This window comes from Williamsia sp. MIQD14, assembly GCF_051025635.1.
Lineage (GTDB): Bacteria > Actinomycetota > Actinomycetes > Mycobacteriales > Mycobacteriaceae > Williamsia_A.
The window spans coordinates 115,344-205,386 of the sequence record NZ_JBPFDG010000006.1; the positions used below are offsets into that span (position 1 = coordinate 115,344).

74 protein-coding genes and 4 tRNA genes (1 of these 78 running past the window's edge) are annotated in these 90,043 nt (G+C 69.2%); 29 read left to right on the forward strand and 49 right to left on the reverse strand.

Annotated elements, in window-relative coordinates; genetic code table 11:
* Positions 1-228, reverse strand: the start of a protein-coding gene (locus ACQ7HM_RS20485) for a mycothiol-dependent nitroreductase Rv2466c family protein (protein WP_434218076.1). Its footprint begins 420 nt before the window's first position; only the first 228 of its 648 coding nucleotides appear in the window; the start codon lies at positions 226-228; its stop codon lies off the left edge, out of view.
* A gap of 199 nt (positions 229-427) precedes the next feature.
* On the opposite strand from ACQ7HM_RS20485, the gene pepN reads away from it, so the two are divergent.
* Positions 428-3,037 carry an aminopeptidase N gene (gene pepN / locus ACQ7HM_RS20490; protein ID WP_434218077.1) on the forward strand — a complete coding sequence of 870 codons (2,610 nt, stop codon included), beginning with the start codon at positions 428-430 and terminating at the stop codon, positions 3,035-3,037.
* 94 nt (positions 3,038-3,131) lie between these two features.
* On the opposite strand, the gene ACQ7HM_RS20495 is transcribed toward pepN, so the two are convergent.
* From ACQ7HM_RS20495 to ACQ7HM_RS20505, 3 genes are all read right to left on the reverse strand, one after another.
* Complete coding sequence (locus ACQ7HM_RS20495) at positions 3,132-3,605, reverse strand: DUF5130 family protein (RefSeq protein WP_434218078.1); 474 nt, start codon at positions 3,603-3,605, stop codon at positions 3,132-3,134.
* A complete protein-coding gene (gene ctaJ / locus ACQ7HM_RS20500; protein ID WP_434218079.1) occupies positions 3,592-3,843 on the reverse strand; it encodes an aa3-type cytochrome oxidase subunit CtaJ in 252 nt (83 codons plus the stop codon). The genes ACQ7HM_RS20495 and ctaJ overlap by 14 nt, the downstream gene beginning before the upstream one ends.
* Positions 3,844-3,976: 133 nt before the next feature.
* Positions 3,977-4,642, reverse strand: a complete 666-nt coding sequence (locus ACQ7HM_RS20505) for an HNH endonuclease (RefSeq protein WP_434218080.1) — start codon at positions 4,640-4,642, stop codon at positions 3,977-3,979.
* A gap of 187 nt (positions 4,643-4,829) precedes the next feature.
* On the opposite strand from ACQ7HM_RS20505, the gene ACQ7HM_RS20510 reads away from it, so the two are divergent.
* Positions 4,830-5,243 (forward strand): globin, encoded by a 414-nt coding sequence (locus tag ACQ7HM_RS20510; protein ID WP_434218081.1) that lies wholly within the window; start codon positions 4,830-4,832, stop codon positions 5,241-5,243.
* Between the two features lie 99 nt (positions 5,244-5,342).
* Positions 5,343-7,091 (forward strand): glycoside hydrolase family 13 protein, encoded by a 1,749-nt coding sequence (locus ACQ7HM_RS20515; protein ID WP_434218082.1) that lies wholly within the window; start codon positions 5,343-5,345, stop codon positions 7,089-7,091.
* Positions 7,092-7,094: 3 nt separating this feature from the next.
* Here the strand turns inward: ACQ7HM_RS20515 and ACQ7HM_RS20520 are convergent, their stop codons facing one another.
* The 6 genes from ACQ7HM_RS20520 to ACQ7HM_RS20545 all read right to left on the reverse strand — a co-directional run bounded on the left by ACQ7HM_RS20520 (position 7,095) and on the right by ACQ7HM_RS20545 (position 18,485).
* On the reverse strand, positions 7,095-7,781 hold the full coding sequence (locus ACQ7HM_RS20520; RefSeq protein WP_434218154.1) for a hypothetical protein: 687 nt from the start codon (positions 7,779-7,781) through the stop codon (positions 7,095-7,097).
* A 46-nt stretch (positions 7,782-7,827) separates the two neighbouring features.
* Positions 7,828-8,349 (reverse strand): acyl-CoA thioesterase, encoded by a 522-nt coding sequence (locus tag ACQ7HM_RS20525; protein WP_434218083.1) that lies wholly within the window; start codon positions 8,347-8,349, stop codon positions 7,828-7,830.
* 158 nt (positions 8,350-8,507) lie between these two features.
* Positions 8,508-9,731 (reverse strand): hypothetical protein, encoded by a 1,224-nt coding sequence (locus tag ACQ7HM_RS20530; RefSeq protein WP_434218084.1) that lies wholly within the window; start codon positions 9,729-9,731, stop codon positions 8,508-8,510.
* 100 nt (positions 9,732-9,831) lie between these two features.
* A complete protein-coding gene (locus ACQ7HM_RS20535; protein ID WP_434218085.1) occupies positions 9,832-14,553 on the reverse strand; it encodes an NAD-glutamate dehydrogenase in 4,722 nt (1,573 codons plus the stop codon).
* A gap of 11 nt (positions 14,554-14,564) precedes the next feature.
* Positions 14,565-16,238: an energy-dependent translational throttle protein EttA gene (gene ettA / locus ACQ7HM_RS20540; RefSeq protein WP_434218086.1), complete on the reverse strand. Its 1,674-nt coding sequence runs from the start codon at positions 16,236-16,238 to the stop codon at positions 14,565-14,567.
* A gap of 159 nt (positions 16,239-16,397) precedes the next feature.
* On the reverse strand, positions 16,398-18,485 hold the full coding sequence (locus ACQ7HM_RS20545; RefSeq protein WP_434218087.1) for a cytochrome c oxidase assembly protein: 2,088 nt from the start codon (positions 18,483-18,485) through the stop codon (positions 16,398-16,400).
* 126 nt (positions 18,486-18,611) lie between these two features.
* Between ACQ7HM_RS20545 and ACQ7HM_RS20550 the strand changes: the two genes are divergently transcribed.
* Both ACQ7HM_RS20550 and ACQ7HM_RS20555 read left to right on the forward strand, forming a co-directional pair.
* Positions 18,612-18,685, forward strand: a tRNA-Arg gene (locus ACQ7HM_RS20550).
* A gap of 85 nt (positions 18,686-18,770) precedes the next feature.
* Entirely contained in the window at positions 18,771-19,172 is a 402-nt protein-coding gene (locus tag ACQ7HM_RS20555; RefSeq protein WP_434218088.1) for a winged helix-turn-helix transcriptional regulator, read from the forward strand.
* A gap of 32 nt (positions 19,173-19,204) precedes the next feature.
* Here the strand turns inward: ACQ7HM_RS20555 and ACQ7HM_RS20560 are convergent, their stop codons facing one another.
* The 5 genes from ACQ7HM_RS20560 to ACQ7HM_RS20580 all read right to left on the reverse strand — a co-directional run bounded on the left by ACQ7HM_RS20560 (position 19,205) and on the right by ACQ7HM_RS20580 (position 21,895).
* On the reverse strand, positions 19,205-19,882 hold the full coding sequence (locus tag ACQ7HM_RS20560) for an SDR family NAD(P)-dependent oxidoreductase (protein WP_434218089.1): 678 nt from the start codon (positions 19,880-19,882) through the stop codon (positions 19,205-19,207).
* A gap of 77 nt (positions 19,883-19,959) precedes the next feature.
* A complete protein-coding gene (locus ACQ7HM_RS20565; RefSeq protein WP_434218090.1) occupies positions 19,960-20,106 on the reverse strand; it encodes a hypothetical protein in 147 nt (48 codons plus the stop codon).
* Entirely contained in the window at positions 20,103-20,783 is a 681-nt protein-coding gene (locus ACQ7HM_RS20570) for a DsbA family oxidoreductase (RefSeq protein WP_434218091.1), read from the reverse strand. The genes ACQ7HM_RS20565 and ACQ7HM_RS20570 overlap by 4 nt, the downstream gene beginning before the upstream one ends.
* A 98-nt stretch (positions 20,784-20,881) precedes the next feature.
* Positions 20,882-21,478: a DUF1707 SHOCT-like domain-containing protein gene (locus tag ACQ7HM_RS20575; RefSeq protein WP_434218092.1), complete on the reverse strand. Its 597-nt coding sequence runs from the start codon at positions 21,476-21,478 to the stop codon at positions 20,882-20,884.
* A gap of 51 nt (positions 21,479-21,529) precedes the next feature.
* Complete coding sequence (locus ACQ7HM_RS20580) at positions 21,530-21,895, reverse strand: DUF664 domain-containing protein (protein WP_434218093.1); 366 nt, start codon at positions 21,893-21,895, stop codon at positions 21,530-21,532.
* 255 nt (positions 21,896-22,150) lie between these two features.
* On the opposite strand from ACQ7HM_RS20580, the gene ACQ7HM_RS20585 reads away from it, so the two are divergent.
* Genes ACQ7HM_RS20585 through cmrA form a run of 3 tightly spaced genes read left to right on the forward strand, consistent with a single transcriptional unit; the run spans position 22,151 to position 25,597 of the window.
* Positions 22,151-22,741 carry a PadR family transcriptional regulator gene (locus ACQ7HM_RS20585; RefSeq protein WP_434218094.1) on the forward strand — a complete coding sequence of 197 codons (591 nt, stop codon included), beginning with the start codon at positions 22,151-22,153 and terminating at the stop codon, positions 22,739-22,741.
* Positions 22,738-24,768, forward strand: a complete 2,031-nt coding sequence (locus tag ACQ7HM_RS20590) for an FAD-dependent oxidoreductase (RefSeq protein WP_434218095.1) — start codon at positions 22,738-22,740, stop codon at positions 24,766-24,768. Before ACQ7HM_RS20585 ends, ACQ7HM_RS20590 begins: the two co-directional genes overlap by 4 nt.
* A 25-nt stretch (positions 24,769-24,793) precedes the next feature.
* Complete coding sequence (cmrA, locus tag ACQ7HM_RS20595) at positions 24,794-25,597, forward strand: mycolate reductase (protein WP_434218096.1); 804 nt, start codon at positions 24,794-24,796, stop codon at positions 25,595-25,597.
* Between the two features lie 217 nt (positions 25,598-25,814).
* Here the strand turns inward: cmrA and ACQ7HM_RS20600 are convergent, their stop codons facing one another.
* Positions 25,815-27,452: a helicase HerA-like domain-containing protein gene (locus ACQ7HM_RS20600; protein WP_434218097.1), complete on the reverse strand. Its 1,638-nt coding sequence runs from the start codon at positions 27,450-27,452 to the stop codon at positions 25,815-25,817.
* Between the two features lie 22 nt (positions 27,453-27,474).
* Between ACQ7HM_RS20600 and orn the strand changes: the two genes are divergently transcribed.
* A complete protein-coding gene (gene orn / locus ACQ7HM_RS20605; RefSeq protein ID WP_434218098.1) occupies positions 27,475-28,074 on the forward strand; it encodes an oligoribonuclease in 600 nt (199 codons plus the stop codon).
* Between the two features lie 83 nt (positions 28,075-28,157).
* A tRNA-His gene (locus tag ACQ7HM_RS20610) sits at positions 28,158-28,233 on the forward strand.
* A gap of 65 nt (positions 28,234-28,298) precedes the next feature.
* On the opposite strand, the gene ACQ7HM_RS20615 is transcribed toward ACQ7HM_RS20610, so the two are convergent.
* The 5 genes from ACQ7HM_RS20615 to ACQ7HM_RS20635 form a co-directional block, all read right to left on the reverse strand.
* Positions 28,299-28,910, reverse strand: coding sequence for a hypothetical protein (locus ACQ7HM_RS20615; RefSeq protein WP_434218099.1), 612 nt, complete (start codon positions 28,908-28,910; stop codon positions 28,299-28,301).
* Positions 28,900-31,077: an MMPL family transporter gene (locus ACQ7HM_RS20620; RefSeq protein WP_434218100.1), complete on the reverse strand. Its 2,178-nt coding sequence runs from the start codon at positions 31,075-31,077 to the stop codon at positions 28,900-28,902. Before ACQ7HM_RS20620 ends, ACQ7HM_RS20615 begins: the two co-directional genes overlap by 11 nt.
* A 40-nt stretch (positions 31,078-31,117) precedes the next feature.
* On the reverse strand, positions 31,118-31,573 hold the full coding sequence (locus tag ACQ7HM_RS20625) for a MarR family winged helix-turn-helix transcriptional regulator (RefSeq protein ID WP_434218101.1): 456 nt from the start codon (positions 31,571-31,573) through the stop codon (positions 31,118-31,120).
* 103 nt (positions 31,574-31,676) lie between these two features.
* Positions 31,677-32,819, reverse strand: coding sequence for an acyl-CoA dehydrogenase family protein (locus tag ACQ7HM_RS20630; protein ID WP_434218102.1), 1,143 nt, complete (start codon positions 32,817-32,819; stop codon positions 31,677-31,679).
* Positions 32,820-32,900: 81 nt separating this feature from the next.
* On the reverse strand, positions 32,901-34,133 hold the full coding sequence (locus tag ACQ7HM_RS20635; RefSeq protein ID WP_434218103.1) for a L,D-transpeptidase: 1,233 nt from the start codon (positions 34,131-34,133) through the stop codon (positions 32,901-32,903).
* A gap of 353 nt (positions 34,134-34,486) precedes the next feature.
* Here ACQ7HM_RS20635 and ACQ7HM_RS20640 point away from each other — a divergent pair.
* Positions 34,487-34,562: transfer RNA gene (locus ACQ7HM_RS20640), tRNA-Lys, on the forward strand.
* Between the two features lie 72 nt (positions 34,563-34,634).
* Here the strand turns inward: ACQ7HM_RS20640 and ACQ7HM_RS20645 are convergent.
* Positions 34,635-34,856: a DUF3618 domain-containing protein gene (locus ACQ7HM_RS20645; RefSeq protein WP_045822338.1), complete on the reverse strand. Its 222-nt coding sequence runs from the start codon at positions 34,854-34,856 to the stop codon at positions 34,635-34,637.
* A 119-nt stretch (positions 34,857-34,975) separates the two neighbouring features.
* Between ACQ7HM_RS20645 and bcp the strand changes: the two genes are divergently transcribed.
* Together bcp and ACQ7HM_RS20655 are read left to right on the forward strand one after the other, a co-directional pair.
* Positions 34,976-35,449: a thioredoxin-dependent thiol peroxidase gene (gene bcp, locus ACQ7HM_RS20650; protein ID WP_434218104.1), complete on the forward strand. Its 474-nt coding sequence runs from the start codon at positions 34,976-34,978 to the stop codon at positions 35,447-35,449.
* 19 nt (positions 35,450-35,468) lie between these two features.
* Positions 35,469-36,125: a TetR family transcriptional regulator gene (locus tag ACQ7HM_RS20655; protein ID WP_434218105.1), complete on the forward strand. Its 657-nt coding sequence runs from the start codon at positions 35,469-35,471 to the stop codon at positions 36,123-36,125.
* Between the two features lie 4 nt (positions 36,126-36,129).
* On the opposite strand, the gene acpS is transcribed toward ACQ7HM_RS20655, so the two are convergent.
* Both acpS and ACQ7HM_RS20665 read right to left on the reverse strand, forming a co-directional pair.
* Positions 36,130-36,531 (reverse strand): holo-ACP synthase AcpS, encoded by a 402-nt coding sequence (gene acpS, locus ACQ7HM_RS20660; protein WP_434218106.1) that lies wholly within the window; start codon positions 36,529-36,531, stop codon positions 36,130-36,132.
* Positions 36,528-45,806: a fatty acid synthase subunit beta domain-containing protein gene (locus ACQ7HM_RS20665; protein ID WP_434218107.1), complete on the reverse strand. Its 9,279-nt coding sequence runs from the start codon at positions 45,804-45,806 to the stop codon at positions 36,528-36,530. Before ACQ7HM_RS20665 ends, acpS begins: the two co-directional genes overlap by 4 nt.
* Positions 45,807-46,325: 519 nt before the next feature.
* Here ACQ7HM_RS20665 and ACQ7HM_RS20670 point away from each other — a divergent pair.
* Positions 46,326-46,751: an HIT family protein gene (locus ACQ7HM_RS20670; protein WP_434218108.1), complete on the forward strand. Its 426-nt coding sequence runs from the start codon at positions 46,326-46,328 to the stop codon at positions 46,749-46,751.
* A gap of 20 nt (positions 46,752-46,771) precedes the next feature.
* On the opposite strand, the gene ACQ7HM_RS20675 is transcribed toward ACQ7HM_RS20670, so the two are convergent.
* The 3 genes from ACQ7HM_RS20675 to ACQ7HM_RS20685 all read right to left on the reverse strand — a co-directional run bounded on the left by ACQ7HM_RS20675 (position 46,772) and on the right by ACQ7HM_RS20685 (position 53,383).
* A complete protein-coding gene (locus ACQ7HM_RS20675) occupies positions 46,772-50,980 on the reverse strand; it encodes an AAA domain-containing protein (protein WP_434218109.1) in 4,209 nt (1,402 codons plus the stop codon).
* 193 nt (positions 50,981-51,173) lie between these two features.
* Positions 51,174-51,509, reverse strand: a complete 336-nt coding sequence (locus ACQ7HM_RS20680) for a rhodanese-like domain-containing protein (protein ID WP_434218155.1) — start codon at positions 51,507-51,509, stop codon at positions 51,174-51,176.
* Positions 51,510-51,679: 170 nt separating this feature from the next.
* Positions 51,680-53,383 (reverse strand): DEAD/DEAH box helicase, encoded by a 1,704-nt coding sequence (locus ACQ7HM_RS20685; protein ID WP_434218110.1) that lies wholly within the window; start codon positions 53,381-53,383, stop codon positions 51,680-51,682.
* A 297-nt stretch (positions 53,384-53,680) separates the two neighbouring features.
* Here ACQ7HM_RS20685 and ACQ7HM_RS20690 point away from each other — a divergent pair, with 297 nt between their 5' ends.
* Positions 53,681-55,474 (forward strand): AMP-dependent synthetase/ligase, encoded by a 1,794-nt coding sequence (locus ACQ7HM_RS20690; protein WP_434218111.1) that lies wholly within the window; start codon positions 53,681-53,683, stop codon positions 55,472-55,474.
* Between the two features lie 46 nt (positions 55,475-55,520).
* Here the strand turns inward: ACQ7HM_RS20690 and ACQ7HM_RS20695 are convergent, their stop codons facing one another.
* The 3 genes from ACQ7HM_RS20695 to ACQ7HM_RS20705 all read right to left on the reverse strand — a co-directional run bounded on the left by ACQ7HM_RS20695 (position 55,521) and on the right by ACQ7HM_RS20705 (position 59,611).
* Positions 55,521-56,417, reverse strand: coding sequence for an alpha/beta hydrolase (locus tag ACQ7HM_RS20695; RefSeq protein WP_434218112.1), 897 nt, complete (start codon positions 56,415-56,417; stop codon positions 55,521-55,523).
* Between the two features lie 70 nt (positions 56,418-56,487).
* Complete coding sequence (locus ACQ7HM_RS20700) at positions 56,488-57,993, reverse strand: flavin-containing monooxygenase (protein WP_434218113.1); 1,506 nt, start codon at positions 57,991-57,993, stop codon at positions 56,488-56,490.
* Positions 57,994-58,135: 142 nt separating this feature from the next.
* A complete protein-coding gene (locus ACQ7HM_RS20705; RefSeq protein ID WP_434218114.1) occupies positions 58,136-59,611 on the reverse strand; it encodes a GAF domain-containing protein in 1,476 nt (491 codons plus the stop codon).
* Between the two features lie 227 nt (positions 59,612-59,838).
* Between ACQ7HM_RS20705 and ACQ7HM_RS20710 the strand changes: the two genes are divergently transcribed.
* The 4 genes from ACQ7HM_RS20710 to ACQ7HM_RS20725 all read left to right on the forward strand — a co-directional run bounded on the left by ACQ7HM_RS20710 (position 59,839) and on the right by ACQ7HM_RS20725 (position 63,085).
* Positions 59,839-60,876 carry an amidohydrolase family protein gene (locus ACQ7HM_RS20710; protein ID WP_434218115.1) on the forward strand — a complete coding sequence of 346 codons (1,038 nt, stop codon included), beginning with the start codon at positions 59,839-59,841 and terminating at the stop codon, positions 60,874-60,876.
* Complete coding sequence (locus ACQ7HM_RS20715) at positions 60,873-61,631, forward strand: iron-sulfur cluster assembly protein (RefSeq protein WP_434218116.1); 759 nt, start codon at positions 60,873-60,875, stop codon at positions 61,629-61,631. Before ACQ7HM_RS20710 ends, ACQ7HM_RS20715 begins: the two co-directional genes overlap by 4 nt.
* A 34-nt stretch (positions 61,632-61,665) precedes the next feature.
* Positions 61,666-62,691: an NAD(P)-dependent alcohol dehydrogenase gene (locus ACQ7HM_RS20720; protein WP_434218156.1), complete on the forward strand. Its 1,026-nt coding sequence runs from the start codon at positions 61,666-61,668 to the stop codon at positions 62,689-62,691.
* Between the two features lie 73 nt (positions 62,692-62,764).
* A complete protein-coding gene (locus tag ACQ7HM_RS20725; protein ID WP_434218117.1) occupies positions 62,765-63,085 on the forward strand; it encodes a putative quinol monooxygenase in 321 nt (106 codons plus the stop codon).
* Positions 63,086-63,097: 12 nt separating this feature from the next.
* Here the strand turns inward: ACQ7HM_RS20725 and ACQ7HM_RS20730 are convergent, their stop codons facing one another.
* Positions 63,098-63,895, reverse strand: coding sequence for an SDR family oxidoreductase (locus ACQ7HM_RS20730; RefSeq protein WP_434218118.1), 798 nt, complete (start codon positions 63,893-63,895; stop codon positions 63,098-63,100).
* 102 nt (positions 63,896-63,997) lie between these two features.
* Between ACQ7HM_RS20730 and ACQ7HM_RS20735 the strand changes: the two genes are divergently transcribed.
* Complete coding sequence (locus ACQ7HM_RS20735; protein ID WP_434218119.1) at positions 63,998-64,843, forward strand: helix-turn-helix transcriptional regulator; 846 nt, start codon at positions 63,998-64,000, stop codon at positions 64,841-64,843.
* 10 nt (positions 64,844-64,853) lie between these two features.
* Here ACQ7HM_RS20735 and ACQ7HM_RS20740 read toward each other — a convergent pair whose 3' ends face one another.
* Together ACQ7HM_RS20740 and ACQ7HM_RS20745 are read right to left on the reverse strand one after the other, a co-directional pair.
* Entirely contained in the window at positions 64,854-66,230 is a 1,377-nt protein-coding gene (locus ACQ7HM_RS20740; RefSeq protein WP_434218120.1) for an NAD(P)/FAD-dependent oxidoreductase, read from the reverse strand.
* Between the two features lie 36 nt (positions 66,231-66,266).
* A tRNA-Leu gene (locus tag ACQ7HM_RS20745) sits at positions 66,267-66,348 on the reverse strand.
* 78 nt (positions 66,349-66,426) lie between these two features.
* Between ACQ7HM_RS20745 and ACQ7HM_RS20750 the strand changes: the two genes are divergently transcribed.
* Together ACQ7HM_RS20750 and ACQ7HM_RS20755 are read left to right on the forward strand one after the other, a co-directional pair.
* On the forward strand, positions 66,427-66,822 hold the full coding sequence (locus tag ACQ7HM_RS20750) for a transcriptional regulator (protein WP_434218121.1): 396 nt from the start codon (positions 66,427-66,429) through the stop codon (positions 66,820-66,822).
* The gene (locus ACQ7HM_RS20755) at positions 66,819-67,172 is read left to right on the forward strand and encodes a DUF3817 domain-containing protein (protein ID WP_434218122.1); all 354 of its coding nucleotides are present in this window, start codon (positions 66,819-66,821) and stop codon (positions 67,170-67,172) included. Before ACQ7HM_RS20750 ends, ACQ7HM_RS20755 begins: the two co-directional genes overlap by 4 nt.
* A gap of 6 nt (positions 67,173-67,178) precedes the next feature.
* Here the strand turns inward: ACQ7HM_RS20755 and ACQ7HM_RS20760 are convergent, their stop codons facing one another.
* From ACQ7HM_RS20760 to clpS, 8 genes are all read right to left on the reverse strand, one after another.
* Positions 67,179-67,814 carry a non-canonical purine NTP pyrophosphatase gene (locus ACQ7HM_RS20760; RefSeq protein WP_434218123.1) on the reverse strand — a complete coding sequence of 212 codons (636 nt, stop codon included), beginning with the start codon at positions 67,812-67,814 and terminating at the stop codon, positions 67,179-67,181.
* An 11-nt stretch (positions 67,815-67,825) separates the two neighbouring features.
* Positions 67,826-68,569 (reverse strand): ribonuclease PH, encoded by a 744-nt coding sequence (gene rph, locus ACQ7HM_RS20765; protein WP_434218124.1) that lies wholly within the window; start codon positions 68,567-68,569, stop codon positions 67,826-67,828.
* An 88-nt stretch (positions 68,570-68,657) separates the two neighbouring features.
* Complete coding sequence (locus ACQ7HM_RS20770) at positions 68,658-69,422, reverse strand: cyclic nucleotide-degrading phosphodiesterase (protein ID WP_434218125.1); 765 nt, start codon at positions 69,420-69,422, stop codon at positions 68,658-68,660.
* A 49-nt stretch (positions 69,423-69,471) separates the two neighbouring features.
* Complete coding sequence (murI, locus tag ACQ7HM_RS20775) at positions 69,472-70,293, reverse strand: glutamate racemase (RefSeq protein ID WP_434218126.1); 822 nt, start codon at positions 70,291-70,293, stop codon at positions 69,472-69,474.
* Entirely contained in the window at positions 70,290-70,961 is a 672-nt protein-coding gene (locus ACQ7HM_RS20780) for a rhomboid family intramembrane serine protease (protein WP_434218127.1), read from the reverse strand. The genes murI and ACQ7HM_RS20780 overlap by 4 nt, the downstream gene beginning before the upstream one ends.
* Positions 70,962-71,013: 52 nt before the next feature.
* Positions 71,014-72,123: a P1 family peptidase gene (locus ACQ7HM_RS20785; RefSeq protein WP_434218128.1), complete on the reverse strand. Its 1,110-nt coding sequence runs from the start codon at positions 72,121-72,123 to the stop codon at positions 71,014-71,016.
* An 11-nt stretch (positions 72,124-72,134) separates the two neighbouring features.
* Complete coding sequence (locus ACQ7HM_RS20790; protein ID WP_045822319.1) at positions 72,135-72,716, reverse strand: DUF2017 domain-containing protein; 582 nt, start codon at positions 72,714-72,716, stop codon at positions 72,135-72,137.
* Positions 72,717-72,720: 4 nt separating this feature from the next.
* Positions 72,721-73,038, reverse strand: coding sequence for an ATP-dependent Clp protease adapter ClpS (gene clpS, locus ACQ7HM_RS20795; RefSeq protein ID WP_434218129.1), 318 nt, complete (start codon positions 73,036-73,038; stop codon positions 72,721-72,723).
* A 104-nt stretch (positions 73,039-73,142) separates the two neighbouring features.
* Between clpS and ACQ7HM_RS20800 the strand changes: the two genes are divergently transcribed.
* The 4 genes from ACQ7HM_RS20800 (at position 73,143) to glgB (ending at position 80,939) form a co-directional block, all read left to right on the forward strand.
* The gene (locus tag ACQ7HM_RS20800; RefSeq protein ID WP_434218130.1) at positions 73,143-74,447 is read left to right on the forward strand and encodes a nicotinate phosphoribosyltransferase; all 1,305 of its coding nucleotides are present in this window, start codon (positions 73,143-73,145) and stop codon (positions 74,445-74,447) included.
* Complete coding sequence (locus ACQ7HM_RS20805; protein WP_434218131.1) at positions 74,444-76,504, forward strand: ATP-dependent DNA helicase; 2,061 nt, start codon at positions 74,444-74,446, stop codon at positions 76,502-76,504. The genes ACQ7HM_RS20800 and ACQ7HM_RS20805 overlap by 4 nt, the downstream gene beginning before the upstream one ends.
* Positions 76,505-76,671: 167 nt before the next feature.
* Positions 76,672-78,690, forward strand: a complete 2,019-nt coding sequence (locus ACQ7HM_RS20810) for a maltotransferase domain-containing protein (protein WP_434218157.1) — start codon at positions 76,672-76,674, stop codon at positions 78,688-78,690.
* Positions 78,691-78,752: 62 nt separating this feature from the next.
* Complete coding sequence (gene glgB / locus ACQ7HM_RS20815) at positions 78,753-80,939, forward strand: 1,4-alpha-glucan branching protein GlgB (protein ID WP_434218158.1); 2,187 nt, start codon at positions 78,753-78,755, stop codon at positions 80,937-80,939.
* On the opposite strand, the gene ACQ7HM_RS20820 is transcribed toward glgB, so the two are convergent.
* Genes ACQ7HM_RS20820 through ACQ7HM_RS20840 form a run of 5 tightly spaced genes read right to left on the reverse strand, consistent with a single transcriptional unit; the run spans position 80,933 to position 85,095 of the window.
* Complete coding sequence (locus tag ACQ7HM_RS20820) at positions 80,933-81,844, reverse strand: tetratricopeptide repeat protein (RefSeq protein ID WP_434218159.1); 912 nt, start codon at positions 81,842-81,844, stop codon at positions 80,933-80,935. The two genes, glgB and ACQ7HM_RS20820, sit on opposite strands and share 7 nt — an antisense overlap.
* 50 nt (positions 81,845-81,894) lie before the next feature.
* On the reverse strand, positions 81,895-83,151 hold the full coding sequence (locus tag ACQ7HM_RS20825) for an MFS transporter (RefSeq protein WP_434218132.1): 1,257 nt from the start codon (positions 83,149-83,151) through the stop codon (positions 81,895-81,897).
* Complete coding sequence (locus tag ACQ7HM_RS20830) at positions 83,148-83,453, reverse strand: thiamine-binding protein (protein WP_434218133.1); 306 nt, start codon at positions 83,451-83,453, stop codon at positions 83,148-83,150. The genes ACQ7HM_RS20825 and ACQ7HM_RS20830 overlap by 4 nt, the downstream gene beginning before the upstream one ends.
* Positions 83,454-83,501: 48 nt before the next feature.
* The gene (locus ACQ7HM_RS20835) at positions 83,502-83,861 is read right to left on the reverse strand and encodes a DUF3817 domain-containing protein (RefSeq protein ID WP_434218134.1); all 360 of its coding nucleotides are present in this window, start codon (positions 83,859-83,861) and stop codon (positions 83,502-83,504) included.
* A gap of 46 nt (positions 83,862-83,907) precedes the next feature.
* Positions 83,908-85,095, reverse strand: coding sequence for an acetyl-CoA C-acetyltransferase (locus ACQ7HM_RS20840; RefSeq protein ID WP_434218135.1), 1,188 nt, complete (start codon positions 85,093-85,095; stop codon positions 83,908-83,910).
* A 100-nt stretch (positions 85,096-85,195) separates the two neighbouring features.
* Between ACQ7HM_RS20840 and mce the strand changes: the two genes are divergently transcribed.
* Together mce and ACQ7HM_RS20850 are read left to right on the forward strand one after the other, a co-directional pair.
* Positions 85,196-85,675: a methylmalonyl-CoA epimerase gene (mce, locus tag ACQ7HM_RS20845; RefSeq protein WP_434218136.1), complete on the forward strand. Its 480-nt coding sequence runs from the start codon at positions 85,196-85,198 to the stop codon at positions 85,673-85,675.
* 140 nt (positions 85,676-85,815) lie between these two features.
* Positions 85,816-86,901 (forward strand): hypothetical protein, encoded by a 1,086-nt coding sequence (locus ACQ7HM_RS20850; protein ID WP_434218137.1) that lies wholly within the window; start codon positions 85,816-85,818, stop codon positions 86,899-86,901.
* 27 nt (positions 86,902-86,928) lie between these two features.
* On the opposite strand, the gene ACQ7HM_RS20855 is transcribed toward ACQ7HM_RS20850, so the two are convergent.
* Positions 86,929-87,150 carry an ATP/GTP-binding protein gene (locus ACQ7HM_RS20855; protein ID WP_434218138.1) on the reverse strand — a complete coding sequence of 74 codons (222 nt, stop codon included), beginning with the start codon at positions 87,148-87,150 and terminating at the stop codon, positions 86,929-86,931.
* Positions 87,151-87,218: 68 nt separating this feature from the next.
* Positions 87,219-87,902: an endonuclease NucS gene (gene nucS, locus ACQ7HM_RS20860; RefSeq protein WP_434218139.1), complete on the reverse strand. Its 684-nt coding sequence runs from the start codon at positions 87,900-87,902 to the stop codon at positions 87,219-87,221.
* A gap of 86 nt (positions 87,903-87,988) precedes the next feature.
* On the opposite strand from nucS, the gene ACQ7HM_RS20865 reads away from it, so the two are divergent.
* Positions 87,989-88,564 carry an NUDIX domain-containing protein gene (locus ACQ7HM_RS20865; RefSeq protein ID WP_434218140.1) on the forward strand — a complete coding sequence of 192 codons (576 nt, stop codon included), beginning with the start codon at positions 87,989-87,991 and terminating at the stop codon, positions 88,562-88,564.
* A gap of 9 nt (positions 88,565-88,573) precedes the next feature.
* Here ACQ7HM_RS20865 and glsA read toward each other — a convergent pair whose 3' ends face one another.
* On the reverse strand, positions 88,574-89,983 hold the full coding sequence (glsA, locus tag ACQ7HM_RS20870) for a glutaminase A (protein WP_434218141.1): 1,410 nt from the start codon (positions 89,981-89,983) through the stop codon (positions 88,574-88,576).
* Positions 89,984-90,043 lie beyond the last annotated feature (60 nt).

The window sequence follows — 90,043 nt, forward strand, 5'->3', positions numbered from 1 at the left end:
CGCATCCTTGAGCTTCTCGGCGTAATCAGCCGGGATGTCCTTGCCCTCGTTGAGGACGGCGAGGCTCATGATGTGGAACTCGACGTCGATGTCACGGACCTTCTCGACCTCGAGGATCCAGCGCGAGGTGATCCAGCACCAGGGACACAGCGGGTCCAGCCAGAAGTCGACGCGGTCCCGTCCGGTGGAGCCGGTGGTCCCGGTGGTCTGCTCTGCGGTGGTGCTCATCAAAACTCCTCGCGTCGATCGGTGCGCATTCGTGAATACGTCTCGTAGGAGTCAACGGCGAGCGCCGATCGGCATTCCCGACCCCACCATCGCCCCTGCACACCGGGGTGGCGGGGATGATGGGGTAAGTGTGTTGACGACACGACTCCCACGAACCACACGCCCCACGACCCATACGCCACCGACAGGACAATTCTCTGTGAGTGCACCGAATCTGACCCGCGACGACGCAGCCCGTCGCTCGTCGACGATCGCCGTCGAGAACTACACGATCGACCTCGACCTGACCGACGGCGCCGGAAAGCCCGGCACCGAGACCTTCCGCTCGACCTCGACCGTCACGTTCACCGCCGAAGCCGACTCCTCGACGTTCATCGACATCGTCGCGAAGTCGGTGGTGTCGGCGACGCTCAACGGCACCTACATCGACGTCTCGGGCTACGCCGAGGAGGACGGGATCACCCTGTCCGGCCTCGCCGAGCGCAACGAGCTCACCGTGGTCGCCGACTGCCTGTACTCGAACACCGGCGAGGGCCTGCACCGCTTCGTCGATCCCACCGACGACTCGGTCTACCTGTACTCGCAGTTCGAGACCGCCGACGCCAAGCGCATGTTCGCGTGTTTCGACCAGCCCGACCTCAAGGCGACCTACGACGTCGCCGTCACCGCCCCCACCGACTGGGTCGTGATCTCGAACGCCGCGCCGACCGATTCCGACGGAGCGGTGTCGGAGGGGAACGACGGCCGCCACACGTTCGCGACGACCGAGGTGCTCAGCACCTACCTCGTCGCCCTCATCGCCGGTCCCTACGCCAGCTGGACCGACGCCTACACCGACGACCACGGCACGATCGACCTCGGGATCTATTGCCGCGCATCACTCGCTGAGTTCATGGACCCCGAGCGGCTGTTCACCGAGACCAAGCAGGGCTTCGAGTTCTACCACCGCAATTTCGGCGTCCCGTACGCGTTCGGCAAATACGACCAGCTGTTCGTGCCGGAGTTCAACGCCGGCGCGATGGAGAACGCCGGTGCCGTCACCTATCTCGAGGACTACGTCTTCCGGTCGAAGGTGACCAAGGCGCTCTACGAGCGACGCGCCGAGACGGTGCTGCACGAGATGGCGCACATGTGGTTCGGCGACCTCGTCACCATGAAGTGGTGGGATGACCTGTGGCTCAACGAGTCCTTCGCCACGTTCGCATCCGTCCTGTGCCAGTCGGAGGCGACGGAGTACAAGAGTGCGTGGACGACGTTTGCGACGGTCGACAAGTCGTGGGCCTACCGCCAGGACCAGCTGCCGTCGACCCACCCTGTGGCCGCGGACATCCCCGACATCGCCGCGGTGGAGGTCAACTTCGACGGCATCACCTACGCCAAGGGCGCCTCGGTGCTCAAGCAGCTCGTCGCCTACGTCGGTCTCGAGGATTTCCTCGCGGGTCTGCGCGACTACTTCGACGCCCACAAGTTCGGCAACGCCACGTTCTCCGATCTCCTGGGTGCACTGGAGAAGTCGTCGGGTCGCGACCTGTCGGACTGGGGTGACCAGTGGCTCAAGACCACCGGCATCAACGTGCTGCGCGCCGACTTCGACGTCGACGACGCGGGCGCGTTCACCCGCTTCGAGATCGTCCAGGAGGGTGCAGCCCCCGGTGCGGGCGAGTTCCGCACCCACCGCATCGCGGTCGGCATCTATGCCGACGACGACAACGGCAAGCTCGTGCGTGTGCACCGTGCGGAGCTCGACGTCTCCGGCGAGCGCACGGAGGTGCCCGACCTCGTCGGGGTGGACCGCGGCGCACTGATCCTCGTCAACGACGACGACCTCACCTACTGCACCGTCGAGCTCGACGAGCACTCGCTCACCACGGCCACCGAGCGGATCGCCGACATCACCGAGTCGCTGCCGCGCACGATGGTCTGGTCGGCCGCGTGGGAGATGACCCGCGGAGCCACCATGCGGGCACGCGACTTCGTCGAGTTGGTGGAACGCGGCATCGGCGCCGAGACCGAGATCGGCGTGGTGCAGAGGGTGCTGATGCAGGCCCAGACCGCCGTGGACCGCTACAGCGACCCGGAGTGGGCGGCGACCACGGGCTGGCCCGGCTTCACCGCACGGCTGCTGGAACTGGCTCGCGCCGCCGAGGCGGGTTCGGACCATCAGCTCGCGTTCGTCGGTTCGCTGCTCGCGTCACCGGCGGGCGGCGACGTCGTCCCGGTGCTGCGATCGCTGCTCGACGGCGACGATCCGGCCGATCACGGTCTGGCCGGCCTCACGGTCGACACCGATCTGCGGTGGTCGATCGTGACCGCACTCGCCGCGGCCGGTGCGATCGACACCGACCCGGAGTCGACGCCGGTCATCGACGCCGAGGCGGAGTCGGACAACACCGCCGCCGGTGCCCGCAAGGCCGCCGCGGCGCGCTCGGCGCGACCGTTGGCCGAGGCGAAGGCGCACGCGTGGCAGCAGGCGGTCGAGGACGATTCACTGTCGAACACGCTGGCGCGCGCGGTCATCGGCGGGTTCGCCCGCCCGGGCCAGGAAGAACTGCTCGCGCCGTACGTCGAGAAGTACTTCGAGGCCGTGCCGAAGGTGTGGAAGCGCCGCTCGAGCGAGGTCGCGCAGAGCGTCGTCGTGGGGCTATACCCGCAGTGGTCGATCGACGAGCACTCGCTCGAACTCGCCGACGCCCTGCTGGCCGAGGAGCACCCGGCCGCGCTACGTCGTCTCATCCTCGAGGGACGTGACACCGTGGCCCGTTCGCTGCGGATCCGCCGGTTCGACCGCGGGGACGATCCGCAGGGCTGACCGGCCCCACACGTCGGTCGACCCACAGACGACACGAACGCCGCGTCCCGAGGAGGGACGCGGCGTTCGTCGTGGTGGTTCGTGCGGCGCGGTGTCAGGAACGCGCGACGGCGGTGGCCATCACCCGCAGGGCCGCGATGAGCCCGTCGACCATGTCGTTGTTGCGGAACGACGCGATGGCCGCGGTCACACCGAGCTGCGCGACGCGGTCGTTGACGCGGTCGGCCACCTCGCTGCCGCTGACGACGACGATGTCGTGGCTGTTGGGCGACACCGCGATCAGCGCGGCGTGCGCGGGCTCCGGGATCTGCGGGAGCACGGCGGTCGCGCCGGCGTAGGGGTCGGTGCCCAGGTCGCCGATGTAGATCGAGAAACGAACGCGTGCCAGCTCGGTGGCGTGCGACAGGGCCTCGTCGAGGGCGACGAGCTCGTCGCGCGCGAACGGCGGTGTCGCAGCGGCCGAACCGGGCATGCGCGCGGCCGAGATGCGACCGCTGGTGGTGACGACGGCACCGAGCGGCAACGCGTCGGGATCGGTCACGACGGGCTTGATCTCACCACTTGCCACTTGCGGACCCTCCGATCAGTTCGTCGGCGCCGAGATCGTGGTGGACGGCCGACAGCGGCGCCGCGTCGGTCGCACTGAGCAACATCGGGTCACGCGTCCACTCCTGGTCCAGGGTGTACGGCGTCGTCTTCTCGTACTTCGCGCCGAAGGCCCACGCCATCGACACGACGCAGCCGATCACGAACACGATGCAGATGATCGTGACGGGAACGCCGATCGCGACTATGAGGTCATCCATCCCAACACCCTTCAGCAGTGGAGCTGCGCCCAGAGAAGTCGTACTCGGAGAAAATCTAGCCGAACTGCACCGCCGCGGACCATTCGGGTACGACGAGCTGTAGTCGACGGCATGGTCACCGGGGCGAGCGGGATCAGGCGGCGCCGACGTCGATGTAGCGCGACCAGGCTGGATCGATCTCCTTGACCGTGGCCAGCAGCCGCCAGTGGCGTCCCTTGGGCGGGGTGAGGGACGCGCGCAGCGTCCAGCCGAGTTCCGAGAGCAGTCGGTCGGCCTTCTTGTGGTTGCAGTTCGCGCAGCAGGCCACGCAGTTCTCCCAGTTGTGCGCTCCCCCGCGACTGCGCGGCACGACGTGGTCGATGGTGTTCGCCTTGGCGCCGCAGTAGCCACACCGGAAACGATCACGGTGCATCAGCGCCGCGCGGGTCATGGGGATCTTGGCCCGGTACGGAACCCGTACGTAGGTGCGCAGTCGGATGACCGACGGGATCGGCATGGACAGATCGGCGGAGTGGATCGCCGGTCCCATCTCGTCGGTGTGGACCACGTCGGCCCGTTCACGCAGCACCAACACGACGGCGCGGCGGATGGAGATCGCGGTGAGGGGTTCGTAGGTGGCGTTGAGCAGCAGCACGCGGTGCTTGCCCCAGACCGCGGTGGTGGCCACGCCGTTCTCGTCGACCGGGGCAGCGGAATCCGTTGATGACGCCGCACCGGCGGTGGAGACCGGACCGCCCCGGGACGCAGTGGAGACAAGCGCGGTCACCCGCTCTGACTGCTGCTTCCTCATGCGCGTCATCCGACCTCCGACAGTGGGGACGATCCAGTTCACCACGGAATCGCACCGAACGCACTGCATTAGCCGGCCGACCCGGGCGGCGGGGTCGCCATATCGACATCTGCGCAGCTCACAGGGGTCGCCGACGAGTGAACATCAGGTGTCGGGCGGGGGTGGCCCACGCCGGCACGTTCGAGTGCCGACGTCGATGAGGGACACTGGATGCGTGACCGATGGCGCAACGACGTTCTACGAGGCGGTCGGGGGTGCGCAGACCTTCGACGACCTCACCCGACGTTTCTACGAGGAGGTGGCGCGCGACGAGATCCTGCGGCCTCTGTATCCCGAGGAGGACCTCGTCCCGGCCGAGCGGCGCCTGCGGATGTTCCTCGAGCAGTACTGGGGCGGCCCGCGTACCTATTCCGACGAGCGTGGCCACCCGCGTCTGCGGATGCGCCACCACCCGTTCCGGATAGGCCCCATCGAGCGCGACGCCTGGTTGCGGTGCATGCACACCGCCATCGACTCCATCGGCACCGACCGTCTCGACGACGACCACCGGCGCGCGCTGGTCGACTACATGGAGATGGCCGCCCAGTCGATGGTGAACTCGCCGCTGTAGGGCCTGATCGCGTGAGCGCGCGGGCAGCCGACGCGCCGATGTGAGCGCGACCACGCCCGGGCGCGGCGGGACCGGGGCCTCGACCACCGGTGAGGCAAGATGACCATCGTGAACGACGAATCATCCGACGCCCCGATCGACGACCCCGCACCCGAGGGTGCCGACGGCGTGGACGCGTCCACCGACGTCGCCGAGGACACCTCCGATGTGGCTGTGGGTCAGGACGTTTCCGTCGCGGCGGAACCGGTCGTGGTGTCCACCGACGACGCCGGCGCCCCGGCGTGGTGGACGTCTGCGGTGTTCTATCAGATCTATCCGCGGTCGTTCTCCGACAGCGACGGCGACGGTGTCGGAGACCTGCCGGGCGTGATCGACAAACTCGGCTACCTCGAGCTGCTCGGTGTCGACGCGCTGTGGATCAGCCCGGTGATGCGCTCCCCCATGGCCGATCACGGCTACGACGTGTCCGACCCCCGCGACATCGATCCGCTGTTCGGCGGTATCGGCGCGCTCGACGCACTGATCGCCGAGGCCCATGCGCGGGACATCAAGGTCACCATGGACCTGGTCCCGAACCACACCAGCCATCAGCACCGCTGGTTCGTCGATGCCCTGGCCGCCGAACCCGGCAGCGCCGCGCGTGAGCGGTACATCTTCCGCGACGGCCTCGGTGAGGACGGCAGCGAGCCACCCAACAACTGGCCGAGCATCTTCGGCGGGCCGGCCTGGACCCGGATCACCGAACCCGACGGCACGCCCGGTCAGTGGTACCTCCACATCTTCGCCGCCGAGCAACCCGACCTGAACTGGGAGAACGACGAGGTCTTCGACGACCTCGCCACCACCCTGCGGTTCTGGCTGGACCGGGGCGTCGACGGTTTCCGCATCGACGTCGCACACGGGATGGCCAAGCCGCCCGGCCTGCCCGACATGCCCGAGGAACTGCAGACCGGTCTGCTCATCAACGACGACGACGATCCGCGGTTCAACAACCCCGGCGTGCACGCCATCCACCGCCGCATCCGCGAGGTGATGAACTCCTACCCCGACGCGGTCACCGTCGGGGAGATCTGGGTGCGCGACAACGAGCGCTTCGCCGAGTACATCCGACCCGACGAACTCCACCTCGGATTCAACTTCCGGCTGGCCGAGGCCGACTTCACCGCCGACTCCATCCGCGAGGCGATCGAGAACTCGCTGGCCGCAGTCGATTCGGTCCGCGGCAACCCGACGTGGACGCTGTCGAACCACGACGTCGAGCGGGAGGTCACGCGTTACGCCGCCGAGACCACCGAGGCGGTGGGACTCGATCGGGCGCGGGCGATGGTCATGGTCGAGCTGGCGCTGCCGGGAACGGTGTTCCTCTACAACGGATCCGAGCTCGGACTGCCCAACATCGACCTGCCCGAGGAGGCGCTGCAGGACCCGGTGTGGGAGCGGTCGGGTCACACCAACCGCGGCCGCGACGGCTGCCGGATCCCGGTGCCGTGGCTCGGCGACGTCCCGCCGTACGGCTTCAGCACCACCGAGGACACGTGGCTGCCCATGCCGAAGGACTGGGATGTGCTGACCGCGGAACACCAACTCGAGGACGTCGACTCGACGCTGTCGCTGTACCGGCTGGCCATCGAGCTGCGCAAGACTCGGCCGGAGTTTGCCGGCGAGGAGATCGAGTGGTACGGCGCACCGCCGCAATGCCTCGCGTTCCGGCGAGCGGTCGGACGCCTCGTCTGTGTGCTCAACGCGGGTGACACCCCGGTCGGGCTCCCCGCGGGTGAGGTGCTGCTCACGAGTGCGCCCCTCGACGAGGGACGATTGGCACCGAACGCCGCGGCCTGGCTGGTCTGACGCTCAGGTCGCGGTCAGCGCGATCGGGACCGTGCGCCGGAAGTAGACCGACCCGAACCGTGCGTCGATCCGTGCCCATGCGCCGTTGGTGCGGACACGCACGGGCTCACCGGGGTCGATCGCCGAGATCGATGACGTCTCGGTGACCATCCGGCCGTCGGCGTCGGTGACGAAACCCATCGCGGTGATGGCGAAGACGGCGCGCATCGTCACCGCCACCGCCGTGCCGGTCCACTCCGACGAGGAGTCCGGGCTCACCTCCAGCACGGTCTGATCGAGCAGCGAGGCGGGTGGTCCCTGCGGACCGCCCTGGGTGCGGGCGACATCGGCGCCCTCCCGGGACAACTCGACGATCGCGCGCGCGGGCACGTCGTCGACGTGGACGAACCCGGATTCGGGGGGCAGTGCGCCGGACTGCCAGGCGCTGTCGACGGAGAACCCGGCGTCGATCTCGCGGGCGGTGGCGTCGTCGTCGGAGGGGACCCGCAGCGCGCCGTGGAGGACGGCGCTGTCGTGGACGATGTCGGGCGCGTCGATCGCGACCCGCACCACGCGGGTGGCCAGCACGTCGAAGGGCGTGTGTACCCAGACCCCGACACCGCCGTCGCCGCGGCGCCGCAGGCGGATCGCCGAGGTGGGGTCGAGGCGGTGGGCGCGAGAGACGAAGGCGTACAGGTCGTACCGGTCCATCAACTCGTCGACGACGATCACGCCGGGCCTCGCCGGTGGGTCTCCATCACCGCGCGGTGCGTGTCGCGCCGCGTCCGTCGGGCCGCAGGAAACTGCGCAGATAGTCCTTCTCCTCGGCGGTCATCCGCCGGGGCATCTGCGTGTCGACGTCGAACGACACCAGCTGCGTCGAGGCGACCACCGCCGGCTTGCTCTGCGGATCGGCGTCGGCGGGGCGCACCTCGTAACCGACGGTGAAATCCACCGCTCGGACGGCCGTGGTGAACATGGTGACCTCGATCGGCGACTGCTCGTGCCGCAGCTGGCCCTGGTATCGCACCTGTAGGTCGGCCACCAGGCAGCCGGTGCGCAGTCCGACGGTGGGTCGCTCGTCGTAGAACAGCCACGGGATGCGCGCCTCCTCCAGCAGGGTCACCATCCGTGCGTGGTTGATGTGGGCGAACACGTCCATGTCCGACCAGCGCACGGGCACCGTCACCAGGAAACCGGCGTCGACGCGGCGGCCGTCATCACCTCCGAGCGACTCGTCGCGGTGTAGATCGGCGGACGGTCCGTCGGCGGCTGCCATGTCGTGTGCATCCTTTCGAGGTCATCGATCCTGTCGACACCGTGAGTGTCGGTGCCCGCGGGTGGCGGACCCGTCCATCACAACAGATGGCGCGCGGCGAGTCGTCGACGGGCACGGCCTCGATCTGTGGCAGTGGCAGTACCCGCCTCGGTGGAGGATCACCGCATTCCGGCGAACCACTCCACGATCGGCCCGAGGGCGTCGCGATTCGATCCGAGGTGTCGCGAGGTCTCGTACGAAGCGGTGGGCAGGTTCGTGCGGGTCACCCTTGCTCCGGCGCTGGTGAGAGACGCGGCGCACCGATCGGTGTTGGCGGTCACGGCCTGTTCGTCGCCGTCCATCGCGAACAATCGCACCGGTGCCGACGGTCTCCAGCCGTCACAGACGGAATCGGCGCGGTCGAGTGCCCGCGCGAGCGCGCCGACGGGATGCCGCAGCAGGTCCGTGGCGCGCGGTGTGAGCAGCGCGTCGAGCGTGCCCGGTAGGCCGGCGACCATGACGGCGCCGGCGGTGTCACCGGAGAAGTACCCGTCGATGCGGTGTGCGTAGGGCGACGCGAACATCTGGGTCGGATCGGTGTAGATGCCCCCGTACACCTGATTCCACGCGCTGAGGAGGTACGCGGTGTAGATCACCGCCATCCGCTCATCCACCCTCCCCGCGAGCATGGCCGGGATCTGCACCGCCCGAAGGGCATACGCCCCACTGACCGGCGCGACCGCACGGAGCCGCAGGTAGCCGTCCTCGCGATCGTCGAGCGCACGGGCCACGCCCATGGCCGCCGACGCCCCCTGGGAGAAGCCGGTCACCATCACACCGGGTCGCACGGATTCACCGTTCCTGCCGATCACCGTTCGCGACGCGCGCAGGAGATCGAGCGAGGCCGAACTCTCGGTGCCCACATCCATCCACGGGTGCCGTCCCGGACTGTCCCCGAGACCGAGGTAGTCCGGTGCCGCTGCAGCGAATCCTGCCGCCGCGTAGGTCAACACGGGCGCCGTCGCCCATTCGTCGGTCGAGCGGGACGGTACATCCGACCGGACGCTGGTGGTGCCGTGGCCGTACGAGACGAGGGTCAGGGTCCGAGAGTCGCGGCGTGGCAACGCCAGCAACCCGCTCGCGGTCGTGGGTCGCCGGTCGACCCCGGGGGTCCGGTACACGACACGGAACGTGTCGACCCCGGACGCGACCGCCCCGGTCCCCGACCCGAAGCCGGCGAGACGATCGCGAACCTCCGACGCCGTGTATCCGGCGACCCGATCAACCGAGATCACCGTTCCGCGCCACTGCTCGGTCGTGTCGGTGTCCGCACAGCCCGCCGCGGCGGCCCAACAGGCCACGGTGAGCGAGGCGATGATCAGACGTGACATGTGTGTTCTCATGCCCAGATCATCGGTGACCTGTGCGCGGCAACGGATCACCCGTAGGTGGGAGGGACACCGCTACTTTCGGGGCGTCTGTTCCCGGAGGTTCGGGAACGTGTCAGCGGATCACGCTGCGCAGTTGCCGGGCCGCGACCGAGAGGGTGGCGAGGTCCCAGTGTCCCGACGCCTCGATCTCGTCGAGGGTCGCCCGCGCCCGCGCCAGGCGCGACGCGTTGTGCAGCTCCCATTCGGCGATCTTCTCCGGTGCCGTCTCGTCGGGTTCGCCGACGGCCAGCACCTCGAGCGTGACCGCGCGGACCACTGCGAAGAGGTCGTCGCGCAGCGCCAGGCGCGCCAGCGACTGCCATCGGTCACCGCTGTCGAGGGCGGAGACCGCACTGAGCAGTTGCTCCACGTGCAGATACTCCAGCAGCGTCCCGTAGAGCTCGCCCACCTCGTCGACGTCGCGGTCGGAGATCTCGGCGGCGTCGACGATGTCGAGCAGGCAGAAGCGGTGCAGGCTCGCGGCCACGTCGTACGCGACGTCGGCCGCCACTCCGGCCTGCGTCCAGCCCCGGGCCCGGTCGGCGATGTCGCCGCGGGTGGTCTCGCCGAGCCAGTCGGGCAACCGGGCGTCGAGAGCGGCGACGCGTCCGGCGTACCGGGCGATCTCGGCGGCGATGGCCAGGGGCTGGGGGCGGGTGGCGATCAGCCATCGCGATGCCCGGAACAGCAGGCGGCGCAGATAGATCAGCATCTCGTCGACCGCGGCGATGTCGCCGTCGGAGGCGACGATACGTGCCCGCAACTGCGAGAGCCCGAACGTCTCCGACACCACCACGAACGCGCGGGCGACATCGGTCGGCGAGGCACCCGCACTCTCCCCCAGGGCGAACACGTGCTCGACGCCCGCGGTGTCGACGAGGTCGTTGACCAGCGTCGTGGTCACGATCTGCCGCCGCAGCGGATGCGCGGCGATGCCGGCGGCGTACGGGCCGCGCACCGGTTCGGGGAAGTAGTCGACGAGCCGGTCGTCGAACACGTCGTTGTCGGGCAGGTCGCCTGCCAGCAGATCGTCTTTCAGCGCGAGTTTGACGTGTGCCATCAGGGTGGCGAGCTCCGGCGACGTCAGACCGACACGGTGACCCTCGCGGGAAACGAGGTCGTCGGGGTTCGGCAACGCCTCGAGCGCGAGATCGACACCGTGATCGGCGGCGAGGTGTCCGAGGAGACGGGCGTGGACGTCGCGGGTCCGATCGGACAGGGCACGGGCGGTGCCCAGTTCCGAGTTCTGGGAGATGTTGTCCCACAGCACGAGCCGTCCGACCTCGTCGGTCATGGACTCGAGCAGTCGATTGCGCTCGTCGGGTGCGAGCGCACCGGAGGCCACCTGCGAATCGAGCAGGATCTTGATGTTGACCTCGTGATCGGAGCAGTCGACCCCGGCCGAGTTGTCCATGGCGTCGGTGTTGATCCGGCCGCCGGCCATGTCGAACTCGATGCGACCGTGTTCGGTCACCCCGAGGTTGCCGCCCTCGCCGATCACCTTGGCCCGCACCGACCTCCCGTCGACCCGGATCGCGTCGTTGGCCTTGTCGCCCACATCGGCGTTGCCCTCCGCCGAGGACTTCACATAGGTCCCGATGCCGCCGTTCCAGAGCAGGTCGACCGGCGCGAGGAGGATCGCGCGCATCAGTTCCGGCGGCGACAGGTGGTCGACATCGTCGGCGAGACCGAGGGCGTCGCGCACGGTGTCGGCGATCGGGATCGACTTGGATTCCCGCGACCACACGCCGCCGCCGGTCGAGATGAGCGTGGTGTCGTAGTCGGCCCACGACGACCGCGGCAGGTCGAAGAGACGTGTGCGTTCGCGGAACGACACTGCGGCATCGGGTTCGGGGTCGATGAAGATGTGGCGGTGATCGAACGCCGCGACGAGTCGGATGTGTTCCGACAGCAGCATCCCGTTGCCGAACACGTCACCGCTCATGTCGCCGACACCGACGACAGTGAAGTCGTCGACCGCCACGTCGACGCCGATCTCCCGGAAGTGACGTTTCACCGATTCCCACGCACCGCGCGCGGTGATGCCCATCGCCTTGTGGTCGTACCCCACCGAGCCACCCGACGCGAACGCGTCGCCGAGCCAGAACCCGTAGTCGGCGGCGACGGAGTTGGCGATGTCGGAGAAGGTCGCGGTGCCCTTGTCCGCGGCGACCACCAGGTAGGTGTCGTCAGCGTCGCGGCGCACGACGCCCCGGGCGGGAACGACTGTGGCGGTGCTCGACCCGTCACCCACATCGAGGTTGTCGGTGAGGTCGAGCAGCGCGGCGATGAATTCGCGGTAGGCCGCGACACCGGCAGCGCGGGTCGCCTCACGGTCGGCGGCGGGGTCGCCGGTGGCCGTCGGCGACTGCCGCACCACGAACCCACCCTTCGCCCCGACGGGGACGATGACGGCGTTCTTCACGGCCTGGGCCTTGACGAGTCCGAGGATCTCGGTGCGGAAATCCTCCCGCCGGTCCGACCACCGCAGACCACCACGTGCGACCGATCCGAAGCGCAGGTGCACGCCCTCGACGCGGGGTGAGTAGACGAAGATCTCGTGCAGTGGACGGGGCTGCGGGGTCTGCGGGATCTCCTGTGGGCGCAGCTTGAACGCCAGCGCCGCACCGGCGTCCGGCGAGTAGAAGTTGGTGCGCGACGTCGCCTTCACCACCGACGAGAACGCGGAGATGATCCGGTCGGCGTCGAGGCTGAGGACATCGGCGGCCAATTCGTCGAGACGTGTGACCGCACGCTCGCGGGCGTTGTCATCATGACGATCGGGATCGAACGACGACTCGAAGAGCGTGACGAGTGCGGAGGTGATCGCCGGGTGGTCGCCGAGCACCCCGGTGACATGCCGTGCGCCGGAGGAGAATCCGCACTGTCGCAGATACCGCGAGTACGCGCGCAACATGACGACCTCACGCCACGTGAGTCCGCACCGGATGACCAGCTCGTTGAAGGGGTCGACGTCGGCGACACCGGTCCACAGTCGACTGAAGGCATCGGTGAACCGGGTGGGCAGATCCCCGTTCGACCCCGCATCGGATCCCGAGGCCGAATCTGCCGCGAGCGGCACCCCGGCCGCGGGCACGATGGTGAACTCGTAGATCCAGCAACTGATCCCGTCGGGTCGGGTGACGGCGAAGGGGTGCTCGTCGAGGACCTCGACACCGAGGCTCTGCAGCATCGGCAGGATGGCCGTCAGCGACGCCGACCGACCGCAGAGGTACAGCCCGAAGGTCCACCGATCGTCGGATCCGCCGACGTGCGGCTGCAACCGCACGTGGTGCTCTCCCTCGGCGAGACCGGCCAGCACCGTCACATCCGACAGCGCCGCCTGCGGGTCGCGCTCGTTCTTGTAGGCCTGCGGGATCGCCGCGGCGTAGGCACCCACGAGATCGGCGTCGATCGCCCCACCTGCGATGGCGCGCAGGTCGTCGTCCCAACTCCGTGCGGCCGCGGTGATCTCGGCCTGGATCTCGGCGCGGCGCGGGTCGGCGGCATCGGCGCCGGCGAGCCGCGCGCACGTCGCGGAGTCCACCCGCATGATCACGTACACGAACGCCAACGGCGAATCGCTGATGCGCGCGGTGTACTCGAGCGAGCGTCCACCGAGACGCTCCACGAGCAGTGTCTGCATCTGTTCCCGCAGGCGGGTCGTGTAGCGGTCGCGCGGCAGATGGATTCGGGCCGTGACGATCTCGGCGTCGGCGTCGACGCGGAGGTAGACGCGGACCTCCCTGCTCGCGATCGCGTCGAGGACGTCGATGAGGGTGCGGCCCAGCTCGGTCGGGTCGGAACCGAACAGCTCGGCGCGTGAGGAGTTCTGCAGCAGTTCGAGCAGTGTCGCGCCGGCGTAGGAGTCACCGCCGACGCCCGCCTGCGCGAGAACCGCGCCGGCCACATCCCGCAGCACGGGGACCGCGAGCACGTCGGTGTGCAGGGCCGCGGGGGTGAAGATGCCGATCACGAGGTGGACGCGTCGGTCGTCGCCGGGCTCGACGACGCGGATGGCGGTGGGGTATTCGGTACGGATGACACCGGTCGGCAGGTGGATCCGGCCGATCGACACCGGACTGCTCGGCACCCGACCGGGATCGGCCGGCCGCGGAACCGACGACTGCGTGAACACCCCACGCGGACCGGACCATTCGAGGTCACCGGCGTTCGCCTGCAGCGACCCCAGGATCAGGAAGTGGTCGTCGGACAGCCACGTGAGGAGGTCGGCGTCGTCGTCGTTCCCGGCGTCGCGGGCCTCGGCGCCCAGGGACGCGAGGGTCTCACCGATCTCGTGGGCGTCGGCGTGGACGGCGACGATACGACCGAGCACCTCGGCGAGCCGGGCACGGACCTCAGCCGGCTCGACCCCCGCATGCGTCGCGGAGACCTGCAGCCCGATCCACGACTCGGTCGCCACATCGGCAGCACCCGACGCCGCCACCGGGTCGACGGAGATCAGCGTCCCGTCGTCGTTGCGCACCACCGCGAGGATCGGGTGATCGACCCGACGCACCGCGAGGCCCGCACGTTCGACCGCGACGACCGCCGCCTCCACGAGCAGTGGCTGATCGTCGACCACGACATAGACCGCGGCGATGGATCCCTCGGACTCGACGACGTCGATGAGGGTCTCCCCCGGCCGCCGGACCCGCGCGAGCGCGAGGTGGTCGGCGACATGGCGCAGGTCCACGCCGTCGGGCGCGGCATCGTCGGCAGGCGGTTCGCCGGGTCGGGCGTAGTAGCCGCGCGCGACCGCGGCCGGCGTGATCGTCGACGATGCCGTGCTCATGGCGGCGCCGGTCAGTCCCGGGTGAGCTTGCGGTGGGTGACCGAGTGCGGCCGTGCGGCGTCGGCGCCGAGGCGCTCGATCTTGTTGGCCTCGTAGGCCTCGAAGTTGCCCTCGAACCAGAACCACTGGCCCTCGGAGACGTTGCCCTCCCACGCGAGGATGTGGGTGCAGGTCCGGTCGAGGAACCACCGGTCGTGGGAGATCACCACGGCACAGCCGGGGAACGAGTCGAGTGCGTTCTCCAGCGACCCCAGGGTCTCGACGTCGAGGTCGTTGGTCGGCTCGTCGAGCAGGATCAGGTTGCCGCCCTCCTTGAGGGTCAGCGCGAGGTTCAGGCGGTTGCGCTCACCACCGGAGAGCACCTCGGCCTTCTTCTGCTGATCAGGGCCCTTGAACCCGAATGCGCTCACATAGGCGCGCGAGGGCATCTCGTTCTGACCGACCTCGATGAAGTCGAGTCCCTCGGAGACGACCTCCCAGACGTTCTTCTTCGGGTCGATGTTCGCGCGGTTCTGATCGACGTAGCTCAGCTTGACCGTCTCGCCGACCTTGACGTCGCCCGAGTCGGGGCTCTCGAGGCCGACGATGGTCTTGAACAGCGTCGTCTTGCCGACGCCGTTGGGACCGATGACGCCGACGATGCCGTTGCGCGGCAACGTGAACGACAGGTCCTTGATGAGGACGCGGCCGTCGAAACCCTTGTCGAGGTTCTTGACCTCGACCACCACGTCGCCGAGGCGCGGCGGCGTGGGGATCTGGATCTCCTCGAAATCGAGCTTGCGCATCTTGTCGGCCTCGGCCGCCATCTCCTCGTACCGACCCAGACGCGCCTTGTTCTTGGTCTGGCGGGCCTTGGAACCCGAGCGGACCCAGGCGAGCTCCTCCTTGAGGCGGCGCTGCAGCTTCTGGTCCTTCTTGCCCTGCACCTCGAGGCGCTCGGCCTTCTTCTCCAGGTAGGTGGAGTAGTTGCCCTCGTAGGGGTGCAGCTTGCCGCGGTCGACCTCACAGATCCAGCCGGCCACGTGGTCGAGGAAGTACCGGTCGTGGGTGACGGCGAGGACGGCACCCGCGTACGAGGCCAGGAACTGCTCGAGCCACAGCACGCTCTCGGCGTCGAGGTGGTTGGTGGGCTCATCGAGCAGCAGCAGGTCGGGCTTGGAGAGCAGCAACTTGCACAGTGCGACCCGGCGCTTCTCACCACCGGACAGGTGGGTGACGGGCTCGTCGGCGGGCGGGCAGCGCAGCGCGTCCATGGCCTGCTCGAGCTGGGAGTCGAGGTCCCAGGCGTCGGCGTGGTCGAGCGCCTCCTGCAGCTGGCCCATCTCCTCCATCAGCTCGTCGGAGTAGTCGGTGGCCATGAGCTCGGCGATCTCGTTGTACCGGTCGAGATCCTCCTTGACCTTGCCCATGCCCTCTTCGACGTTCTGGCGGACGGTCTTCTCCTCGTTGAGCACGGGCTCCTGCATGAGGATGCCGACCGACGCGTTCGGGTCGAGGAACGCCTCACCGTTGGAGGGCTGGTCGATGCCGGCCATGATCTTGAGGATCGACGACTTTCCCGCGCCGTTGGGCCCCACGACGCCGATCTTCGCGCCCGGGTAGAACGACATGGTGACGTCGTCGAGGATCACCTTGTCGCCGTGTGCTTTACGCACCTTCTTCATCGTGTAGATGAACTCGGCCATGTCTGCCACCTTCCACGCCGCGTCGAATCAGGTGCGGCTTCGTTTCTGCTCGGGGCACGTCGTGGGTGGGCGTCGATGTCACCGCACCGCGCGCACGTCGGCCCGCGCCGGGATACCCGTCGGAGTCGACCACAACCTTAGCGGTCGTGTCGGCGCGGTCTAGCTCCCCTCGGCCGACGACGTCGACCGGCTCGCGGTCGCCTCGTCGGTGTCCGGCCGTTGCGTCGATCCCTGTCCCGGGTGACCCGCCCGTCCCGACAGTCCGGCCAACATCGCGTTGTACTCGGCGAGTTCGGAGTCGTTGTCGCGGTCCTCGCGGCGGTCGAAACGCTTGGCCATCCGCTGGTCCTGGCGGGTCCACTGGATGAACAGCGCCAACAGCACGATGACCAGGGGGACCTCGCCGGCCGCCCACGCGATCCCGCCACCCACACGCTGGTCGGAGAGGAGATCGGTGTTCCAGGGCAGGCGAAGGGCGCTGTAGTAGCTGCGCGCGATCACCGAGTCCTGCGACATCAGGATCACCCCGAAGAACGCGTGGAACGGCAACGCCGCGAACACCATGGCCACCTTGATCAACGGCTGGACCTGCCGCGGCGACGGGTCTATGCCGATCACGACCCAGTAGAAGAGGTAGCCACTCACCAGGAAGTGGATGTTCATCACGATGTGGGCCGCGTGGTACGTCGCGACCATGTCGAACAACCCGCCCAGATAGAGCACGTAGAAGCTGCCGACGAACAGCACGAACGCGACCACCGGGTGGGTGAGGAACCGCGACACCGGGCTGTGGAGACCGGCCAGGAGCCACTCCCGGGGCCCGGGAGGCGCGCCGCGGCCGGCCGGGCTCAGTGCCCGCAGCGCGAGGGTGATCGGCCCGCCGAGCACCAGCAGGACGGGGATCAGCATCGACATCAGCATGTGCGCGATCATGTGGATGCTGAACATGCCCATGGAGTAGGCGCCCAGACCCGACGACGTCGTGAACAGCAGCAGCACGGTGCCGACGACCCAGCTGATGGTGCGGCCGATGGGCCACGCGTCCCCCCGGCGCCGCAGCCGGAACACCGCACGTAGGTACACGACGCACAGCGCCACGGCCGCGGTGCCGAGGATCAGGTCCACCCGCCACGTCGTGAGCAGCGACGACAGCGTGGGGGCACCGGGGAGGTTGTATCCGAGCTCGACCTGCTGGATCGAGAGCTCGGAGGTGTTGCGCGCCGGCGGCGGGGTACGGGCCAACCCGACCGCGAGGCCGAAGGTCACCGCGAACACCACGACCTCGGCGATGCCGAAACGGATGAAGGCGCCGCGGTCGTCGGGATCGGCGTCGAGGGCCGCGATCGATCGCCTGCGGTGCAGTGCGCCGAACGCTCCGAGGACGATCAGAGCCACGGCCTTGAGGAGGACCACCCGGCCGTAAGTGGTCGTGAAGAGCTCGCCCGGGTGGACGCGGATGAGCGCGTTGATGACGCCGCTCGCGCCGACGACGATGATGCACCACAGCGCCACCCGCGAGAACCGGCGCACGGCGAGCGCGGTGTGCGCCCCCAGCCCCCGCGCGTAGACGAGAACGGCGAAGAGCCCGCCGAGCCAGACGGTGGCCCCGACGATGTGCAGGATCAGACTGTTGGTGGCGTAGTCGTGGTCGCCGCCGGCCGACGAGTGACCGCTGATCGCGAGCGGCATCAGGCTCAGCACCCCCATCCCGAGGGCGACGATGGTCCACCACCAGCGCAGCGCGACGCGGGCCGCGACGGCGGTGACGACGGCGAAGATCGCGGTCCACAACCACGACCGCGCGTCGGCGACCTGATCGAGCGCGTTCATCAGGTTCCCGGGTTCGAGCGATGTGGCCAGGGGTTGACCCGACACGTTCGACAGCGAGAGCGGGATCATGAGCAGCGATGTCACCGCCCACGTCATCGCACCGGCCGCGGCCCACCGGATCGCGCGATAGCCACCGACGTCGAGGACGCCGTCGGCCTGCGGCGGCACGAAGAACGCGGCGAACAACGCCGATCCGATGGCTATGGCGATACCGATCTCGCCGGTCCCCTGCACCACCGGCATGCCATAGGTGGTGAGCCATCCCGGATCGGGGATGCCCGCGAGTGCGACCGCCTCGGCGGCCGACACGGCGGTCACGATCACCGCGACGACGACGGCCACCCACGCGACCACCCAGGCCAGGGCACCGGCACCGCTGCGGCGCAGATCGAGGGAGTCAGGGGTGGTCACGCTCATGGCGCCGAGTCTATCCGCGCGCCGACGGCGGGTTCCCGCGTCGCCGATCGACTCCCGCGACAGTGGTCACCGGCGCGGTTGCCGCGGGAGGCGTGGGCACCGCTGCCACCGATACACTTGCCGCGCGCCTCCGTAGCTCAGGTGGATAGAGCAAGAGCCTTCTAATCTCTAGGTCGCAGGTTCGAGTCCTGCCGGGGGCACAGACTGTCCGGTGGCGACCGCCCGGAGAGGATCACCGTGACGGTGCGGCCGCCGCCGGGACGAACCGATGGGGAGGTGATCGCGGTGGCGACATCGAGGACGCTGAGTGGCCCGTGTCAGGGGTGGCCCGCGGAGAGCGCGTTCATCCGGGAGGTGCTCGATCGAATCGGCGACAAGTGGACGATGCTCGTCATCAGCACCCTGGTCAACGGACCCCTGCGCTATTCAGACCTGCAGGCAAGCATCCCCGGCATCTCCCAGCGGATGCTCACCGTGACGCTGAAGTCCCTCGAACGCGACGGTCTCGTCACCCGGACGGCGTTCCCCGAGGTCCCGCCTCGGGTCGTGTACGAGCTGACGGACCTGGGGCGGTCGCTGTCCGACGCGGTGTTGACCATGGCGACCTGGGCCGCGACCCACCACGAGGAGGTGGCCAGGAATCGGGAGGTCCATGACGTCACCGGTGTCGGCCGCAAGGGCGCCTGAGGGCAGGCGTCCCGGCCGATCACGCTTGACGCTCAGGGGGCGACGACGACCTCGTGCGCGGATCGCGTCCGGTGGGCGTCGAGATAGAACGGTGCGATCTGTGCGGCCGTCATCGCCGGCACGCCGTCGGGCGCCTGGTCGGTGATCCAGGCCGCGATCGCGATGTGCGCGATGTGGACACCGTCACCTTCCACCTCTGCGGCGAGGTTCAACGCCCAGTTCCGCATGGCCGCGGCCCCGGCGTTGACGTTGCCGAAGATCGCGGTGGGGGTGATCGACCCTGCCCCGGTGGTGAACAGCAGTGTTCCCGCGCCGGCGGCGAGCAGGTCCGGGAGCACCGCGGCCGTCGCGGTCTGCGCCCCGTAGAGCTGGTACTCGATCTGGGCCTGGGTGTTCTCCGGAGTGGTCTGCCGGATGTGGACCGGGGCGAGTGCTCCGCCGGACGCGTCGACCGGGGAGTACTCGAGCACGTCGATGCGGCCGAAGCGGTCCTTCGCCGCACCCAGCGCGGCGGTGAGAGCGTCCCGATCGAGGACGTCCGCGGTGAACCCGGCCGCGACGATCCCGTCTGCGGCGAGAATGGCGACGAGTCGGTCGAGCTTGTCGCGGTTGCGGGAGACGAGGGCGACATCGAAGCCCTCGGATCCGAATCTGCGGGCGATGGCGAGTCCGAGGCCGGGTCCGGCCCCGACGATGGCGATGGTGGGCATGGTTGTCCTCTGTTCTGTGTGTGTCCGCGGTGTGCCGCGAGACGGGTGGTCGCAGGTGGGTCCGACGGTGGCGGTCGTTATGCCCGGTCGTCGGGATCGTCGGTGCGAGAGGCGGTCTCGGCCGCGGCGGGCAGTGCGCACATGCCGTCGTCGGGATCGCACAACCCGGCAACCGCGTCGCCGATCATCTGCAGGAGCGGTCGCGCGGTGTCCTCGTTGCTCACGCCACACCCGCCGACACGGTCGGGACGGCCTGGTCGAGCATGCGTGCGTACGCATCGACGGACTGCGCACCCGAGGCTGCGAGACGACCGTCGACCACCACGAACGGAACGCCCTGCGCGCCCAGCTCCCGGCCCTCCCTCCTGTCCGCTCGGACAGCCTCGGCGTACTCGTCTCCGGCGAGCACCTCTCGGACCCGCTCGCGCGACAGCCCGACCTCCACGGCGATCTGCACCAGCACCTCGGGGTCGAAGGGGTCGATGTCCCCGGCGAAGAACCGGTCCTGCACGAGCGAGAAGAACTCTCGCCCCCGTCCCGCCTCCTCGGCGTGATGCGTGACGCGGTGGACGTCGCCGGTGTTGGCGTTGCGGCGGTCCACGGAGAACGACAGACCCTCCCGCAGCGCGAGCGCCTGGATGTGTTTCTCGGCCCGCAGCACCGTCTCCGCGTCGCCGCCGTGCGAGCGGCGGAAGGCGGTCTCGATCGTCTCCGGGGTTCGCGACGCGTCCGGGTTCAGCTCGAACGACCGCAGCCTGATCACGAATCGCTCCGCGTCCGGTCGTGCCGCGATCGCCCGTTCGAGGCGATGCTTGCCGATGTGACACCAGGGACAGCCCAGGTCCGACCACATCTCGACGCTCACCGGACGGTCCGGGCGCGTGGTGTCCTGTTCGTTCATCCTTCACCTCACTGATAGTGCGTAACACCATCATGAGTGTGCTCGCGGAGGCCTACAAAAGGCACTTCGAGGTGCGTGATCTGCGAGCAGCGCGGGGGTCAGGCGCCCGTCCGGCGGATCGTCAGTCCCGTCATCGCCGAGATCGAGCCGATGACGTCGATGACGGCACCGCCGGGGCGCGTCGGGGCGCCGGCCTTGTCCTTCACGCTCGACATCCCGCTGGTGGTCAGCCCTGTCCGTCGGATCTCCTGATCGGGCCCCACACGCAGCTTCACCGTCATGGCCGAGACCTGCAGCTGCACCGTCACCGTCGCCGACGGGATCATCGCGTTCGTGAAGTCGAGGTCGACGGTGCCCATCGTCCCGGTGACGAGGATGTTCGGCGGTGCGTCCCAGACCCCTTTGCGACGCACTGTCTCCCAGTTGGCGTCGAATTCCACCGGTCGTGTCGGGACCGGCGGGGCACCGGTCGCCGCGGCGACGGCGGTGTCGGGGAACAACCTCGCGGCGATGGGCAGGTTCTCGAGGACCGACCGCAGATCGCCGCGCGTCCGGGCCTCGTACACCCGCCCCGACCGCTCCTCGAACTCGCCGATGTCGATGTATCCCGTCGCGAAGGCGTCGTTGAGGTGGGTGATGGCGCGCTCGCGCTCGGGGTTACCGACGCGGATCGCGTCGTCGGGCTGTCCGACCATGGGCGTCAGGCTAGTCCGGAACGGACATCCCCGGCGTCGGCCGAAAGGTCGTCATTCCCCGACGCGACCGTCGATCGCCTCGCGGATGAGATCGGCGTGCCCGTTGTGACGCGCGTACTCCTCGATCAGGTGGACCAGCAACCACCGGACGCCGACAAGCGCCCCGTCGCCGCGGGCGATGGTCGCCAGACCCTCGATACCGATCGTCGCCAGTGCGGTGTCGATGAGAGCCTCGGACTCGGTGACCGCGTGGCGCCACAGTGACCACAGCTCGTCGGGGGTGTCGTCGGCGGCCGAGGTCCAGTCCCAGTCGGGATCGGCCGCCCAGTCCGCTGCCGCCCACGGCTGCGGCATCGGGCGGCCGGCGAGTCGATGTGTCACCCACTGGGTCTCGACGAAGGCGAGGTGTTTGATCATCCCGCCCAGGGTCATCGACGAGGCGGCGACACGTCGTCGCCAACGCGTCGGCGTCGAGTCCCTCGCACTTCCACGCGAACGTGGCCCGTTGGTAGGCCAGGAATGCGCGCAGGGTCTCGACCTCACCCGCGTCGAAAGCGGGCTCACTGCGGTCGCGGACGTCACCATCGGTCATGCGTGCAGCCTAAAGCGAGCGCATTCAGACCGATTATGCACTTTGTTGCACAGTGTGTCGTTGCGTATTAGGGTTCGGACATGGCACTGGAGCACGCGATTCTCGTATCGCTCGCCGAACGACCCGGTACGGGGTACGAGATCGGCCGCCAGTTCGAGCGCTCCATCGGCTACTTCTGGTCGGCGACCCATCAGCAGATCTATCGGACGTTGAAGAAGCTGCACGACGACGGACTCGTCGAGTTCGAGGCGGTCGCCCAGGACTCCCGCCCGGACAAGAAGGTCTACACCCTGTCGCCATCGGGTCGGAATGCGTTGCGCGAGTGGGTGTCACATCCCGCACCCATCCCCCGCCTCCGCGACGAGCTCAGCGTCAAACTCCGCGCCGCCGAGCACGGCGATCTCGACGACCTCCTCGCCGAGATCACCCGACACCGCGACACCCACGCCGAGAACCTCCGCCTCTACGAGTCCTTCGCCGAACGCGACGCCGCATCCGGCGGCGAACGGCACGGGCGACGCCTCCATCAACATCTCGTGCTGCGCGGCGGCATCCGCACCGAACGCGGTTTCGTCGAATGGCTCGACGAGGTCCTCGACGCACTCACCGCCGAACGCTCCCGTGAACACTCCCCCACCACAGCCCCCGACGAAGTAGAGGTCGCACGATGAACGAGCACTACCCGAACCTGTTCGAGCCGTTGATGATCGGGCCGATGACGCTGCGCAACCGCATCGTCATGGGTTCCATGCACACGGGCCTCGAAGAGCGCGCCTGGGACACCAAACGGCTCGCGGCCTACTACGCCGAACGGGCACGCGGCGGCGTCTCGCTCATCATCACCGGCGGCTTCGCGCCCACCCGCACCGGCCTCCTGTTGCCTTTCGGCGGCAAGCTCACCAACCGCCTCGAGGCGCGTCGACACCGTCGCATCACCGGCGCGGTACACGCCGAGGGCGGGCGCATCGCGATGCAGATCCTCCACGCCGGCCGCTACGGCTACACACCCTTCAAACTCAGTGTCGGATGGGAGAAGTCACCGGTCCACCCGTTCAAGCCCATCAAGATGACCGACCTCATGATCCGGCATGTCATCCGCTCCTACGGGCGATGCGCGGTGCTGGCCCGCAAGGGCGGATACGACGCGGTCGAGATCATGGGTGGCGAGGGCTACCTGCTCAACACGTTCCTGTGTCCGCGCACCAACACCCGCACCGACAAGTGGGGTGGCAGCACCGAGAACCGCCAGCGCATCGTCCTCGCGATCATCGACGAGATCCGCTCGCGCGTGGGTCCCGACTTCCCCATCATCATGCGACAGTCCATCGCCGACCTCGTCGAAGGCGGACAGACCTGGGACGAGATCGCGGGCCTGGCGCGGGCTCTCGAGGCCCACGGGGTGAGCGCGATCAACACCGACATCGGCTGGCACGAGGCGAAGGTCCCCACCATCGCCACCTCCGTCCCGCGGGCGGCGTTCGTGCGGTTCACCGAGCGCCTGCGTGACGAGGTGTCGATCCCGCTCATCGCCTCGAACCGCATCAACACCCCCGAGGTCGCCGAGGAGATCCTCCGGCGCGGACGGGTCGATGCCATCTCGATGGCTCGCCCGATGCTGGCCGACCCCGAGTTCTCCAACAAGGCCCGAGACGGTCGCGCCGACGAGATCAACACCTGCATCGGCTGCAACCAGGCCTGCCTCGACCACGCCTTCGTCGGCAAGAAGGTGTCGTGTCTGCTCAACCCCCGCGCCGGTCGCGAGACGCTGCTGACGTTGTCGCCGACCCGACACACCAAGCGGGTCGCGGTCATCGGCGCCGGGCCGGCCGGTCTGGCCGCGGCGGTGTCGTCGGCCGAGCGCGGGCACCGCGTCGACCTCTACGAGGCCGGATCGGCGATCGGTGGCCAGTTCGCCATCGCCGCACGGATCCCCGGGAAGGAGGAGTTCGGCGAGACGATTCGGTACTACACCCGTCGCCTCGAGGTACTCGGAGTCACCGTGCACCTGTCGACCAAGGCCACCGCGGACGAGCTGATCGCCGAACGCTTCGACGAGGTGGTCGTCGCGACCGGCGTGGTGCCCCGTATCCCCGACATCCCCGGCATCGACCACCCGTCGGTCGTCACCTACGCCGACGCCGTGCTCGGTCACCGCGAGATCGGCACGACCGTCGCGGTGGTCGGGGCCGGCGGCATCGGCTTCGACGTCACCGAGTTCCTCACGGTCACCGACTCCCCCACACTCGACATCAAGGAATGGGAGCAGGAGTGGGGCGTGACCGACGACCTCACCACCCCGGGATTCGTCACCAAGCCCCGGCCGATCCCGCCGGTGCGGACCGTCTACATGGTGCAGCGCAAAACAGGTGGACAGGGTAAGGGCCTCGGCCTCACCACCGGCTGGGTACATCGCGCGTCGGTGAAGATGAAGGGCGTCGAGCAGATCTCCGGTGCGCGCTACGACCGCATCGACAACGACGGGCTGCACATCAGCTTCCCCGATTCCGACACCCCCTCACGGGTCCTCGCCGTCGACACCGTGGTGGTCTGCGCAGGCCAGGAGTCGGTGCGCGATCTCCTCGACCCCCTCACCGAGGCAGGGGTGGCCACGCACGTGATCGGCGGAGCCGACGTGGCCGCCGAGCTCGACGCGAAACGCGCCATCCGCCAGGGCACCGAGCTGGCCGCCTCCCTCTAGGACTGCACCGATACCATCTGCTCCCATGGCCCTTCCCACACCGTCCGCGTCCGCCCGCGCCGTCGTCACCGGTGCCTCGTCCGGCATCGGTGAGGCCCTCGCCTGGGAACTCGCCCGCCGCGGCCACTCGCTCATCCTGGTGGCCCGGCGCGGCGAGATCCTCGAGGAGACCGCCGAGAAGATGCGGGCGAAGCACGGGATCACCGTCGAGGTGCGCGCGGTCGACCTGTCCGACATCCGCTCGCTGGAGATCCTGTGCGCCGAGCTCGCCGACCGCGAGATCTCGATCCTGTGCAACAACGCAGGTATCGCGACCTTCGGCGCGATCATCGATCTCGACCACGACTACGAGCGGGCGCAGTTGCGGCTCAACGCCACCGCGGTCCACGAGCTGACATTGGCGGTGCTGCCGCAGATGGTGGCGCGCGGCGCCGGCGGCATCCTCATGGTCGGGTCGGCGGCGGGCAACATGCCGATCCCGAACAACGCGACCTACGCCGCGTCGAAGGCGTTCGTGAACACCTTCAGCGAGTCGTTGCGCGGCGAGGTCGCCGCGCAGGGCGTCCACGTGACGCTGTTGGCGCCCGGCCCCGTGCGCACCGAGGAGCCCTCCCCCGACGAGGCGAGCATCGTCGACAAGATGGTTCCGGGATTCCTGTGGGACGACAGCGCGGGTGTCGCACGCCTGAGCCTGGACGCGTTGGCGCGCAACAAGATGCGTGTTGTCCCCGGCGTGCTGTCGAAGGCGATGTCGGTGGCCGGCGGGTACACCCCCCGCAAGATCGTGGCCCCGATCGTCGGCAATTTCTACAAGAAGCTCGGCGACTGATCCCCACCGACGACTCCTGACTGCACACGAGGATCGCCTGCTGGGCCGACGTTCCCGTTGGTTGGGCCGACGTTCGCACCGACTGGGCCGACGTTCGCGTCGTGAGGACTCGATCAGCAAACGGATCGACGAGCCGATGCAGACGTGCATCGCGTTGCGCCCACTCGACGCACACGACGGCCCAGTCGGCGTGGTCGTGCTGGACGACGAAACGTCGCTATCGACGCCGCTTTCCCGCGCCGAACAGTGATCGGGTGATCTCGCGACCGGCGGCCGAGGCCGCGGAGCGCAGGAAGCTCTTCACCGCGGCGTTGCCCAGCACCTCGGCGACGACACCGGGTTCGTCCTTCGCCGGCTTCGGAGCAGGCGCCGGGGCCGATGGGGCAGGTGCGGCGGGCGTCTCCTGCGGCGTGGGCTCGGGGGCGAGCACTTTCGCGGTCAGCAGTTCGTAGGCCGACTCGCGGTCGATCGACGTCCCGTACTTCTGGTGCAGAGGGCTCGCGGTGGCCGCGGCGGTGATCGCCGGCTCACCGATGGTGTCCATCAGCGAGCGCGGGGGCCGGATGACCGTCCACGCCACAGGAGTCGGCGCGCCGCGTTCGGAGAGCACCGTCACGATCGCCTCGCCGATCCCGAGTGACGTCAGGGCCTTCTCGAGGTCGTAGGCCGTCGAGGTCGGATAGGTGCGCACCGTTTTCGACAGGGCCTTCTGGTCGTCAGGGGTGAAGGCGCGCAACGCATGTTGGATGCGGGCGCCGAGCTGCGAGAGCACCTCGTTGGGGATGTCGGTGGGCAGCTGCGAGCAGAAGAACACCCCGACACCTTTCGAGCGGATGAGCTTCACCGTCTGCTCGACCTGTTCCACGAACGCCTTCGAGGAATCGCTGAACAACAGATGCGCTTCGTCGAAGATGAAGACCAACTTGGGCTTGTCGATGTCACCGGCCTCGGGAAGGAACTCGAACAGGTCGGCCAGGATCCACATCAGGAACGTGGAGAACAGCGCGGGTCGGGCGGCCTGGCTCCCCAGTTCGAAGAGCGTGATGATGCCCTTGCCGTCGGGATCGAGGCGCAGGAGGTCACCGGGCTCGATCTCGGGTTCGCCGAAGAACGTGTCGCCGCCCTCGGCCTCGAGGTTGGTCAACGCCCGCAGGATCACTCCGGCGGTCGCCGACGACACCCCGCCGATGCCCTTGAGGTCGGCTTTGCCCTCGTCGCTGGTGAGATGCGCGATGACCTCGCGGAGATCCTTGAGGTCGAGGAGCGCCAGCCCCTTGCCGTCGGCCCAGTGGAAGATCAGGCCCAGCGTCGATTCCTGGGTTGCGTTCAGGCCCAACACCTTGCTGAGCAGGATGGGACCGAACGAGGTGATCGTCGCGCGGATCGGGACCCCGATGCCCTCGGTGCCGAGGGAGACGAACTCACACGGGTGGGCCGCGGGGGCCCACGTGTCGCCGATCTCGCCTGCCCGCTTGGTGATCCGGTCGCCGGGCTGCCCGGGCGCCGACAGGCCCGACAGGTCGCCCTTGACATCCGCCATCACCACGGGAACCCCTGCGGCCGAAAGCTGTTCGGCGATCACCTGCAGGCTCTTGGTCTTGCCGGTGCCGGTCGCGCCGGCGATCAGCCCGTGCCGGTTCATCATCGCCAGCGGGATGCGCACCTGCGCTGTGGGATCGATGACACCGTCGACGCTGACCGCACCGAGTTCGAGAGCCGCACCCTCGAATCGATAGCCCGCGGCGATCTCGGCGGCGGGTGATGGTGCGTCGGTCGCTTCGGTCACAGTGGGTTCCTCCCGCCCGGCGTCCCCCGGGCGGCGGCACGCGTCCGCCCAACACCATAGCGCCGCCATCGGGGTTGGCTAAGGTTGTCGGGTGCAGGACAAACTCGTATGGATCGACTGTGAGATGACCGGTCTGCGACTCGAGAGCGACAAGCTGATCGAGATCGCGGCGCTGGTGACCGACAGCGACCTCAACATCCTCGGCGACGGTGTCGACGTCGTCATACACGCCGACGATGCCGACCTCGACGCGATGCCCGACGTCGTGAAGAAGATGCACGCCGCCTCGGGCCTGACCGACGAGGTCCGCGCGTCGACGATCACGGTCCCCGAGGCCGAGAAGATGGTGCTCGACTACGTCCGCAAGCACGTCACCTCCTCGGGCGCGGCTCCTCTGGCCGGCAATTCCATCGCCACCGACCGCGGTTTCATCGCCCGCGACATGACGGCACTGGACACCTACCTGCACTACCGCATGATCGACGTGAGCTCGATCAAGGAACTCGCCCGGCGCTGGTATCCGCGCATCTACTTCGGCCAGCCCGAGAAGGGCCTGTCGCACCGCGCGCTGGCCGACATCCGCGAGTCGATCCGGGAACTGAAGTACTACCGGCAGACCGCGTTCGTCGCTGCGCCCGGCCCCGACACCAGCGTCATCAGCCAGATCGTCACCGATCTCGGCGACGCCTGAGACACGCGCACGCAAACCGATTGGTCTTGCCGACACGCGACCGGATAGAGTGGGCTCCTGGTTCCGGGTGACCGGAACCTACGGTGGATGTAGTTCAGTTGGTAGAGCACCAGGTTGTGATCCTGGCTGTCGCGGGTTCGAGTCCCGTCATCCACCCCACAGGTGGGAGGGCCGTCACGGCCCTCCCACTTTTTTCCTCTGGGTCGGCAACGCCTCGGGTGCCGCTAGTGGTAGCTCTCGAACAGAATGAACTCGGGTTCTTCGGACACAGAGGGGTGAACCGCGTCGGCGGGAAACCTCCCACTCACGGCGGCCAGGAGCAGAGAAGCCAGACCGTCCCGGTCGTAGAGCCACACACCGGCGAGGTCGGTGTAGACCGCAGGCCAACCGTTCGGATCGTCGCCGATCGTGTGCCAATACCCGTACCCACCGCCCGAACCTCCTCCCCACGGCTGGAACGCCGCCTCGCCCCCCACGAGGTCTATCGCGGTCCGAGAGCCGTCCGGATGCAACCACTGCGTGCCCAGCGCATCCACCGATTCTTGCCAGGTCGGGTCACCGATGATGTCGAGGAACGTCGCGGACTCCTCGTAGACGTCCTGTCCTGTGGACCCGCCGGGAGCGAAAACGTAGAACTCACCCGAGAACTGCCCCACTCCGTATCGTCCGACGATCTCCCGATAGTCGACGGGCGCGGCGAAACCGAGTGCCTTCTCGAACCTGGTCCAATCGACATCGGCGACGCCTCCGCTCGGCGGTGGCGCCACAGCTGCGATCAATGCGTCAATCGCACCAAGTTTATTTTCGGACATTGGTTTCCGGCCGTCAGTCGTCATGACGTTCGGCCACCTGCCGGCACCACTCCTCGAAGCTCGTCACCCCACCCGCGTGCCGGGGGTGCCCAGCGGCGTCGGCCGACGCCGACGCCGGAACCGATGCCGGAACCGGGGCGGGGGTCGCCGAGCGTGACCAGGGCGCCCACCAGTTGGCCCGACCCAGCCCCGCGACGAGCGCCGGTGCGAGTACCCCACGCACAATGGTCGCGTCGATGATGATGCCGAGCGCCAACGCGGTGGCGAGGATCTTGACGTCGGTGGCCGGGACCCGCGACAGCGAGATGAAGGCCAGGAACAGGATCAACGCAGCTGACGTCACGAGTCGGCCGGTCCGGGTGAGGCCGGTGACGGTGGCCGTGTCGGTGTCGGCGCCCGCGTCGTACTCCTCGCGAATCCGACTGAGCAGGAACACCTCGTAGTCCATCGACAACCCGAAGAGGAACGCGAACACCGCGATCGGGATCCACACCGTGATCGCGCCCGAGGCCTGCTGATCGAACAGGAGCTCGGTCCCGAACCCGTCCTGCCAGATGAACACCGTGATCCCGTAGGCCGCGGCCAGCGACACGACGTTGAGCACCAACGCCTTCAACGGCAGAACGACCGATCGCAATGCGCGCGCGAGCAGCGCGAACGTCACCAGCACGATCAGACCGATGATCCACCAGGCGTTCCCGTAGACCGCGGAGATGAAGTCCGCGTTCTGCGCGGCCGCGCCCCCCACGGAGGCACCGGTACGCTCCGCGGCCGTCCGTACCTCTGCGGCGGCGTCGGCGCCCGCGGTGGTGGAGACGTCGTCGCGTGTCCACACGTCGACGATCCTCCGGTCACCACTCGCCCATTGCCCGGGGCTGATCGCCGCGGCGACACCCGGAACCGACCTCACCGCCGCGAGCACCCGGTCCGGCGATGTCGTGAGCACCTCGACGGGCTTGGTGATCCCCGCGCCCAGACCGCTGTCGGTCACTGCCGTGATCGCGGCGCCGGCGGGTCCCCCGCGCGACGCGAGGGATTCGTTCGTCGGATCGGACAGGTTGAGACCCAGAAGTGGCAGCGCGAGCACCACGAGGACGGCCGCGGCGACGACGGTCGAGAGCCACCGGCGTCGGACCACCGTGGTCCCCACGCGCTTCCACAGTCGGCTGTCGGGGCTGGTGGAGCGGCGATGCGGCCACTCCAGACGACGTCCGGCGACCACCAGGAGTGCAGGGAGCAGAGTGAGGGACGCCGCCACGCTGATGAGCGGGATCAGCAGTCCGGTGAACCCGATCGAGCGGAGGAAGGGCACCGGCAGGGCGATGAGGGCGGCCAGGCTGACCGCGACGGTGAGACCGGAGAACAGCACCGACCGACCGGCCGTGACCACCGCGTGCTGCACGGCGGCCACGTCGTCGAGTCCGTCACCGCGCGCCTCGCGCCACCGTGTGACGATCAGCAGGGCGTAGTCGATGGCGACGCCCAGCCCGATGAGGGCGAGCAGGTACTGCACGATGAACGACACATCGGTGATGGCGGTGAGACCCCACAGGATCAGGAATGTCGTGAGGATCGATGCGACCGCGACGGCGATGGGCATCAACGCGAGGAAGGAACCGAACACGAGCGCCAGCACCACCAGGGCGCCCACACCGCCGAAGATGGTCTCGGCCAGGATGTCGACTCCCCCGCCCCCACCCGCGGCCGCCAACGCGTCGGCGCCGGTGACCGCCACCGGGACCCCCAGCCGAGCCGAGGTGTCCGAGGCGACACCCTGCAACGCGGGCAGTGCGGCTCCGTAGGGTTCGGCCCCGCCCGACTGCCTCGGGTAGACCATCACCACGCCGAGGCCGTCGGCCGATCGCAGCGCCGGCTCGTCGACGAACGATGCGATGCGTGCACCGGGCACCGCGGCCCGCGCGGCGTCGGTTACCCCCTCACCGGCTGCGTCGGTCGCCGGACGCTCCCGGTCGCCGACGACCAGGAGCACCGGACCGGCGGGACCACCGGACCCGAACTGCTCGACGATGTCGACGTTCGTCTCGTACCCGGACTGCCCCGGCAGGCTGAATTCGTAGCTCAGGGCCGACACCGCCTGCGAGGCACCGAAACCACCCAGCGCCGTCAACAGGATCCATGCCGCGATCACCCATCGACGGTTGCTCACCACGAGACGCGCGAATCGTTCCATCAGATCTCCATCCCGGGTGTCTGCGCGGCCGGCGCGTGCGTCACCATCGTCGCGACGCCTCGATCAACTTGTGCAGGAGCAGGTTCAGCTGCTCGGCCTCGTCGTCGCCGAGACCGAGATTGCGAGGCCTGTTGAAGGCCGCGACCGCGTCACCGGCACGTCCGACGAGCGACCGACCCGCGTCGGTGAGGTGGATCGGGATCGCGCGTCCCCGGCGGTTGTCGGCGTCGCGTCGGAGAAGATCTCGCTCGAGGAGACCGGCGAGGAGTTCCGCCATGCTCTGCTGGCGGACGAGTATGCGTCTGGCGAGTTCGGCCTGGCTGATGCCAGGGGTCGCCTCGAGCTGGATCAGGACGCCGAACTGCACCGGCGAGAGTTGTTCTGCGGCAAATATCTCCGAGAACCTGCGCGCGACCGGGTGGTAGGCCTGCACGAGCGTCCATGCGGGCAGGGCCGCGATGTCGTCGTTGCTCCACTTCGGCGCGGGCGGGGGCACATCGCCGACGGTAACAGGAACCTGTCATCCCGAGAAGGGGTTCGAACAACACGGGGCGGCCCGACCCTGTGGGTCGAACCGCCCCGGCGATCGTGGGAACCGATCACAGCGACCGCGAGATGATCTCCTTCATGATCTCGTTGGTGCCTGCGTAGATCTTCTGGACACGGGCGTCGGCCCACATTCGTCCGATCGGGTACTCGCTCATGTAGCCATAGCCACCGAACAGCTGGAGGCACTCGTCGAGAACATCCATGGCTTTGTCGGTGGTCCACCACTTCGCCATCGCGACCGTCGGGATGTCGAGCTTGCCCTCGAGATGCTTGACGATGCAGTCGTCGACGAACACCCGCGCGATGTGGGTCTCGGTCGCGGCCTCGGCGAGGGTGAACTTCGTGTTCTGGAACCCGAACACCGGGCGCCCGAATGCCTTGCGGTCCTTGGTGTAGGCGATGGTCTGGGCGACCGCCGACTCCATCCCGGCCACCGAGGCGACGGCGATGATGAGGCGCTCCTGGGGCAGCTGCTGCATGAGCTGGATGAAACCCTGGCCCTCCTCGGTCCCGAGCAGATTCGAGGTCGGCACGCGAACCCCGTCGAAGAACAGCTCGGAGGTGTCCTGTCCGCGCTGACCGATCTTGTCCAGCACACGTCCGCGCCGGAACCCGTCGCGATCGCCCTCGACGAGCACCAGCGAGATGCCCTTGGCGCCCTCGCTCGTGTCGGTCTTGGCTACCACGATGATGAGATCCGCCTGGGAACCGTTGGTGATGAACGTCTTCGAGCCGTCGATGACGTACTCGTCGCCGTCGCGGATCGCCTTGGTCGTGATGGCCTGCAGGTCCGAACCGGTACCGGGCTCGGTCATCGCGATCGCACCCACCACCTCACCCGAGGCCATCTTCGGCAGCCAGTGCTGCTTCTGGTCCTCCGAGCCGTAGGCCAGCAGGTAGTGCGCGATGATCCCGTTGTGCAGGCTCACGCCCCACGACGAGTCGCCGATACGCGCCTGCTCCTCGATCAGGATCGACTCGTGGGCGAAGGTGCCGCCACCGCCGCCGTACTCCTCGGGGATCGACATGCACAGCAGACCGAGTTCGCCGGCCTGGTTCCACAGGTCACGGTCGACGTGGTGCTGCTCGATGTACTTGTCGACGTTGGGAGCGACGTTGCGCTCCATGAACGACCTGGTCATGCTGCGCAGGTCGTCGAGATCGTCGGTGGCCCAGGGGGAACGCTCGGTCATCGTGTGCCTTCCTGCGACCACTCGGTCGCAACAGTGTCAACGCAGAGCGTAACACTGAGGAATGGCAGTGACGGGAGGGTCCTACGACTGGTCGCCCGCGTTGCCGCGTTTCCACACGTCCCAGGGGATGTTCCAGTCGCCGAGGCCGTCGGTACCGGGCAGCACGTCGCCGACGGTGTTCTTGACCTCGACGATGTCGCCTCGCAGCGCGGTGTTCATGAACCACTCCGCGTTCTCCGGGGACACGTTCAGACACCCGTTGCTGACGTTGTCGACACCCTGATCGCCGATCGACCACGGCGCCGCGTGCAGGTAGATGCCGCTGTAGGACATCTGCGTGTCGAAGTACACCGTCTCGCGGTATCCACCGGGCGAGTTGACCGGGACGCCGTACGTCGAGGAGTCCATGACGATCGACGGCAGACGGTCGCCGACGATGTAGACGCCCCGATTGGTGGGCGTGCTGTCCTTGCCCATCGAGGTGGGGATGGTGCGGACCACCTTGCCGTTGATGGCCACCGACACCTGCTTGGTGCGGTCGTCGGCGGTCGCGACCAGCGACCGTCCGATGGTGAAGTTCAGGTTCTGGTTCTCCTGGCCGAACAGTCCGTTGCCCAGATCGATGCCGTAGGTGTTCACCTTGACGTTGACCTTGGTGCCGGGCTGCCAGTAGTTCTGCGGACGCCACCGCACCTCGGAGTCGCTGAGCCAGTAGAACGCGCCCTCCACCGGAGGGTTCGTGGTCACGCTGATCGCGTTCTGGGCGGCCTTGCGGTCGGTGATCGGCTCGTCGAAGCGGACGGCGACCGGCTGACCGATCCCCACCGTGGAGTTGTTGTCCGGCAGCACGTAGGCCTGGGTCAGGTTGTTCGGCGCGCGGGTCGTGAACGACAGCTTCGTGGAGTTGGTCCCGGCGATACCGGCGACGTCGGCGGACAACGTGTAGGTGCGGTCGTAGCCGAACGGCTCGGTGCTGGTCCACACCGTGCGGTCGGCGTTGTACGCGCCGGCCACCATGCCGCCGTCGGCCTTGGGGATGCGGACGTCGGTGAGCTGACCCGATCGGGAGGTCACACGGACCGGGGCGCCCGGCTGGACACCGACAGCGCGATCGAGAAGTGGTTGCCCCGAGAGCCCGGTCACCGAGATCTGGGGGCGCAACATGTCGTCGATCCCGGCCGACGCGCCGACCGCATTGCTGTAGGTCGGGGCCGCGGTTCCGGCCGAACAGGCGCCCAACACGCCCACCGCACACACCGACAACGATGCGGCCACCCATCGTGAACGCCCGCCGTCGACCCAACCGAACTTCATGTCCACTCCCGAAATCGTTTCTCGCACTTGTACTGTGTGGCGCCGACGCGCAGTAGGCCGCCGCGGTCTCTCGCCGAACCGACGCGGCCGGACCTCGCTGTCACGACTCGCTGATGCCATCGACCCCGTCGGGGTCGTCACCTCGTTGTACGGCCCGCGCACCGTCGCGATCCGCAGGAGATCACAGGGTTCACGGGCGGGGTGTCGGCTCGGTGAACTCAGTGTACGAGACGTCCGGAGGTCGGGGAGCCAGGCGAGCACCGGCCACGTCATCGAGGCCGATCCGTGACCGGCGGGACACGATTTTCGTCCGACGCTCCCGACCTGTTAATGTTCCTTCTCGCACGAAGCACGCGCCATTAGCTCAATTGGCAGAGCAGCTGACTCTTAATCAGCGGGTTCGGGGTTCGAGTCCCTGATGGCGCACCACACAAGCAAACGGCACCGCATCCGATTCGGATGCGGTGCCGTTTGTCGTTGTGCCGCCGGTGCGGGCGACGATCAGCTGACGAGCTTCTTCAGGGTCAGAGCCACCACGATCACGCCCACGCCGATGAGCGGGAACTTGATGGCCGGCGCGTTGAGGGTGGCCAGCACGCCGTTCTTCGCATCCTCGGCGAGTCGCTGCGGGTTGGCCCGCACCGCGAGGGTGTCGAGGGTCGACGCGAGCTCTTCGCGCGCACGGGCGATGTCACGTTCGATGCTGTCGGTATCCCGTGCCACAGGTCCTCCATCTGGGTCGATGTACTCAGGGTTCGAGTCGGTTGTCCCCTCACGGTAGTTCACCGCGTCGGCGACCGAGCCGGGGTCGCCACCGAAAGGGTCGACTACCGTGACTCGACGTGACCACCAGCAAGCGCCTGCAGGCCGGCGACCCGGCCCCCGCGTTCACCCTGCCCGACGCCGACGGGAACCCCGTCTCCCTGTCCGACCACCTCGGCCGGCAGGTCATCGTCTACTTCTACCCCGCCGCCTCGACGCCCGGTTGCACCAAGCAGGCCTGCGATTTCCGCGACAACCTCGCCGAACTCGACGGAGCCGGCATCGCGGTCCTGGGCATCTCTCCCGACAAGCCGGAGAAGCTCGCGACATTCCGCGACGCGGAGTCGCTGACCTTCCCGCTGCTCTCCGATCCCGACAAGAGGGTGCTGACCGAGTGGGGTGCGTTCGGCGAGAAGACGATGTACGGCAAGACGGTCACCGGCGTCATCCGCTCGACCTTCCTCGTCGATCCCGACGGCACCATCGCGGTCGCGCAGTACAACGTGCGCGCCACCGGACACGTCGCCAAGCTCCGTCGCGACCTGTCGGTCTGAGCGCACGGCCGACAAGGAGATGCCCGACGCGAGAGGCGCCACGCACCGCGGCGCCTCACCGCCCGAGCCGCTCGTCCCGCGGAAACGCCCGACGCAGGAGCGCAGCCGCCGCCGCTTCGAGTCGATGCTCGTCGAGGCGCGCTCGCTGCTGATCGAGGTCGGCTTCGAATCCCTCACGTGCGAGGAGATCGCGTCGCGCGCCGACGTCCCGATCGGCACGCTCTACCAGTACTTCGCGAACAAGTACGTGATCGTCTGCGAGCTCGATCGCCAGGACGCCGTCGGCGTCCAGCACGAACTGGCCGCGTTCGCCGCGGAGATCCCCTCACTGGACTGGATCCGCCTGTTGGACAAGTTCATCGACCACCTCGCGGCCCTGTGGCGCGACGACCCGTCACGGCGCGCGGTGTGGCTCGCCGTGCAGTCGACGCCGGCCACCCGGGCGACCGCGACGATCCACGAACGTGCCATCGCCGATCAGGTGGCGCGCATCATCGCCCCGCTCACCCCCAGCCAACGCACGCGACGGGTGATGATGTCGGAGGTGTTGGTGCACACGGCGTATTCGCTGTTGAGCTTCTCGGTGCAGGACGGCCACGACCATGCACGCACCGTCGCCGAACTCAAACGCATGCTCGGCGGTTACCTGCTCCTCGAGGACGGCCCCGCGGGCTGACCCCTCAGCTCGCCGGTTCGTCCTCCAGGACGGCCACCGCGGCCGCGATCGATCCGTCGTGGGTCAGCGAGATGTGCACCGTCGACCCCTCGAGGTGCCGTCCGATCTCCCCGCCGAGGCGTATCGCCGGACGACCCCAGGTGTCGGTGACGACCTCGATGTCGCTGTGGCGGATCTCGCCCATGACCGGCGACCGGGCGAACCGACTGACCGACCACGCCTTGATCACGGCCTCCTTCGCGGCCCACCGCCCCGCGAGGTGGCGGGCGTCCTCGGCGGTGCCCGCCGCCGAGTCGCGCCGCTCGCCGACGGTGAACCGATCGGCGAACGTCGTGCCCGGCTGCGCGAGCTGATCGGCGAACTCGGGGATCGACACCACGTCGATCCCGACCCCGATCACCGTCACGGCGCGCCGACCACCGACGGATAGTTGCCGTCGGCGTCGAGACGCGTGCTCTCGTCGAGCAGCAGGGCCGCCTCACGCTCGGAGTCGACCCCGGCGTCACCGAGTCGACGGTTCGGGGGGCGACGATAGAGGGCGTCTCCACCGCACATCGCCTCGAGCATCCGCTGCGCCCCGACACGGCCACGCTCGGCGGCACGTCGTCGATAGTCCTCGCGCGCAGCGGGATCGAGACTCTGCACGAACGCCTCCGGGTGCACCACCGCGATGAGCCCCGACACGTGACCGAATCCGAGACTCGTCAGCAGACCCGCCTTCAGCGGGAACCGCTCCCCCAGTCGCAGGGGCTCGGTCACCCACACGAGGTGATCGTGTTTCCGCATGGTCTCGTCCACACAGTCCAGGCTCCGGTTCGGCGGGATGACCCCGTCGCGCAGCATCTGGCACAGGCCGATGAGCTGGAACGCCGCCGCACCGCCCTTGGCGTGACCGGTCAGCGACTTCTGCGACACCACGAACAGCGGGGCGCCGTCGTTGCGACCCAGTGCGCCGGCGAGACGCTCGTGCAGATCGGCCTCGTTGGGGTCGTTGGCCTTGGTGGAGGTGTCGTGCTTGGAGACCAGCGCGACGTCGTCGGCGCTGACGCCGAGGGCGGTGAGCGCCGTCGCCATCGGCGACCCGGCGCGACCACGCGCGGCACCCAGGGCACCGATCCCGGGGGCCGGTATGGACGTGTGCACGCCGTCGCCGAAGCTCTGGGCCCACGCGACCACACCGAGGACCGGCAGGCCCATCTCCGCGGCGACGTCGCCACGGGCCAGCAGAATCGTTCCGCCGCCCTGTGATTCGACGAACCCGCCACGTCGGCGGTCGTTGGCGCGGGAGAAGCGCCGCGGATCGATCCCGCGGGCGGCCATCTTCGCCGAGTCGGCGGTGGCCGACATGTCACCGAAGCCGACGATCCCCTCGATGCCGAGGTCGTCGAATCCGCCGGCGACTGCGAACAGCGCCTTGCCCAGTTTGATCTTGTCGACGCCCTCCTCGACAGACACCGCGGCCGTCGCGCAGGCGGCGACCGGATGGATCATCGCGCCGTAGCTGCCGATGTAGGACTGGACCACGTGCGCGGCGACGACGTTGGGCAGCGCCTCCTGGAGGATGTCGTTGGCCTTCGACTCACCGAGCAGGGTGTCGATGTAAAGCGAGCGCATCGACTCCATGCCGCCCATACCGGTGCCCTGGGTGTTGGCGACCAGACCCGGGTGCACCCACCGCATCAGCTCCGACGGCTCGAAGCCCGAACCGAGGAACGCGTCGACGGTCGCGACGAGGTTCCACAGCGCGACCCGGTCGACCGATTCGGCCATGTCCGCCGAGATGCCCCAGCGTGTCGGGTCGAACCCGGTGGGGATCTGCCCACCGACGGTGCGACTCAGCGTGAATCGGCGCGGGACGCGGATCTCGGTGCCGGCCCGTCGGGTGACCGTCCACTCCCCGGTCTCACCGTCATGGGTGACCGAGGTCTTCTCCGGATCGGATGCGGCGAAGGCGCGCGCCTCCTCCTCGGAGGACACACCGAAGGTCAGATCCTCGTCGAGGAAGACCGACGTCAACAGCGGCGAGGTGTTGTCGACCATCGCGCCCTCGTCGGCGTAGCGGCGGATGCCGCAGCGTTCGACGACCGCGTCGTGAAAGCGATCGGCGATCTCGCTCTCGTGCACGGGATCACCGGACTCGGTGTCGTACCACCCCGGCTTCGGGGTCTCCTCCCACACGATGAGCCCGGTGTTCCACGCCAGCTCGAGGACGCCGGCCGCCGAGAGCTCCTCGTCGACCTCCATCTCGAAGCGTGTGCGCGCGCTGCCGTAGGGGCCGAGCTCGCCGGCGCCGACGATGACGACCAGATCCTCGGGTGCGACGTCGAGGGCGGGCCAGGCCGGGGTGGTGACCGCCGCGGCGCGCGCGGGCGCCGGCAGCGCGGCCACCGTGGGCGGCGTGGTCTCGGCGACCTCGTCGGCCGGGGCCACCTGCGCCGCCGCAGCCGCGGCGAGGGCCTTGAGGTCGATCGACGCGGGATCGAGGCCGGCGGTGAAGTCGGCGACGACGGGCTTCTCGCGCGCCGCGGTACGTGCCTGCGGCACACACAGGCCCAGCAGTTCGTCGGCCATCTCCTCGGTGGCCCAGGTACGGACCCCGGCGGCCTCGACGGCGGCGACCATGCCGTCGTTGTGACCCATGAGCCCGGTCCCGCGGACCCACCCGATGAGCGCATGGGCGAGGGTCACGGTGGAGTTCCACGACTCCTCGGCACCCCACCGGGTGACGAGGGCGTCGAGGGCGGCCTTGCTCTCGCCGTAGGCGCCGTCGCCGCCGAACATTCCGCGGTTGGGCGACCCCGGGAGCACCACGTGCAGGCGCGCGGCGAGATCGTGGTCGGCGCCGAGGGCGCCGAGTCCGGCGATGAGACGTTCCACCGACCAGAGCAGCACCTTCATCTCGAGTTCGGCGCGACCACCGGCGTCGGTGAGGTCGCCGGCCACGCGCGGCGCGGCGAACGGGAACAGCAGCGTCGGCTTCATCGCGGGCTTCACGACGCCGGTGGTGCCACCGAGGTTCTCGGTCTGCTCCGCACCGATCCAGGCCACGAGGTCGTCGACGTCGGTGTACGAGCTCATATTGGCCGAGGCGAGCCAGAGTGCCGCACCGTCACGCGCGTTGTCGCGGTACAGCTTCCGGAAGAAGGCGATGCGGTCGGAGTCGAGTCGCGAACTCGTCGCGATGACCGTGGCGCCGCCACCGAGCAGCTTGGCGACGACGGCGGCCGCGATCGATCCGGCGCTGGCGCCGGTGACGACCGCGATCTCGTCGGTCCAGCGACCGGGCGCGGGATCCTGTGCGGCGTGGGCGATGTGGGAGTAGGTGCGGGCGTGCACCGGGTAGGCCGCGTGCAGCGCCTTGCCCTGCCACCACGTCGCGTGGTGGGCGACCGCGTCGCCGGCACCGGCGAAACGACCGGTGATCCGCTCGAAATCGGTGTCGAGTTCATGCTCGTCGGTCACCCACAGACGCGCGAGATCCTCACGCGCCGAGGCCCACCGGTCGTCGATGAGCACGGTGGTTCGCTCGTCGAAGGTCGGGGCGACCGTACGCATCCAGTCCGGGCCGAGCTCGGCGCTCACACGGTCGACGACCGCCTGGCCACGGTCGGCCTCGTCGTCGGTCTCGGCGGTCGCCACGGTGTTCAGACCGAGCTTGTCGAGGATCGCGTAGGCGGCGCTCGCCAGGGCACCGGAGCGTCCCGTGAACTGTTCGGTGAGATCGCCGAGCGCGGCGAGATCGACTGTGCCCCCGCCGCCGGCCTCGGCCGAGGGCTTGGCGACGCTGACGCCGCGACGCGCACCGACCTCGGCGACCGCCGCGTCGATCACCGCGTCGAGCGCGTCGAGACCGCCGATCGGACCCGACGACAACCCACCGAGATCGCCGCCGCGCACACTGACGCCCTCACGGCTGCCGAGCGCGACCGCGACGGTGGCGTGCAGCGCCCACCCGGGGCCGAGCTGCCACACCGACGACACGCGGTCGGACACATAGGACGGGCGTTTGTTGAGCGGGCCGACCACCTTGCGCAGCTGGTCGGTGATCGCGTCGCCGAGGACCGCGCCGAACGGCTTGTAGCCGCGGGCGAGGCTGTTGACGGTGGTGGCCAGCGCCCCCATGTCGGCCTCGGCCGCACCGTCGATGGCGCCGAGCCCCAGCTCGCCACCGATGTCGAGCAGCAGCTGGTTGCGCCGCGACGAGACACCGTCGCACAACGCCTCGATGGTGTCGGCGGCGCCGATCTGATCGGGGCGCATCTTGGTCCACAGTGCGATGACCGCCGCGACCGCGTCGGCGGGGACGAATGCGATGTCGTCGGGACGCGGGCCGGACGACGCCGCCGGCGCCGCGACGGCCACAGCGGGCGCGGCGGGCGCGGACGCGACGGGTGCGTCGGTACCGGTGGGCCCGGACTCCTCGGGCCCGGACTCCTCGGGTTCGGGCTCCGGGTCGGCGTCAAGGGCGAGGACCACCTGGTCGTCGCGTTCGAGGTTGAGGACCTGGACCGTGGCCCCGGCGTAGTCGTCGAGCTTGAGCGTGTTGGCGGCGAGTCCGGCCAGCGTGGGCGCGGACTTCACACCGACCTCGACGAAGCGCTCGACGCCCAGACCACCGGTCTCCCGCGGCGAGAACAGCAGGTCCTGGGTCTCGATCCACCGGACGGGACTCGCGAACTGCCAGGCGAGCAGCTCGATGAGCACCGTGCGGGCCAGGGCGGTGCGGTCCGCGCTGCGGGCCTCCCAGTCGGCCAGGACCTCGTCGAGCGGGTCCGAGGGCACCAGTGCGGCGATCTCGGCGACGAAGTCGCGGTCGAGGGTGAACAGACGGGGCACCAGGTTCGGCACGTATCGGCCGATGAGGACGTCGGGGTCGAACGACTCCGGCAGCAGTTCCTGCAGGCGGCGACGGAACTCGGGGACGCCGGCACGCAGCACGGTGGAGTGGAACGGGACGTCGATGCCGGGGATGAGGATGAACGCCCGCTTGCCGCCGAACTGCGCACGGCGACGGTCGATCTCGGCCTCGAGCTCCTCGAGTCCGCGAACGGTGCCCGCGATGGCGTACTGCGATCCGAGCAGGTTGAGGTTGACCACCTCGAGGAACTCGCCGCACTGCGCGCCGACCTCGGTGACGAAGGCGACGACGTCGTCGTCGACGAGTCCGATCTGGCTCGGACGGATCGCCGCGAGGCGGTAATCGCTGCGGCCGTCGGCGTCCCGGGGCACGAGATGATGCATGGCCTCACCGCGCTGGAACACGACCTCGAGGACGGCTTCGAGCGGCAACACACCTGCGCAAGCCGCGAGAGCGTTGTACTCGCCCACCGAATGTCCGCAGGTGATGGCGTCGGTGACGAACCCACCCGACTCGGTCAGTTCGGCGATCTGTGCCACGCCCAGGGTCGCCATGGCGACCTGCGTGAACTGGGTGAGGAACAGGACGCCGTCGGGGTGGTTGTAGGTGGTGCCGTTGGCGACGAGGGTCGTCGGGTTGTCGCGCACGACCGCGAGGATCGAGAAGCCCAGCGCGGCACGGGTGTGCGCGTCGGCGCGGTCCCACACCTCTCGGGCGGCCTTCGACCGACTGCGGGCGTCGAGTCCCATGCCCGCGCTCTGGATGCCCTGGCCCGGGAAGGCGTAGACGGTGCGCGGGGCGGCGAGACGACCGGTGGCGGTCATGACGAGTGCGTCGTCGACCTTGGCGGTGACCTCCACGACCTCGCAGCCGTGGTCGAGGGCCACACGGTCGACTCGGATCGTGACGCGGTCGCCGGTGCGGACCATGCCCATGTAGCGCGCGGTCCAGCCCAGCAGGGGCCGTGCGGCCGGCACGGGCTGCGCGGAATCGGTTGCGGTGGCTACGTGTTGGGCGGCGGCGGAGAGCCACATCCCGTGCACGATCGGCTCCCCCAGCCCGGCGAGGCGGGCGGCGTTGGCATCGGTGTGGATGGGGTTGCGGTCGCCGGAGACGGCGGCGAAGCCGTGCATCCGTGCGGGCGCGGTGACGGTGGCCGAGCGCAGGAGCTTGCGCGTGGCGGTCGTCTCGGTGTCGATCGCCCCGCCTGCGCGGACGGGGTCGGCGAGCGAGCCGTCGCCGAGGCGGCCGCGGATGGCGAACCGCTCGGTCATAGACGCGACGGGACCGGCGTCGCCGGTGATGTCGACGAACACCTCCACGACGCGTCCGAGGTCGGTGTCGACGACGTCACCGGTGCGGGCGACGACGACGAGGTCGGTGTCCACCCGCGGCAGGACGGCGGCCGTCGCGACGGCGTGGTCGAGGTGGACCAGGTCGAGCAGGCCCTCGACCACGGGGGTCCCCGCGGGGGTCCGGGCGGCGCCGATGGCGGCGAACACACTCGGCCACGTCAGCCCGACGAGCGTGTCGGGGATGGCGAATCCCGCACTGCCCGTGGGCACCGACGCCGAGAGGTGGCCGGGCAGGGTGTGGGCGGTGACGGCCGAATGGTCGGCGGGCAGGTCGGCGGTCCATCCGACGGTGGTGGTCGCGACACCGTCGACCACCTCGGGCAGAGCGTGGCCCGCGGCGACACCGAGGATCGCGCCCATGGCGGCGGCCGCGGCGTCGAGGGACACCTCGGGGCTGCCGCCGTCGGCGAGGGAGGCGTCGACGGTCATCGCGATCCTCACGCGGGTCGTCGCGATCGGGACGGTGAGCGCCACACCGTCATCGGTGCGTTCGAGCACCGAACCGGTCGGCTCGTGCTCGGCACGACGGGAGCCCTCGGTGGTGACGCCGTCGGTGTCGAACCTGTCCGGGTCGAGCAGCGTCCACGCCGCGCGATCGCCCAGCAGGGCGATGGGGTTGGCGACGATGCGTCCGGCCCACAGCACGGTGTCGGTCTCGATGACGTCGGCCAGCACACCTCCGCCGTTCACGAGTCCGCGACGCAGACGGCTGCTCACCGCGGTCGGCTGTGCGCCGGCGGCGGCGATGTCGCCGGCCACGTGTGCCTCGAAACGGTCGAGCAGTGCGCCGATCGGCTCGTCGACGGTGGTGATCCCGGCGACCGCGACGGGTCCGGGGATGATGCAGACCTCGTCGGCGCCGTAGCGCGGGTCGTGGGCCTGCCACAGCGAATCACTGCGCCACCAGCGGCGCACGTCCTTGTCGACGACGGGGACGAAGGCGACCGGCTTGCCGGGGGTGCGGCAGAGCCCGAGGAAGAACGCGACGTCGGCGGGGTGCAGCACGTCGGCGTCGATGGCCGGGTAGAGGCTGCCGAGGACGTCGATCGCGGAGTGCGGGGCGTCGGTGGCGCGGTCGTCACCGAACGCGGTGGCGACCTCTCCGCGGTCGGCCGGGTGCATGCGCGCCTCGGTCCGCTGCAGCATCTCGAGGAAGCGCTGTCGCCAGGTGATGTCGGCCCACGCCGGCGACGGTCCCGGGTCGGTGCCGACGGCGAGATCGGCGTAGCGGGTGAGCCATTGCCGGTAGGTCATCGACGCGACATCGCCGAAGTAGGGCTTGGCGGTGCGGTCGAGTGCGGCGATGATCTCGTCGCGACGTGCGGCGACGGCGTCGGCGTCCCCGGCGACCTCGTCGAGGAGACGGCCGCAGGCCGACGCGGAGTTGTCGACCTCGTGGATGTCGGCGCCGAGCTGGCTGCGACCCGATGCCATACCCGCGTCGGCGTGGCCGGCACCGATCCAGGTGTCGCACCCGGGGGTGTCGACGAGGAGCTGCTTCACCGCGGGCGAGGTGGTCGCCTCGAGCGCGGCCATGGTGACGGTGCCGAGCAGGATGCCGTCGACCGGCATCGCCGGGTAGCCGTGAGCCTGCGACCACGCGCCGGTGAGGTAGTCACCCGCCCGCTCCGGGGTGCCGATGCCGCCGCCGACGCAGATGACGGCATTGGTGCGCGAGCGCAGCTCGGCGTAGGTCGCCAGCAACAGGTCGTCGAGGTCCTCCCACGAGTGATGTCCACCGGCGCGACCGCCCTCGATGTGGACGATGATGGGGTGCGAGGGGACCTCGGCGGCGATGCGGACCACCGCGCGGATCTGCTCGACGGTGCCGGGCTTGAAGGCGATGTGGGGGATGCCGGCCTCGGCGAGCTCGGAGACCAGGGCCACCGCGTCGTCGAGCTCGGGAATGCCCGCCGAGACCACGACACCGTCGATGGGGGCACCGGCGGCGCGGGCCTTCTGCACGAGGCGCTTGCCGCCGAGCTGCAGCTTCCACAGGTAGGGGTCGAGGAACAGTGCGTTGAACTGCGCCTGACGTCCGGGCTCGAGGAGATCGGTCAGCCGGGCCACGTTGTCGGCGAAGATCGCCTCGGTGACCTGGCCGCCGCCGGCGAGCTCGGCCCAGTGGCCGGCGTTGGCCGCCGCGGCGACGATGGCGGGATCGACGGTGGTCGGGGTCATCCCTGCGAGCAGCATCGGCGACCGACCGGTGAGGCGGGTGAAGGACGTCTCCACGACCCGTCGGCCGTCGGGTAGCTCGGCCAGCGTCGGTGCGAACGCCGACCACGGCTGCGCGACCTCGGGGATGCCGCCGGGGGCGAACAGGTTCCGCTGTCCCCCGCGCAGCCCGACCGCGATGCACCCGATACCGCGACCGCGCAGGACGGGCACCGAGAGCCGGGTCGCCACGTCGGAGGGACCCATGTCGAGGACCCAGGACACACCGGAGTCGGCGACGGCGTCGAGCGTCGACACCCAGTCGACCGGGTCGACGAGGACCGCGTCGGCCAGACGCGCGGCCCACTCGGTGTCGAGGCCGCAGCGACCGGCCCAGGCGACGACGAGGTCGCGGGCGGGTGCGAGGGCAGCGTGGTGGAAGGCGATGCCGACGGTCAGACGGTCGAAGACGGGCGAGAACGGAGCTCCGCCCATCACCTTGCGCTTGCGGTCGGTGGCCTCGCCGGCGGCGACCGCGTCGCACATCGTCTCGAATGCGGTGAGGTGGCGCGGTGAGCCCGACACCACGACCGAGCGGCGACCGTTGCGGATGGCCAGGGCGGGCGCGTTGTGCAGGTCGGTGGCGGCGATGGTCGCGCGGTAGCGGGTGAGGAGGTCCTCGATGCGCTCGGGGACGACGTTGGTGATCGACATCATCGGCGCGCCGTCCGAGGCCGACGCCAGGCCGACCCGGCGTGCGACGGTGGCTCCGGCGGCGCCGATGAGGTGGGCGAGGGCGAGTAGCGCGCCCGGCCCGCCGGTGGTGCCGTGGTGGTCGGTGAGCGCTTCGACGGCCAGGACTCCCTGGGAGTGGCCGACGACCGTGTGCGCCGGGATCTCGGCGGTGTCGAGCCCCTGCTTGCGCAGTGCGGCGACCGCGGCGAGCTGGGACAGCAGGATGCCGGGGACCGACAGCGCCGCGCCGGTGAGAATCGCCTCGGCGGGGACGGGCTCGTCGGCGCCGAGCGCGTGGACCCAGCTCAGGGGATGGAAGCCGTCGGGGCGCTGGGCGGCGAGGTCGTCGGCGACGGGAGCCAACAGTTGCTCGGCGGCGTCGACGATCTGCCCCACCGAACGGTCGAGCTCGGCGTCGATCACCAGTTCGGCCAACGCCGGGAGCCACGCGATCCCCTGGCCGCCGAAGCTGATCGCGTACCGGTCACCGGCCCGCAGTCGGCTGATCAAGGTCTCGTCGGGTCGGTGCGATGCTGCCGAATCCCCGGGGCCGCTGCGGAACTGGTGAACGGTCACTGATGATCTCCTCGATGTGGTGGTGCGTGCCACGGCATCGACGGCCCGGCGATGCGGGTCGTCTCCAGCGGCGGGAAGTGTCGGTTCGGCTGACCGCTGTCTCGTCGTCGAGGCGGTCGAAAGGGCCTGGTGCGCAACGGGTGTGGGGTCGAGTCGGTGGAGTTCCGATTCCGCGGTACGACGTCGGTGCTCCAGGGGTACTCGCCGACCACCCGGTGCGGCACGACAACCATCGTCGCACACGAAAATGAGGGATCCCTCATGTTTTGGGGTGACCGCCGGGTATACCGGCGGGTAACCCCGCGGGTAACTTCGGCCGTCCCTCCGGACGCTCCCCCGGCTCCCCGCGAACCCCCACGTGGCGGCACTGCGGCGACGTGTCGGCGCCGGTGACGACCGCCTCGTGAACTCGTTATCGAATCGTTATCACCTGGTGGTGACCCACATCGTGTCGTCTCGCGCCGTGACGAGTCACGACGCGTCGGCGTCGTCCGCGCGGCGCACCCTAGGGTGACGGTCATGAGTGAGTGCGTGTTCTGCGCGATCGTGGCCGGTACCGCCCCGGCACGCATGGTCTACTCCGACGACCACGTGATGGGTTTTCTCGACATCCGCCCGGTACGTCCGGGCCACACACTGGTCATCCCCCGCGAGCACCACCCCGACCTCGCCGGCATCACCAGCGAGATGGGGACGCGGTTGTTCGACGCCGCCCGGTTGATCGGTGCGGCCCTGAGGTCCTCGTCGATCGCCGCCGACGGCGTGAACGTGATGATCAACGACGGCCGCGCGGCGTTCCAGACGGTGTTCCACACCCACGTGCACGTGGTTCCACGACACCACGGCGACCGACTGTCCTTCGCCCGCGGCCTGGTGATGCGGCGCGACCCCGATCCCGACGCGACGGTGGCCGCGGTGCGCGCGGCCATGCCCGAGGGGACCTGACCGCCGCGGCGCAGTTGCGCCTAGTCCCCGCCGGTGAGGTCGATCGGCTCCCAGGTCGGTGTCGTCTGCGCGACGTCGCTGTCGGGAATCGAGTCGGCGGCGACGCCCCGCGTCTCGAGTTCCTGCCACAGTCCGGCCAGGGCGCGCTCCGGGTCGAGCAGGTATTCCGATTCACGCACGCGCCAGAAACGCCACCCGCAACGCCGTAGTTCGCGCTCGCGCTCCATGTCCGCGCGTGCCTGTTCGGGCGTGCTGGTGAACTCGTCGCCGTCGCACTCCACGGCCAGCCGGGCATCGGCGCCGGTGACCACGAGGTCGATGACGCGGTTGTTCACCGACACCTTCGGGTTGACGTGATAACCGCGGGCGGTCAGATCGAGGAAGATCTGCTGCTCGAAGAGGCTCTCGAACGGCTCACACCGCTCGTCGACGGTGACCCCCGACGGCATCGGGGCGACCAGCGCACCCTCGGTGCGTTCCATGTAGGACAGCAGCGAGTACCGCAGGTCGTTGGGCTTGAGGTCGTCGGAGGCGACCGAGTGGAACAGCCACAGCTGCTCCATCGCACGCGACGCCGCCACGTTGAACCGGCGCTGCGACTCACTTCTGGTGAGCGACACCGGGTTCCGGTCGACCGAGACCACCATCGACAGGAACACCACGTGGCGTTCGTCGCCCTGGAAGTCCGGCGGCGTGCCGATGCGCAGCGACCGTTCGTGCCACTGCTCGGGGGTCAGCGCGGCGCGCAGTCGCTGGGTGATGAGGTCGACCTGGCGTTGCCCTTGCAGCACCACCACGCCGAAGGTGAGACCCGCGTAGCGCTCGTCGCCGGCGCAGGCGACCAACGCCTCGACGAGTGCGTCGGCCTCGACACTGTTGGTCAGCGCGGAGCTGTCCCCGGTGGCGACGGCCTCGGGTACGAATACCGTGCGCAGCGGCGGGAGGCGGTCGGCGCCGAACTGTCGCACCGGCACCAGCGGCGAATCCGGGTAGAACTGCCGCGACGAGTACTCGATGATCTCCGGCATCGACCGGAAGTGCTCCCGCAGTCGCACCACGTGGCCGAAGCGGGTGCGCAGCATGGAGAACAGGCTCGACCGCGGGGTGAGGCTGTCCCGCATGTACTGCGGGACGTCGGGCAGGTAGGTGTCGAGTTTGGCGAAGACGTCGTCGAGCCCGGCGGCACCGGATGTACCCGGCGCACACTGCCTGTCGTCGCCGACGACGATCACGCGCGGAGCCAGCCACAGCAGGAACAGGCTGGTGATGTCGGCCTGACTCGCCTCGTCGACGATCACGACGTCGAATGAGTTCTGCTCGGGGGTGATCGAGGAGAGGACCTGCGAGATCGGCATGATCCACGCCGGGACCGCCCCCTGGGCCTGCGTCATCGCCGATCGCGCGGCGCGACGGAACCGTTCGGCGTGTTTGCCCGAACCCTTGCCCAGGTTGGTGATGTGGTCGCGGTAGGACTGCAGGGCCTGCACCTGCGCGACGGTCATGTGCTCGAGGCACTCCCGCCATGCGCAGGCCGCCGCGAGCCCGGCGGTGAAGTGTCCGATGTCGGCCTCGACGGCGTCGAGATCGGACTCGAGCCGTGATTCGCGATGCGGATCGCTGCGGTCCGACGCCCACGAGTAGGCGCGGCGCCACGACCAGGCGTCGGTCAGCTCCCGCAGACGCCCTTCCCACACGCGGTCGTCGGCGGTCTCGCGCAGCAGGCGGTGCAGCTCGGGCGCCTTCTGCTTGAGGCGGAGTTCGAGCAGATCCAGCGCACCCTGTCGGTCTCGTTGTGCGCGTGCGGAGTTGAATGCGCGGCGCGACTCCTTGATGGCGTCGGCATCGGCGGCGACGATGGCCGCGAGGAGCGCCTCGCCCTCGTCGGACGGCCCCTGGTCCACCTCGGCGCTCAGGGCCCGCGCGTACTCGTCGAGTTCCCGTCGCGCGAGGACGGCGTCGTTGGTCGCCGCGATCGCACCGGTCTGACGCGCCACCTCGGCGACCTCGTCGATGCTCTTCGGGCGGGGGCCACCGGGACTGATCGACTCGAGCTGACGAACGAGTGCGTCACGGCCGGTGAGCAATTCTGAGATCCAGCCCAGCTGCTCGTCGAGCCGGACGAGCTGACCGAGCTGCGACGACCGCGATCCGGTGGTGTCGACCGGGACGTCGACGTCGGCGAGGACCGTCTGCACGCGGCCGACGCCTTCGAGCACGGCGAGGTGGTCGGCGACGAGCTGCATGTTGTCGGCGTCGGTAGGCGGACGGCCGTCGACGGTGGCCACGACGCCGAGCGCGTCGACGGCCCGCTGCTGCGGCGACTTGCGGAACCGCGTTCGCCAGGCACCACCGGTCCGGAGGTACTGCGCGGCGTCGTCGAACACCGATGCGGCGCCGGCGGGGGCGCCGTGACCCCCGTCGGCGGACGCGACGGACACCTCGTGGGTGCCGATGTCGCGGTCGCGGCGGGTGGCCTCGTCGATGACGGCCGAGATCTGGGTGACGCGGTTCCACAGGTACGCGGCCTCGCCCGAGAGCAGCCGCTCGGCCATCTGCTGCAGGTGGTCGGCGAACGTCCGCACCTCGCGCACCGCGGCGCCGAGATGGTCGCACTGGTTCTTGATCGTGAGCAGACGTCCGCTGTCGACATCGGAGAGGATCGCCAGCAGCGAGCCGCTCCCGACCATCTTCTCGCTGGGCTGCTCGGCGATGCGGGCGCAGATCGAGTCGAGCTCGACAGACCCGGGAAGGAACGCCTCGAGTTCGGGCAGACGCTGGGACAGGCGACTCGCCCAGGTGTCGTCGCGCTCGCGGAGCAACGTCAGCAGGCGGTCCATCTCGTCGGTGTCGAGCGGCGGCAGCGCCGACTCGAGCGGTCCGGGAAGCCAGTCGTACCGATCGGCGACCTCCTGGCAGGTCCGCACGATGTGCGCGGCGGTGCCGCTGTAGCCCGCGGCCACCCATTCGTGTTTCTCGGTCTCGGACTCGCGCAGCTGCCAGATCTCCCGCAGGATCTGTTCGCGCTTGGCACGTGCCTGGTCACGCTTGGACCGCAGGTTCTTGATCTCGGAGGTGACCACCCTCGACTGGAACGAACCCTTGCGGGCTGCGATCGCCTCGACGCTCTCGACCAGGGACGACGAACCGTCCTTCGTGACGTCGGTGATGGCCACGGCGAGCTCGCGCAGCTCCGGCGGGAGTTTGTCGCGCAGGACCTGCAGCGCCTGGGCCTTCTCGCTGACGACCAGGACGCGCTGCCCCTTGGCCAGCAGGGCGGCCATGAGGTTGGCGATGGTGTGGGTCTTGCCCGTGCCGGGCGGCCCCTCCACCACCACACCGCTGTCGAGTCCGAGCTGCGCGAGGATGTCGCGCTGCTCGACGTTCGACGGCAAGGGGTAGAGGGCGTCCTCGACGAGTTCACCCGCCGACATCGCGCCCGCGTCCGCCAGCCGCGCCACGCGTTCGTCGGACTCGATCGGTTCGACGAGTTGAGCCAGCCCGATGGGGATCGGGGCGTCGCGGTCGGCGTCGCGCAACGACGCCATCATCGCCTCGTAGTAGCCGAGGATCGCGCCCGAACCGCGGTTGCGCAGAACGAGAGCCGGTGTGGCCGTGACGGTCACGGGCGTGGCGCCCGTCGGCACGGTGGTGCGCCAGGTGTCGACGATGTCGGCGACGGCGGGTGCGAGGACGGACGGCTGCGCGGCGAGCAGGTCGGCGATCTCCCCCGACCGACCGAGGTCGAAGCCGTCGACCCCGGTGAGCAGGTGGCTGTCCTGGAGTTCGGGGACCGAGTCGCCGGCGAGGCTGATCGAGATGGTGCCGGCGGTGTGGTCGTGCTCGGCGACGACCGCCTGGGTCAGCAGGTGCTGGTTGACCGCCGGGACGGTGTCGTTGCCCGCGGCGGACGCGTCGGCACCGATGGTGAGCAGACCGGTCGCGACGACGAGTTCGAGCGACTCGGGACGTTCGGCGAGATCGTCGAGCATGCCGGCGACGCTCGCGAACCCGTCGGCACCCGCACCGCTCGATCGCAGCTCGAGGAAGCGTTCACCGGGGGCGGCCTTGCCGCGGACGGGCAGGCCGTGGTCGTCACCGAGCCAGACGAGGGCCTCGTGGTCGTCGACGTTGCGCACGACATCGGACTTCGCACGGATGAGCTCGTGCAGGAACTGCAACAGCCGTAACACCCGTGCGCGTCGGTCGTCGACGGACATCGATTCGGTCATCAGGTCCTCTTCGCCCGCACCAGCAGCGGTCGAGGTCGTCGGGTCACCTCGAGGTGAACCTCAGGTCTATGGACCGAGGCAGAGAGAACGCTACCTGCTCGGGCCCTGACCTTCGCATTCATGGGTGTACACGTTATTCGATGCTCCCGCCGAGCGTGGCCACGCGAGGGCCGGGACGGACCGACGTGCCCGATCAGCCGGCGAGGAGCGCCGACCGGAAGGCCGGGAAATCCCCGTCGACGTAGCGCACGTTGGTGTATCCCAGCGCGGCGATCTGCTCGGCGATGCGGCGCGCCTGTGCACGCACCGACACCACGGCGATCTCGACGTTCATGTCGCAGACGCAGGGCATCCGGCGGGGGGAGGTCGGTTCGAACGCGGCGGTCAGGTCGGCGGGTTCGACGATCACCGCCCCGGGAAGGCTTCCTTGATGACGCACCACCTGGGGACGCATGTCCACCACGACGGCCGCGCCCTGTTGCGTGTGCTCGGCCGCTTCTGTCGCCGAGATTGGATCCACCACTGACACCGGGGAACTCACCGATCCTTGTTACTGCAGGAAAATTCTGACGCGGACGTCCGGTCGGGTACGACGACGATGTCGTGGCCCGTGAAGAAGACATCGGACGGAGCCGAGCCGATGTTACGGGAAAGTTTCCTGCACGCGGTGAGACCCGCGGATGGATCGGTCGCGTCGGGTCAGTGCCGACCGCGGCCGGCCACGCGTGGTGCCCCGCGTCGTCCGCCGAAATCGCCACCGCGGCCACCGCCCTGACGCGACGACGATCGCTGCCGCGGCGGACCCTGGTCCTTGCTGAGGTTGATCGGCACGTTGGAGATACGGGTGCTGCGCAGTGCGGTCAGCGTCTCGCGGCCGAGATCCTCGGGCAGTTCGACGAGGCTGTAGTCGGCGCGGATGCTGATGTGCCCGAAGTCGCCGCGGCTGAGCCCGCCCTCGTTGGCGATGGCCCCGACGATCGCGCCCGGGGTGACGTTGTTCTTCTTGCCGACCGCGATGCGGTAGGTCGCGAAGTTGGTGCCACCCTCGCGCGGACGGCGCTCGGGGCGCTCGGACCCGGCCTTGCGTTCACCCGCGGGCGGGTCGGGGCTGAGCAGGAACCCACCGTCGCGGGTCTCGAGGGCCAGCGCGGCGGCGATGTCGGCCATGGCGACATCGTTCTCCTGCGCGTAGTTCTCGATGAGTCGACGGAACATCGCGATGTTGTCCGACGCCAGGTTCTCGGTGATCGACTCACCGAACTTCGCCACACGCTGGGCGTTGACGTCGTCGACACTGGGCAGCCCGATCTCGGTGATGGGCTGTCGCGTCGCCTTCTCGATCGACCGCAGCAGATGACGTTCCCGCGGGGTGATGAACAGCAGTGCGTCACCGGACCGACCCGCACGTCCGGTGCGACCGATGCGGTGCACGTACGACTCGGTGTCGTGCGGGATGTCGTAGTTGACGACGTGGGAGATGCGGTCGACATCGAGGCCACGGGCGGCGACGTCGGTGGCCACGAGGATGTCGAGCGATCCGGCCTTCAGCGACGAGATGGTGCGCTCTCGCTGCGCCTGCACGATGTCGCCGTTGATGGCCGCGGCGGAGAATCCCCGCGACCGCAACTTCTCGGCGAGTTCCTCGGTGGCCGACTTCGTGCGGACGAAGATGATCATCGCGTCGAAGGTCTCGACCTCGAGCACACGCGTGAGGGCGTCGAGCTTGCGCTGGTGGGACACCTGCAGGTAGCGCTGTGTGGTGTTCTGCGCGGTCTGCGTCTTCGCCTTGACGGTGATCTCGACCGGGGTCTTGAGGTATTTCTGCGCCAGTCGGCCGATGGCCTTGGGCATGGTCGCCGAGAACAAGGCGACCTGCTTGGAATCGGGGGTGTCACGCAGGATCCGCTCGACGTCCTCGGCGAAACCCATGGTGAGCATCTCGTCGGCCTCGTCGAGGACGAGGAAGTCGAGCTCGGAGATGTCGAGGGTGCCCTTGTCGAGGTGGTCGATCACGCGACCGGGCGTACCGACGACGATCTGTGCGCCGCGACGCAGGCCCGACAGCTGGACGCCGTAGCTCTGGCCGCCGTAGATCGGCAGGACCTTGATGTCGGGCAGATGCGCGGCGTACTTGCCGAACGCCTCGGCGACCTGCAGCGCGAGCTCACGGGTGGGGGCGAGGACCAGTGCGCGCGGCTTGCGTCCGCCGCCGGAGATCTTCGACAGGACCGGGATCGCGAACGCGGCCGTCTTGCCGGTGCCCGTCTGGGCGAGGCCGACGACATCGCGACCGGCCATCAACGGGGGGATCGTCTCGGCCTGGATGGGCGACGGACTCTCGTACCCCACGTCGTTGAGTGCCTGGAGCACCCGGGGTTCGATGTCGAGATCGGCGAATGTCACCGATTGGGCCTCTGACCCGTTGCCGTCCACTGCCTGCCCGCCGATTCCCGGCACCTGAGCCGATCGTTGATTCCCGGCGGCCTCACGGCCCACCGGAGGAGAGTTGTCTCCGGGAGCACTCTAACCGTCCGCGGGGCCGATCCGTTATTCGTGACCTGCGGCGCAGAGGCGCTTTTCGGCGGGTTGTGCGGCCCCGGTTTGCCGTGGGAACAGACCAGGTAATCTGTGTCACAGTGCTGCCGCAGGTCGGGATTGTCCGTTTTCGGGCTGCGTCGATCGATCGAATTGGAGACCCTCGTGCCCGAAGTGACCACCCCCTCGACCACCACCGTCGCCGACGACGCCGCCATCGTCGACGCACCGCTGCGCTACCGCAGCGAACGCCCCGACCTGCCCCTCTTCCGCCGTCGCAGCGGGGACAAGTGGACCATCGTGACCGCCGGCGAGTTCGCCGACCAGATCGACGCGACCGCCAAGGGCCTGATCGCGGCCGGTGTCGAACCGGGCGACCGGGTGGGCATCCTGTCCTCCACCCGGTACGAGTGGACCGTGCTGGACTACGCGATCTGGCGCGCGGGGGCCGCCACGGTCGCGATCTACGAGACCTCGGCGTCGGACCAGGTGAAGTACATCCTCTCGGATTCGGGCACATCGCTGCTGATCGTGGAGAACGAGGCGATGCGCAGCACGCACGCCGACGTCGTCGACGCCGCCTCGTCGACGCTGCGCGAGACCCTCGTGATCGACGACGACATCCTCGGGACCCTCGCGGGCAAGGGCGCCGACATCGGCGACGACGAGCTCGAACGCCGACGGTCGACACTCACCTCGGAGAGCATGGCGACGCTGGTCTACACCTCGGGCACCACCGGCAACCCCAAGGGTGTGGCGCTGACCCACGGCAACTTCCTCGGTGAGTGCGCGAGTGTCCGCGAGACGTTGGGCGACATCATGTCCGAGGGTCGCTCGACCCTGCTGTTCCTCCCGCTGGCGCACATCTTCGCCCGCGTGGTCGCGGTCGGTTCGGTCGAGAGCGGCGTCCTGTTGGGTCACACCAACGACATCGCGAACCTGATCTCCGATTTCGAGAAGTTCCAGCCGAGCTACATCCTGTCGGTGCCCCGCGTGTTCGAGAAGGTCTACAACAGCGCGAAGCAGAAGGCCTACGACGGCGGCAAGGGCAAGATCTTCGACCGCGCGGCCGACACCGCCATCGAGTACAGCCGCGCCCTCGACAAGGGTTCCCCCGGTCTCGTGCTGCGCGTCAAGCACAAGGTGTTCGACGCCCTGGTCTACGCCAAGCTGCGCGCCGCCCTCGGCGGGAAGTGCACCGACGCCATCTCCGGCGGCGCACCGCTGGGCGACCGACTCGGGCACTTCTTCCGCGGTATCGGGATCCCGGTCTACGAGGGCTACGGCCTGTCGGAGACCGCCGCCGCGGTGACGGTCAACGCCCCGGGTTCGCAGCGCGTGGGCACCGTCGGACGTCCCGTGGCGGGCGCCTCGGTGCGCATCGCCGACGACGGCGAGGTGCTGCTCAAGGGCCCCATGGTCTTCGGCGGGTACTGGCACAACGAGGAGGCGACCCGCGACTCGTTCGACGGCGACTGGTTCCGCACCGGCGACATCGGCACCCTCACCGACGGGTACCTCGCGATCACCGGCCGCAAGAAGGAACTCATCGTCACCGCCGGCGGCAAGAACGTCTCCCCCGCGCCTCTCGAGGACTCGATCCGTGCCCACCCGCTGGTGAGCCAGTGCCTGGTGGTCGGCGACAACAAGCCGTTCATCGCGGCCCTGATCACGCTGGACGCCGAGGCGGTCCCGGGCTGGCTCGAGCGCAACGGGCTCTCGGCCGACACCTCGATCGCCGACCTGGCGACCAACGAGACACTGCGCGCCGAGATCGACGGAGCGGTGAAGCAGGCCAACAACAAGGTGTCGAAGGCCGAGGCGATCAAGAAGTTCACCATCCTCGATTCCGACTTCACCATCGAGTCCGGTGAGATCACGCCGACCATGAAGCTCAAGCGCAACGTCATCCACCAGGCACACGGCGACGCGATCGAGGAGCTGTACGCGAAGCGATGACAGGGGGGCCGGGCGCGGGGTCGACTCTCCGCGCCCGTGGCCGCCGTCAGCGCGACACGAACTCGACGATCAGCCGGTTGACGGTCTCGGGCTGTTCGACCTGCAGGAAGTGTCCTGCGCCGTCGACCAGTTCGACCCGGCTGCCGTCGGGGAGCACGTCGCGCACCGACCCGGCGTAGCCGACCTGCATGCAGCCGTCGTCGACACCGTGCAGGTACAGCGTCGGCACCACGGGGGCGTGGCGCCACGCATCGTGCATCTCGCGATAGCGCGCGATCGGTCGGCCCGGACGCAGTGTCGCGCGGTAGTACCGGAGGGCCGCACGACGGTGGGCCGCCGTCGGCAGGGCGTCGAAGACGTGGACCAGGTCCTCGGCGGGGTCGTGACCGGGCGACCAGTCGCGCCACAATCGAGGGATCAGTCGGTCGAGGGAGCGCTCGGCGACCCCGGGGATCTGGTTGAACAGCATGTACCAGCTCATCCGCGCCTGACGGAGTAGTCGACGTGCGACGACCGCCGGCGGCGAGTCGGTGCGCACCATGGCCGGGACCGGCGGCACCGACATCGACACCACCGCCCGGAACGGCGACTTGCGATAGGCACCCAGTGCGTTCGCGGTGAGTGCACCCCAGTCGTGCCCGATGACCACGGCCTCACCGTCGCCGCCGAGAACGCGGTGGACACCGATCACGTCGTGCATGAGTGCTCCGACGTGGAAGTCGTCGTCGGCGGGGATGCCGGTCGGGGCGTACCCCCGGCTGAACGGCGCGACCACACGGAAGCCCCGTTCGGCGAGGGCGGGCCCGAGATGTCGCCACGACCAGGCCGAATCCGGGTAGCCGTGGAGCAGCAGCGCCAGCGGGCCGTCGGTGGGACCCCACGTCAGGGCCGACACGGTGAGCTCCGGGAGTTCCACGGAGAGGGTGGACGGATCAGCGTTCACCCACGGGAGTCTATTCGCGCCGGGGGGCGATGGTCCTGCGCGCGCCGGGAAACGCACCGCGATCGAGGTGTCAGCGCACCGCGTCGGCGCGGTCACGGGCACCGGCGCGACGTCGATCCTCGGGACCGGTGAATCGCATCGCGGGATCGGCGACGCGACGGTGCCGCAGCGTGATCACGTCGTGGTAGTAGCTCATCCCGAGCTGCCATGGCGACCGGGAACCCGCACGCGGGAACGTGTCGATCGACCGCACGATGTAGTTGGCCTCGCAGTCGAGCAGCGGTCGCTCGTCGACGGAGTCGGGCCGCACCGGTACGAACTGGTCGTGACCGTGCGTGCGCATGTGGGCGAGCATGCGACCGAAGTGCTCACCGACCAGGTCGGCCTTCAACGTCCACGACGCATTCGTGTAGCCGATGGTGAAGACGAGGTTCGGCACGCCGCTGAGCATCATGCCCTTGTAGGACAACGTGTCCGACGGCGCGACCTCGCGACCGTCGACCGCGATCCCGATGCCGCCGAACGCGAGCATCTGCAGCCCGGTGGCCGTGACGACGATGTCGGCGTCGATGGTGTCACCCGACCGCGTCTCGACGGCGTGCGCGCTCACGCGCTCGATGGTGTCGGTGACGATCGACGCGGTGCCGTCGGCCAGGACCGAGAAGATGTCTCCGTCGGGGGCGAGGCACATCCGCTGATCCCACGGGTCGTACTTCGGCGTGAAGTGCTTCTCGAGGTCGAAGTCGGCGGGCAGTTGCGCGGCGTTCTCCTTGCGGATGACCGACCGCATGTAGCGCGGCCACCGCTGACACATCTGATAGAGGACGGTGTCGATCAGGACGTTCTTCCACCGTGTGAGGACTGCCGAGCGTCGCGCACCGATCCGTCGCGCGATCTTCTCGGCGAGGTCGTCGTGACGAGGGAACGCCATCACGTACGTCGGCGATCGCTGCAGCATGACCACGTGCTCGGCCTTCTCGGTGAGCGCGGGCACCAGGGTGATGGCGGTGGCGCCGCTGCCGATCACCACCACACGCTTGCCGGTGTGGTCGAGGTCGTCGGGCCACTGCTGCGGATGCACCACGGGGCCGTCGAAATCGTCGAGGCCGGGGATGTCAGGGGTGTGGCCCGCCTCGTAGCTGTAGTACCCGGTGCACAGGTACAGGAAGCGACTGGTGAGGACGACGGTCTGATCGTGGTGTCGCGCGGTCACCGTCCACGTGGTCGTCGCGGTGTCGAACTCGACCCGGGTCACCCTGTGGGAGAAGCGGATCTGTTCGTCGGTGCCGTCGGCGACGGCGGTCTGCTCGATGTAGTCGCGGATCGTGGCGCCGGAGACGATGGAGTCCGAGCGGGTCCACTGGTTGAACCGGTAGCTCAGGCTCTGCATGTCGGAATCGCAGCGCACTCCGGGATACCGGAACAGATCCCAGGTCCCGCCTATGCGCTCGCGGGCCTCGAGGACGGCGAGCCGTCCGCCCGGGAGGGCTTTGCGGACATGGTGTGCCGCGCCCACCCCGGACAGTCCGGCCCCGACGATGATGACGTCGACATCGGTCTCGCTCGCTGTGGTCACTCGCGACCCGCCTCCCCGCGTGACGCCGCCGAAGGTCGCCGGGCACGCCACTCCAGTGTGTGTGCGGTCACAACGCGCCCGCAATGGTGAGAACACACAACGAGCTGCCGGTCGGACTGGCACCGTTCGCGGTCGACCCAGGTCAGCGGCCTCGCGTGAGGTCGATGTCGTACTGGGAGACCTTGCGATACAGCGTCGCGCGACTCATCCCCAGCTCCTGGGCGGCCTGCGCCATCGTGGGGGTCCCGTCGGAGAGCACCCGCACGATCTCACCGCGTTCGAAGGCCTCGATGCGCGAGAGGTGTCGGGAACTGCCGGCCAGGATCTCCGGCGGCAGTACGCCGATGTCGATGACGTCGGTGCGGCCGGCGCACTCGCCGACGACGCGGGTGAGCTGGTCTACGTTGCCGGGCCAGTCGAAGCCCCGCAACGCGCGTCGGGCCGCCGCGGTGAACTCGACGTCGCGACCACGGACCCGACGCGCGATGTGCCCGGCGAGGGCCGGCACATCGTCGGGGCGGTCGCGCAACGTGGGGACGGCCACCACCGTGTCGATGATCTCGGCGAGGGCCGGCGGGATGTCGGCGAACCGCTCGGCGGTCACCGCGAACGGGAGGACACCGTGCTGCGGGGACCGGGCGACGAGATCGCGGAGTTGTTCGGCGACCCAGCCCGGCAACATGTCGACGTCGCGCACGATGACCGCGGTGTGGTCCTTGCCGACCTCGGGGGTCCAGAGCCCCAACCAGGTGCTCACGTCGGTCGGGGCCGGCGCCGCGGCGGACAGGATGCGATCGCGCGGGAACGCACGGCGGGCGGCCTGCGCGAGGGCGGTGGCCCGCCCCGACCCGGGCTCCCCGATGGCGGCGACCACCTTGCGCTCGACCATCGCGGTCTGCGCGGTGCCCACCGCGGCGTTCCAGGAGGGCGAGAGGTCGTGCAGGGTCCCCGATCCCGGTTCCAGACGCGGCACCTCCACGCGGAAGATCTGTCCGCGCGGGGTGCGCAACGGCCGGCGGCCGTGCGAGCGGGCGACCATCAGGGCGGTGGTGTTGCTCGCCGCCGACCGGGCCAGCGCCAGCAGCAGCTCACTCGACGAGCGCGACCAGGTCGTCAGGTTGACGCTGCCCTCGAGACGACCCGACTCGGGTTCGAGGATCGGTACGGCGGCACAGGTGAACGAGCACAGGTTCTGCGCGTAGTGCTGATCGGCGCGGACCAGGGTCGGGACGCGATCGGCGAGGGCGAGGCCGAGCCCGTTGGTGCCCACGTCACGTTCGGAGTAGGCGAACCCCGGCGCGAGGTGCACGTCGTCGAGGGCTCGTAGCAACCCACGGTCGCCGCTGAGTCGACTGAGCACGACGCCGTCGGCGTCGGTGAGCATGAGGCTGACCGGTTCGTCGGCGAGTGTGCGGTGCAGGTCGGTGAGCACCTCGTTGCCGCATTGGAAGAACAGGGATCCGAGGTCCTCGGTGCCGGTGAAGACCGGTTCGACCGCGTCGAGCGGGATCCCGTAGTCCTCGCTGCGCTGCCACGAGGCCATCACACGGCTCGACACCGGCGTCGCGTGCGTCAGCTCCGCATGCACGCGGGTGCGTTCCGGGACGCTCTCGTCCATCGTCATCCCCGTCCGCCGTTCGTCGTCGTCCGCGGTGAGTCGACCCGCACCCACCGGGGCGCCACCGGTGTGACCCCGGTTACACCACAGTGTCACTGGTCGCCGCGGAGTGCACGCGTGCGCACGTGTCTCAAAGTGAGACTGCGACGCCGTCGGCAAGCGGGTCGCGCGCTTCTAGTGTCGGCTCCACACGTTGTGACAGCAGTCACACGAGAGGGAGAACAGCCATGTATCGCAAGGACGACACCAGCTACTTCATCGTCGACGCCCACGTCGCACTGTGGGACGCGCGGGCAGAGAACCAGCGCAACATCCACGGCAAGCAGTTCATCGACTGCTTCTACGACTACCACCGGAACCTGTCGCCGGAGTCCGAGCTCTGGAGCTACGAGGAGTACCTGTACCAGGGTGGCGACCGCCTGATGCACGATCTGTTCGAGGTGGGCCACGTCGACCACGCGATCTTCCAGCCCGCGCATCTCGGCGAGTTCTATCACAAGGGATTTGGGCAGACCGAGGAAGCGTCCGAGCTCGCTGCAGCTCATCCGGACAAGCTGACCTACAACCATCACTTCGATCCCCGCAACGGCGAGCAGGGGCTCGATCAGCTCCGGCTCGACGCCGAGAAGTACCACCTCAAGGGCGTCAAGCTCTACACCGCCGAGTGGCACGGCGAGTCCCGCGGCTACAAGCTCGACGACCCGTGGGCGTACCGCTACTTCGAGGAGTGCCGCAAGCTCGGCATCAAGAACATCCACGTCCACAAGGGCCCCACCATCCGGCCGCTCGACCGCGACGCCTTCGACGTCGCCGACGTCGACCACGTGGCGTCGGACTTCACCGATCTCAACTTCGTCGTCGAGCACTGCGGCCTGCCGCGTCTGGAGGACTTCTGCTGGATCGCCACGCAGGAGCCCAACGTGTACGCGGGCCTCGCGGTGGCGATCCCGTTCATGCACACCCGCCCCAAGTACTTCGCGCAGATCATGGGCGAGCTCCTCTACTGGCTCGGTGAGGACCGGATCTTCTTCTCCTCCGACTACGCCCTGTGGACCCCGAAGTGGTTGGTGGAGAGCTTCGTCGACTTCCAGATCCCCGACGAGCTCAGCGAGTACCCGAAGATCACCACCGATCAGAAGAAGAAGATCCTCGGGCTCAACGCGGCGAAGCTCTACGACATCCCCGTGCCCGCCGAACTGCAGCTCGCCGACGCCGACGAGACGGCCACCGGCCCGCGCGGCGCCGACGAGATGGTCGGCGCATGATGTCGGCTCCCACCCTCGACACCACTCGTCACGCCGAGATCCGCCGAGCCCTCGACGCGGTGATCGACCCCGAACTCGACGAACCCATCACCGATCTCGGGTTCGTGCGGTCGATCGACACCGCCGACGACGGCACGGTGGAGGTCCATCTCCGATTGCCCACCTCGTTCTGTGCACCGAACTTCGCCTACCTCATGGCATCCGACGCCAAGGACGCCCTGACGGCACTGCTCTGGACCGACGCCGTGATCGTCGAGCTCGACGACCACCACGACTCGGAGATCATCAACACCGGATTGGCCGCCGACGCCGGGTACCGGGGCACGTTCCGGCACGAGGCCGACTCCGACCTCGAGGATCTGCGCGCGACGTTCCAGCGCAAGGCGCACACCGCGGCGATGGAACGCTGCCTCACGGGGCTGCTGCGCGCCGATGCCGAACGCACCGAGGAGCAACTCGGATCGGTGCGACTCGGTGAGCTTCCCGATGACGACGCCACCCGCTCCCTGCGGAGCCGTCGGCGCGCCATCGGGCTCGGCACCGACGCGGACGATCTCGTCCTCGTCGACGCCGACGGTACGAGCTACGCGCCCGACGCGGTGACCCACGCCCTGCGTCGGGCGCGTTCCACCCGCATCTCGATCGAGGGAAACGCCCACTGGTGCAAAGGCCTCCTCGGCACCCGCTATGCCGACGAGCCCGCCGACCCCACCTTCGTCCCGCTGTCCGCACTGACCGTGCGCGCGGCGTCCTGACCCGCCCAGAGAACCGGAGACACCCATGTCCACGATGCGCGCCGTCCAGGTGGTCGGTTACCACCAGAAGCTCGAGATGACCGAGGTCCCGATCCCCGAACCCACCGGTCCGTTCGATGTCGTCGTCAAGATCGGCGGCGCCGGGGTGTGCCGCACCGACCTCCACATCCTGGAGGGGCAATGGGCCGAGAAGTCCGGCGTCACACTGCCGTACACGATCGGACACGAGAACGCCGGCTGGGTCCACGCGGTGGGCTCCGCCGTCACCCACATCGCCGAGGGCGACAAGGTGATCCTGCACCCGCTCATCACCTGCGGGCTGTGCCGTGCCTGCCGCTCCGGCGACGACGTGCACTGTGAGGTCAACGCGTTCCCCGGCATCGACACCCACGGCGGCTACGCGGACTACATCAAGACCTCCGCGCGCAGCGTCGTACGCATCGACGACTCGCTCGAGCCCGCCGACGTGGCGGCACTCGCCGATGCCGGCCTCACCGCCTACCACGCGGCGGCCAAGGCGGCGAAGCGCCTGACGCCACGCGATCGGTGTGTCGTCATCGGCGCAGGCGGGTTGGGGCACATCGGGATCCAGGTGCTCAAGGCCCTGAGCCCTGCCGAACTGGTGGTGGTCGACCGCAACGAGCAGGCCCTCAAACTGGCCGAGTCGATCGGCGCCGACCGCGGGATCGTCGCCGACGGCACCCAGGTCGAACAGATCCTGGACCTGACGGACGGGAACGGCGCCGAGGTCGTCATCGACTTCGTCGGCGAGAACGGCACGACCGCGCAGGGTCTGGCGATGACGCGTCGCGCCGGTGACTACCACATCGTCGGCTACGGCGAGAACATCGACGTCCCGTCCATCGACCTGATCTCGGCCGAGAAGAACATCGTGGGCAACCTGGTCGGGTCGTACAACGACCTGTGCGACCTCATGCAGTTGGCGGCACGCGGCGCGGTGAACCTGCACACGGCGAAGTATTCCCTCGACGACTTCCAGAGTGCCATCGACGATCTCGACGCCGGCAATGTCCGCGGTCGCGCCATCCTCACCCCGTGACGATCCGCCGCGCGAGCCGACCCGCCACGTACCGTGGCACCGAACCCTCCACCACAACCCCAGGAGCGCATCCGTGATCTTCATCGTCGTCAAGTTCCCCGTGAAGCCCGAGCACGCCGACGCCTGGCCCGAGCTGGTCGCGAGCTTCACCGCGGGCACCCGTGGCGAGGAGGGGAACCTGTTCTTCGACTGGGCGCGCAGTCTCGACGACCCGAACGAGTACGTGTTGACCGAGGGCTTCGCCGACGACGGCGCCGAGGCACACGTCAACAGCGACCACTTCAAGGCCGCGGTGTCCGACCTGCCGCAGTACCTCGCGCACACCCCGAAGATCATCAGCGAGAAGGTCGGCGCCGACAGTTGGGGCCCGATGGGCGAGATGCAGGTCGACTGACCGCGCCTCGCGTCACCCCTGCCCGGTCGGGAGCACGATCATCGACGCGACGTTGATCCCGACGGGCAGGGCGGCGCTCCAGCGGATCGACTCGGCGATGGCCGATGCCGGGATCGGTGGGTTCTCGATCGCGAAGCGTGCCAGCCATTCTCGGGCTTGCGGATCAGTCATGTGGTCACCGAGTTCGCTTTCGGTCATGCCCGGTTCGACCACGCGGACCCGCACCCCGCCGGGTCCGAGCTCGGCGCGCAGATTCGTGCCGAGATGGGTCACCGCGGCCTTGGTCGCGGTGTACACCGCGTACCCGGGGAGTACGAGATGCGCTCCGATGGAGCTCGTCAGCACCAGATCGGCGGCGCGTCCGGCGCGGCCCGCCTCGGTCAGGTCGTCGACGGTGGCGCGGATCGTCGCGAGCACCCCGGCGATGTTGGTCGAGATCATCGTGTCCCACTCGGCGGTGTCGGCGGCGGCGATGGGTGCGGCGAGCATCGATCCGGCGTTGGCACACACGAGATCGAACGGTGCCCCGATCTCGGTGCGGGCGGCGTGGATCGACTGCGTGAGACCCGCGGCGTCGGTGACGTCGCCCATGACGACGGCGGCCGTGGGCGCGTCGGGCACCGCCTGCGCGATCCGATCGGCCACGGCGACGAGTCGATCCCGACGGCGCCCGACGAGTGCGACGCGCGCGCCGGCCTCCGCGAGCGAGAGTGCGGTGGCGGCCCCGATCCCCGATCCGGCGCCGGTGACGAGCGCGACCCGTCCATGGAGTGTGGGGGCGGTAGGTGTACGTGTGTCCGGTGTTGTCATGCACTGATCGTCGGTCGCCGGCGATGGGGTGAGGGAGACCGTGTCACTACCGGGTAGTCGCGCTACCTGTCTCGCCATGAGCATGGTCGATACCATCCCTCCATGGCCGACAACCACCTCGGTGAGTTCCTGCGGGCCCGCCGCGAACGCGTGTCGCCGTCGGCCGTCGGGCTGGCGACCATCGGTCATCGGCGTACCCCCGGCCTGCGCCGCGAGGAGGTCGCAGCGCGCGCGGGTATCAGCATCGACTATCTGATCCGGCTGGAGCGCGGTCGTGACCGGCATCCGTCACCGGCGGTCGTCGACACCCTCGCAGACGCGCTGGGGCTCGACGACGACGGACGGACCCACCTGGCCGAACTCGCCGATCCCCGCTCCGGCGAGGCCGTTGCGCTGCGCACCACGGCGTCGGAACCGATCCGCACCATGATCGATTCGTGGCCGAATCCGACCATCGTCGCCAATGGCATCCTCGATCTGATCGCCGCGAACGTCCCCGGTGAACGACTTCACCACGGCATCGGCCTGCAGGTCGGCGACAACATGGCCCGCGCGCTGTTCCTCGACCCCGGTGCCCGCGAGATCTACCTCGGCTTCGACGACGTCGCCGCAGAGGTGGTCGGCAACCTCCGGTCGCTGTCGGCAACGTCGGGGGTGCATCCCGAACTGACCGACCTCGTGGGCGAGCTCTCGGTGGCGAGCGATCACTTCGCACGGCTGTGGGCCCGAGGCGAGGTCCGCGGGAAGTCCGACGGCGTCAAGGTCATCGCCCATCCCGAGCACGGTCGGCTCGACCTCCGCTGGTCGACACTGCACGTCGCCGGAGCCCCCGGCGAGATGATCGTGACCTACAGCGCCGAAGCGGGGTCGGAGTCCGCGCGAATCCTCGCCGGACTCGGTGCACCCGGGTCACCACCGCGGTCCGCGCACCGTCACCACCCGGGCTGACCCATCCCGTTCAGTCGGTCTGCAGGAGACGGTCGAGGTTCCGGATCGCGCGACCCATCGACCGGAGGACGCGCATCGAAACCGCCATCTGCTCCTCGGTGAGCGCACTGGCATCCCCGATGCGCATGGAGTTGAGGCGCGAGGCCTCGAGCCACTCCCCCAGTCCGGGCTCACGTGCCCACCGCGCCACACTGCGCGTGTTCGCCAGAGTGGTTCGCAGCCAGTCGATGTCGGAGTCCGGGTGCGCGATGACCTCGCACAGCTCGTTCTTGTGGTCGATATCGGACACGGTCACCTCCACGTGGGCGATGAGCGCCGCGCTGAACACCTGCTGACAGGTGCGCACGCTCTGCAGCGTGATGCGGCCGTCGGTGAACACCGGCACCTGCGGGCGGCGCTCGAGACCGTCTGCGGTGCAGTCGATGTGCACAGTGTTCGGTGTGGTGGGGATCGTGCCCTCCTCGAGGGTGATGGTGTCGGACTCCACCGACCGCACGCGCCCCATGCGGACCACATCGTGGATCCGGCGCAGTTCGTCGAGTTCGGCCCGCGACACCGTGGCGCAGCGGTACATGGTCGGCCGCACCGCGGGATCGAGTCTCAGCAACTGCCCGGTGCGGTCGAGGCGGTCGAAGAGATCGTCGATGGTCTCGGCCTGGGCCGAGGCCTCGAGCTGCAGGGCGTACCCGCCGACGGTGCTGTCGAAGAAGGCCTCGACCGGTTGGATGTTCAGACGGTCGAGCAGCCAGGAGTCGCGCGGCACGATCCATCGGATCGCGTCGGGGTCGACACCGCGTCCGAGCAGCCACAGACACGCGTCGATGCCCGTCTTGCCGCCACCGACCACGACGTACCCGTCGGCGGGGGTGACGATCTCGGGCATCTCGTTCGGCGCCATCCAGCGCAGACCGGGGGCGACCGGGAAGGCCGGGGCCCGCATCGACGGGACGGTCACGTTGCTGTAGGTCGCGTCGACGACGGTGTGCGCACGGATGTCGTGCCGTTCGCCGGTGAGGACCGAGGTGAGGACGCCGTCGGCGAACTCGGTCATCGGGAGGTGGTGGAACCGTCCGGTGGGGAGGAATCGTCGCGTGAGGACGTGATCGAAGTAGGCGACGACTTCCGGGCCCGACGCCAGTTCGTGGTGACCCGCGTTGGATCCCTCGGTGTCGACGCGATCGAGTCCGAGCTTCTCGGAGTTCACGCCGTAGAACGACGACGGCTGATGGAGCCGGACGAACGGGTAGGCCCGGGTCCAGTGGCCGCCGGGCCGGTCGTATCGGTCGACGAGCGCGACCGTGGCGTCGGATTCGGTGAGCAGCACGTCGACGAAGGCCAGGCCCATGGCGCCTGCTCCCACCACCAGGTAGTCGACATCAATGGTCATGGCGCCTCCGCACTGTCGGTCATCGCTGATCCGGGGTGCGCGAGGGGGGACTCGAACCCCCACGTCCTCGGACACTGGAACCTAAATCCAGCGCGTCTGCCAATTCCGCCACTCGCGCGTGCTGCACTCTGCCGTGTTGCGAGCGTCACGATACCGGTTGACCTGCCCGATTCCGGTTCCGGGTACCGTCGGAGCCATGGCACAGGCGAAGCGACGACACCGACCCGCGCTCATCGCGCTGGTCGTGGTCGCGGCACTCGCATGCCTCGGACTCGCGTGGTGGCAGTGGACCCGTTTCGAGTCCGGTTCGGGCTCCGGACAGAACCTCGGCTACGCCCTGCAGTGGCCCGCGTTCGCGGCGTTCGTCGTCTACGCCTACCGCCGGTTCGTGATGCTCGAGGCCGATCCCGAGGAGGTCGCCAAGCTCGCTCCCGGCGCGCGGGGCGCGACGGAGGTCCCCGCAGACCTGCTGCCCGAGCGGCCCTCGGCACCGACGCGCATCGTCCCCGAGGACGACATGCCGCCCGAGGACCGCGAGCTCGCCGAATACAACCGTTATCTGTCCGCACTCGCACAGCAGGAGAAGAAGTGACCTCACCGCAGCAGTCCGTCTCGGCGAAGCCGACCGCCGAACCGACGCGCATCAAGAACGCGCTGCTGCGCTACCGGGTGATGGCCTGGGTGACGGGTCTGTGGCTGCTGCTGCTCGTCGTCGAACTGATCCTCAAGTACGCGTTCGGCGTGGACTCGCTCGACTTCGTCCCGGTCGTGCACGGGTGGGTCTATGTCGTCTACCTCGCGATGGCGATCGACCTCGCGATCAAGGTGCGCTGGCCGGTGGGCAAGACCGTGCTGACGCTGATCGCCGGCACCATCCCGTTCCTGTCGTTCTACTTCGAGCACATCCGCACCCGCGAGGTGCGTGCCGTCCTCGCGGCCTGAGCGGGCTCAGCCGTCGAGCGATCGCAGCGTCGGCAGGAGCTGAGTGAGCGCCCGCGAACGATGACTGAGTCCGTCCTTCTCGGCAGGTGACAACTGCGCCGCGGTGCGGCCGGCCACCGACCCCGGTGGGGTCAGGTCGTCCTCGTCGGGGACGAAGATCGGGTCGTAGCCGAAGCCGTTGGCTCCCAGGGGAGCTCGCACGACGCGTCCTCGCCACTCCCCTCGCACCACCGCCTGCGCGCCCTGCGGCGTGACGAGCGCGCATGCCGACACGAACGCCGCACCCCGGCGGTCGTCGGGCACATCACCCAACTGCCCGAGCAGCAGCGACAGGTTCGCCTCGTCGTCTCCGTGGCGACCGGCCCACCGCGCCGAGAGCACACCCGGCATACCGTTGAGGGCGTCGACCTCGAGTCCGGAGTCGTCGGCCAGACACGCGAGACCCGTTGCCGCGCAACCGTCGATCGCCTTGGCCAGCGCGTTCTCCTCGAAGGTTGCGCCGGTCTCGGGGGCCTCGGGAAACGGTGGTACCTCGTCGAGACCGACGATGGTGACGCCATCGATCCCCTCGGTCGCGACCAGGCGGCGCAGCTCGGTCAGCTTCTTCGCGTTGCGGCTCGCGAGCAGCAGGGTCGTCGGCACGTCGACCGCGATCAGTCCGCCGAACGCAGAGGCGTGTTCAACGCCTCGCGTTGCGCCTCGAAGAGTCGTGTGGTGCCCAGTGCCGCCAGGTCCAGCATCTTCTCCAGGGTCGGCCGGGCGAACGTCGCGCCCTCACCGGTGCCCTGGATCTCGACCAGCGGACCGGCGTCGGTGGCGACGACGTTCATGTCGACCTCGGCGCGGGAGTCCTCCTCGTAGGGGAGATCGAGACGCACCCGACCGTCGACCACGCCGACGCTGACGGCGGCGATCGCGCACGAGATCGGTTGGGGGTCGGCGAGCTTGCCGCGTTCGTTCAGGAACGCGACGGCGTCGACGAGCGCCACGTAGGCGCCGGTGATGGCCGCGGTCCTCGTGCCCCCGTCGGCCTGCAGGACGTCACAGTCGAGTGCGATCGTGTTCTCGCCCAACGCCGCGAGGTCGATGCACGCCCGGAGCGAACGTCCGATGAGCCGGCTGATCTCCTGCGTGCGTCCACCGACCTTGCCCTTGACCGATTCGCGCTGCGACCGCGTGTGGGTCGCGGCGGGGAGCATCGCGTATTCCGCGGTGAGCCATCCCAGCCCCGAGCCGCGACGCCACCGCGGCACGCCCTCCTCGACACTCGCGGTGCACATCACCCGGGTCTGCCCGAACTCCACCAACACTGACCCGGCCGGGTGGTCGGTGAAGCCGCGGGTGATGCGCACGGGGCGCATCTCGTCGTCTGCTCTGCCGTCTGCGCGTCTGCTCACGAGCCAACTCTAACGACCCGGCACCCGGCGGTATCGCGGACCGCACTAACGCTGCCGGTGCACCGCGACACCAGGTGACCGGACGACGTCACTCGATGTCGACGACGAGTCCCGGATGGGCGACGCTGATCGGTCCCGAGTAGGCCGCACGGGCCTCGTCGAGGACGTCCTCGACCGGCGTCCACGGTGGGATGTGGGTCAGTATCAGCGATTTCACGCCGGCACGGGTGGCCATCTCGCCCGCCTCGGTCCCCGACAGGTGCAGACCCGGCGGCCGTTCGTCGGGCGCATGGGTCCACGACGCCTCGCACAGGAACACATCCGCGTCGCGGGCGAGGTCGACGAGTTCGTCGCACACCGCGGTGTCACCGCTGAACGCCAGCACCCGTCCTCCGGGTTCGCTGATCCGCAGCCCGTAGGTCTCGGGCGGATGGGAGACCCGGGTGGGGGTCACCGTCATCCCGCCGATCTTCACCGGTTCACCCTCGACCCAGTCGTGGGTCTCGAAGGTGTCGGAGATGTCGTCGATCTGACCGGGGTACTCCGAGGACGCCGCACCGATCCTGGTGGCCGTGCCGACCGGACCGTAGAGCGGCGCACGCACCGTGGCCGGGACGGGATGGTAACGACGCCAGACCAACATCCCCGGTAGGTCGAGACAGTGATCGGCGTGGAGGTGACTCAACATCACCGCCACCTCGTTGGGGTCGACGCGCTCCTGGAGGGCGCCGAGGACCCCCGGTCCGAAGTCGAGGACCACGGGCTGTTGATCGGGCACCGTCAGCAGATAACCGGACGCCGGACAGCCGGGCCCGACCACACTGCCCGAGCTCCCCAGGACGGTCAAACGCATGTCGCCCACTGTGCCACGTGATGCGGCACACAGCATCGACGATGGTGTTTTACGCGTGTTGGATGGCGCCGATGGCGGGACCGAGGAACCGCGTCGACAGTCGCGCGAACGACACCGGGTCGCCGGTGGCGCGGAACACCCGCTGTGCGGTGCGGTCGGTGTGCGGGTGCAACAGATCGCGCTGGGTCAGCACCCGGAGCACGTCCTTGGCGGTCTCCTCGGCGCTGGAGACGAGCGTGACGTCGTCCCCCATGGCGAGCTGGATGACCCCCGACAGCAACGGGTAGTGGGTGCAGCCGAGGACCACCGTGTCGACGCGCGCCTGCTGCAGCGGTTCGAGGTATCCCTCGGCGAGACCGAGGATCTGGCGTCCGGAGGTGATCCCACGTTCGACGAAGTCGACGAACCGTGGGCAGGCCACCGAGGTGATCTCGAGATCGGTGGCCGCGGCGAACGCGTCGTCGTAGGCGCGCGAGGTGACCGTCGCCGAGGTGCCGATGACACCGATGCGACCCGAGCGTGTGGTGTTCACCGCGCGACGGACCGCCGGGAGGATCACCTCGATCACCGGGATCGCATAGCGCTCACGGGCATCGCGCAGGCACGCCGAGGACGCCGTGTTGCAGGCGATGACGAGCGCCTTCACACCGTGGTCGACGAGGTCGTCGGCGATGGCGAGGGCGTGGGCGCGGATGTCGGGTATGCGCAGCGGTCCGTAGGGACCATTGCCGGTGTCGCCGACGTAGAGGATGTCCTCGTCGGGGAGCTGATCGACGATGGCGCGCGCCACGGTGAGTCCGCCGACCCCGGAGTCGAAGATGCCGATCGGGGCGCTCTGCGACAGCGCGGTGGCGGGATCGGGCTGTGTCACCGGGCTGCGGTCCCGCCGAACGCCGGCGGTGCGGCGGGCGCCGACCGTGAGCGGCGACGGTCGCGTCCGGCGAGCACCGACGCGGCCAGCACACCGCCGATGGCGCCGAAGAGGTGTGCCTGCCAGGAGATCTGGGGTTGTGTCGGCAGCACACCCCACAGCACCGACCCGTAGACCAGCCCGAGCGCCACGCCGAGCAGGATCTGCAGCGGCGACCGGTTGAACAGTCCGCGGACGAGCAGGAACGCCAGCCAGCCGAAGATGATGCCCGAGGCGCCGATGGTCGAGACGTGGGCGGGACCGACCAGCCAGACCCCGACGCCGGACACGATCCAGACGATCGCGGTGGTGACGAGGAATCGGCGGGCGAGCAGCAGGAGGAACCCGAGGACGGCGCCGACGGTGGCGTTGGAGGTGAGGTGGTCGAACCCGGCGTGCAGGAACGGTGACCACACGATGCCGGCCAGGCCGTCGGTCTCGCGGGGCACGATCCCGTCGTTGTCGAGTCGCATGTTGGTGGCGGAGTCGATCGCCTCGACGAGGTAGAGCACGGCGATGAGCACGATCATGATCACCGCCGAACGGACCCAGAGCGCGCGGTCGCGCACCGGACCCGGCCGGCGGGTGTTCGATGTGCCGATCGGGGGGATCGGCGTCGGGGCGCTCATGAGGCCATCACCCACCCGAGGTTACCGGCGTCGGAGTCCCCCGGCCGAGGTGTCATCGACGCGCGGTCGAGGCCAACGTCTCGGCGAAGGTGGGGATCTGTCCCACCGACGTCGCCGCCGTCACCGCGTGGACGATCGCCCGCCGCACCACCACCGCGGCCGCCTCGGCGAGGACCGCGACCGCCGCCACGTCGGGGTTCATCCCGATCGGCACCGCCGCGGCGCGCACCGTCTCGGCCGTGCCCGTGGACACCGCGAACACGGTGTCGCCGTCGAGGGGCGAGTGTGCCGGTCGGATCGCGTGGGCGATGCCGTCGTGGGCGGCCATCGCGATCCGTCGTGTCGACGCCGGGTCGAGGCGGGCGTCGGTCGCCACGACGCCGATGGTCGTGTTGAGCACGGTGGCCTTGGCGCGTAGCGCGCGGTAGGCCTCGAGGTCGTCTCGAGACGCCGGTCCGAGCCCGAAGTAGGCCAGGTCGGCGGGTCCGCACCCCCAGGGCAGCCCGGTGTCGGGGTCGACGACGTCGCCGACCGGGTTGGCGACCATCAGTGCCGCGATCGTGACGCCGGGTGCGGCCGGATGGTCGAGCACGACCGACGCGGTACCGACCCCGCCCTTGAGCACCCCGGCCCGCGCACCCGCACCGCCGCCGACCGAACCCGACGCGACGTCGGCGCTCGCCGCCGCGACCGCCTCGGCGCCCAGCGCCGCGTCGGGGCGGCAGGTCCATCCCCCGACCGGCAGGTCGAAGACCACCGCCGCGGGCACGATCGGCACCACATCACCGAAGGCGTTCATCGGCAGTCCCACACCGGCGTCGCCGAGAACGGTCATCACGCCGTCGGCCGCGGCCAGTCCGTAGGCGCTACCGCCCGACAGGACGATCGCGTGCGCGGTCTGCACGGTGTTGGCCGGGTCGAGCAGGTCGGTCTCACGGGTACCGGGACCGCCACCGCGCACGTCGACGGCGGCCACCGCGCCGGTGGGCATACGCACCACGGTGGTGCCCGTCGCCCACCCCGTACCCGGGGTCGTGTCGGTCGCGACCGTCACGTCGTCGTCGATCCGGTGGGCGTGACCGACGGTGATGCCCGCGACGTCGCCGAGGGAGTCCCGCGCCCCGGGCGTCCACCGTCGATGCGGGGTGTCCGTCCCGGTCACCGTGGCACCGGTCACTTCCCCATCAGGGCGACGACGAGCAGTTCCTGGACCACCGTCAGCCAGTGGTAGACGTCGAGATGAGCGGCCTGGGGGTCGTCGGGCGGGAGCTGGTCGGGCGTGTGCTCGGTGACGCCGAGCATGGCCCCGAGCGCGAGGCGCACGTCGTTGACCGCGGTGAGCCACTGTTCGGCCTGGGCCGGGGTCAGCGAGACGTCGCCGCCACCGGGCGGCAGCGTATCGAGCACGACCTGCGCCGCCGACATCTTCGTGGCGATGATGTGGGGTTCGTGCACACTGCGCAGCGCCCCGTTGAGATCCCCGGTCACGGTGTCGGCGACCAGTTCTCGGTCCTGGTCGGGTCGGTGGAAGTCGGGCAGCAGCCGACCCAGGGTGGCGTCGTCGGGGGGTGCGGAATGTCCGGTCTCGATGCCGGTCAGGGCCGACAGATCGTCGGTCGGTGCACTCTGCGACCGTTCGTCGAGCAGTTCGGTCATCGAGCCGACGAGCGAGGCGATCAGCTCACTCTCGTGTGCGTCGAGTCGGGCGGTGATGCGCTGGGAACCACCACGTCCACGACGTCTCCAGTTCTGCACCCGATCAGCTGTCGCGCTGCATGGTCGCCCACAGCCCCGCGGCGTGCAGCTTGCGCACGTCGAGTTCCATCGAATCGCGGTCACCGCTCGACACCACGGCCCGACCCTCGTTGTGCACCTGCATCATCAGCTCCGACGCCTTGGTCTCGGAGTAGCCGAACAGCTTCTGGAACACGTAGGTGACGTAGCGCATCAGGTTGACCGGGTCGTCCCACACGATGGTGACCCACGGACGGTCGATCTCGGTGTCGGCGTCGGCCGTGTCGGGGTCGGCGACCGCGGTACCGGCCGGGGTAGCCTCGTCAGAACCGAAAGTCGGCATCGGCGCTCGCCGATCCCGACCGGGAGTCCGGGGTCTGGGAGCCCGAGCTCCTCGGAATCGTGCGGTCGTCATCAGTCCGCGCATGGCCCCCAGGGTAGGTGATTGTGAGCGTCGACAACACAGCCATGTTCACCGATCGCTACGAGCTGACGATGGTCTCCGCAGCTCTGCGCGACGGGACGGCGCAGCGTCGCTGCACGTTCGAGGTGTTCGCGCGCCGCCTTCCCGACGGCCGTCGCTACGGGGTCGTCGCCGGCACCGGGCGCCTCGTCGAGGCCCTGGCCGGTTTCCGCTTCGGCGAGGAACAGCTGCGCACGCTCACCGACATCGTCGACGCCGCGACCCTGGATTGGCTGCGCTCCTATCGCTTCTCCGGCGACATCGACGGCTACCGCGAGGGGGAGCTGTTCTTCCCGGGATCGCCGATCCTGTCGGTGCGGGGCACCTTCGCCGACGCGGTCGTGCTCGAGACGCTCGCGTTGTCGATCCTCAACCACGACAGCGCGATCGCGTCGGCCGCGGCCCGGATGGTGACCGCCGCGGGTACCCGCCCGATCATCGAGATGGGGTCGCGCCGCACCCACGAGTCGGCAGCCGTCGCCTGCGCCCGCGCCGCCTACATCGCGGGCATGGCGTCCACGTCGAACCTCGAGGCGACGCGGCGCTACGGCGTCCCCGGCGCGGGGACCAGCGCGCACTCGTTCACCCTCGCCCACGCGGGCGTCGACGGGGACGGGGAACGGGCCGCCTTCACCGCGCAGATCGCGGCGCTCGGGGTGGGCACCACGCTGCTCGTCGACACCTACGACATCACCCGCGGCGTCGCGACCGCGATCGAGGTCGCCGGCACCGCACTCGGGGGCGTGCGCATCGACTCCGGTGACCTCGGCGTGCTGGCCCGTCAGGTGCGTGCCCAACTCGACGACCTCGGCGCCACCGACACCCGGATCGTGGTCTCCGGCGACCTCGACGAGTACGCGATCGCGGCGTTGCGCGCCGAGCCGGTCGACGCCTACGGCGTCGGGACACAGCTGGTCACCGGCAGCGGCGCCCCGACCGCGGGCATGGTCTACAAACTCGTCGAGGTCGACGGCATCGGTGTCGCGAAACGGTCCAGCCACAAGGAGTCCCGCGGTGGGGCCAAGGCCGCCGCCCGCGCGGCGCGTGACACCGGCACCATCGTCGAGGAGATCATCCACCCGGCCGGGTCGCCGGTCCCGCAGACCGACGGACTCACCACCACCGCCCTGCAGATCCCCCTGGTACGAGGCGGCGAACCCGTCGCCGAGCTGCCCTCGATCGCCGACAGCCGCGAACACCTCGCGGCCGCACTCGTCAGCCTGCCGTGGGAGGGGTTGAGCCTGTCGTCGGGCGAACCCGCGGTCCCGACCCGCTTCGCCCTTCCGTGACCGCACTTCCCCCGGTCACCGAGCTCCTCGCCTCGGCGGTGTCGGCGCTCGGCGGCCGTCACCGCGACGGTCAGCTGGCGATGGCGTCGGCGGTGGCGAACGCCATCGACACCGGCGAACACCTGGCCGTGCAGGCGGGTACCGGTACGGGTAAGTCGCTGGCCTATCTCGTTCCCGCACTGCGGCACGCCGTCGAGTCCGGTTCGACCGTCGTGGTGTCGACCGCCACGATCGCGCTGCAACGGCAGCTCATCGACCGCGACCTGCCTCGCCTGGCCACCGCGCTGCGCAAGCCGCTCGGCCGCGAACCGAGCTTCGCGATCCTCAAGGGCCGCGCGAACTACATCTGCCTCAACAAGATCCATTCCGGCGAGGCCGAGGAGCAGACCGAGGAGCTGTTCGACCCGTTCACCACGTCGCGGGTGGGACGCGAGGTGGTGCGTCTGCGCGAATGGGTCAGCGACACCGAGTCCGGTGACCGCGACGACCTGCCGACCGCGGTGATGGACCGGTCGTGGCGGCAGGTCAGCGTGACCGCTCGGGAGTGCCTCGGCGCGGCCAACTGCTCCTACGGCACCGACTGTTTCGCCGAGCTCGCCCGCGGACGGTCCTCGGCCGCCGACGTCGTCGTGACCAACCACGCGATGCTCGCGATCGACGCGATGAGCGGGTTCAACGTCCTGCCCGAGCACGACGTCGTCATCGTCGACGAGGCGCACGAACTCGTCGACCGCATCACCTCGGTCGCGACCGCGGAGATCGCGTCGTCGACGGTCGCCGGCGTGGCACGGCGACTCTCCAAGTTGATCGACGAGGAACTCGTCGACGACGTCCACGGCGCCGGGGAACTCGTCGCCGCGCTGCTCGAGTCGACCGCACCGGGACGCTGGACGTCGTTGCCCGACGGCGCCGGCGCCACCTTCGCCGCGCTGCGCGACCGACTGTGGCGGGCGCGCTCGGCCATCGGACCGGCGCGCGACGGCACCGACTCGACCGGTGCCGCCGCACGCTCGGCGGCCATCACCGCGCTCGACGACCTGCACGACAACGCCGTACGGCTGCTGGGCGCCTTCGACGAACCCGACGAGTCGAAACGCCGCGACGTGGTGTGGATCGCCGAGGACCTGGTGCGCGACGAACGGCGTCGCACCCTGCGGATCGCGCCCCTCTCGGTCGGCGGACTGCTGCGGTCGTCGTTGTTCGCCGAGGCGACCGCCGTGCTGACCTCGGCGACGCTGACCGTCGGCGGCACCTTCGACAGCCTCGCCGCGAACTGGGGACTGCCGATCTCAGGACGCGGTGCCGACGCCTCGGCGGCCGTCCTCTCCGACCTCACCGCGACCGGCACCCCGACACCCGCCGACGGCGACACCATCCGGTGGCAGGGCCTCGACGTCGGTTCGCCGTTCGACTACCGCCGTTGCGCGATCCTCTACGTCGCCGCCCACCTCGACCCGCCGGGTCGCGCGTCGATCGCCGAGTCGACCCTCGACGAGATGGTCTCGCTGATCACCGCGGCCGGCGGCCGCACGCTGGGGCTGTTCTCGTCGATGCGCGCGGCGAAGGAGGCCGCCGCGGCGGTCCGGACGCGCATCGACACCCCGGTCCTGTGCCAGGGGGAGAACGCGACCGGCACGCTGATCGAGCAGTTCGCCGCCGACGAGGCGACCTGTCTGTTCGGCACGCTGTCGCTGTGGCAGGGAGTCGACGTGCCGGGCCCGTCGCTGTCGCTGGTGCTCATCGACCGTGTGCCGTTCCCGAGGCCCGACGACCCGCTGCTCATCGCCCGACAGAGCGCGGTCGCCGCACGCGGCGGCAACGGGTTTCTCGCCGTCGCGGCGAACCACGCCGCCCTCCTGCTCGCGCAGGGCGCGGGTCGGCTGCTGCGGGCCACCGATGATCGCGGTGTCGTGGCGGTCCTGGACCCGCGACTCGTGACCGCGCGGTACGGCGGATACCTGCGCGCGTCGCTGCCGCCGTTCTGGCAGACCACCGACCCCGCCGTCGTGCGGGCGGCGCTGACCCGGCTGCAGAGCGAGACCCCGGCCGCCGGCTGATCCCCGCGGGGTCGCGGCGTCGAGGATCGACGACGCACGGTGGGGAGTCCTGGCGCCAAACGCCCGGCGATCCCCTACGGTTGGAGACGACCCACGCGAGAGCGTGCGTGAGCGCGGCCGACATCTGTCGTGGCGCGACGACACAGAGCACGAAGGGTGGCCAACGGGTGATCGGGCGCATCGGCATCGACGACATCGCGCCGGTGATCGACGCCGGACAGTTCCCCGCCAAAGCGGTTGTGGGAGAGTTCTTCCCGGTCAGCGCGACCGTGTGGCGGGAGGGGCACGACGCCGTCGCGGCCACCCTGCACGCCGAGGGCCCGCGCCGCGGGATGGTGATCGAACGGCGCATGTCCGCCGCACACGAACCCGACACCTACAACGCGGCGTTCACCCCGACCGAGGTCGGCTACTGGAGTTTCCGCATCGACGCCTGGAGCGACCCGTACACCACCTGGAACTCGGCGGTCACCAAGAAGCTCGAGGCGGGTCAGGGTCCCGAGGAACTCGCGAACGATCTCGAGATCGGGGCACGTCTGCTCGAACGGGCCCGCGAGCAGGTCGGCTCCGATCACCGCACCCTCATCGCCGACGCCATCGACGCGCTGCGCTCGGACCACGAACTCGCCGTACGCGTGCGGCCCGCGCTGTCGCCCGAGGTCGTCGCCGTTCTCGACGAGCATCCGGTCCGCGACCTCGTGACCAAGAGTCGCTCGTTCCGGGTGTGGGTGGATCGGACGCGCGCACTCTTCGGCTCCTGGTACGAACTGTTCCCGCGCTCGACCGGAGGATGGGACAACGAGGGGCGACCGGTGCACGGGACGTTCCTCACCGCGGCGCAGGACCTGCCGAGGATCGCCGACATGGGGTTCGACGTGGTCTACCTGCCGCCCATCCACCCGATCGGTCTGATGAACCGCAAGGGACCGAACAACACCCTGACCCCCGGTCCCGACGACGTGGGCTCGCCCTGGGCGATCGGATCGGCCGACGGCGGACATGATGCGATCCATCCCGCGCTGGGCAGCGTCGACGATTTCCGATACTTCCTCTCGCGCAGCGCCGAACTCGGCATGGAGGTCGCCATCGACCTCGCGCTGCAGTGCGCGCCCGACCACCCCTGGGCCGCCGAGCACCCCGAGTGGTTCTACGTGCAGCCCGACGGCACGATCGCGTTCGCCGAGAACCCACCGAAGAAGTACCAGGACATCTATCCCCTCAACTTCGACGACGACCGGGCCGGCATCTACCGCGCGGTCCTCGCCGTCGTCCTCTACTGGGTGTCGGTGGGAGTCAAGATCTTCCGGGTCGACAACCCGCATACGAAGCCACCGGACTTCTGGGAGTGGTTGATCTCCGAGGTCAAGAAGCGCGATCCGGACGTGCTGTTCCTGTCGGAGGCGTTCACGCGTCCGGCGCGCCTCTACGGGCTCGCCAAACTCGGGTTCACGCAGTCCTACACCTACTTCACCTGGCGGACCGCGAAGTGGGAGCTCACCGAGTTCGGCACCGAGATCGCCGCGCACGCCGACGAGGCCCGCCCCAACCTCTTCGTCAACACGCCCGACATCCTGCACGAGAGCCTGCAGAACGGCGGGCCGGGGATGTTCGCGCTGCGGGCCGCCCTCGCGGCGACGCTGGCGCCCACCTGGGGGGTCTACAGCGGGTACGAGCTGTTCGAGGGGCAAGCCGTACGACCGGGCAGCGAGGAGTACCTCGATTCCGAGAAGTACGAACTGCGGCCGCGTGATTTCAAGGCCGCACAGTCACGGGGTGACTCGCTCGAGCCCTGGATCACCTCGCTCAACGACATCCGTCGCCGCCATCCCGCCCTGCAGCAGCTGCGGAACATCACGTTCCACCACGTCGACAACGACGCGCTGATCGCCTACTCGAAGGTCGACCCGACCACCGGCGACCGCGTCGTGGTGGTGATCAACCTCAACCCGTTCGGCGCCGAGGAGTCGACGGTATGGCTCGACATGCCGTCCCTCGGACACGACTGGAACGACCGCTTCTCCGGTGTCGACGAGGTCACCGGTGAGCACTTCCACTGGGGGCAGGCCAATTACGTCCGGCTCGAGCCGTGGCGAGCGGTCGCCCACATCGTCGCCCTCCCGCCCCTGCCCGCCGACGTCGCGGCGCGTCTGGCGTGTCGTCTCCCCCCGAAGGACGTGACCTCGTGAGCACAGTCGATCCCCCGACCCCCACCGGATCGACCGGCGCCGTGAACCCGGTGGATCCGGCCATGTCCGCTCAGGACCTCCATCTGTTGCGCACCGGGATCCACCACGACCCGCACTCGGTTCTCGGCGCGCATCCCGCCCCCGGACACACGATCCTGCGCACCCTGCGCCCTGACGCATCGGCCGTGGTCGCGGTCATCGGCGGAGAGGAGTTCCCCCTCCGCCATCAGTCCGAGGGACTCTTCGTCGCGGCGGTACCCATCGTCGATCTCATCGACTATCGCTACCGTGTCAGCTATCCCGACGCCGCCGGCGGCACAACGGATTTCGTCGTCGCCGACGGTTATCGATTCCTCCCCAGCCTCGGCGAGCTCGATCTGCACCTGTTCGCCGAGGGGCGCCACGAGCGACTGTGGGACATCCTCGGAGCGATCGCGCGCAGCTACGACACCCCCGACGGCACCGTCACCGGCACGGCGTTCTCGGTGTGGGCGCCCAACGCCCGCGGCATCGCCGTCATCGGGTCGTTCGACGGCTGGGTGGGTCGGTCGACGCCGATGCGCTCGCTGGGGTCGAGTGGGGTCTGGGAGGTCTTCGTCCCCGACATCGGGCCGGGGACCCGCTACAAGTTCCGGATCGTCGGCAGTGACGGCGTCACCCGCGAGAAGGCCGACCCGATGGCGCGGTGCACCGAGGTGCCACCATCGACGGCATCGGTCATCGCCGAGAGCGAGCACCGCTGGACCGACGGCGCATGGACCACCCGGCGCGCCACGTCGTCCCCGACCGATGAGCCGATGAGTGTCTACGAGGTGCACCTCGGTTCGTGGCGTGTCGGTCTCGACTACCGCGAACTGGCCACCGAGCTGGGCGATTTTGTCTCCCGTATGGGCTACACGCACGTGGAACTGCTCCCGGTCGCCGAGCATCCGTTCGGCGGTTCGTGGGGGTATCAGGTCACGTCGTACTACGCGCCGACGTCGCGTTTCGGCAGCCCCGACGACTTCCGTGCCTTCGTCGACCATCTCCACTCGTTGGGTGTCGGCGTGCTCGTCGACTGGGTACCCGCCCACTTCCCCAAGGACGACTGGGCGTTGGCCCGCTTCGACGGCCTCCCCCTCTACGAACACAGCGACCCCAAGCGCGGCGAGCAACTCGATTGGGGCACATACGTCTTCGATTTCGGTCGCAACGAGGTCCGCAACTTCCTCGTCGCCAACGCCCTGTACTGGTTCGAGGAGTTCCACATCGACGGTCTGCGCGTCGACGCCGTCGCCTCGATGCTCTACCTCGACTACTCCCGACCCGACGGTGGGTGGAGCCCGAACATCTACGGCGGCCGCGAGAACCTGGAGGCCGTGCAGTTCCTCCAGGAGATGAACGCGACCGTCCACAAGCACCATCCGGGCGTGGTGACCATCGCCGAGGAGTCGACGTCGTGGCCCGGGGTCACCCGCGCGACCAATCTCGGCGGGCTCGGTTTCACCATGAAATGGAACATGGGCTGGATGCACGACACCCTCGGATATCTCGGGCGCGATCAGATCCACCGCAGCCACCACCATCACGAGATCACGTTCTCGCTGATGTACGCGTGGAGCGAGAACTTCGTGCTGCCGATCAGCCACGACGAGGTCGTGCACGGCAAGGGGACGCTGTGGACCCGTATGCCCGGCGACTCCCACGCCAAGGCGGCCGGCGTCCGGGTCACGTTGGCGTACATGTGGGCTCACCCGGGCAAGCAGTTGTTGTTCATGGGCCAGGACTTCGGGCAGGTGGCCGAGTGGTCGGAGGAGCGCAGCCTCGACTGGGACCAGCGCACCGGTTGGGAGGGCGAACTGCACTCCGGGATCGAGTCGTTGGTCGCCGACCTCAACGGTGTCTACCGTCGGACCCCGGCCCTCTACACGCAGGACACCACACCCAACGGCTACTCGTGGATCGACGCCAACGACACCGCCAACAACATCATCAGCTTCCTACGCTTCGGCTCCGACGGCAGCGTACTGGCGTGCGTGTTCAACTTCTCCGGCGTCACCCAGACCGACTACCGCGTCGGCCTTCCGACGGCGGGCCGCTGGACCGAGGTGCTCAACACCGACTCTCCGCACTACAGCGGGACCGGCGAGGGGAACATGGGCTCGATCGTCGCCGACGGTGACCCTTGGCACGGCCGTCCCACCTCGGCGCGGATGACGTTGCCCGCCAACGGCGCGATCTGGCTCGAGCCCGCCGCTCCGACTCAGTAGAGGGCGCTGGCGAGCTTGCGGCGCGCGGAGACCACGAACGTCTCCGACGGGTCGAAGAGCTCGAACAGCGACAGCAGTCGCGTCCGGACCGCCGACCGGTCGTCGCCGGAGGTGGCGCGCACCAGCGCGATGAGCCGGTCGAACGCGTCGTCGGGGCGCTGGTTGAGCAGCAGCACGTCGGCCGCGGCGAACTGGCCCTCGATGTCGTCGGGGGCGGCGGTGTCGACCACGGCGGGATCGGCGGCCTGTGCGCGGATGACGAACTCGATGTTGCGGGCAGCCGAGGCGGCTTCGACGTTGTTCGGTTCGGCCTGCGCCAGTGCCTGATACGCGGCGAGCGCGCCCTCGAAGTCACCGTCGTCGAGCTTCGCCTCGGCCTCGGCCATCCGGGGATCGACCGGTTCGTGCTCCTCGGCGCCCTCGGCGGCGGGCAGACCGGTCAGCCGGTCACCGACCTTGGCGAGGATCTCGTCGACCCACGCGGTGATCTGCGCCGCGGGCTGGACCCCCTGGAAGGCGGCCACCGGCTGTCCCTGGGCTATCGCGACGACGGTCGGTACCGACTGCACCCCAAAGGCCTGCGCGATACGGGGATTGGCGTCGATGTCGATCGTGGCGAGGATCCACTGTCCGCCTGCCTCGCCGGCGAGACGCTCGAGCAGCGGTGAGAGCTGCTTGCACGGCTCGCACCATGTGGCCCACAGGTCCACGAGCACGAGAACCTGGTCGGATCGCGCGATCACCTCGGCCTCGAACGTGGCCTCGGTGACCTCGACGACGGCGGGGATCGCCGTCGCGGGTCCGGAGCCGGTGGCGGGCGGGCGGGGGGTCTGCGGGGTCGCGGGTCGGTTCCGGGCGGCGTCGGCGCGCTCCTTGAGGACCGACAGGTCGACGGCGCCGGTCATGGCGGCGGCGCGTGCGACGGCCGCGGCCTGCTGACGTGGTTGGGGTCGGGTCACACGTCCATTTTGGCACGACCCGCCGACGGTGCTCCATCCCGTCGCGCGGTCCCCGCTGCCGACGCCGAGGACCGTGGGCGCACCACGGAACCGGCGAGACAGGCGAACAGCATGGCCGCCGCCGCGAGCCACAGCGCCGATCCGAGGGTGGTCTCGTGGCTGATGAAACCGATGAGCGCCGGCCCGGCGAGCATCCCCAGGTACCCGCTTCCCACGACGGTCGAGATGACCCGGCCACTGGGCTGGTCGGTGACGTTGCCCGCGGCGGTGAACAGCTGCGGGACGCCGCCGGCGACGCCGACCCCGAACACCGCCCACCCCAGGATCGCGACGGCGGGCACCGGCGCGCAGATCACGACGGCCATGCCGATCGCCGCGGTGGCCGCGCCGGCACGGACCACCGCGACCGGACCGAAGCGGGCGGTGACGGAGTCCGCGGCGAAGCGACCGATGAGCATCGTCGCACTGAACGCACCGAAGGCGACCGCTCCGGCGGCGTCGGTGGTGCCGAAGCGCTCGACGAGGTGCAGCGCGCTCCAGTCGTAGGCGGTGCCCTCGGCCAGCATGAGTGCGAACGCGACGATCGCCATGAGGCCGATGCGCAGTCGAAGGCCCTGGGGGAAGCGCTTGTTCGCCCCGGCCGCGTCCTCGGTGTCGTCGGCCGTGCGCGCCGAGCCGACGACGAGCAACGGTCGTGCGACGAGGATCGCGATCACCGACACGACGGCGACGACACCCACGGTGATGATCACCGGGACGTCGGCGAACAGGGCCGCCGCGGCGACACCCGACCCGATGACGCCGCCGAGGGAGAAGTACGCGTGGAACGACGACATGATCGGACGCCCGTAGGACTGTTCGACGACGACGGCCTGGGAGTTCATCGCGACGTCGATGGATCCGTTGGCGAGCCCGAACAGCGCCAGGCACAGGGCGAGTTGCCACGCCGACTGCGCGAGCACCGGGCCGAGTGTGGCGACGGCGAGCACCACGGCGGCGGTGACGATCAGCCCGCGCGAACCCCACCGGTCGACGATCGGGCCGCACAGTTGCATGCCGAGGAACGCGGCCCCGCCGAGGATGAGGAGAAGCCCGCCCAGCGTGTTGTGGTCGACACCGGTCCGGTCGGAGATGACCGGGATGTGCGACACCCACATCGAGGCGAGCAGGCCGTTGATGCCGAACACCGCCGACACCGCGATGCGGCGCCGACGCAGGGTCCGTGCGACGGTGTCGCCCGGCGCGACCGTCATCGCAGGTGGCTCTCGATCCGTTCGACCTTCGCCGAGAGCTGACCCTCGAAACCCGGTCGGATGTCGGCCTTGAGGACGAGCGACACGCGCGGCGCCAGGGCCGCGACGGCGTCGGTGGCATCGCGCACGACCGCCATGACCTCGTCCCAGTCACCCTCGAGGTAGGTGAACATGGCCGTGGTCTGGTGCGTCACGCCGGACGCGCGGACCACACGGACCGCGGCGGCGACCGCCTCGCTCATACCGCCGTCGGCGTCCACCGAGTCGGCACCGGACGGGGACACGCTGAAGGCGACGATCATGACCCCACGGTCACACGGGTCCGACCGCCGCCGCAACCGAGTCGGTGCTCAGGCGACCTTCGCGGTGGTCGCGCCGGCGCCGGACAGCTCGGCGAGGTGGCCGTTGCGGACGGCCCAGCGCTCGAACACGATGGTGCCGAACGGCGGGATGCTCGAGACCAGCGCGAGCACGGTCACCTTCGCCGACCACTTGAGCGACATCGCCGTCAGCAGCGACACGATCACGAACACCACGAAGACGATCCCGTGGACCATGCCGGGAACCGCGACCGCCTCGGTGTGTCCGAGGACCCACTTGAAGAACATCGCGATGAGCAACGCCAGCCAGGTGATGGCTTCGAGGACCGCCACGAATCGGAAGCGCTTGGCGGTGGTCCGCAGGTCGAAGAAGGATTCCATGCCCACCATTGTGCCCGACCCGACCGCCGGTTTACTACCGCGTGTAGTACAGCCCTCAGTCGCGCTTCGGCACGGTGAGGATGAGGGCGTCGCCCTGTCCACCCGCACCACACAGCGCAGCCGCACCGGTTCCACCGCCGCGACGCGCGAGTTCCAGCGCGAGATGCAGCGTGATCCGCGCTCCGGAGATGCCGATGGGGTGCCCGATGGCGATGGCACCACCGTTGACGTTGACGATCTCCGGGTCGACGCCGAGCTGATCGGTCGAGGCCAGTCCGACCGCGGAGAACGCCTCGTTGATCTCGATGAGGTCCAGATCGGTCGGGCTGATGCCCGCACGCGCGCAGGCCTTCGCGATGGCGTTGGCCGGCTGCGCCTGCAACGTGGAGTCCGGACCGGCGACGACGCCGTGGGGCCCGATCTCGGCCAGCCACTCGAGACCCATCTCGGTCGCCTTCTCCTTGCTCATCACGATCACCGCGGCCGCGCCGTCGGAGATCTGCGAGGCGTTGCCCGCGGTGATGGTGCCGTCCTTGCGGAACGCGGGCTTCAGACGGCCCAGCGAGTCCGCGGTGGTGTCGGCACGGATGCCCTCGTCCTCGACGAATTCGATGGGGTCGCCCTTGCGCTGAGGAATGGAGACGGGGACCACCTCGTCGGCGAACAGTCCGTTCTTCCAGGCGGTCGCGGCGCGCTGGTGTGACCGCGCGGCGAACTCGTCCTGCTGCTCACGGGTGTAGGTGACGCGGTCGTTCTCCTGCTCGGTCAGTGCGCCCATCGGCTGATCGGTGAAGGGATCGAAGAGACCGTCGTAGGCCATGTGGTCGACGAGTTCGGTGTTGCCGTACTTGAAGCCACCGCGGCTGCCCGGGAGCAGATGCGGCGCCTGGGTCATCGACTCCTGCCCACCGGCGACGATGCAGTCGAACTCGCCCGCCCGGATCAGCTGGTCGGCGAGCGCGATGGCGTCGATGCCCGACAGACACATCTTGTTGATGGTCAGCGCGGCGACGTCCCACCCGATGCCCGCCTTGACCGCGGTCTGACGCGCCGGCATCTGACCGGCGCCGGCGGTGAGGACCTGCCCCATGATCACGTACTCGACCGCCGACGCGGGCACCTTCGCCTTCTCCAGGGCACCGCGGATGGCGATGGCCCCGAGATCGACGGCACTGAAGTCCTTCAGGGAGCCCATCAGGCGTCCGACGGGTGTGCGCGCTCCGGCGACGATGACCGATGTCATGGCGACCTCTCGAGAGATGTGTCGGCCCGGTCGGGCCGACGGGTGGCAGGGCGATGTGGTGCGTGTGGTGTCACCGACACTCCAACGCTACCGTTGGCCGATGGTCTCACCGGCACCGAACCCCGCCTCCTCGCCCACCGCACTGATCGGCGATCTCGTCACCGCGATCGACCACGTGGGTATCGCGGTGCCCGACCTCGAGGCCGCCAAAGCCTGGTACGCCGATCACCTCGGTTTCGGGTGCCTGCACCAGGAGACGAACACCGAGCAGGGTGTCGTCGAGGCGATGGTCGGTCCCGCCGACGCCCCCGCGACCGGCGGCACCCAGATCCAGCTCCTGTCCCCGATCGACGAGTCGTCGACGATCGCGAAGTTCATCGACCGCAACGGTCCGGGACTGCAGCAACTCGCCGTGCGCGTCACCGATCTCGACGAGGTGGTGCGACGGCTCACCGATGCGGGCCTTCGGGTGCTCTACCCGCAGTCTCGCCGGGGTACGGCCGGGTCGCGCATCAACTTCGTCCATCCCAAGGACGCCGGTGGGGTGCTGCTCGAGCTGGTCGAACCGGCCGCTCACTGACCCGTCCCGGAACGTCGCCGGGGACCCGTCACCGCGCTCGACGCACCTCATGGGACGCCCTCCAACGGCGGTCGGCCGATCGTCGGGGTTCGGACGCACTGGGCGCCTGAACACGTCGGGCTCCGCGTAAACTCCTCCGCATGTCCGATCAGACCCACACCTCGTCGTCCGGATTGCCTTTCGCCATCGCGATGCGCGGGTATGACCGCGAACAGGTCGGCGAGTTCTTCGCCCGTACCGACGCCGAGATGCGCGTCATCGCCGCCGATCGCGATGCCGCCGCCGCCAACGCCCGCGAACTCGCCGAGCATCTCGACGATGCGCGTGACGAGGTCGAGCAACTCCGACGCGAGGTCGACTCGCTGTCGGTCCCGGTCACCACCGCTCAGGGCATGAGTGATCGCATCTCCCGGATGTTGCAGCTCGCCGCGGACGAGGCGTCGGAGATGCGGGCCGACGCCCAGTCGGAGTCGGCGGAGCTGCTGTCGGTGGCCCGGCAGGAGGCGGCGCAGCTGCGTGAGGACGCCTCGGAGGAGGCCAACTCGCAACTCGCCTCGGCGAAGGTTGAGGCGCAGCGCCTTCGCGGTGAGGCGACCCGTCTCGAGGCCGAGGCACGGGCGGCGAGTGAGGAGAACGCGACGTTCATCGCCGATCGCACCGCGGCGATGGAGACCGAACACAAGCGGACGATGAAGGCCGCGCGCCTCGAGGCCGAACGGATCGTGGCCAACGCCCGCGCCGAGGCCGAGGAGATCGACGTGCAGGCCCGCCGGGAGCGCGAACGCGTCCAGGAGGACTTCGACGTCACGATGGCCGCTCGCCGCGACAAGGCTGTGCAGGCCATCAAGGAACTCGAGATCAGTTCCGAGGCCACCGCCCGCGAGCTCATCGACAACGCGACAGCGGAGTCCGAACGCCTTCTGGCGCAGTCCCGTTCGGTCGCGACCGAGCGCGTGACCCGGTCCGGCGAACTCGTCGAGAGTGCACGTCAGCTCCGCTCACGCATGCTGGCCCAGCTGACCGAGGTGCGCACCCACCTCGACGATCTGCCGCGGCTGCTCGAAGAACTCGAGGACGAGAAGGATGTCGTCGACACCGACAGCACCGATCTCCTCAACCGCGGCCTGTCCGATGACGCCAAGGTCGTGCGGTCCACCGACGGTGCACGTGGCGACGACTCGTCCACCGCGGAGTCGTCGGCCGATCTCAGCGAATCGACTCGCTGAGTCCCTCCCGAGCGGTCGGCCTTCCGACTAGCGGTATCCGGTGCGGGTGACGCGGCCGTTCCAGCAACCGGTGTGCCAGTGCCGCCGGTCCTCGCCGTCGGGGTCGTCGACGGGCCACGCCACGAGGTGCGCGGTCCCGGGGACGATCGTCTGACGACATCCCGGGCACAGGTAGGGCTTCGTGGCCCGCGACCCCGGGATCGGACGGACGTGGTGATCGATGTCGAGTCCGGCGGGACCACGCTCCACCCGGTGCAGGGCACCGGCCGGCGGGAGCGGCTGCGCGCCCCGATCGCGCCTGTTGTGTCGTGGCACGGTCAGAACAGACGGAACTCGGTGCTCTCGGTTCCCCGGAGCGCGTCGTAGTCGAGCACGAGGCACCGGATGCCGCGGTCCTCGGCGAGCGTGCGTGCCTGCGGCTTGATCAGCTGCGCGGCGTAGACCCCCGCGACGGGAGCCAGCGTCGTGTCGCGGTTGAGCAGTTCGAGGTACCGGGTGAGCTGCTCGACGCCGTCGATCTCGCCGCGGCGCTTGATCTCCACGGCCACGGTGCGACCGGCGGCGTCGCGGCACAGCAGATCGACCGGGCCGATCGCGGTCATGTACTCACGACGGATGAGGGTGTACCCCGGCCCCAGCGTTCCGACGTGCTCGGCGAGCAGTTCCTGCAGATGCGCCTCGACGCCGTCCTTGATCAGACCCGGATCGACGCCGAGCTCGTGGAAGGAGTCGTGGTGGATCTGGCCGAGCAGGATCCGCAGTTCCTCGCCGGCCTTGTTGGTCACCACCCACAGTGCCGAGGCATCGCTCTCGGGTGGGGCGGGATGTTCGACGAGCCAGCAGGGCGGGCTCATCCAGTTCAGAGGCTTGTAGGCACGGTCGTCAGCGTGGACGCTCACCGATCCGTCGTTCTTGATCAGCAGCAATCGACGCGCCATGGGCAGGTGGGCCGTCAACCGACCCACATAGTCCACTTGGCACTCAGCGATCACCAGACGCACCACCTCACCTTAGGGTGCGTGTCCCGACGGCACCCGCACCGGCTCACCGGTTGTGGCCGGCATGCACCGGAGGTGATGCTGTGGACATGCCGACCGACCACGGAGCCCCGGACGACACCGCTGTCGACATCGCCACGGTGGCCTCGCGCGAGGTCTACCGCAACGCATGGATGTCGGTCCGTGAGGACCGGATCCGTCGGCGAGACGGCTCCCCCGGGATTTACGGAGTGGTCGACCGGCCACTCGGTGCGGTGGTGATCGCGCGCCGCACGCGGGCTGGCGTCGAGCAGTTCTTCCTCGTCGAGCAGTTCCGGTACACGGTGTCGGCACGTCGATGGGAGTTCCCGGCCGGGACCTCACCCGACAGCGACGACGCGCTCACCGTCGCACGGAGGGAGTTGCTCGAGGAGACGGGGATGGTGTCCGACGAGCTCCGGGTCCTGTCGGTCATCGACGTGGCGCCCGGCTTCACCTCGCAACGCTCGGCGGTGGTGCTCGCCGACGATCCGCGGGCGGGTGTCGCACGCCCCGAGCACGAGGAACAGGATCTGCACGGCCGGTGGTGGACACGCGACGAGGTCGAGCACGCGATCCGCGCAGGCACCGTCGTCGATGCTCAGAGCCTGGCGGCCTGGGCATGCCTGGTCGTGTCCGGGAGGTGAGCGTCGCGGTCAGGCCGTGCGGTCGGCGGCTCGTTTGAGAAGGATGTCCTCGGCACGCTCGGTCGCCTCGGCCATCGACGACACCGGGGCATCGACGGTCACGGGGCCGGTGGTCTGCCGTCCCGGGGCGGCCACCACTCCGTCCGGATCGACGATGACCCACTCGGTGTCGTCGGTCAGCAGCGTCGCGCGCAGTCCCACGATGAACCGACGGGACACGTCGTCGATCACCCCGACACGGGTGAGGTCGATCAGGATGACATCGGCGTCGGCGCGCAACGACTCCACGCGGCGCACGACGCTCTCTGCGCCGGAGAAGGTCAGGTCGCCCTGCAGTTCCAGTACCCGGACGCGGTGCCGATGCGCCCGCAGGTACGCGCCCTCCACCTCCGAGCGGCCGGCCCCGAGGTCGAGTTCATGCCCGTCGTAGGTCGACCGGATCGTCACCCGGCTCTCGCGCGCCACGTTGAACATGTGCAGACCCAGGTCATCGGACAGGTGCCGACACGCCTGGACGCCGCGCACACTGTTGCCGTGCTCGTCGAGGCGTGGTGAGTACACACCGATACCCAGCTGACCCGGGAGGACCGCCAGGATCCCGCCGCCCACCCCGCTCTTCGCCGGCAGTCCCACGGTCGTCACCCAGTCCCCCGCCCCGTCGTACATCCCGCAGGTGGTCATCACACTCAGCACGCGACGGGTGACCGCGGTGTCGAGCATCCGACGTCCCGTTCGAGGGTTCACCCCGCCGTTGGCCAGGGTCGAACCGATCGCGGCGAGGTCGTCGGAGGTCACCGTCACCGAGCACTGACGGACATACAGATCGACCGCCGACTCGGGATCGGCCGGGAACACCCCAAAACTCTGCAGCATGTAGGCGATCGCCCGATTGCGGGAGCCGGTGGCCATCTCGGATCGGTAGACGTCGGTGTCCATGCTGAGGCGCCGCCCCGCACAGCCCGAATAGAACTCGAGGATGACCGCGAAGGCGTCGTCCACGCGCACACCGAGGTCATCTGATGCATCCACATCGCCCGGTGGGTGCAGGAGCAGCGCCGCCGCGGTGATCGCACCGGCATTGATCATGGGATTGCGCGGTCGACGGGTGCGGTTATCGACGCTGATCTCGTTGAACGCCTCACCGGAGGGTTCGACACCGATCTGCGCGTCGACGTCGTCGAAGCCGCGTTCACGCAGCGCCAGCGCATACGTGAGAGCTTTCGAGATCGATTGGATCGTGAATTCGACGGTGCTGTCGCCGACCGAATACACGTGCCCGTCGTGCACGACCATCGAGACGCCGAAGCGATCCGGGTCGACCGACGCGAGTTGCGGGATGTAGTCGGCGAGCTCGCCGGCACTGATGGGAGTGCACGCCAACTGGATGCGCTGCAGATAGGTCTCGACGACGGACGGCATGGGGTCATCCAAGCAGAAATGACCGAGGCCCCGAAGACGGTGTCTTCGGGGCCTCGATAC

Bases quoted from the DNA above. Each gene is read 5' to 3' on its own strand.
- ACQ7HM_RS20545 (WP_434218087.1), bottom strand. From the start codon at position 18,485: ATGAGCGTGACCACCCCTGACTCCCTCGATCTGCGCCGCAGCGGTGCC.
- ACQ7HM_RS20570 (WP_434218091.1), bottom strand. From the start codon at position 20,783: ATGAACGAACAGGACACCACGCGCCCGGACCGTCCGGTGAGCGTCGAG.
- ACQ7HM_RS20750 (WP_434218121.1), top strand. From the start codon at position 66,427: ATGGCACAGGCGAAGCGACGACACCGACCCGCGCTCATCGCGCTGGTC.
- mce (WP_434218136.1), top strand. From the start codon at position 85,196: ATGGTCTCACCGGCACCGAACCCCGCCTCCTCGCCCACCGCACTGATC.
- ACQ7HM_RS20715 (WP_434218116.1), top strand. From the start codon at position 60,873: ATGATGTCGGCTCCCACCCTCGACACCACTCGTCACGCCGAGATCCGC.
- ACQ7HM_RS20780 (WP_434218127.1), bottom strand. From the start codon at position 70,961: ATGAGCGCCCCGACGCCGATCCCCCCGATCGGCACATCGAACACCCGC.
- ACQ7HM_RS20575 (WP_434218092.1), bottom strand. From the start codon at position 21,478: ATGGTCGGACAGCCCGACGACGCGATCCGCGTCGGTAACCCCGAGCGC.
- ettA (WP_434218086.1), bottom strand. From the start codon at position 16,238: ATGGCCGAGTTCATCTACACGATGAAGAAGGTGCGTAAAGCACACGGC.
- ACQ7HM_RS20670 (WP_434218108.1), top strand. From the start codon at position 46,326: ATGAGTGAGTGCGTGTTCTGCGCGATCGTGGCCGGTACCGCCCCGGCA.
- ACQ7HM_RS20635 (WP_434218103.1), bottom strand. From the start codon at position 34,133: ATGAAGTTCGGTTGGGTCGACGGCGGGCGTTCACGATGGGTGGCCGCA.
- ACQ7HM_RS20730 (WP_434218118.1), bottom strand. From the start codon at position 63,895: ATGACAACACCGGACACACGTACACCTACCGCCCCCACACTCCATGGA.
- ACQ7HM_RS20835 (WP_434218134.1), bottom strand. From the start codon at position 83,861: ATGGTGGGCATGGAATCCTTCTTCGACCTGCGGACCACCGCCAAGCGC.
- ACQ7HM_RS20850 (WP_434218137.1), top strand. From the start codon at position 85,816: ATGTCCGATCAGACCCACACCTCGTCGTCCGGATTGCCTTTCGCCATC.
- ACQ7HM_RS20720 (WP_434218156.1), top strand. From the start codon at position 61,666: ATGCGCGCCGTCCAGGTGGTCGGTTACCACCAGAAGCTCGAGATGACC.
- ACQ7HM_RS20515 (WP_434218082.1), top strand. From the start codon at position 5,343: ATGACCATCGTGAACGACGAATCATCCGACGCCCCGATCGACGACCCC.
- cmrA (WP_434218096.1), top strand. From the start codon at position 24,794: ATGGCCCTTCCCACACCGTCCGCGTCCGCCCGCGCCGTCGTCACCGGT.
- ACQ7HM_RS20520 (WP_434218154.1), bottom strand. From the start codon at position 7,781: ATGGACCGGTACGACCTGTACGCCTTCGTCTCTCGCGCCCACCGCCTC.
- ACQ7HM_RS20710 (WP_434218115.1), top strand. From the start codon at position 59,839: ATGTATCGCAAGGACGACACCAGCTACTTCATCGTCGACGCCCACGTC.
- ACQ7HM_RS20820 (WP_434218159.1), bottom strand. From the start codon at position 81,844: ATGACCGGCGCCGTCGACCTGTCGGTCCTCAAGGAGCGCGCCGACGCC.
- ACQ7HM_RS20580 (WP_434218093.1), bottom strand. From the start codon at position 21,895: ATGATCAAACACCTCGCCTTCGTCGAGACCCAGTGGGTGACACATCGA.
- clpS (WP_434218129.1), bottom strand. From the start codon at position 73,038: ATGCCGACTTTCGGTTCTGACGAGGCTACCCCGGCCGGTACCGCGGTC.
- ACQ7HM_RS20675 (WP_434218109.1), bottom strand. From the start codon at position 50,980: ATGACCGAATCGATGTCCGTCGACGACCGACGCGCACGGGTGTTACGG.
- ACQ7HM_RS20740 (WP_434218120.1), bottom strand. From the start codon at position 66,230: ATGACCATTGATGTCGACTACCTGGTGGTGGGAGCAGGCGCCATGGGC.
- ACQ7HM_RS20535 (WP_434218085.1), bottom strand. From the start codon at position 14,553: ATGAGCACGGCATCGTCGACGATCACGCCGGCCGCGGTCGCGCGCGGC.
- ACQ7HM_RS20615 (WP_434218099.1), bottom strand. From the start codon at position 28,910: ATGACGACTGACGGCCGGAAACCAATGTCCGAAAATAAACTTGGTGCG.
- ACQ7HM_RS20600 (WP_434218097.1), bottom strand. From the start codon at position 27,452: ATGGCGGCGCTATGGTGTTGGGCGGACGCGTGCCGCCGCCCGGGGGAC.
- ACQ7HM_RS20770 (WP_434218125.1), bottom strand. From the start codon at position 69,422: ATGCGTTTGACCGTCCTGGGGAGCTCGGGCAGTGTGGTCGGGCCCGGC.
- ACQ7HM_RS20525 (WP_434218083.1), bottom strand. From the start codon at position 8,349: ATGGCAGCCGCCGACGGACCGTCCGCCGATCTACACCGCGACGAGTCG.
- ACQ7HM_RS20530 (WP_434218084.1), bottom strand. From the start codon at position 9,731: ATGAGAACACACATGTCACGTCTGATCATCGCCTCGCTCACCGTGGCC.
- ACQ7HM_RS20735 (WP_434218119.1), top strand. From the start codon at position 63,998: ATGGCCGACAACCACCTCGGTGAGTTCCTGCGGGCCCGCCGCGAACGC.
- ACQ7HM_RS20655 (WP_434218105.1), top strand. From the start codon at position 35,469: ATGCCCGACGCGAGAGGCGCCACGCACCGCGGCGCCTCACCGCCCGAG.
- ACQ7HM_RS20510 (WP_434218081.1), top strand. From the start codon at position 4,830: ATGAGGGACACTGGATGCGTGACCGATGGCGCAACGACGTTCTACGAG.
- ACQ7HM_RS20630 (WP_434218102.1), bottom strand. From the start codon at position 32,819: ATGACCGAGCGTTCCCCCTGGGCCACCGACGATCTCGACGACCTGCGC.
- ACQ7HM_RS20825 (WP_434218132.1), bottom strand. From the start codon at position 83,151: ATGACGGTCGCGCCGGGCGACACCGTCGCACGGACCCTGCGTCGGCGC.
- ACQ7HM_RS20865 (WP_434218140.1), top strand. From the start codon at position 87,989: ATGCCGACCGACCACGGAGCCCCGGACGACACCGCTGTCGACATCGCC.
- ACQ7HM_RS20705 (WP_434218114.1), bottom strand. From the start codon at position 59,611: ATGGACGAGAGCGTCCCGGAACGCACCCGCGTGCATGCGGAGCTGACG.
- ACQ7HM_RS20560 (WP_434218089.1), bottom strand. From the start codon at position 19,882: ATGCCCACCATCGCCATCGTCGGGGCCGGACCCGGCCTCGGACTCGCC.
- ACQ7HM_RS20585 (WP_434218094.1), top strand. From the start codon at position 22,151: ATGGCACTGGAGCACGCGATTCTCGTATCGCTCGCCGAACGACCCGGT.
- ACQ7HM_RS20840 (WP_434218135.1), bottom strand. From the start codon at position 85,095: ATGACATCGGTCATCGTCGCCGGAGCGCGCACACCCGTCGGACGCCTG.
- ctaJ (WP_434218079.1), bottom strand. From the start codon at position 3,843: ATGGATGACCTCATAGTCGCGATCGGCGTTCCCGTCACGATCATCTGC.
- ACQ7HM_RS20505 (WP_434218080.1), bottom strand. From the start codon at position 4,642: ATGACGCGCATGAGGAAGCAGCAGTCAGAGCGGGTGACCGCGCTTGTC.
- glsA (WP_434218141.1), bottom strand. From the start codon at position 89,983: ATGCCGTCCGTCGTCGAGACCTATCTGCAGCGCATCCAGTTGGCGTGC.
- ACQ7HM_RS20590 (WP_434218095.1), top strand. From the start codon at position 22,738: ATGAACGAGCACTACCCGAACCTGTTCGAGCCGTTGATGATCGGGCCG.
- glgB (WP_434218158.1), top strand. From the start codon at position 78,753: ATGTCCGCTCAGGACCTCCATCTGTTGCGCACCGGGATCCACCACGAC.
- ACQ7HM_RS20830 (WP_434218133.1), bottom strand. From the start codon at position 83,453: ATGATCGTCGCCTTCAGCGTGTCCCCGTCCGGTGCCGACTCGGTGGAC.
- ACQ7HM_RS20620 (WP_434218100.1), bottom strand. From the start codon at position 31,077: ATGGAACGATTCGCGCGTCTCGTGGTGAGCAACCGTCGATGGGTGATC.